The organism is Trinickia caryophylli (assembly GCF_034424545.1).
Lineage (GTDB): Bacteria > Pseudomonadota > Gammaproteobacteria > Burkholderiales > Burkholderiaceae > Trinickia > Trinickia caryophylli.
Map to the genome: position 1 here is coordinate 2,518,282 of NZ_CP139970.1, position 114,576 is coordinate 2,632,857.

The 114,576-nt window shown below is 66.0% G+C and carries 97 protein-coding genes and 1 pseudogene (2 of these 98 cut by a window edge); 45 read left to right on the plus strand and 53 right to left on the minus strand.

The window, feature by feature from the left end:
* The 5 genes in view from narI to U0034_RS11370 are tightly spaced (at most 19 nt apart) and all read right to left on the minus strand, a layout consistent with a single transcriptional unit that may run on beyond the window.
* Positions 1-436 carry the 5' portion of a respiratory nitrate reductase subunit gamma gene (narI, locus tag U0034_RS11350; protein ID WP_085227710.1) on the minus strand. It extends 293 nt beyond the left edge of the window, so 436 of the gene's 729 nt are visible here — the first part of the coding sequence; the start codon lies at positions 434-436; its stop codon lies off the left edge, out of view.
* A 2-nt stretch (positions 437-438) separates the two neighbouring features.
* On the minus strand, positions 439-1,149 hold the full coding sequence (gene narJ / locus U0034_RS11355; RefSeq protein WP_085227711.1) for a nitrate reductase molybdenum cofactor assembly chaperone: 711 nt from the start codon (positions 1,147-1,149) through the stop codon (positions 439-441).
* A gap of 2 nt (positions 1,150-1,151) precedes the next feature.
* Positions 1,152-2,675 (minus strand): nitrate reductase subunit beta, encoded by a 1,524-nt coding sequence (gene narH, locus U0034_RS11360; protein WP_085227712.1) that lies wholly within the window; start codon positions 2,673-2,675, stop codon positions 1,152-1,154.
* The gene (locus U0034_RS11365; RefSeq protein ID WP_085227713.1) at positions 2,672-6,478 is read right to left on the minus strand and encodes a nitrate reductase subunit alpha; all 3,807 of its coding nucleotides are present in this window, start codon (positions 6,476-6,478) and stop codon (positions 2,672-2,674) included. Before U0034_RS11365 ends, narH begins: the two co-directional genes overlap by 4 nt.
* A 19-nt stretch (positions 6,479-6,497) precedes the next feature.
* A complete protein-coding gene (locus U0034_RS11370) occupies positions 6,498-7,907 on the minus strand; it encodes a NarK family nitrate/nitrite MFS transporter (protein ID WP_085227714.1) in 1,410 nt (469 codons plus the stop codon).
* Between the two features lie 651 nt (positions 7,908-8,558).
* Between U0034_RS11370 and U0034_RS11375 the strand changes: the two genes are divergently transcribed.
* From U0034_RS11375 to U0034_RS11395, 5 genes are all read left to right on the plus strand, one after another.
* Positions 8,559-10,154: a hypothetical protein gene (locus tag U0034_RS11375; protein WP_085227715.1), complete on the plus strand. Its 1,596-nt coding sequence runs from the start codon at positions 8,559-8,561 to the stop codon at positions 10,152-10,154.
* Between the two features lie 207 nt (positions 10,155-10,361).
* The gene (locus U0034_RS11380; protein WP_176072589.1) at positions 10,362-12,395 is read left to right on the plus strand and encodes a methyl-accepting chemotaxis protein; all 2,034 of its coding nucleotides are present in this window, start codon (positions 10,362-10,364) and stop codon (positions 12,393-12,395) included.
* Positions 12,396-12,518: 123 nt separating this feature from the next.
* Positions 12,519-13,826, plus strand: a complete 1,308-nt coding sequence (locus tag U0034_RS11385) for a solute carrier family 23 protein (protein WP_085227716.1) — start codon at positions 12,519-12,521, stop codon at positions 13,824-13,826.
* A 222-nt stretch (positions 13,827-14,048) separates the two neighbouring features.
* A complete protein-coding gene (locus U0034_RS11390; RefSeq protein ID WP_085227717.1) occupies positions 14,049-15,326 on the plus strand; it encodes a sensor domain-containing phosphodiesterase in 1,278 nt (425 codons plus the stop codon).
* Positions 15,327-15,418: 92 nt separating this feature from the next.
* A complete protein-coding gene (locus tag U0034_RS11395) occupies positions 15,419-16,621 on the plus strand; it encodes a branched-chain amino acid ABC transporter substrate-binding protein (RefSeq protein WP_085227718.1) in 1,203 nt (400 codons plus the stop codon).
* 88 nt (positions 16,622-16,709) lie between these two features.
* Here the strand turns inward: U0034_RS11395 and U0034_RS11400 are convergent, their stop codons facing one another.
* From U0034_RS11400 to U0034_RS11445, 10 genes are all read right to left on the minus strand, one after another.
* A complete protein-coding gene (locus U0034_RS11400) occupies positions 16,710-20,336 on the minus strand; it encodes an indolepyruvate ferredoxin oxidoreductase family protein (RefSeq protein ID WP_085227719.1) in 3,627 nt (1,208 codons plus the stop codon).
* A gap of 300 nt (positions 20,337-20,636) precedes the next feature.
* Positions 20,637-21,596: an ion channel gene (locus U0034_RS11405; RefSeq protein WP_085227720.1), complete on the minus strand. Its 960-nt coding sequence runs from the start codon at positions 21,594-21,596 to the stop codon at positions 20,637-20,639.
* Positions 21,597-21,653: 57 nt separating this feature from the next.
* Entirely contained in the window at positions 21,654-21,899 is a 246-nt protein-coding gene (locus U0034_RS11410) for a hypothetical protein (RefSeq protein ID WP_085227721.1), read from the minus strand.
* 111 nt (positions 21,900-22,010) lie between these two features.
* On the minus strand, positions 22,011-22,232 hold the full coding sequence (locus U0034_RS11415) for a hypothetical protein (protein WP_085227722.1): 222 nt from the start codon (positions 22,230-22,232) through the stop codon (positions 22,011-22,013).
* 86 nt (positions 22,233-22,318) lie between these two features.
* The gene (locus tag U0034_RS11420; protein ID WP_085227723.1) at positions 22,319-23,239 is read right to left on the minus strand and encodes a carbohydrate kinase family protein; all 921 of its coding nucleotides are present in this window, start codon (positions 23,237-23,239) and stop codon (positions 22,319-22,321) included.
* The gene (locus U0034_RS11425; protein WP_085227724.1) at positions 23,236-24,561 is read right to left on the minus strand and encodes an AGE family epimerase/isomerase; all 1,326 of its coding nucleotides are present in this window, start codon (positions 24,559-24,561) and stop codon (positions 23,236-23,238) included. The genes U0034_RS11420 and U0034_RS11425 overlap by 4 nt, the downstream gene beginning before the upstream one ends.
* On the minus strand, positions 24,558-25,601 hold the full coding sequence (locus U0034_RS11430; protein ID WP_085227725.1) for a LacI family DNA-binding transcriptional regulator: 1,044 nt from the start codon (positions 25,599-25,601) through the stop codon (positions 24,558-24,560). Before U0034_RS11430 ends, U0034_RS11425 begins: the two co-directional genes overlap by 4 nt.
* Positions 25,602-25,923: 322 nt before the next feature.
* Positions 25,924-27,786 (minus strand): EAL domain-containing protein, encoded by a 1,863-nt coding sequence (locus tag U0034_RS11435; protein WP_085227726.1) that lies wholly within the window; start codon positions 27,784-27,786, stop codon positions 25,924-25,926.
* A 230-nt stretch (positions 27,787-28,016) separates the two neighbouring features.
* Positions 28,017-29,267: a GGDEF domain-containing protein gene (locus U0034_RS11440; RefSeq protein ID WP_085227727.1), complete on the minus strand. Its 1,251-nt coding sequence runs from the start codon at positions 29,265-29,267 to the stop codon at positions 28,017-28,019.
* Positions 29,268-29,626: 359 nt separating this feature from the next.
* Positions 29,627-30,637, minus strand: a complete 1,011-nt coding sequence (locus tag U0034_RS11445) for a bile acid:sodium symporter family protein (RefSeq protein WP_085227728.1) — start codon at positions 30,635-30,637, stop codon at positions 29,627-29,629.
* 281 nt (positions 30,638-30,918) lie between these two features.
* On the opposite strand from U0034_RS11445, the gene U0034_RS11450 reads away from it, so the two are divergent.
* The 3 genes from U0034_RS11450 to U0034_RS11460 all read left to right on the plus strand — a co-directional run bounded on the left by U0034_RS11450 (position 30,919) and on the right by U0034_RS11460 (position 33,894).
* Positions 30,919-31,395 carry a hypothetical protein gene (locus U0034_RS11450; RefSeq protein WP_139831159.1) on the plus strand — a complete coding sequence of 159 codons (477 nt, stop codon included), beginning with the start codon at positions 30,919-30,921 and terminating at the stop codon, positions 31,393-31,395.
* A gap of 557 nt (positions 31,396-31,952) precedes the next feature.
* A complete protein-coding gene (locus U0034_RS11455; protein WP_085228093.1) occupies positions 31,953-33,056 on the plus strand; it encodes a porin in 1,104 nt (367 codons plus the stop codon).
* A gap of 271 nt (positions 33,057-33,327) precedes the next feature.
* The gene (locus tag U0034_RS11460) at positions 33,328-33,894 is read left to right on the plus strand and encodes a hypothetical protein (protein WP_085227730.1); all 567 of its coding nucleotides are present in this window, start codon (positions 33,328-33,330) and stop codon (positions 33,892-33,894) included.
* 72 nt (positions 33,895-33,966) lie between these two features.
* Here the strand turns inward: U0034_RS11460 and U0034_RS11465 are convergent, their stop codons facing one another.
* The gene (locus tag U0034_RS11465; protein WP_170151676.1) at positions 33,967-34,116 is read right to left on the minus strand and encodes a hypothetical protein; all 150 of its coding nucleotides are present in this window, start codon (positions 34,114-34,116) and stop codon (positions 33,967-33,969) included.
* A 227-nt stretch (positions 34,117-34,343) separates the two neighbouring features.
* Between U0034_RS11465 and icmF the strand changes: the two genes are divergently transcribed.
* Entirely contained in the window at positions 34,344-37,742 is a 3,399-nt protein-coding gene (icmF, locus tag U0034_RS11470; protein WP_085227731.1) for a fused isobutyryl-CoA mutase/GTPase IcmF, read from the plus strand.
* 82 nt (positions 37,743-37,824) lie between these two features.
* Here the strand turns inward: icmF and U0034_RS11475 are convergent, their stop codons facing one another.
* Positions 37,825-38,781 carry an NAD(P)H-dependent flavin oxidoreductase gene (locus tag U0034_RS11475; protein WP_085228094.1) on the minus strand — a complete coding sequence of 319 codons (957 nt, stop codon included), beginning with the start codon at positions 38,779-38,781 and terminating at the stop codon, positions 37,825-37,827.
* 197 nt (positions 38,782-38,978) lie between these two features.
* Between U0034_RS11475 and U0034_RS11480 the strand changes: the two genes are divergently transcribed.
* Positions 38,979-39,893: an alpha/beta fold hydrolase gene (locus U0034_RS11480; RefSeq protein ID WP_085227732.1), complete on the plus strand. Its 915-nt coding sequence runs from the start codon at positions 38,979-38,981 to the stop codon at positions 39,891-39,893.
* 238 nt (positions 39,894-40,131) lie between these two features.
* Here U0034_RS11480 and U0034_RS11485 read toward each other — a convergent pair.
* A pseudogene (locus tag U0034_RS11485) lies at positions 40,132-40,605 on the minus strand (Lrp/AsnC family transcriptional regulator); the annotation flags it as partial.
* Between the two features lie 126 nt (positions 40,606-40,731).
* Between U0034_RS11485 and U0034_RS11490 the strand changes: the two are divergent.
* Complete coding sequence (locus U0034_RS11490) at positions 40,732-41,673, plus strand: DMT family transporter (RefSeq protein ID WP_085227734.1); 942 nt, start codon at positions 40,732-40,734, stop codon at positions 41,671-41,673.
* A 233-nt stretch (positions 41,674-41,906) separates the two neighbouring features.
* On the opposite strand, the gene U0034_RS11495 is transcribed toward U0034_RS11490, so the two are convergent.
* The 3 genes from U0034_RS11495 to U0034_RS11505 all read right to left on the minus strand — a co-directional run bounded on the left by U0034_RS11495 (position 41,907) and on the right by U0034_RS11505 (position 44,440).
* Positions 41,907-42,416, minus strand: coding sequence for a YbaK/EbsC family protein (locus tag U0034_RS11495; RefSeq protein WP_085227735.1), 510 nt, complete (start codon positions 42,414-42,416; stop codon positions 41,907-41,909).
* A gap of 83 nt (positions 42,417-42,499) precedes the next feature.
* Positions 42,500-43,423 (minus strand): hydroxymethylglutaryl-CoA lyase, encoded by a 924-nt coding sequence (locus U0034_RS11500; RefSeq protein WP_085227736.1) that lies wholly within the window; start codon positions 43,421-43,423, stop codon positions 42,500-42,502.
* Between the two features lie 69 nt (positions 43,424-43,492).
* A complete protein-coding gene (locus U0034_RS11505) occupies positions 43,493-44,440 on the minus strand; it encodes a 2-hydroxyacid dehydrogenase (RefSeq protein ID WP_085227737.1) in 948 nt (315 codons plus the stop codon).
* Between the two features lie 220 nt (positions 44,441-44,660).
* Between U0034_RS11505 and U0034_RS11510 the strand changes: the two genes are divergently transcribed.
* The gene (locus tag U0034_RS11510) at positions 44,661-45,089 is read left to right on the plus strand and encodes a hypothetical protein (RefSeq protein WP_139831160.1); all 429 of its coding nucleotides are present in this window, start codon (positions 44,661-44,663) and stop codon (positions 45,087-45,089) included.
* 48 nt (positions 45,090-45,137) lie between these two features.
* Here the strand turns inward: U0034_RS11510 and bioB are convergent, their stop codons facing one another.
* The 12 genes from bioB to U0034_RS11570 all read right to left on the minus strand — a co-directional run bounded on the left by bioB (position 45,138) and on the right by U0034_RS11570 (position 58,593).
* On the minus strand, positions 45,138-46,175 hold the full coding sequence (gene bioB, locus U0034_RS11515; RefSeq protein WP_085227739.1) for a biotin synthase BioB: 1,038 nt from the start codon (positions 46,173-46,175) through the stop codon (positions 45,138-45,140).
* Between the two features lie 82 nt (positions 46,176-46,257).
* Positions 46,258-46,977, minus strand: a complete 720-nt coding sequence (gene bioD / locus U0034_RS11520) for a dethiobiotin synthase (RefSeq protein WP_085227740.1) — start codon at positions 46,975-46,977, stop codon at positions 46,258-46,260.
* Positions 46,974-48,203, minus strand: coding sequence for an 8-amino-7-oxononanoate synthase (gene bioF / locus U0034_RS11525; RefSeq protein WP_085227741.1), 1,230 nt, complete (start codon positions 48,201-48,203; stop codon positions 46,974-46,976). Before bioF ends, bioD begins: the two co-directional genes overlap by 4 nt.
* The gene (bioA, locus tag U0034_RS11530; RefSeq protein WP_233212040.1) at positions 48,200-49,564 is read right to left on the minus strand and encodes an adenosylmethionine--8-amino-7-oxononanoate transaminase; all 1,365 of its coding nucleotides are present in this window, start codon (positions 49,562-49,564) and stop codon (positions 48,200-48,202) included. Before bioA ends, bioF begins: the two co-directional genes overlap by 4 nt.
* 391 nt (positions 49,565-49,955) lie before the next feature.
* A complete protein-coding gene (locus tag U0034_RS11535; RefSeq protein WP_085227743.1) occupies positions 49,956-51,266 on the minus strand; it encodes a dienelactone hydrolase family protein in 1,311 nt (436 codons plus the stop codon).
* A 497-nt stretch (positions 51,267-51,763) separates the two neighbouring features.
* A complete protein-coding gene (locus tag U0034_RS11540; protein WP_085227744.1) occupies positions 51,764-52,234 on the minus strand; it encodes a YchJ family protein in 471 nt (156 codons plus the stop codon).
* Positions 52,235-52,289: 55 nt separating this feature from the next.
* Complete coding sequence (locus U0034_RS11545) at positions 52,290-53,420, minus strand: acyl-CoA dehydrogenase family protein (RefSeq protein ID WP_085227745.1); 1,131 nt, start codon at positions 53,418-53,420, stop codon at positions 52,290-52,292.
* Between the two features lie 83 nt (positions 53,421-53,503).
* The gene (locus U0034_RS11550; protein WP_085227746.1) at positions 53,504-54,184 is read right to left on the minus strand and encodes an SDR family oxidoreductase; all 681 of its coding nucleotides are present in this window, start codon (positions 54,182-54,184) and stop codon (positions 53,504-53,506) included.
* 107 nt (positions 54,185-54,291) lie between these two features.
* Entirely contained in the window at positions 54,292-55,497 is a 1,206-nt protein-coding gene (locus U0034_RS11555; RefSeq protein WP_085227747.1) for an acetyl-CoA C-acetyltransferase, read from the minus strand.
* The gene (gene can / locus U0034_RS11560; RefSeq protein ID WP_085227748.1) at positions 55,490-56,254 is read right to left on the minus strand and encodes a carbonate dehydratase; all 765 of its coding nucleotides are present in this window, start codon (positions 56,252-56,254) and stop codon (positions 55,490-55,492) included. The genes U0034_RS11555 and can overlap by 8 nt, the downstream gene beginning before the upstream one ends.
* 96 nt (positions 56,255-56,350) lie before the next feature.
* A complete protein-coding gene (aceK, locus tag U0034_RS11565; RefSeq protein ID WP_085227749.1) occupies positions 56,351-58,189 on the minus strand; it encodes a bifunctional isocitrate dehydrogenase kinase/phosphatase in 1,839 nt (612 codons plus the stop codon).
* Entirely contained in the window at positions 58,186-58,593 is a 408-nt protein-coding gene (locus tag U0034_RS11570) for a MerR family transcriptional regulator (RefSeq protein WP_085227750.1), read from the minus strand. The genes aceK and U0034_RS11570 overlap by 4 nt, the downstream gene beginning before the upstream one ends.
* A 202-nt stretch (positions 58,594-58,795) precedes the next feature.
* On the opposite strand from U0034_RS11570, the gene U0034_RS11575 reads away from it, so the two are divergent.
* Positions 58,796-59,893: an MBL fold metallo-hydrolase gene (locus tag U0034_RS11575; protein ID WP_085227751.1), complete on the plus strand. Its 1,098-nt coding sequence runs from the start codon at positions 58,796-58,798 to the stop codon at positions 59,891-59,893.
* Between the two features lie 45 nt (positions 59,894-59,938).
* On the opposite strand, the gene U0034_RS11580 is transcribed toward U0034_RS11575, so the two are convergent.
* The 4 genes from U0034_RS11580 to U0034_RS11595 all read right to left on the minus strand — a co-directional run bounded on the left by U0034_RS11580 (position 59,939) and on the right by U0034_RS11595 (position 63,895).
* Positions 59,939-61,471, minus strand: coding sequence for a S8 family peptidase (locus U0034_RS11580; RefSeq protein WP_085227752.1), 1,533 nt, complete (start codon positions 61,469-61,471; stop codon positions 59,939-59,941).
* Between the two features lie 253 nt (positions 61,472-61,724).
* Positions 61,725-63,005 (minus strand): RNA polymerase sigma factor, encoded by a 1,281-nt coding sequence (locus tag U0034_RS11585; protein ID WP_085227753.1) that lies wholly within the window; start codon positions 63,003-63,005, stop codon positions 61,725-61,727.
* A gap of 9 nt (positions 63,006-63,014) precedes the next feature.
* Positions 63,015-63,434 carry a YciI family protein gene (locus U0034_RS11590; protein WP_085227754.1) on the minus strand — a complete coding sequence of 140 codons (420 nt, stop codon included), beginning with the start codon at positions 63,432-63,434 and terminating at the stop codon, positions 63,015-63,017.
* A gap of 107 nt (positions 63,435-63,541) precedes the next feature.
* Positions 63,542-63,895 carry a YciI family protein gene (locus U0034_RS11595; RefSeq protein WP_085227755.1) on the minus strand — a complete coding sequence of 118 codons (354 nt, stop codon included), beginning with the start codon at positions 63,893-63,895 and terminating at the stop codon, positions 63,542-63,544.
* A 147-nt stretch (positions 63,896-64,042) separates the two neighbouring features.
* On the opposite strand from U0034_RS11595, the gene U0034_RS11600 reads away from it, so the two are divergent.
* Positions 64,043-65,632, plus strand: a complete 1,590-nt coding sequence (locus U0034_RS11600; protein ID WP_085227756.1) for a tetratricopeptide repeat protein — start codon at positions 64,043-64,045, stop codon at positions 65,630-65,632.
* A gap of 85 nt (positions 65,633-65,717) precedes the next feature.
* On the opposite strand, the gene U0034_RS11605 is transcribed toward U0034_RS11600, so the two are convergent.
* From U0034_RS11605 to argS, 5 genes are all read right to left on the minus strand, one after another.
* Positions 65,718-67,313, minus strand: a complete 1,596-nt coding sequence (locus U0034_RS11605; RefSeq protein ID WP_085227757.1) for an ABC transporter substrate-binding protein — start codon at positions 67,311-67,313, stop codon at positions 65,718-65,720.
* A gap of 313 nt (positions 67,314-67,626) precedes the next feature.
* Positions 67,627-68,394 carry an SDR family oxidoreductase gene (locus U0034_RS11610; RefSeq protein ID WP_085227758.1) on the minus strand — a complete coding sequence of 256 codons (768 nt, stop codon included), beginning with the start codon at positions 68,392-68,394 and terminating at the stop codon, positions 67,627-67,629.
* A 22-nt stretch (positions 68,395-68,416) separates the two neighbouring features.
* Positions 68,417-69,055, minus strand: a complete 639-nt coding sequence (locus tag U0034_RS11615; protein ID WP_085227759.1) for a thiol:disulfide interchange protein DsbA/DsbL — start codon at positions 69,053-69,055, stop codon at positions 68,417-68,419.
* Positions 69,056-69,202: 147 nt separating this feature from the next.
* Positions 69,203-70,003 (minus strand): SPOR domain-containing protein, encoded by an 801-nt coding sequence (locus U0034_RS11620; protein WP_085228095.1) that lies wholly within the window; start codon positions 70,001-70,003, stop codon positions 69,203-69,205.
* Positions 70,004-70,120: 117 nt separating this feature from the next.
* Positions 70,121-71,899: an arginine--tRNA ligase gene (gene argS / locus U0034_RS11625; protein ID WP_085227760.1), complete on the minus strand. Its 1,779-nt coding sequence runs from the start codon at positions 71,897-71,899 to the stop codon at positions 70,121-70,123.
* Between the two features lie 257 nt (positions 71,900-72,156).
* On the opposite strand from argS, the gene U0034_RS11630 reads away from it, so the two are divergent.
* Positions 72,157-72,483, plus strand: coding sequence for a DUF1840 domain-containing protein (locus U0034_RS11630; protein ID WP_085227761.1), 327 nt, complete (start codon positions 72,157-72,159; stop codon positions 72,481-72,483).
* Positions 72,484-72,697: 214 nt separating this feature from the next.
* Here U0034_RS11630 and metH read toward each other — a convergent pair whose 3' ends face one another.
* The 4 genes from metH to U0034_RS11650 all read right to left on the minus strand — a co-directional run bounded on the left by metH (position 72,698) and on the right by U0034_RS11650 (position 78,483).
* On the minus strand, positions 72,698-75,415 hold the full coding sequence (metH, locus tag U0034_RS11635; protein WP_085227762.1) for a methionine synthase: 2,718 nt from the start codon (positions 75,413-75,415) through the stop codon (positions 72,698-72,700).
* A gap of 97 nt (positions 75,416-75,512) precedes the next feature.
* Positions 75,513-76,610, minus strand: a complete 1,098-nt coding sequence (locus U0034_RS11640) for a homocysteine S-methyltransferase family protein (RefSeq protein WP_085227763.1) — start codon at positions 76,608-76,610, stop codon at positions 75,513-75,515.
* Between the two features lie 176 nt (positions 76,611-76,786).
* A complete protein-coding gene (locus tag U0034_RS11645) occupies positions 76,787-77,044 on the minus strand; it encodes a BTH_I0359 family protein (RefSeq protein ID WP_085227764.1) in 258 nt (85 codons plus the stop codon).
* 251 nt (positions 77,045-77,295) lie between these two features.
* A complete protein-coding gene (locus U0034_RS11650; protein ID WP_085227765.1) occupies positions 77,296-78,483 on the minus strand; it encodes a DUF3108 domain-containing protein in 1,188 nt (395 codons plus the stop codon).
* Positions 78,484-78,731: 248 nt separating this feature from the next.
* On the opposite strand from U0034_RS11650, the gene U0034_RS11655 reads away from it, so the two are divergent.
* The 6 genes from U0034_RS11655 (at position 78,732) to rfaE2 (ending at position 84,817) form a co-directional block, all read left to right on the plus strand.
* The gene (locus U0034_RS11655) at positions 78,732-79,724 is read left to right on the plus strand and encodes a fumarylacetoacetate hydrolase family protein (protein WP_085227766.1); all 993 of its coding nucleotides are present in this window, start codon (positions 78,732-78,734) and stop codon (positions 79,722-79,724) included.
* 141 nt (positions 79,725-79,865) lie between these two features.
* Positions 79,866-80,777: an enoyl-CoA hydratase/isomerase family protein gene (locus U0034_RS11660; RefSeq protein WP_085227767.1), complete on the plus strand. Its 912-nt coding sequence runs from the start codon at positions 79,866-79,868 to the stop codon at positions 80,775-80,777.
* Positions 80,778-80,850: 73 nt separating this feature from the next.
* Entirely contained in the window at positions 80,851-81,678 is an 828-nt protein-coding gene (locus U0034_RS11665; RefSeq protein WP_085227768.1) for a PhaM family polyhydroxyalkanoate granule multifunctional regulatory protein, read from the plus strand.
* Between the two features lie 115 nt (positions 81,679-81,793).
* The gene (locus U0034_RS11670; protein ID WP_085227769.1) at positions 81,794-83,017 is read left to right on the plus strand and encodes a patatin-like phospholipase family protein; all 1,224 of its coding nucleotides are present in this window, start codon (positions 81,794-81,796) and stop codon (positions 83,015-83,017) included.
* Between the two features lie 396 nt (positions 83,018-83,413).
* Complete coding sequence (locus tag U0034_RS11675) at positions 83,414-84,280, plus strand: ferritin family protein (RefSeq protein WP_176072600.1); 867 nt, start codon at positions 83,414-83,416, stop codon at positions 84,278-84,280.
* A gap of 51 nt (positions 84,281-84,331) precedes the next feature.
* Positions 84,332-84,817 carry a D-glycero-beta-D-manno-heptose 1-phosphate adenylyltransferase gene (gene rfaE2 / locus U0034_RS11680; protein WP_085227771.1) on the plus strand — a complete coding sequence of 162 codons (486 nt, stop codon included), beginning with the start codon at positions 84,332-84,334 and terminating at the stop codon, positions 84,815-84,817.
* A 120-nt stretch (positions 84,818-84,937) separates the two neighbouring features.
* Here the strand turns inward: rfaE2 and U0034_RS11685 are convergent, their stop codons facing one another.
* The 3 genes from U0034_RS11685 to U0034_RS11695 are packed head-to-tail and all read right to left on the minus strand — an operon-like array spanning position 84,938 to position 86,959.
* Positions 84,938-85,177 (minus strand): hypothetical protein, encoded by a 240-nt coding sequence (locus tag U0034_RS11685; RefSeq protein ID WP_085227772.1) that lies wholly within the window; start codon positions 85,175-85,177, stop codon positions 84,938-84,940.
* 34 nt (positions 85,178-85,211) lie between these two features.
* Positions 85,212-86,030 (minus strand): type III pantothenate kinase, encoded by an 819-nt coding sequence (locus U0034_RS11690; protein WP_085228096.1) that lies wholly within the window; start codon positions 86,028-86,030, stop codon positions 85,212-85,214.
* Positions 86,027-86,959: a biotin--[acetyl-CoA-carboxylase] ligase gene (locus tag U0034_RS11695; RefSeq protein ID WP_085227773.1), complete on the minus strand. Its 933-nt coding sequence runs from the start codon at positions 86,957-86,959 to the stop codon at positions 86,027-86,029. Before U0034_RS11695 ends, U0034_RS11690 begins: the two co-directional genes overlap by 4 nt.
* 113 nt (positions 86,960-87,072) lie before the next feature.
* Between U0034_RS11695 and U0034_RS11700 the strand changes: the two genes are divergently transcribed.
* The 8 genes from U0034_RS11700 to U0034_RS11735 all read left to right on the plus strand — a co-directional run bounded on the left by U0034_RS11700 (position 87,073) and on the right by U0034_RS11735 (position 93,831).
* Positions 87,073-88,275 (plus strand): MlaE family ABC transporter permease, encoded by a 1,203-nt coding sequence (locus tag U0034_RS11700; RefSeq protein ID WP_386092155.1) that lies wholly within the window; start codon positions 87,073-87,075, stop codon positions 88,273-88,275.
* Positions 88,275-89,153, plus strand: a complete 879-nt coding sequence (locus U0034_RS11705; RefSeq protein WP_085227775.1) for an ABC transporter ATP-binding protein — start codon at positions 88,275-88,277, stop codon at positions 89,151-89,153. The genes U0034_RS11700 and U0034_RS11705 overlap by 1 nt, the downstream gene beginning before the upstream one ends.
* A 59-nt stretch (positions 89,154-89,212) precedes the next feature.
* Positions 89,213-90,178 carry an MlaD family protein gene (locus U0034_RS11710; protein ID WP_085227776.1) on the plus strand — a complete coding sequence of 322 codons (966 nt, stop codon included), beginning with the start codon at positions 89,213-89,215 and terminating at the stop codon, positions 90,176-90,178.
* 32 nt (positions 90,179-90,210) lie between these two features.
* Positions 90,211-90,873, plus strand: a complete 663-nt coding sequence (locus U0034_RS11715) for an ABC-type transport auxiliary lipoprotein family protein (RefSeq protein ID WP_085227777.1) — start codon at positions 90,211-90,213, stop codon at positions 90,871-90,873.
* A gap of 192 nt (positions 90,874-91,065) precedes the next feature.
* Positions 91,066-91,389 carry a (2Fe-2S) ferredoxin domain-containing protein gene (locus U0034_RS11720; protein WP_085227778.1) on the plus strand — a complete coding sequence of 108 codons (324 nt, stop codon included), beginning with the start codon at positions 91,066-91,068 and terminating at the stop codon, positions 91,387-91,389.
* Between the two features lie 15 nt (positions 91,390-91,404).
* Complete coding sequence (locus tag U0034_RS11725) at positions 91,405-92,031, plus strand: alpha/beta hydrolase (RefSeq protein ID WP_085227779.1); 627 nt, start codon at positions 91,405-91,407, stop codon at positions 92,029-92,031.
* A gap of 268 nt (positions 92,032-92,299) precedes the next feature.
* Positions 92,300-93,532, plus strand: coding sequence for a D-alanyl-D-alanine carboxypeptidase family protein (locus tag U0034_RS11730; protein ID WP_085227780.1), 1,233 nt, complete (start codon positions 92,300-92,302; stop codon positions 93,530-93,532).
* A gap of 29 nt (positions 93,533-93,561) precedes the next feature.
* Entirely contained in the window at positions 93,562-93,831 is a 270-nt protein-coding gene (locus U0034_RS11735) for a DUF493 family protein (RefSeq protein ID WP_085227781.1), read from the plus strand.
* A gap of 232 nt (positions 93,832-94,063) precedes the next feature.
* On the opposite strand, the gene U0034_RS11740 is transcribed toward U0034_RS11735, so the two are convergent.
* Positions 94,064-94,999, minus strand: a complete 936-nt coding sequence (locus tag U0034_RS11740) for a transcriptional regulator GcvA (protein ID WP_085227782.1) — start codon at positions 94,997-94,999, stop codon at positions 94,064-94,066.
* A gap of 101 nt (positions 95,000-95,100) precedes the next feature.
* On the opposite strand from U0034_RS11740, the gene U0034_RS11745 reads away from it, so the two are divergent.
* From U0034_RS11745 to U0034_RS11770, 6 genes are all read left to right on the plus strand, one after another.
* Entirely contained in the window at positions 95,101-95,427 is a 327-nt protein-coding gene (locus tag U0034_RS11745) for a DUF2917 domain-containing protein (RefSeq protein WP_085227783.1), read from the plus strand.
* A gap of 86 nt (positions 95,428-95,513) precedes the next feature.
* Positions 95,514-96,296 carry a lipoyl(octanoyl) transferase LipB gene (gene lipB, locus U0034_RS11750; protein ID WP_085227784.1) on the plus strand — a complete coding sequence of 261 codons (783 nt, stop codon included), beginning with the start codon at positions 95,514-95,516 and terminating at the stop codon, positions 96,294-96,296.
* Positions 96,293-97,300, plus strand: a complete 1,008-nt coding sequence (gene lipA, locus U0034_RS11755; RefSeq protein WP_085227785.1) for a lipoyl synthase — start codon at positions 96,293-96,295, stop codon at positions 97,298-97,300. Before lipB ends, lipA begins: the two co-directional genes overlap by 4 nt.
* Positions 97,301-97,581: 281 nt before the next feature.
* The gene (locus U0034_RS11760; protein WP_085227786.1) at positions 97,582-98,877 is read left to right on the plus strand and encodes a dicarboxylate/amino acid:cation symporter; all 1,296 of its coding nucleotides are present in this window, start codon (positions 97,582-97,584) and stop codon (positions 98,875-98,877) included.
* Positions 98,874-100,859, plus strand: a complete 1,986-nt coding sequence (locus U0034_RS11765; RefSeq protein ID WP_085227787.1) for a sensor histidine kinase — start codon at positions 98,874-98,876, stop codon at positions 100,857-100,859. Before U0034_RS11760 ends, U0034_RS11765 begins: the two co-directional genes overlap by 4 nt.
* Positions 100,860-100,932: 73 nt before the next feature.
* A complete protein-coding gene (locus U0034_RS11770) occupies positions 100,933-102,312 on the plus strand; it encodes a sigma-54-dependent transcriptional regulator (protein ID WP_085228097.1) in 1,380 nt (459 codons plus the stop codon).
* Positions 102,313-102,378: 66 nt separating this feature from the next.
* Here the strand turns inward: U0034_RS11770 and U0034_RS11775 are convergent, their stop codons facing one another.
* Positions 102,379-102,906, minus strand: coding sequence for a TlpA disulfide reductase family protein (locus tag U0034_RS11775; RefSeq protein WP_085227788.1), 528 nt, complete (start codon positions 102,904-102,906; stop codon positions 102,379-102,381).
* A 287-nt stretch (positions 102,907-103,193) separates the two neighbouring features.
* Here U0034_RS11775 and U0034_RS11780 point away from each other — a divergent pair, with 287 nt between their 5' ends.
* Positions 103,194-103,703: a hypothetical protein gene (locus U0034_RS11780; RefSeq protein WP_085228098.1), complete on the plus strand. Its 510-nt coding sequence runs from the start codon at positions 103,194-103,196 to the stop codon at positions 103,701-103,703.
* 279 nt (positions 103,704-103,982) lie between these two features.
* Here U0034_RS11780 and U0034_RS11785 read toward each other — a convergent pair whose 3' ends face one another.
* Entirely contained in the window at positions 103,983-104,915 is a 933-nt protein-coding gene (locus tag U0034_RS11785) for a ketopantoate reductase family protein (protein WP_085227789.1), read from the minus strand.
* A gap of 421 nt (positions 104,916-105,336) precedes the next feature.
* Here U0034_RS11785 and U0034_RS11790 point away from each other — a divergent pair, with 421 nt between their 5' ends.
* The 8 genes from U0034_RS11790 (at position 105,337) to U0034_RS11825 (ending at position 112,615) form a co-directional block, all read left to right on the plus strand.
* Entirely contained in the window at positions 105,337-106,617 is a 1,281-nt protein-coding gene (locus tag U0034_RS11790; RefSeq protein ID WP_085228099.1) for an epoxide hydrolase family protein, read from the plus strand.
* Between the two features lie 209 nt (positions 106,618-106,826).
* Entirely contained in the window at positions 106,827-107,366 is a 540-nt protein-coding gene (locus tag U0034_RS11795) for a DUF3331 domain-containing protein (protein WP_085227790.1), read from the plus strand.
* A 29-nt stretch (positions 107,367-107,395) separates the two neighbouring features.
* Positions 107,396-108,427 carry an alpha/beta fold hydrolase gene (locus U0034_RS11800; protein WP_085227791.1) on the plus strand — a complete coding sequence of 344 codons (1,032 nt, stop codon included), beginning with the start codon at positions 107,396-107,398 and terminating at the stop codon, positions 108,425-108,427.
* A gap of 74 nt (positions 108,428-108,501) precedes the next feature.
* Complete coding sequence (locus U0034_RS11805; protein ID WP_233212039.1) at positions 108,502-108,966, plus strand: cytochrome P460 family protein; 465 nt, start codon at positions 108,502-108,504, stop codon at positions 108,964-108,966.
* Between the two features lie 43 nt (positions 108,967-109,009).
* The gene (locus tag U0034_RS11810; protein WP_085227793.1) at positions 109,010-109,789 is read left to right on the plus strand and encodes an alpha/beta fold hydrolase; all 780 of its coding nucleotides are present in this window, start codon (positions 109,010-109,012) and stop codon (positions 109,787-109,789) included.
* 27 nt (positions 109,790-109,816) lie between these two features.
* Positions 109,817-111,250, plus strand: coding sequence for an amidase family protein (locus U0034_RS11815; protein WP_085227794.1), 1,434 nt, complete (start codon positions 109,817-109,819; stop codon positions 111,248-111,250).
* 153 nt (positions 111,251-111,403) lie between these two features.
* Positions 111,404-112,078 carry a response regulator transcription factor gene (locus tag U0034_RS11820; protein WP_085227795.1) on the plus strand — a complete coding sequence of 225 codons (675 nt, stop codon included), beginning with the start codon at positions 111,404-111,406 and terminating at the stop codon, positions 112,076-112,078.
* Positions 112,079-112,219: 141 nt separating this feature from the next.
* On the plus strand, positions 112,220-112,615 hold the full coding sequence (locus tag U0034_RS11825; RefSeq protein ID WP_233212033.1) for a response regulator: 396 nt from the start codon (positions 112,220-112,222) through the stop codon (positions 112,613-112,615).
* Between the two features lie 8 nt (positions 112,616-112,623).
* Here U0034_RS11825 and U0034_RS11830 read toward each other — a convergent pair whose 3' ends face one another.
* The gene (locus U0034_RS11830; protein ID WP_085227797.1) at positions 112,624-113,994 is read right to left on the minus strand and encodes a sensor histidine kinase; all 1,371 of its coding nucleotides are present in this window, start codon (positions 113,992-113,994) and stop codon (positions 112,624-112,626) included.
* A 332-nt stretch (positions 113,995-114,326) separates the two neighbouring features.
* Between U0034_RS11830 and U0034_RS11835 the strand changes: the two genes are divergently transcribed.
* On the plus strand, positions 114,327-114,576 hold the start of the coding sequence (locus U0034_RS11835; protein ID WP_085227798.1) for a TetR family transcriptional regulator. 428 nt of this gene lie beyond the right edge of the window; the window shows 250 of its 678 coding nt (coding positions 1-250); it begins with the start codon at positions 114,327-114,329; its stop codon lies beyond the right edge, outside the window.

Here is a 114,576-nt window from a genome sequence, read left to right on the forward strand (position 1 = left end):
GCAGCGTGACGAGGCCGAGCACGAGCTGCACCCAGAGGATGGCGAGGATCGCGATATCGGTCCTGCGGCTCGTCAGGCGGATACGCGGGTCCGACAGCCGGCGATGCAGCAGCAGCGTGAGGCCGATGAAGCACAGCGTGCCCGCGGTGCCGCCCGAGATGATGGCGACCAGTTGCTTGTGCTGTGCCGAGATCATCGATTCGTAGAGGGCGTGCGGGGTGAGCAGGCCGGCCGTGTGCCCGAACAGCAGGAACAGAATGCCGATGTGAAAGAGGTTGCTCCCCCAGCGCAGCTGCCCCGCGCGCAGCAACTGCGATGAATCGCTTCGCCACGTGTACTGGTCGCGATCGAAACGCACGAGGCTGCCGAGCAGGAAAATCGTGAGGCAGATATACGGATAGATGCTGAAAAAGAAGGTGTAAGCAGCGTGGCTCATGCTCAAGCTCCTTGCGCGTGCAGGTCGTTTCCGGCCGCGCGCGGCGTCCTGACGATCTTGATCGGTTGAGGTTGGTTCGAATGGGCCGACTGCCCGTCGGTGGCGCACCCGCCGAATACGACGGGCTCGCTCCAGCTTTCGTCGAGCGCCGGCTCTTCGCCGAGTTCGACGGCCTTCGGAGCCTGCCCCGAGAGTTCGAGCAGCGCCGCGAGCACGCTCGCATAGGCGCTCTTGCGCTCGTCGAGCGCGCCGTGAATGCTCTGCAGCAGATGCGTGATCTCCTGCAGGAACGCCACGGCCTGCTCGTCCGGCTGGGTCGAGGCGAATTCGAGCACCACGGTCAGATGATCGGGCAGCTCGTTCGACGTCATTGCGAGCCCGGCCTCCTCGTACGTTTTGATGAGGTCGATCATTGCGGGGCCGCGATCGCGCGAATCGCCGTGCACGTGCTCGAACAGATGCAGTGCCGTGCGGCGGCCGCGATCGAAGAGATCGACGTAAGCGGCTTCCGCTTCGAGACCGTTGCCGTTCGCGAGGTTGTCGACGAGTGCGTCGAGCGCGGCAATCCGTGCGGCGCTCAGCGCGCCTTCGGCATGCAGCGCGTCGCGCATCTCGGGCAGGTAGCCGCGCAGCGTCGCATCGGGGTAGCTGATGAGCCGGGCCAGTACGCGCAGCGTCAGCGCGAGTGTCGGAGCGTCTTGTCCAGTACGCATGATCAGACCTCCGCCTTGATCGGAATCGTGCGGCGCTTCGAGCTGCCGAAAAGGCTCGTCTCGCCCACGCCGTCCGAGCAGCCGTTGCCGAAGCTGAAGCCGCAGCCGCCGCGAACGTCGAATGCATTCTCGGCGTACTCGCGGTGCGAGCTCGGGATCACGAAGCGGTCTTCGTAGTTGGCGATCGCCATGATGCGGTACATCTCTTCCACTTCGGCAACGCTCAGTTGAACCTGCTCGAGTGCGGCATGGTTCTCGACGCCGTCCACGTGCTTGCTGCGCTGCCAGGTACGCATCGCCAGCATGCGCTCGAGCGCCCGGACCACGGGTACCGTGTCGCCGGCCGTCAACAGGTTGGCCAGATAGCGCACGGGAATGCGCAATTGGCTCACGTCGGGGAGTTCGCCCTTTGCGTCGATATGCCCCGCATGCGCGGCCGAGGTGATCGGCGAGAGCGGCGGCACGTACCAGACCATCGGCAGCGTGCGGTATTCGGGATGCAGCGGCAGCGCGACCTTCCAGTCGACGGCCATCTTGTAGACCGGGCTGCGGCGCGCGGCCTCGAGCCACGCGTCGGGGATGCCGTCCTTGCGCGCCTGCTCGATCACCTTCGGATCGTTCGGATCGAGGAAAATGTCGAGCTGAGCCTGATAGAGATCGCGGTCGCTCTCGACGCTCGCGGCTTCCTCGATGCGGTCGGCATCGTAAAGCAGCACGCCGAGGTAGCGGATGCGGCCGACGCAGGTTTCCGAGCACACGGTCGGCTGGCCGGCCTCGATGCGCGGATAGCAGAAGATGCACTTCTCGGCCTTGCCGCTCTTCCAGTTGTAATAGATCTTCTTGTACGGGCAGGCCGACACGCACATGCGCCAGCCGCGGCACTTGTCCTGGTCGATGAGGACGATGCCGTCTTCCTCGCGCTTGTAGATCGAGCCCGACGGGCACGATGCCACGCACGCCGGATTGAGGCAGTGCTCGCACAGGCGCGGCAGGTACATCATGAACGTGTTTTCGAACTGGCCGTAGATGTCCTTCTGGATCTCGTCGAAGTTGCGGTCCTTGCTGCGCTTCGAGAATTCGCCGCCGAGAATTTCTTCCCAGTTGGGACCCCAGACGATCTTTTCCATCCGCTGGCCCGTGATCAGGCTGCGCGGGCGCGCGGTGGGCGCGGCCTTCATTTCGGGCGCGCTGTGCAGATGCTCGTAGTCGAACGTGAACGGCTCGTAGTAGTCGTCGATCTGCGGCAGATTCGGGTTCGCGAAAATGCGCATGAGCAGCTTCCACTTGCCGCCCTGGCGTGGTGCGATCGATCCGTCCGAACGGCGTACCCAGCCGCCGTTCCACTTGTCCTGGTTCTCCCATTCCTTGGGATAGCCGATGCCCGGCTTCGTCTCGACGTTGTTGAACCAGGCGTACTCCACGCCCGGACGGCTCGTCCAGACGTTCTTGCACGTCACGCTGCAGGTATGACAGCCGATGCACTTGTCGAGATTCAGCACCATGCCGATCTGTGCGCGTACCTTCATTGCTTATCTCCGTGGGGCAGGCCGGCCTGGGGCGCCGCGTCCTGGCGCGGCGTGTCGAGCCAGTCGACCTTGTTCATCTTGCGCACGACCACGAACTCGTCCCGGTTCGTGCCGATCGTTCCGTAATAGTTGAAGCCATAGCTCAGTTGCGCGTAGCCGCCGATCATGTGCGTCGGCTTGAGCACGACGCGCGTCACCGAGTTATGGATACCACCGCGCACACCCGTAATTTCAGACCCCGGTGTGTTGATGATCTTTTCCTGGGCGTGGTACATGAGCACCATGCCCGGGTTCACGCGCTGACTCACCACGGCGCGTGCGGCGATCGCACCGTTGATGTTGAAGACTTCGATCCAATCGTTGTCGTCGATGCCGGCGCGCTTCGCGTCGTCCTCGCTGATCCAGACCACGGGGCCGCCGCGGTTGAGCGTCAGCATCAGCAGGTTGTCGCTGTACGTGCTGTGAATGCCCCATTTCTGGTGCGGCGTGATGAAGTTCAGCACGACCTCGGGGTTGCCGTTCGACTTGACGTTGTTGATGCCGGCCGTCGCCTTCAGGTCCACGGGCGGGCGATAGGTCGAAAAGCCCTCGCCGAACGCGATCATCCACGGGTGGTCCTGATAGAACTGCTGACGGCCCGTGAGCGTGCGCCATGGAATCAGCTCGTGCACGTTCGTGTAGCCGGCGTTGTAGCTCACCGTCTCGCTTTCGATCCCGCTCCAGGTCGGCGAGCTGATGATCTTGCGCGGCTGGGCCTGCACGTCGCGGTAGCGGATCTTCTCGTCTTCGCGGTAGAGCGCGAGATGCTTGTGCTCGCGGCCGGTGGCCTTCGTGAGCGCTTCCCAGGCCTTCACGGCCACGTGGCCGTTCGTTTCGGGCGCCAGGTGCAGGATCACTTCGCAGGCATCGATGTCCGAGACGATGCGCGGCATGCCCTTCGTCACGCCCTCTTCGAGCGTGACGCCGTTGAGCTCGCCGAGCTGCTTCACTTCGGTTTCGGTTTTCCAGGCGATGCCCTTGCCGCCGTTGCCGACGTTCGTCATCAGCGGGCCCAGCGCGGTGAAGCGCTTGTAAAGGTTCGGGTAGTCGCGCTCGACCACGTTCACCTGCGGCGCCGTCTTGCCCGGAATCAGGTCGCATTCGCCCTTCTTCCAGTCGCGCACGTCGAAAGGCTGGGCGAGCTCGCCCGGGGTGTCGTGCATGAGCGGCGTGAGCACCACTTCTTTTTCCACGCCGAGGTGGCCCACGCAAACATCGCTGAATGCCTTGGCGAAGCCCTTGTAGATCTCCCAGTCCGAGCGTGCCTGCCACACGGGGTCCACGGCCGCCGAGAGCGGGTGGATGAACGGATGCATGTCGCTCGTGTTGAGGTCGTTCTTCTCGTACCAGCTTGCGGTCGGCAGCACGATGTCCGAGTAGAGGCACGTCGTGCTCATGCGGAAGTCGAGCGTCACGAGCAGGTCGAGCTTGCCCTGCGGCGCCTGCTCGTGCCAGCGCACTTCGGACGGCTTCGCGTCGTCGGGCCCGAGGTCCTTACCTTGCACGCCGTTTTCGGTGCCGAGCAGGTGCTTGCAGAAATACTCGTGCCCCTTGCCCGACGAGCCGAGCAGGTTCGAACGCCACACGAACATGTTGCGCGGCCAGTTCTGCGGCGCATCCGGATCCTCGCAGCTCATTTGCAGCGCGCCCGACTTCAGCGACTTCGCCACGTAATCCTTCGCATCGAGCCCCGAGGCGGCGGCGTCTTTTGCCACCTGCAGCGGATTTGTCGCGAGCTGCGGGGCGCTCGGCAGCCAGCCCATGCGCTCGGCGCGCACGTTGTAGTCGATCATGCTGCCGCCGAACTTCGTCTTGTCCGCGAGCGGCGAGACGATTTCGTCGACGCCGAGCTTCTCGTAGCGCCATTGGTCGGTATGCGCATAGAAGAGGCTCGTGCTGTTCATCTGGCGCGGTGGCCGGACCCAGTCGAGCGCGAACGCGAGGGCGGTCCAGCCCGTTTGCGGACGCAGCTTTTCCTGGCCGACGTAGTGCGACCAGCCGCCGCCGCTCTTGCCGATACAGCCGCACATCATCAGCAGGTTGATCACGCCGCGGTAGTTCATGTCGGCGTGATACCAGTGGTTCATGCCGGCGCCGATGATGACCATCGAGCGGCCTTGTGTCTTGTCCGCGTTGGCGGCGAACTCGCGCGCGACGGTGACGATCTGCTCGCGCGGCACACCCGTGATCGCTTCGGCCCACGCCGGCGTATAGGCGGCGTTGTCGTCGTAGCTCGCCGCGCCGCTGCCGAGGCCGCGGTCGATGCCGTATTGCGCGGCCTGCAGGTCGAAGACGGTCGCGACGAGCACGTCCGCGTCCTTGCCGTCGAGCTTCAGGCGCATCCGCGCAACCGGCACCCGTGCCACGTTGACGTCGCCCTTTTGCGCGTTCGACGGGAAGTGAGGCGAGGCGACGCCGCCGAAATACGGGAACGCCACGTCGGCGATCTCGTGTTGATGATCGCTGTCTTCGAGCAGCGACAGCCGCAGCTTGACGTCGGCGCCGTCGCGAGCGTCCTTGTTCTCGAGGTTCCACTTGCCCACGTCGTCACGGCCGTCGGCACCCCAGCGAAAGCCGATCGAGCCGTTCGGCACGACAGCTCGGCCGGTCGAATCGTAGGCGATCGTTTTCCACTCGGGATGGTTGGCCTGATCGAGCGCGTTGTCGAAATCGCTCGCGCGCACGTAGCGGCCCGGTGCGAGTGCCGTCCGGCCGTCGTCGAGCGTGCGCTCTTCGAGCAGCACGAGCATCGGCAGATCGGTGTAGCGGCGTGCGTAGTCGTCGAAATAGGCGCTGCGCGTCTTGAAGTAGAACTCGTTGAGCGCCACGTGGCCGAGCGCCATCGCGAGCGCCGCGTCGGTGCCCTGCTTCGGGTGCAGCCAGATGTCGGAGAGTTTCGCGACTTCGCTGTAGTCGGGGGTGATGGCAACCGTCTTCGTGCCCTTGTAGCGCACCTCGGTGAAGAAGTGAGCGTCGGGCGTACGCGTTTGCGGAATGTTGCTGCCCCAGGCGATGATGTAGCTCGAGTTGTACCAGTCGGCCGATTCGGGCACGTCGGTCTGCTCGCCCCAGATTTGCGGGCTCGACGGCGGCAGGTCGCAGTACCAGTCGTAAAAGCTCAGACACACGCCGCCGATGAGGCTCAGATAGCGGCTGCCCGCCGCGTAGCTGACCATGCTCATCGCGGGGATCGGCGAGAAGCCCATCACGCGGTCCGGGCCGTGCTTCTTGATGGTGTAGACGTTGGCGGCGGCAACGAGACGGTTGACCTCGTCCCAGCTGCTGCGCGCGAAGCCGCCCATGCCGCGTACTTTCTGATAATCGCGGCGCGCGGCGTCGTCCTCGACGATCGACGCCCAGGCGTCGACGGGGTCCGCATGCAGCTTCAGCGCGGCGCGCCAACGCTGGAGCAGGCGCGCGCGCACCATCGGGTACTTCACGCGATTGGCGCTATAGAGGTACCACGAGTACGACGCGCCGCGCGCGCAGCCGCGCGGCTCGTGGTTCGGCATGTCCCAGCGGGTGCGCGGGTAATCGGTTTGCTGCGTTTCCCAGGTGACGATGCCGCCTTTTACATAAATCTTCCACGAGCACGAGCCCGTGCAGTTCACGCCGTGCGTGCTGCGCACGATCTTGTCGTGCGACCAGCGGTTGCGGTAGGCGTCTTCCCAGGTGCGGTCCTCGCCAGTGGCGACGCCGTGGCCCTCCGAAAAGCTTTCCTTCGGCAGGGCGAAATGATTGAGTCGATCGAGAAAATGGCTCATTGTGGGGAATCCGTCTTGTTCAGCAGGGCATCGGTGCGTTGCGGCGTGCATAGCGCCACCACGTCACCGCGATGCAGATCGCGTAAAAGCCGATGAAGAGATACAGCGCGGCTTCGGGGCCGCCCGTCAGCGAAATCGACGAACCGTAGCTCTTCGGGATGAAGAAGCCGCCGTATGCGGCCATGGCGGCGGAAAAGCCGAGCGTGGCCGCGGCTTCGGTATTGCCTTCCTTCGTGGCGCGTTGCACGGCCTCGCGGTCGCTCGGGTTGACTTCGCGCAGCTTGAGCGCCTGGAAGATCACGGGAATCATGCGGAACGTGGAGCCGTTGCCGATGCCCGAGGTCATGAAGAGCACGAGGAAGCTGGCGAAGAAGCCGCCGAAGCTGCCGCCCGAGGGGCCCGAGGGCAGGAAGTAGAGAACGCCGACGACGGCCAGCGCCATCACCACGAAATTCCAGAGCGTGACGGGCGCGCCGCCGAGCTTGTCGGCGAGCCAGCCGCCGAACGGGCGGATCACGGCGCCGATCAGCGGCCCGAGCCAGGCGTAGGCGAGCGCGTTGATGCCGGGGAACTGGCTTTTGATGAGCAGCGGGAAGCCGGCCGCATAGCCGATGAACGAACCGAAGGTGCCGAGGTACAGCACGCACATGAGCCAGTTGTCCTTGCGGCGGAAGATGGCGGCTTGCGCGGCGAACGAGGCTTTTGCGTCCGAGAGGTCGTTCATGCCGAACCAGGCGGCGAGCGTGGCGATCAGGATCCAGGGCACCCAGATGAACGCGGCGTTTTGCGTCCACACCTGCGTCATGACGCCGTTCTTGACGATCGCCTGCGAGGCGCCGCCGAACACGCCGAAGACGCCGGCCGTGACGACGAGCGGGCTCAGGAACTGCACGACCGACACGCCGAGGTTGCCGAGGCCCGCGTTCACGCCCAGGGCCGAGCCCTTGCGCTCGCGCGGGAAGAAGAAGCTGATATTGGCCATGCTCGAGCTGAAATTGCCGCCGCCGAAGCCGCACAGCAGGGCGAGGATCAGCATCGTCGGGTAGCTCGTCGTGTTGTCCTGCACGGCGAAGCCGATGCCGATGGCGGGCACGAGCAGCGAGGCCGTCGAGATCGCGGTCCAGCGCCGGCCGCCGAAGATCGGCACCATGAACGAGTAGAAGATGCGCAGCGTGGCGCCGGAAAGCGCGGGGGCGGCAGCGAGCCAGAAGAGCTGATTCGTCGAGTATTTGAAGCCGAGCGCGGGCAGTTGGACGGCCACGGCGCTCCAGACCTGCCAGATTGCGAAGGCGAGAAAGAGCGCGGGGACGGAAATCCAGAGATTGAGCTTGGCGACGGCCTCGCCTTCGCGTTCCCAGAACGCCTTGTCCTCAGGCGTCCATATCTCGAGTGTGCGGCCTCTTCGCGTAGCGAGCGGTTGCGTGCGCATTACAAGTTCTCCTTTGATGTCGACAGCGCGCACGCCTGGGGCAGGGGAAAGCGTTCCGGGATCGGTCGGCCCGTTGCTCCGGCATGCTGCAGTGTCTTTGCGCGATCGATGCGGAATGAATTCATCACAGCGCGATATTTCTTCCTACTGGCAGTAGGGGCATTGAGCGAGATCAAAGGAGCCGAAAGTTGGGCCAAAAATGCGGGTTTTCGCGACGTCATGTCGCGTTGAGGCCGAGCGCCCGGCCGACTATGCGGTCGCTCCGGGTTGGGCCGTGGGAGAACGTGCCTGTAGGAACAGCGACGATTCGAGTGCCCGCAGGCGGCCGCGAATCAACCGACCGTTCGGTTTTTATGGGGGCGCCACGGATCGGTCGGTATCCCGATACGGGGATGAAACCGCGGTTGCTCGCCATCGATTTGGACGTTTCTCCCCGACTGAAGAGACCTCGAGCAGGCACGAACTTCTTCTTGAGTTGCCATACAGGCTTTGCTACCTTTTTTCGTGTGCAATGCCTTTCTCTCGGAAAACGGCATGTTTACTCCCGTTTCGCCATCGCAAACCCCCCATCACGCCCCCCCGACACGCAATAGTGACTCGCCGGTGCCGGAGGAACGCCCAACATATGGGTTGGCGCCGTCAACGCGGCAGATGACGCCGCCGCTCGGCTATGCCCCGGGGGTATCGGTGACACACGAGCAGGAGCAGCCGGGCAGCTCGCGTTCGACGTCGCTGGCGAAATATGACTGGAAGGCACTTTGGGAGAGCCAGGGTGCCTCCCCGGGGTTCGGCGCTGGACGTTTCATGCCGCCACGCGATGGCGTCGCACAAGCGCTCTCACTCGTGCGAGACATGAGCGGCGAGCACACCGGGGCACGTGAGCTTTACAAGGAGGGGCGGAAACTATGGTTCTCGGTCAACATGACCGATCACGACAGGATTCTCGAATATCTGCAGAAATTATGGCGATTCGAATATAGTCAATTTGATAACAGCGTCGAGCGCGATCTCAGGGCGCGCTACAATCCGGCCGACGAATCAATCGCGAATCAGCTGATCAGGGAATACCTCAAATTCATAGGAACCGACCCGGGGCAGGTCAACGGCGAACAAGAGGCACTAATTTGGCGTGTGCTCAACAGTAATATCTACGGAAGGAAGTTCGATTCTGAAGTCTGCCGGGAATTGGTCGAGAAACCCTTCCCCGAAATGATGGAAGCAACAAGACAATTGGGGGCGGAGGCGTTCAGGGAGCTGTCGGAATTGCTCGGCGCGCAGAGAAGTACTGAAGAGAAGACGAAGTTCCTCACGGAACTCAGCCGACTGATTCGAAACGACGTCCGTCCCTGGTTCACGCGTGCCCCCCACGTTGCCGGGCTGATCGACGATTTCGACATGCATGCTCTCGAGCAGGCGTTAACCAATGTCTCGAATGGGTTCGAGATGATTTCCGTACCCTATTTGATCGTCAAGTGTTATAACACCATCGCTATGGTGGATTCGCAGTTGCTGCCGCAGTGGTTTCGCGATGCGACCGCCAACTACACGTTCAATATTGTGCCAAAGCGGAGCGGGGCTCGCGTGAACGATCCAACCCCGACGTCGGAGTATGGCATTCGGTTACCGGCACACCCGAAATACAAGAAAGTCGAACAGCTCGGCCAAGGCGCCGTAAACTATACGGTCAAACATAGCTTCGTGCAGCCGCACCAATACAACGCCGCGGCCCTACGTACGGGTTACCCGGTCGTTTGCGGCTTGTCAGGGTCCACTAACATCGTGGCCTTCTTTATCCGGAGCTTAAAGAGCAGGGCGGCGACGATTTCCGAGGGTGCGGCAATACTGAGCGTCGTTGCCGGTCTGAACTTCGACGGTGGACATTCGCTGAACGAGACGATTCCCGTCTATCATGCGACGACCAAACTGCCATCGAAGCTGCCTGGCGACGAGCGGCAATGGAGGCAATGGTGGAATAGTCACGTCGGTGACGATGCGGGTTATCGATTCTCTTACGATCAACTCGCAAGCCTGCCGGATTGGACCGGCGGCCAAAAATCCATGCACCGCGTTCTCAAGCGGGCGTTGAGCGATACGCTCGATTACTTCAAGTCGAATGACGTTCTGGATAGCCGTAACCAGGACGAAATCCCCAGGATTCGTTCCGGGCCGCGCCCGTTGCCGCTTCGGGCCGCCCCGCCGGACTCGGATGCGAGCGGGAGCGAAGACTACGAGTACGACTACGATTGACGTGCTCGGTGCCTCCCATTGCCATATGGGGCGGATAAGGACCGGCCGACTGTGACGCTGGTTCTTTCGTGGGGTCGCTCGCAAAAATGGCGGCGGATAAAGAAACGTTTGCGCGCGCCGTAAAACAGTCCTCGCGCGGCATGGCCGCGGTACGACATGACGATGTGAACGGAGCCGGTCTGCTCCGACCCTATCGAGGACTACGAAATGAATGGGTTCGACCGCATGACGGTTCTTAAAAAGCTGCTCATCGCGTTCAGTGTGGTGATCGCGTTCGGTGCCATCGTCGGCGGTGTCGGCGTATGGGGGATCTCGTCGATGCACGAGATCGCCGCGGACATCGGTACGACGCAGATCGACGGCCTTTACGCCATCGAAGAGGCCAACAAGTTCCGGCTCAAGGCCGACATGGCTGCCGCCAATCTCGCTCTGGCGCATGACGACGCGGCGCGACAGAAGTCGAAGGAGCACGTGCTCGATGCGCTCGCGAACATCCATACGGCACTCGACAAATTCTCGACCACTCTGCTGACCGACGATGGCCGCGCGCTCGTGCAAGAGGCGAAGGGCAAGGTGAGGGACTGGGAAGCGCTGCTGCGCATCGAGGCCGGTGCGCAGCCCATGCCGACCGGCCTCGACGAGGCCGTGCTCGCGCAGCGCGTTGCCGCCGCGAGCGATGCGTTGCGCGACGTGCTCGAGTCTTCGATCGCCAAGAAGCACGACGTCGTGCAGGACGTCGTCAAGGCTTCGACCGCGAGCTACCTCACCATCCGCCTCGTGATGTTGGTATTCATTGCGGCGTCCGTTGTCGTCGGCGTGCTGCTCTCGCAGTTCATCGCGCGGCGCCTCGCGCGTCAGCTCGGTGGCGAGCCCGACTATGCGGCGCATATCGCGAGCCGTATCGCCTCGGGCGACCTCACGGTGAACATCGAAACGCGCGCGGGCGACAGCACGAGTTTGCTGTGGGCGCTCAAGGACATGCGCGACAAGCTCGTATCGATCGTTTCGCGCATCGGCGAGTCGAGCGACTCGATCTCGGGGGCGGCCTCTGAGCTTGCGCGCGGCAACACCGATCTTTCGCAGCGCACCGAGCAGCAGGCGGCCTCCCTCGAGGAAACCGCGTCGAGCATGGAAGAGCTCACGTCCACCGTGCGCAATAACGCCGACAATGCGCATCAGGCCACGGGCCTCGCGGGCGGCGCCACGGAGATCGTGCAAAAAAGCAGCGTCTATGTGGGCGAAGTGGTGGATACGATGCGCGATCTGGCGGCCGGCTCCAAGCGGATGACCGACATCATCGCCGTCATCGAGAGCATCGCGTTCCAGACCAATATCCTCGCGTTGAATGCGGCAGTGGAAGCGGCCCGGGCAGGGGAGCAGGGCCGCGGCTTCGCCGTCGTGGCGAGCGAAGTGCGCTCGCTGGCGCAGCGCAGCGCTACGTCGGCCCGGGAAATCAAGGAACTCATCGAGGGGTCGACCGCTCGCGTCGATTCGGGCGCGGCGCTCGCCGAACGCGCCGGCTCGACGATGTCGGAAGCGATGGAGGCTGTACGTCGCGTCACCGACATCATGGGCGAGATTTCCGAGGCATCGAAAGAGCAGTCCACCGGCATCGATCAAATGAGTCGCGCGATCGCGCAGATGGATCAGGTCACGCAGCAAAACGCCGCGCTCGTCGAAGAGGCCGCGGCGGCTGCCGGCGCCATGTCCGACCAGGCGCGCCAGTTGAAGGATGCGGTGGCCGTCTTCAGCATCGGCTCGCCGGCACGGCACGCCGGCCACGGCGCGAGCAATGGCCGGCGATCCGGGACGGCACCGCGCGCCCTCGCCGCATCGCGCCCCGCGCCTTCGAGTGTGCCGGCGAGTGCGCCCGCGAGTGCGAGTCCCGTTCGGCCGGCGGCCGCGCGGCCCGGTCGCCCCGCCTCGCCAGCGTCCGTGGAAGCCTCGGCATCCGCGAAAGCGGGGGCCATGACGGCCGCCCCGGTATCCGAAGGCGGTTCGTCGGCGGGGGCCTCATCGGTCGCGTCGGCAACGGTCGCATCCACAACGCTCGCGCGGGCGCCCGCTCCCGGGGCTGCGACCCCTGCACCGACTGCGGCCTCGCCGGCGCCCCGGCGGCCTGCGCCGCCCCCTGCGACGCCCGCTGCGACGCCCGCCGTGGCCAAGCCATCCGCCCCCGCGAAGCCGCGCCCCGCGCCCGTGACCGTGACCGTGGACGACGACGACTGGACGCAGTTCTGATCCGCCGCCCGGCCGCCCTTGTCAGCGCCTGACTCCCTCCTTAAACTCGCGCGTGACCAAACCCGAGCGCGCCGCCGACGAGCGGCGCGCCAAGCCGTCACGACAAAAAGGAGTGCAACGAGCATGGCCGATTCCTATTTCCCGCGCTGGCGCCTGGCGCCGCGCGCAGTCGAGGGCCGTGTGGTCGGCCCCGACGAGCGCCTCGCATGGCCGCAGACATTGGCGATGGGCGTGCAGCACGTCGTCGCGATGTTCGGATCGACCGTGCTCGCCCCGCTGCTGATGGGATTCGATCCCAACCTCTGCATTTTCATGTCGGGTATCGGCACGCTGCTCTTTTTCCTGGTCGTGGGCGGCCGTGTGCCGAGCTATCTCGGTTCGAGCTTCTCGTTCATTGGCCTCGTGATCGCCGTCACCGCTTATAGCGGCCACGGCCCCAACCCCAATATTCCGGTGGCGCTCGGCGGCATCGTAGCCTGCGGCGTCGTCTATGCCGTCATCGGCCTGATCGTCGCCGTCGTCGGCACGCGCTGGATCGAGGCGCTGATGCCGCCCGTCGTGACCGGCTCGATCGTCGCCGTCATCGGCCTCAATCTCGCGCCGATCGCCGTCAAGGGCGTCAGCGCGTCGAATTTCGACGCCTGGATGGCGCTCGTGACCGTGCTTTGCGTCGGCATCGTGGCTGTCTTCGCGCGCGGCATGGTGCAGCGACTGCTCATCCTGGTCGGCTTGCTCATCGCCTATGCGATCTATGCGGTTGTCACCAACGGCATGGGCCTCGGCAAACCGATCGACTTCTCGATCGTCGCCAATGCGGCGTGGTTCGGCATGCCGCACTTCCGGGCACCGGCGTTCGATGCCCATGCGATGGCGCTGATCGCGCCCGTCGCGGTCATCCTCGTCGCCGAAAATCTCGGCCACATCAAGGCCGTGAGCGCGATGACGGGGCAGAATCTCGACCGCTACATCGGGCGCGCATTCGTCGGCGATGGCGTGGCCACGGTCGTCTCGGGTTTCGCGGGCGGCACCGGCGTGACCACCTACGCCGAAAACATCGGCGTCATGGCCGTGACGAAGATCTATTCGACACTGGTGTTCGTGGTGGCCGCGCTGATCGCCATTGTGCTCGGCTTCTCGCCGAAGTTCGGCGCTGTCATTCAGACGATCCCAGGCCCGGTGCTCGGCGGCGTTTCGATCGTCGTGTTCGGCCTCATCGCCGTGACGGGGGCGCGCATCTGGGTGGCGAATCGCGTCGATTTCTCCGACAACCGCAATCTCATCGTCGCCGCCGTCACGCTCGTGGTGGGCGCGGGCGATTTCTCCCTGAAGTTCGGCGGCTTCGCACTCGGCGGCATCGGCACGGCCACGTTCGGCGCCATCATTCTCTATGCATTGCTGCGCCGGGAGGCGGCGCCGGGCCCCGTGCTTTAAAGTTGCGCATGCCTTGCAGATTGTCAGGCAGGCGCACCTGAATGGTGCGTCGGCCTGCGCCCCGGTGTTCGACACGCGGACTCGGCGCACCTGCCCAGGGCTCGGAGCACTGCGCACGGAGCTTGCTTGATGGGCGGCAACGATCAAAAAAGCTTCCGAGGAGCCGTTGCCGATGATCCCCTATCTTCTGTTCGCAGCCACCGGCCGCCTGTCGAGGCGGTCATGGTGAGCATGCTGCAAGACGTGGCCGCCACCCCCCGGGCCGGCCTCGAGTTCGACATGGTTTCGGGTCTGCAGCGCTATTCGCTGCGCCACCGCGACCTCACGCTCACGAGCGTTTTCCAGCCGATCTTCAGTCTGTCGCACCTGCGCGCCGTCGGCTACGAGGGTTTGCTGCGCGCGCACGATGCCTTCGATTGCCCGGTGTCGCCGCTGGACGTTTTCGGCGAGGCGTCGCGCCAGGGCGAGCTGAATCACGTCGACCGCCTCGCGCTCACGCTGCATCTGGAGAACTTCAAGATGCTAGGGGCCGAGCGGGAGTGGCTTTTTCTCAACGTTCACCCCGGCGCGCTGACCGATTCGTACCAGGCAGCCGCCTTCGCGGCCAATCTGGCCCGGCTCGGAATCCCGCCGCGGCGCATCGTGCTGGAGATGCAGGAGGCACCGATGCACGACTTCGAACGCATCGCGGAGGAGGCGCGGCGTCTGCGCGAGCAGGGTTTCCTGATCGCACTCGACGATTTCGGCGCCGGCGACTCGAATCTCGAGCGGATCTGGCAGCTCGACCCCGACATCGTCAAAATCGATCGCATGATGCTTTCGCACGCCGCGCATCGGACCGAGGCCGCGACTATCCTGCCCGGCTTCGTTGCGCTGCTGCACGAGGCCGGCAAGCTCGTGCTCGTAGAGGGCGTGGAAACGGAGCACGAGGCTCAGCTCGCATTCGCCTGCGACGCCGATTTCGTACAGGGCTTCTATTTCGGCCGCCCGGGTGCGGGCTCGGCCGACAGCGGCTATGCGGCCGCGCGCATCGCCGAGCTGGCCGAGCACCATCGCACGCAGGGCGAGGCGCGCGAGCGCCGCCGCGCCGCCCGGCTCGCGCCCTATCTGCGCGCGTTCGTGCGCGCGGGCGAGCGCCTGAGCGACGGCGAGCCGCTCGAAGAGGTCTGCTGGAACTTTCTCGCGCTCGACTGCGCGGCGCGCTGCTTCCTGCTCGACGAGCAGGGCCAGCAGGCGGGCCGCAATATCGTGTTGCGCGCCGACCGGGCCGGTCACGACGAAGCGCGCTTCATGCCGGTTGCCGACGCTCAGGGTGCCAACTGGATGCGGCGCCCCTATTTCCGCGCGGCGATGGATGCGCCCGAGCGCGTGCACGCGACCAAGCCGTATCTTTCGATCAACGAAGCGCAGCCCTGCGTCACACTTTCGCTCGCGGTGCGCATCGGCGAGCGCCTGTGCGTGCTTTGCGGCGACATCGACTGGGTGGAGGAGGAGGCGTGATCGTGGTTTTTGCGGATTAAGCAGCCGGCCCGATATACCGACACACTGCTCGACGGCGCAGAAACGAAACGAAGCCGTCCTGGAGAGGGTCGATGAAGGCATGGAACGGGCGCGTCATGGGGCGCGTCATGGGGCGCACCTTGGAGCGCGCAGGCAAGCTGCTGGCCAGTGCGATTGCCGTGGCGGCGCTTGCGCCGAGTGGGGCGAGCGCGCAGGAGACGATCAGGATCGGCGTGCCCGCGCCGCTCTCGGGCAGCTTCGCGAATGCCGGCAGCGACATCGTGAACGCGGCGAAGCTGGCGGCAGCCGAGATCAACCGTGGCGGCGGCGTGCTCGGTCGGGCCGTCGAAATCGTGCCGGCGGACGACGCGTGCGATGCGAACACCGGCCCGATGGCGGCGCAGGCGCTCGTTCGAGCGGGCGTCGTCGCGGCGGCAGGTGGCTACTGCTCGGGCGCGGCGCTGCCCGAGATGCTCGTCTTTCATCGCGCGGGCGTGCCGTATGTACTCGACGCCTCGACCAACCCGCGTCTCACGAGCCTCGGCTACCCCGAGGCGTTTCGCACCATCGGCCGCGACGATCTCGAAAGCGAGTTCGTGGCGGATTTCATCGTCAAGGTGTTGCACGCGCGGCGCGTGGCCGTCGTCGACGACGGCTCGACCTACTCGAAAGGGCTTGCCGAAGGAGCCGTCGCGGCGCTGAAGGAAAAAAGCGTCGAGCTCGTGTTTCGCCAAACGATCACGCCGGGGCAAACCGACTATACGCCCATGCTGCGCGCGCTCGCGGCCAGCCGGCCGGACGTTTTCTACTACGCCGGCTATTTTCCCGAAGCGGGCCTGCTCGCCCGACAGGCGCGTGCGCTCGGCCTCGCGCTCACGCTGATGGCGGGCGGCGCGGCGAACGACCCGGAGCTGATGAAGGTCGGCGGCTCGGCCACGGACGGCATGATCGTCACCTGCGAGCCGATTCCGCAGTTCATGAAAAGCGCGCGGCCGTTCGTGAAGGCGTATGCGCAAACTTACGGTCGCCCCGCGGGCCCTTACTCCGCCTACGAGTACGACGCCGTGCACGCGATCGCGCGGGCGATCGCGCTGGCGGGCTCGCCGAAGCCGGCCGATATCGCCGCGGCGTTGAAGCGCCTTCCCGAATACAAGGGGGCGACCGGCGAGATTGCCTTCGATGCGAAGGGGGACCGGCGCGTCGCCCCCTATATGGCGATGATCGTGCGGGGTGCCGCTTTCGAGCCGTACCGCCGCCGCGATGCGCACGGGCGCTGGGTCGACGCGAAGGAGTAACGCGCGGGCCGGCGTGTCGGGTGTGTCGGGCGCGGGCGGGGGGCGTTGAAGCCGAGACCGCCCGTTGCCGGCCGTCGACGGCGAGCCGTCAGCGTGCGACAACCACCGGAATGCCGCGCAGCGACCCGGCACCCTTCGCGGCGGCGAGGGCGGCCTGCACGGCGTCGCTCGTCGCCGGCTCGATCGCAAGGCGCGCAGCGAGTTCGCGCTCGGTTCGCTTGACGCTCGCGAGGTTGGCGAGCTTCACGTGGCCGTAGCCGCGCACGCGCGCGTGCAGCGACGCGAGTGCCGCGAGTGTGGCGTGCGTCGCGGGGTCGCCGGCATTCGACGGATCGAGGCGCACGAACGCCTGCCGCATCGTGACCTCGTAATCGTCCGCCAGCGCGCGCTCCATGCGGCGCTCGAGCGTGCGGCCAAACGGATCGAAAGCCGTGCCGCGAAGGACGCGCCACTTCGCCAGTACGCCGAGTGCGGGCCACAGCCATTGGCCGAACGTCATCTTGCGCGGCACACCGCGGCTGTCCGGCTTGGCGAGCATCGGCGGCGCGAGATTGAATTTCACGCGGAAGTTCCGGCCTGCCTCGCCTTCGAACTGCGCTTCGAGCGCGGCGCGAAACTCGGGCGCGCAATGAAGCCGCGCCACTTCGTACTCGTCCTTCACCGCGAGCAGTCGATAAAACGTTGCGGCGACGGCCTCGGCGATGCCGGCGCCCGGCACGATGCGAGCGGCTTCGCGCGCCGCGTCGACGAGCGCGCGATAACGCGCGACATAGCGCGGGCCGCCGTAAGCGGCGAGCCGCGCTTCGCGATCGGCGACGAGCGCATCGAGCGCATCGAGCTCGTCGGGCGCGGCCGTGCGTTGCCGCCCCGCGGTAGCCGGGAGGGCGTGCCGCTCGGCCCACAAGGCCTCGAGCGCGGCGGTGTCGCCGGCGGCGAGCCTGCCAATGGCGAACGCGAGCTTGTTCATCGGCACGGCCACGTCGTTGAGTTCGATCGCACGCATCAGCGCCGCGTGCGAGACGGGCACGAGCCCGAGCTGCCACGCGAAGCCGAGCATCAGCATATTGGCGCCGATGGTGTCGCCTAGGAATTTGCCGGCAAGCGCCTGGGCGTCGCAGGTCGCGAGGCGCTCAGCCCCGGCCGCGTGCCCCATCTTGTCGAGCAGCGCATCGGCATGCAGGCTCGCGTCGGGATCGCGCACGAACGCGGCATTCGGAATCGGATGCGTGTTGACGACGATGCGCGTGCGGCCGTGGCGCACAGTCTGCAGGGCATCGGCGCTGGCGCCGACCACCATGTCGCACGCTAGCAGCAGGTCGGCCTGCTGCGTGTCGATGCGCACCTGATTGAGCCATTCGTCGCGCTGGGCGAAGCGCACGAACGAGAGCACGGAGCCCCCCTTTTGCGCAAAGCCCATGAAGTCGAGCACCGAGGCGCTCTTGCCCTCGAGATGCGCCGCCATGCTGATGAGCGCGCCGACCGTCACCACGCCGGTGCCGCCCACGCCCGTGACGAGAATGTCGTAGGGGGCGGCGTCGAGCGTCGTGGCGGGTTGCGGGAGGGCATCGACGCGCGCGGCGAGCGAGGCTTCGTCGAACGCCACGCCGGCCGCTTTTTTGAGGGTGGCGCCTTCGACCGTCACGAAGCTCGGGCAAAAGCCGCCCACGCAGGAAAAGTCCTTGTTGCAAGACGACTGATCGATGCGGCGCTTGCGGCCGAGCGGCGTTTCCACGGGCTCGACCGACAGGCAATTCGATTGCACGCCGCAGTCGCCGCAGCCCTCGCAGACTTCCTCGTTGATGAAAAGGCGCTTGTCGGGGTCCGGATACTGGCCTTTCTTGCGGCGGCGGCGTTTTTCGGCGGCACAGGTCTGATCGTAGATGAGCACGCTCACGCCCTCGACTTCGCGCAGCTCGCGCTGCACCGCGTCCAGCTCGCTGCGCGGATGAAACGTCGTGCCCTTCGGAAAGAGATCGTGGTGGCCATCGTACTTGTGGGGTTCGTCCGAGACCACGACGAAGCGCGACACGCCTTCGGCCTCGACTTGCCGCGCGATTTGCGGCACGGAAATGCTGCCATCCACGGGCTGTCCGCCCGTCATCGCCACCGCATCGTTGTAAAGAATCTTGTAGGTGATGTTCGCGCGCGCGGCCACCGCCTGACGGATCGCGAGAATGCCGGAATGGAAATAGGTGCCGTCGCCGAGATTCTGGAACACATGCCGCGTGCGCGTGAACATCGAATGCGCAACCCAGTCCACGCCTTCGCCCCCCATCTGGATGAGCCCGGTCGTGTCGCGATCCATCCATGACGCCATGAAGTGGCAGCCAATGCCGGCTTGCGCAATCGAGCCCTCCGGTACCTTCGTCGACGTATTGTGCGGGCAGCCGGAACAGAAATAGGGCGTGCGCCTCACGGCGTCGGCTGCGTTGGACAGGATGGCGGGCGCGACGAGATCGACGACACGTTCGCGTCGGTCGAGCGCGGGGCGGTGGCGGGCGAGCCAGTCGGCGAGCACCGGCAGGACGCGCGAGGGCCGCAGCTCGCCGAGCGCGGCCACGAGCGAGGCGCCGGCCGCGTCGTGCTTGCCGATGACAACCGGGCGCGAACCTTCGGTACGGTTATAGAGGTGGTCCTTGATCTGCTGCTCGACGACGGGCCCTTTCTCTTCGATCACGAGCACTTCGCGCAATCTGTCGACGAAGCGGTCGATGCGGCTCGTTTCGAGCGGAAACGAGAGCCCGACCTTGTAGATCCGCACGCCGGCCGCGTCGAGGTCGGCCGGCGAAAGATCGAGGCGGCGCAGGGCTTCCATCAGATCGAGATGCGCCTTGCCGCAGGTGACGATGCCCACATCGGCTCGCGGGCTCGGTGCGATCCACTTGTCGATGCTGTTCGCGCGCGCGAAGCTGCGTACGGCGTCGAGCTTCGCGGCGAGCCGCGCCTCGATGGCGAGGCTGGGCAGATCGGGCCAGCGGTTGTGCAAGCCGTCGGCCGGCGGCACGTGTTCGGGCGAGCCGGACCATTCGGTCTGCAGCGCGTCGAGGTCGACCGTCGCACCCGATTCGACCGTCTCCGAAATCGCCTTGAAACCGACCCATGCACCCGAGAAGCGGGACAGCGCGAAGCCATACAGGCCGAACTCGAGCATCTCGGCGACGTTCGACGGATTCACGATCGGCATGTGCCAGCCGATCATCGCGAAATCGCTCTGATGCGGCATCGACGACGACACGCAGCCGTGATCGTCGCCCGCGACCACGAGCACGCCGCCGTGCGGCGAGGCACCGTAGGCGTTGCCGTGCTTGAGCGCGTCGCCGGCGCGATCGACGCCGGGGCCCTTGCCGTACCACATGGCAAATACGCCGTCGACGGTGCGCTCGGGATCGGCCTCGATGCGCTGGGTGCCGAGCACGGCCGTGCCGCCGAGTTCCTCGTTGATGGCGGGCAGAAAGCGCACGTCGTGAGCGTCGAGCAGCTTTTTCGCTTTCCACATCTGCTGGTCGACCATGCCGAGCGGCGAGCCCCGGTAGCCGCTCATGAAGCCGGCGGTACGCAACGTTCGCGCGCGATCGAGCCGGCGCTGCATCAGCATGAGCCGCACGAGGGCCTGCGTGCCGGTGAGGAAAATGCGTCCGCGCACGGCGGTGAGGTTGTCCGCCAGCCGATAGTCGGCGAGCGGGGGCGTGCCGGCTATCGGCTGGCGGGCGGTCATCGATCTGTCTCCATTCCATGCGTCATGCGCGCATGGGATCCGTTCGTGGCGCACGACATTCGCGCGCCGGCGCGTCGGCCGGCCGCGCCGTCATGCGGCGATGCCTTCATTGTTTCGCGTCAATAACGAACGATTTTGCTTATCTTGCGGGCCGCCGCCCGGCTTCTCGGGCAGTTCCTGCGTCAAAGCCGCGTTTCAGGAGTGAGACCATGCGCCGCAGCGCACAAATCGAAAAAACAGGGTAGCGGCTGCCGCCGGCGAGCGTGGTGCGCCGGGCGTGCATAGGGAGGGCTGCGCCGCCTATTGGTCGAGGGGCGTGACGTCGTGAAAATGCGTGTAGTCGATATGGCGCATACCGTCCTCGTCGTCGTAAAGGAGATCGACGAACCGATGCTGCCAGCGGATTTCGTCGTGCGACCAGGCATGGCGGGCTTCCATCGACTGCGTCGTCGTTTCGTCCGCGCCTTCGATATGAAGCATCAGCGAAGCGCGGCTCGCGGCGAGGCTTTCGGCGCTTTCGCCCGCAAGCGGACTCGTCTCGTCGATCACATGCATCAGGTTCCAGCCGAGCAGGAAGATCGGATGGCGGTCGCGCACGAGCGCAAGGTCGGCGATGCGCCAGACGCGGTACCCCTCGGGCGTTGTCTCGTAGCGCATGAGCCGCAGCTTCGCGCCGGCCTCGCCAATCACGTTTTGCCGCGCGTTCGCCACGCGCACCATCAGCGTCGGCTTGCCGTCTATCGGTTGGACCACCGCGTAGTGCGAGAACATGATGAGCGCGCGCGGGCGCGAAAAGCGCACGAAGATGAGGCCGGTTGCCAAGGCGATGCTCGACATGCCCGTGAAGATTTCGAGCGACGCGATTAGGTGCGCGTAAGCGGTGCGCGGATGCATGTCGCCGTAGCCGACTGTTGCGAGCGTCTCCACGCTGAAGAAAAAGGCGCCGAGGAAGCCCGGTGGCGATTGATTGACGATCGGTGCGTCGCCGAGCAGGTACAGGCCCGCGAATGCGGCGTTGAGCACGAGGAACAACGCCGCGAGCGACGCGAAGAACGTGGGCCAGCGCGCCGTCAACGCACGGTGATAGAGGTCGAGCATGCCCGTCGCGGGCATCCCGTGCGTGACGATCGTACCCGTTTGCGTCCGCACGACGCGCCCGCGCCCGCGTCCGTGCCCGTGCCTTGCCGCACGCGCGGCGCGGGCCCGCCTGGTTGCCTGCTCGTTTGGGACTCCGGTCTGCTCTCGCGTGTTTGCTTGCATGGCGCCATCCTGGGTTCGGATCGCGCCAGAGCGTAACACGGGTTGATCGCGGGCGAATCAGGGAAACGAACGGGGCTTCGGTACGCCGGCGCCGTGCTCGATGTCGCTTACCGCGCGCTCGTGCGCGGCTTCGATCGCTTCGCCTTCGCTCGAATAACCGTCGTCGCCGCCGATCGTCGTCCATCGCTGCACGGGCTTTTCGAGGTGGCGGATCTCGTACTCGGCGTCCCAGCGTGTGCCTTGCAGTGCCAGCGGGCGCACGTGGATGGAATAGACACCGTAGAGATAGAGTTGCTCGGTCATGTTCTCCTCCTACCGCCGGCGCTGCCGGCGAGCATTCGGGAAAATGCGCCGGATGGGGCGCGACGCGGCGCGCAGGGCGGGAGTGCCCGCGGCGCCTGGCCGCGCGCGGCGCTAAAGCTCGATTTCGCCGAGAATGCGGTGCGCGAGCGCCTTGGCTTCCTCGAGCGCCTCCGAGGCCGTCGCATTCGGAGCGTCGACCTCGTAGGCGGTCGTCTCGAGTTCGGTCGCATCGTCGCGGGCGAGCGAGACGACGCCCTGGAACTGCCCGTCGTCGAGCTGTCGTACCGTCACGGTCGCCGTGTAGATGCCCTTGGTGTAGGTGACGTCGTCCATGATGCCGCTCCTTCGCTCATCGAGTGGATGCTTTGCATCCTAGCACGGGCATCGGGGATCAATGAGACGGCGTCTTCGCCGCCGTTTTACTCGGCCGGCAGCAGCGCCACCACTTCGTCAAGCGTCGGCGAATGCGCGCCGGCGCGGCGGCAGGCAGCCGCGCCCGCGGCCAGCGCGAAGCCGAGATGCGCGCCCCAGCCGCGCTGCGGCCAGCGCATGAGGCTGAACAGCAAACCGCCGATCGACGCGTCGCCGGCGCCGACCGTGTCCACCACCTCGACGCGCGGCGGCAGTGCCTCGATCGTCTCCTCGCCCGCGAGCAGCGTGGCCGCATGCGGGCCTCGCGTGACGAGCACGGCCGCCTGCGGGTTCAGTGCACGCAGTTCGGCGAGCGCCGCGTGTTCATCGGTGCCGAAGAGGCAGCGCAGGTCTTCGTCCGAGACCTTGATCAGATCGGCGAGCGCGGCCATGGCCTCGAGGGTCGGACGGTACCCGTGCGCCATCAGGTTGCGATAATTCGGATCGAAGCTGATGCGCACGCCGCGCGCACGCAGATCGGCTGCGAGCGTGACCAGCGTGGCCGCGAGCGGTTGCCGCGCGAGGCTGATGCCGCCGAAGTGCGCCCAGCGCGCCGCGTCGGTCCATCCCTCGGGCAGCAGTTCGGGATCGAAGGTCAGATCGGCGCTGTTCTCGCCGATGAAGAAATAAGCCGGCGGATGCGCCTCGTGCACGATCGCGAGCAGCGGCGCGCGCTCGACGCGCTGTAAAAAGCGCAGATCGAGCTCGGCGGCGGCGCTGGCCTGCCAGAGCGTATCGGAAAAACAGTCCATGCCGATCGCACCGGCAAAGGCGCTCGGCACGCCGAGGCGTGCCACGGCACGCGCGACGTTCCACCCCGCGCCGCCGGGGTGCGAAACCCATTGCGAGTCGTGTTGGCGCACGAGATCGGTGAGGATGTCGCCTGCGCTCACGAAGAGGGGAAAACCGGAATGGCGGCTCGTGCTCATGGTTGCTCGCTCGGTTGAACATCGGTAACGGGCGAGGAGGCTTCGTCGAGTGCGTGGAGCACTTCGTAGCAGGCGCCCATCGTGTGGTAGTCGGTCTTGCCGGCGGGGCTCTTTTCGTCGGTGTACTTGCGGTTGTCGCACGTCAGGATGCGATACCAGGCGCCGTAGCGCTGATCGACGAAATGCGCCCAGCTATACCGCCAGATCTCGTCGTACCAGTCCCAGAATCGCTCGCTGCCGGTGCGCCGGCCGAGCAGGGCGGCCGTGGCGAGCGTCTCCGCCTGCACCCAGAAGTATTTGTCGTGGTCGCACACGGTGCCGTCGGGGCCGAAGCCGTAATAGAGCCCGCCGTGCTCGTCGTCCCATGCGTGCGTCAAGGCCGCGTCGAACAGTTCGATCGCGCGCGGCAACAGCCACGGCAGCGGCCGGTGCCGCTCGAGAATCAGCAGCAGCTTCGCCCACTCGGTCTGATGCCCGGGCTGAAAGCCCCACGGCCGGAAAATATTCGAGCTGTCGCTTTCGTTGTAGTGCCAGTCGACCGACCAATCGGCATGGAAGTGTTCCCAGACGAGCCCGTGCGAGAGCTTCGCCTGCCGCTGCGTGATGTTCGTCGCGATGCGCTCGGCTCGATTGAGGTAGACGAGATGGCCCGTGGCTTCGTAAGCGGCCAGCAACGCCTCGGTGGCGTGCATGTTCGCGTTCTGGCCGCGATAGGTCGACACATGCCAGTCCGGCGTTGCCTCGTCGGCGTAGAGGCCGGCGGCGGCATCCCAGAAGCGGTGCTCCATCAGCTCGAACGTTTCGGCGATCTGCAGGCGCGCTTCCTCGATTCCGGCGGCGGCAGCGTGCGATTGCGCCAGCAGTACGAACGCGAGACCGTAGCAGTGGCGCGTGGCGTCGAGCGTGCGCTTTTCGCGGTTGCGCCACTCGATCTCCCAGTCGTAGCCGCGATGTAGCGGGTCCCAGTGCGCCTCGCGCAGGAACGCGAGGCCGTGGCGCGCGTATTCGAGGTACTGCGGATCGCCGAAGTGCCGATAGGCCATCGCGTAATTGAAGACGAAGCGGCAACTGCTCACGAGATGGCGCCGCACGCGGTCGTACACCGTGCCGTCGTCCTTGAAGTAGTGATAGAAGCCGCCCGATGGGTCGTGAACGGTCGGTGCGTAGAAGGCGAGCGTGTCGGCCACGTGCCCGAGCAGAAATTCGCGATCGCGGAAGTCGTCGACGGGCGGCACCGTGGCGTTCGTGTGCACGGGGCCAGGCAGCCCGTCGAGCGGCTTCGCGGTTCTCGTCGTCTTGTTCGTATTCGGTAGCTTCGTCATGGTGTCGTTTCCGATGGAACGTCTGCCGTGCTGCGCGCAGGCGGCGCGCCCGCGCCGATCGTGCTCGCGCGCGCGACGAGCTCGACGGGCAGCAGCACTTCGTATCCGGGGGGCGAGTCGTCGAGCAGCAGTTCGACCCCGCGGGCGCCGAGCGCTTCCTTGTCCGCCGCAATCGTCGTCAGCGAGGGCGACGCGTGAGCGGCCGCCGGAATATCGTCGAAGCCGACGAACGCGATGTCCTCGGGCACGCGCAAGCCGCGTGCGAGGCATACCTGCATTGCCGCGAGGGCGGTCACGTCGTTGCTGGCGAAAACCGCGTTCGGCAGCCCGAGCGGCGTGCGGCTGTGTGCATCGAGCAGGCGCTGCATTGCGAGCGCCGCGCCCGCGGCGGCCGGCAGGCTCGCGTCGCAGATGGTTTCGAGCGAAGGGTCGAAAAGCAGGCCTGCCTCGAAGAAGGCGCGGCGGTAGCCGAGCGCGCGCTGGGCGATGCTGTAATGGGCCAGCGAGCCGCCGATGAAGGCCACGCGCGTGCGATTCATCGAGAACAGGTGGCGCATCGCGAGTGCGGCGCCCGCGCCGTTGTCGAGGTTGACCGAGCGCAGGCCCGGAGCCCACAGATCGATCAGCACGAGCGGCCGGCCCATGGCGCCGATGGCCGCGAGCGTCTCGGGCTCGATGAAGCCGGCCACCGCAATGGCATCGGGCAAGTGCAGCCGCAACTGCTCGGCGATGTCCTCGGTCGGCCCCGCCGTGAGCAGCGACGGAACGATGCCGCGCGCGCGGCAGGCGTTTTCCACGCCGTGCAGCACGTGCGAGAAGAACGGACTCACCGCGAAATTGTTGTGCTGGCGGTGCAGCACGAACGTGAGACGCCGCACGCGCGGACGCAACTGCGCGGCGTCGTAGCCAAGGCGGCGCGCCGTTTCGACGACGCGTGTGCGCGTTGCCTCGGACAGGCCCGGCTGGTTTTTGAGCGCCCGCGACACCGTGCCGATCGACACATTGGCTGCGCGGGCAATGTCGCGAATGGTCGTCGTCATCGATCGAGCGCCCTCGATTCCCTCTTTTCGAATGTCCGCGATTGTATAGTAAAAATCCTGGAAAACTGCCCATATCGGTTCGGGGAATTCCCTGAACCCCATATACCGATTGAATTCTAGAACAAATGTTTGTTTAGTAAAAATGACTAAACAAGGCCGGATTGCAGGCAGGCAGAGCCGTTGGGGGGCGGCGCGCGGCGAGAAGGACCGGCGAGGGGAGGGGGGAACAGGAAGGAGTGGGAAGAAGCTGGAAGAAGCGGGCGGGGCGGGACGCCGCCGGAGGGCGTCCGCCATGCGAGCGCGGCGGCGCGTTCGCGTTTGCTCAGTCGGCCATCGCCGCGGCACGGGCACCGCCGAACGCGGGCTCGTGCATGTGAAGCAGCGCGGCGCCTTCGTCGATGTCGATGAGAAACGAGCCGCTCGGCTCCTGCTTGGCGCGATGCTTGGCGAGCGCCGCCACGGAGGCGATTTCCTCGCTGCCGTAGCGGGCGCCCGCGGCGGAATTCACGCGAACGCAGCCGATGGCCATCGTCACGAACGAAAAGAAGGTTGGATTGCCGCGCCGGTCTTCGCCGTGGATGCCGCCGGCCTCGCGGTCCTCGTCCGCATAAAAACGCAGCGCGCCCGAATTGAAGGCGTCGATTGCGGCTTGGACGCGCGCCGGCCAATCCTCGCTCTGGAACAGGATGAGGAAGTCGTCGCCGCCCACGTGACCGAGGAAATCGCGCGTGGGGTCGCAGGCATCGGCGAGCACGGCCGCCGCGAACTTCAGCACTTCGTCGCCTTGCCAGTAGCCGTAGCGGTCGTTGAACGGCTTGAAGTGATTGAGATCGACGTAGCAGGCATGGAATTGCGCTCGATGCTCGACGAGCCGTGCGATGTGCGAGCTGATCGGGATGTTGCCGGGCAGGAACGTGAGCGGGTTTGCATAGCGGGCGGCTTCGATGCGCACCTCGGTCACTGCGCGCACGAGGCTTTCGCCCGTGCCGAGCCCGAGATACCTGCCTTGATCGGTAATGACGAATCCATCGGCCAGATAGCGCTGATCGTCGCTCGCGAGCAGCTTCGCCATCTGCTCGACCGTCATCGATTTTTCGATGACGACGGGCGATGCATTCGCGAACAGCAGGCACGGGCGCTTGCCGAAGAGCTCGCGATGATAGGGCAGTGCGTAGCGGTCCATGAAGCTGCGGCGATTGACGAGTGCGACAGGCTCGTCGTTCTCGACGATCGCGAGCGCGTGCAGCGCCGGCAGCCGGTTGAAGAGGTCGAGCACTTCGTTGTTGGTCGCCGTGATCGGCAGTGCCGGGGCCGCGACGAGCATCTTGGCCGCGGCAACCCCACCCGACGGCGAGCCGGGCAGCGGGCTGCGCGTGGCTCCGGGAAAGACCGCGATGTGGGCGGCGTCGAGCACATCCCTCACGGCGCCGTCGATCGTGCACGGCGCGTGGGCGGCCGGGCGCCCGAAGAAAAAGCCCTGTCCGAACGCGATGCCCATGTCGCGCACCACGATGAGATCCGCCTCCTTCTCGATGCCCTCCGCCACGAGCCGTGCGCCGCTCGCGCTCGCGAAGCGCTGCATCGCGCGCACGGCCTCGAACTTGAGAGGATCGTTCGCGATGTCGTCGATGAAGAACCGGTCGATCTTGACGACGTCGGGCTGCAGGCGGACCCACAGGTTCATGCTCGCGTTGGCGGTGCCGTAGTCGTCGAGGGCGAATTGTGCGCCCGTCTCGCGCAGCGCGGCGACGACCGGCTCGAAGCCCGCGACGTTGTCGATCGCGCATTGCTCGGTCAGCTCGAGCACGATGCGCTCCATCGGCATGCCGTGGCGGCCGAGCCAGTTCATGACACGCTCGCGCGTGGCGCCCAGCGCGACGATCGCTTCGGCACTGAAGTTGAGGAAGAGTTTTCCCTCGCAGCCCAGGCCGGCGAAAGCGGCCACACAGGTTTCGGCAGCGGCGTGCTCGAGTGCCACCGAGAGGCCTTCCCTGGACGCCTGCGCGAAGAGCTCGCCCGGCGTTTCGAGTGCCGTACCGGCAGGGCCGCGGATCAATCCTTCGTAGCCGAGGATGGTGCCCCCGTCGAAGTCGACGATCGGCTGAAAGACGGCCGAAAGCGCACCCGCTTCGATGAGCTCGGCGACCTTCGGCGCGCACGGCGAGGGCGCAAGACGTAATGACATGACGGATTCAAGCCGTAGAGGTGGAACTATCGACTTAACGACCGGCGGCCTTGATAGTTAAGTGAATTTTTCGTGAAGCGTTGCACCGGAGTGGTGCGTTGGCTTGGGGCTCGTTCTCCGATTGGCACGATTCCTGGCCGCACCGGCCGCCGGTGCGCCGGTCGCCGGCCGCCAGAAACGCAAATTCGAAATCGGTGCGGGAGGAGGCCGGGCCGGAGGCCCGGTCGGGGTCAAGTGGGCGCGGCGCTCATGTCGGCGCGGGCGCCGGAGCTGGCTTCGCGCGCCGCGGCGGGCACGCCCTGAGCCCCGGCGTTCGCAGCCTCGGGCTCGGGCGGCAACGCCGCGATAACGACGCGGTTGCGCCCGCGATCCTTGGCGGCGAGCAGCGCGGCGTCGGCGCGCCGGATCACGCGGTCGATCTGCTCGCCGTGCACGTGCTGGGCCACGCCGACGCTGATCGTGAGCGTCACTTCGTGCTGGCGAAGTTCCTCCACGCGCTTGCGCAAGCGCTCGGCCACGCGCGCCGCGTCGTGCTGGTCGGTGGCCGGCAAAAGAGCGACGAACTCCTCGCCGCCGAAGCGTCCGCACACGTCGCTCGGCCGCAGGCTCTCCTGGATCTGCCGCGCGATGGCGCGCAGGGCGCGGTCGCCGGCGTCGTGGCCGAAGCGGTCGTTGACGGACTTGAAGTGATCCGCATCGATGTAGAGCACGGACAGCGGCTGGCCGTGGTGATCGACACGATGCAGGATGCGCCGCCCGAGTTCGAAGACGCGCCGGCGGCGCGGCAGTTGGGTCAGCTCGTCGATATCGGCGAACGAGCGCAGCTGCCGCTCGAGCCGGAAGCTTTTCTGCTGCGAGCGCAGTGCGAAGAGATTGGTGACGATACTCGTGGAAACGGCGATCAGCATCGAGAGCAACAACCCGTAGCGCTCCGCACCCGGCGGCTCGCCGGCGAGGATCAGCGCAAGCGGCCCGGCCGCCGAGAGCGCTGCCGCCCCGGCGAAGTCCCAGCGCAACAGCAGCACGGGGCTGAACGTGAGCGGGATCAGCGCGAAGGCGGGCAGCAACAGCGACGGTCCCGCGCCGCGCAGCAGCGCATGCAGTACGAGGCCGGCTTCGAGCGAGGCGATGAAAACGAGCGCTGCGATGGTTGCGCGAATGCCGCCGCGCTTGCTCCATGCCACGACGAGCGCAGCGCCCATCGGCATGGCCGGCAGTGCGCTCCATGCCACGGCCGACTCGCCTGCGCCGACTTTGCCGAGCCAGGCATCGCCGAGCACGAGCACGACGTAGCCGGTCAGCGCCGTCGTGAGCTGCGCGCACAGGGAGGGCCACAGCTTGTCCGCGGCGTAGTTGCCGAATGACTGTATATCCTGCGGCGTTTCGATCGTCGTGGCGCGTCGCCCCCGCCAGCGCCTTTTTCGGCGAGGCCGCTCGGCCGCGCCATGACGATCCTCGCCAGACCGATCCTCGCTGCTCATTTATTTTCTCTCTTCGATGTGCAACTTCGGCTTGCGCTGCACGAGTCATTCGTGCAGTGGCGTCATTCTAATGGTGCGAAATAACGGAGGCGACGGTTTTTACGATATTTATTAATCGTGTTAGTTCTGCAGTGCGCCGCCCTCCGCGCTGACAGTGGGGAGGCCGCTTGGGCGGCCTTCGGCAATACTCGCCGTTTCAGGCGACAAATTGCGAAGAGGTGATTTTCAGTCGAATCGGCAAACGTTTGCCGTTACGCTCGGCTAAATAAAAGCCGACAAGAAATGATTTGTTGGAAAGTGCGTCGGCAAACCATATTCATATGATGAATGTGGTTTGCCGACGCACCCGACTCACGCGCCTATCGCGCCCCGGTTGCGGGCCCGGTCTCCCGGCTCGCGCGCTCGGCCCAACGTTGGGCGAGCGCGGCGCATACCATCAGCTGCATCTGATGAAAGAGCATCAGCGGCAGGACGACGGCGCCCACGGCCTGTGCCGAGAAAATCACTTTGGCCATGGGAATGCCCGACGCGAGGCTCTTTTTCGAGCCGCAAAACACGATCGTGACCTGGTCGGCGCGATTGAAATGCAGACGCTTGCTGGCCCATGCCGTGATCAGCAAAGCCGCGCCGAGCAGTACGGCGTTGACGAGCAGCAGGCCCGCGAGCGCGGCCGCCGACAGCTGATGCCAGAGCCCTTCGTTGACGGCTTCGCTGAACGCCATGTAGACCACGAGCAGGATCGAGCCCTGATCGACGAAGCGCAGCACGCGCCGGTTGCGGTCCAGCCAGGGGCCGATGAGCGGCCTCAGCAGTTGGCCGGCCACGAACGGCACGAGCAGTTGCACGACGATGTCGCCGACGGTATGCCACGCGGAGCGTGAACCTGCGGCGTGATCGGTCACGATCAGGCTGACGAGCGCCGGCGTGACGAAGATGCCGATCAGGCTCGAGGCAGACGCCGCGCAGACGGCCGCCGGCACGTTGCCTTTCGCGATCGAGGTGAAGGCGATCGACGACTGCACGGTCGAGGGCAACGTGCACAAGAACAGCACCCCCATATAGAGCGCGGGCGGCAGCAGCGGGGAGACGAGCGGCTTCAACGCGAGCCCGAGCAACGGGAAGAGCACGAAAGTGCTCGCCAACACGAGCGCATGCAGGCGCCAGTGAGTCGCGCCGGCGAGCACGGCCTCGCGGGAAAGCTTGGCGCCGTGCAGAAAAAAGAGAAGGCCGACGGCAACGTTCGTCAGTGCGTTGAAGGCAACGGCTGCTTCACCGCGACAGGGCACGACGCTCGCAAGAACGACGGTGCCGATGAGCGCGAGTGTGAAATTGTCGGGGATCAACAACGGCAAACGGGGCAGGCGGGGCATGTGAGCTTCTCGAAATACGGGGCACGATGCATCGCGGGCACAGCGAAGGGCGCGGGCCTCGCGCGGCATCTCGCGCCGCCACATCGGCGGAAAAAGACGCCACGTTACCACTAGCGGTAACAACGCGTTACAACGCCGAATGCCACCTAACACTTTTTGCCTCGACACCATCCCCGGCCCACCCATAAATTACAGCTGGACACGCCCGGGGAAGGCCTATCTTCCGATCACCTTGCGGTAAAAGACGGCATAGCCGTGCCGGGCGAGGCGGGCGGACGATCATGGCGGACTGGCATTTTGACACCATTGGGCGTTGGACGGCTGCGGTGCTTTGCGCGGCAGCGGTTTCGCTCGTCCATGCGCAGCCGCATCCGGCCCAGGTGAGCTTTCGGCCGCCCGGCAGCGGGCTGACGCTGAACGCGCTTACGCGCCCACCAGTCGCTCCCCCCGGCGCCAAGGTCTATCAGACCGCGAACGCGGCGTATGCCGATCGCCGCGGAGCCCGGTCCGGCCCGCGCACGGATCGGCGCAAGCAGGGACGCCTCGCGGCGCCCTCGGCGGGCGGCATTCCCTATCGCTCGATCGCCCAGGATGCGCGCAACGCGCCGCGCCCCCCGGGCAACTCGGCCTACATGCGATCCGGCTCGATTCGCGACGCCGTGACTCGCTACAACGAGGAGCGCGTCACGGGTCGTCCGCCGCCGCGTCCGGCCGGACCGAATTCGCGCCTGCCCGACCCGTCGCTCTACCGCAACTGACCCGCTCTCCGCTCTAGTCGTCCGGCAAATCCACCCGGGAATCGGCCGTCTTCGCGTGCCCGAGTCCATGCACCGCCTTCCACGGCAGCGATATTCGCGGCGCCGCAGCGTACGCGGCTCGCCAGCGGCCCCCCGATGGCGGCACTGCCGCGAGCGGTGAGCGGGCGGCCCTCGGACGCGCCCGCGTGATGCAAAGACGCCACACTTTTTTGTCCGAAGCGCTCGCCCGCGAGGGTTCGAGCGGTTCGTCCGACGAATTTATTTTGTCGGCGCGCGGCCGTGCGTCACTATTGCGCCTGACCGGCCGGCACCGTCCCGACCCGCCCACAGCGGCGCGCAGCGTCGCGCGCGACGCAGGCGGATACGGTGCGCCCGATGCGACGCCGGCGAGGTTATGCGAAACGCTATACCGGCAATAAGCAAACTCGTTTTTGACGGGAAAAATGGTCCGTGACGATGGCCCGGCTCCGGATGACATTCGCGTCCGAGCTTTCTCCGGCGCTTCGCTCGCGCGCGTCGCACGCTTCATCATTTCCGCACAAAACACAGGAGATCTCATGAAAAACACGGTCAGCCGCGTGCTGAAGACGAGCTTCCGATCGGCCGCCGTGGCCGGCATCGTTGCTGCCAGCTCGGCCGCCTATGCGCAGTCGAGCGTCCAGCTTTACGGCCAGGTCGACAGTTGGGTCGGCATGCAGCAATTCCCGGGCGGTCAGCGCTCGTGGGTGGTGGGCGGCGGCGGCATGTCCACCTCGTACTGGGGCTTGAAGGGCGCGGAAGACCTCGGCGGCGGCTACAAGGCGATCTTCACGCTGGAGGACTTCTTCCTGCCGCAAAGCGGCAATTACGGCCGCTTCACGGGCGACACCTTCTTCGCGCGCAACGCGTATGTCGGCATCCAGTCGCCGTACGGTACGTTCACGATGGGGCGCCTCACGACGCAGCTCTTCGTCTCGACGATCCTGTTCAACCCGTTCACGGACTCGTACACGTTCTCGCCGATGGTCTATCACGTGTTCCTCGGCAATACGGCGATTCCGACCGGTGCGACTTACACGACCGACACGGGCGTGGTCGGCGATTCGGGCTGGAACAACGCGGTGCAGTACTCGACGCCCGATTTCAGTGGGCTGTCGGGGAGCGTCATGTACGGTCTCGGCAATCAGGCCGGCAAGAACGGCGCGAAGAAGTGGAGCGCGCAGGTGCTGTACTTCCATGGCCCCTTTGCCGCAACGGGCGTCTTTCAGTACGTCAACTTCAACGGCAGTCCCGGCGATCTCGTCACGCCGCCGGCGTTCGGCACCGTCGTACCGTTCAAGAGCCAGAGCGTCGCGCAGCTCGGCGCCACCTACGACCTGAAATTCGTGAAGTTCTACGCGCAGTACATGTATACCAAGAATGATCGGATCGTCGGCGGCAGCTGGCATGTCAACACCGGGCAGGGCGGGGTGACCGTGCCGGCCGGCCCCGGCACGATCATGGCCTCCTACGCATACTCGCGCGACGGTGGCGGGCTGGACCAGACGCGGCGCACCTGGGCCGTCGGCTATGACTATCCGCTCTCGAAGCGCACGGACATTTACGCGGCCTATATGAACGACCAACTAAGCAGTCTGTCGACCGGGCAGACGGTCGGCGCGGGCATTCGCGCGAAGTTCTGACCGGCGGCGAGGCCGAGCCCGGCCCGAGCCGGGTGCCTCAGTGGCCGGCTTTGCCGCGAAAACGGCGCCGCGAGGCATGCGGCGCCGTTTTCGTCGAAAGCCCCTGGGCGCGACCGGCGTGCCCTTACGGGGCCTTACGATTCCTAAAGACGTTTCCGACCCTTGTCGTTAGCGCGAAGGCAAGCGTGCGCAAGCGCGTGAGCAGCCGATGCAGTGACGTGGCTGCTCGCGGCTATGAGCACAGCGTGCGTTCAATCGACGGAGGGGTGTCATGCAAGTTGCCAGCGCTCACGCGCCGCTCATCTCGCAGCAGGAGTTCGCCGGCCCGCAGGCAGCCGAGCAAAGCGCGCGGGCGCGCGACCAGCCCGGTGCCGGTTCGCGCACGGCGGCGCTGACACAGGACGCGGCGGTCAGCATTTCGGCCGAGGGCTCGGCCGCGGTGGCGCGCGAGCGCGCAACGGTCGAGCGCGACAGGCCATCCGCTGCGACGCCGGGTACCCATGCCGTGGCGGCGGGTGTGGCTCAAGGCGGTGTATCGATGGATCTGGGCGGCTCGAGCGGTTCGGCCACGTCCGGCTCGGCGAGCGGCCAGAGCGATGCGGGCGGCGCCGACGGCGACACGTCGGATGACGCCGCGAGCACGGCGTCCGCGCAGTCGGACGGGCAAACGCAAGTCCATGTCCCGACTGATCCATCCGCGGTCAAGTCCTTCACGTACGGTACGCTGGGGCTCGAGCGTCCCGACCAGCCTCAGGAAGCGGGCAACGAATACTATACGGCCGGCCGCTGGCTGGCAGCTGGCGTGACGCTCTGGGGCATCATTGCGCTGCTCGCGTGAAGCAGGCGCGCGAGATGAGAGAAAGGTAAGAGAAAGCGGGGCGGGGAGGATAGCCGCTCGCCCCGGCTGTCCTCATTGACACATCGCGGTACAGGAGACGGCACCGACGCCAGCCATGAAGCCGAGCAGGCCGCCGAGCGCGAAGGTCTGTGTGCTCGTGGCGCATCCCGGCAGGCAGGCAAGGCCGCCGAGCATCACGAAAGTAGCGATCAGTCGCCGCATGGAGGTCTCCGTCACCAAGAGCGCGGCTCACGGAGCCCGCAAACGCAAGGCGTTAGTCTAAGCAGCGGCGGACGCACGCCATCGCGCGAATAAACGCCTCGCTCGACGAGGCCGTTACAAATTCTTCCCACTCTTCGGCTGCTTGGCCGCTCGGCCGCACCGGGTGCGGCACGGCGCCGTTGCCTATACTGCAAATGCTTTGGAGCAGAGGGCACGACGGGAAAGCCATGACCGATCTCTCGACGCCGCAACCGCGCGCCGGCGCGCGCGCAGCCCCGCCCGGCCGCCTGCGTTTCGTGACGGCCGCCGCACTCTTCGACGGCCACGATGCGGCCATCAACATCATCCGCCGCATGCTTCAGGCGAGCGGCGTGGAAGTCATCCACCTCGGCCATAACCGGTCCGTCGAGGATGTCGTATGCGCGGCACTCGACGAGGATGCGGATGCCGTGGCCGTGTCGAGCTATCAGGGCGGCCACCTCGAGTACTTTCGCTATCTCGTGGACCGCCTGCGCGCACTCGGCGGCGAGCGTATCAAGGTGTTCGGCGGCGGCGGAGGTGTCATCGTCCGCGAGGAAATCGAGGCGCTCGAACGCGATGGTGTCGCGCGCATCTATTCGCCGGAAGACGGGCAGCGCCTCGGCCTGCAGGGCATGATCGACGACATGATCGCGCGATGCGGCAACGGCGAGCGCCCGGTCTTCGCCACGTCCGAGCCCGGGCCCGGCGAGCGGGCGGAGTCGGTCCGGCTCGATCCAGCCGGCGACATGAGCTGGCGCCGGCTCGCGCAGTTGATCACCGCATTCGAGCGCGGCGAGCTCGACGAGACGGTGCGCGCGGAGGTGGCCCGGCGGGCGTCACTCGTGCGCGTGCCCGTGCTCGGCGTGACGGGTACGGGCGGCGCCGGCAAATCGTCGCTGACGGACGAACTCGTACGGCGCTTTCGGCTCGACTATGGCGATACGTTGAAGCTTGCGGTGCTCGCGGTGGACCCTTCGCGGCGCAAGTCGGGCGGGGCCCTGCTCGGGGACCGCATTCGCATGAACGCGATCGGGGACTGGGGCCGGGGCCCGCGTGTATTCGTGCGCTCGCTGGCCACGCGCGATGCGGCGAGCGAGCTGCCCGTCGTGGTGCCCGATGCCGTTGCCGCGTGCAAGGTCGCCGGGTTCGATCTGATCATCGTCGAGACGTCGGGCATCGGCCAGGGCGATGCGGCCATCGTGCCCGTGGCCGACCGCTCGCTCTATGTAATGACGCCGGAGTTCGGCGCGGCGAGCCAGCTCGAAAAGATCGACATGCTCGATTTCGCGGACTTCGTGGCCATCAACAAGTTCGACCGCAGCGGAGCGGCCGATGCGTTGCGCGACGTCGCTAAACAGGTGCAGCGCAACCGCGAGGCGTTCGACGAGGTGCCCGAGGCGATGCCCGTCATCGGCACGATGGCCGCGCATTTCAACGACGACGGCGTGATGGCGCTCTATCAGCTCATTGCCGCCTCGCTCATTGCCCTAGGCCTGCCGCCGCCAGAGGCGGGGGGCCGCCTGCCGCGCGTCGGCGTGCGGCATTCGAGCAGCCGGGGCTCGGTCGTTCCGGCCTCGCGCGTGCGCTATCTCTCCGACATCGCGGAGACGGTGCGCGGCTATCGCGCACGGGTCGAGGCGCAGGCCGTCGTCGCGCGCGAGCGCTGGCAGCTCGGCGAAGCGCGGCGCATGCTGGCCGAATCCTGTCCGGAGGGCCAGGGTGGCTTGTCCGAGGCCTCGAACGACCCGTCGCATGCTGTCCGTGGCGATGGCGGGGCCGGTGTGCTCGCGCGGCTCGACGCGCTCATCGCCGAGCGCGAGGCGGCGCTCGGCCCACGCGAGAAAGCACTGCTCGACGCCTGGCCTGCCAGGGTCGCCGCTTACGCGCAAGACGAACTCATCGTGACGATACGCGGACGGGAATTGCGTACGCCGCTGACGGCAACGACGCTCTCGGGCACGAGGATGCGCAAGCTGTCGCTGCCGAAGTTCGTGGACCCGGGGCAGACGCTGAGGTGGCTCGCGCTCGAAAATCTGCCCGGATATTTTCCCTATACGGCGGGCGTGTTCCCATTCAAGCGCGCATCCGAGGAGCCGACGCGCATGTTTGCGGGCGAAGGCGGGCCGGCGCGGACGAACCGCCGCTTCAAACTGTTGTCGGCCGGCATGCCGGCCGTGAGACTGTCGACGGCGTTCGATTCCGTCACGCTCTACGGCGAGGATCCCGACGAACGCCCCGACATCTACGGGAAGATCGGCAATTCGGGCGTATCGGTGGCGACGCTCGACGACATGAAGGCGCTTTACGACGGTTTCGACCTGTGCGCACCCGGCACTTCGGTATCGATGACGATCAACGGGCCGGCGCCGACGATTCTCGCGATGTTCTTCAATACGGCGATCGACCAGGAAATCGAAAAGCTCGGGGGCGATGCGACCGGTTCGGGCGCGGTGCCCGATGCCGAACAACTCGCCGGCGCGCGTGCGCGCGCCTTGAGCAGCGTGCGGGGCACGGTGCAGGCGGACATTCTGAAGGAGGACCAGGGGCAGAACACCTGCATCTTCTCGACGGAGTTCAGCCTGAAGATGATGGGCGACATCCAAGCCTATTTCGTCGAGCACGACGTGCGCAATTTCTATTCGGTGTCGATCTCGGGCTATCACATCGCCGAGGCCGGGGCGAACCCGATCACGCAACTGGCCTGTACGCTTGCCAACGGCTTTACCTATGTCGAGGCCTATCTCGCGCGCGGCATGGACATCGATGCGTTCGCACCGAATCTCTCGTTCTTTTTCTCGAACGGAATGGAGCCCGAATACACGGTGCTCGGCCGGGTGGCCCGGCGAATCTGGGCCGTTGCGATGCGCGAGCGCTACGGTGCGAACGAGCGCAGCCAGAAGCTCAAGTATCACGTGCAGACGTCGGGGCGCAGCCTGCATGCGCAGGAGATCGACTTCAACGACATCCGCACGACGCTGCAGGCGCTGATCGCCATCTACGACCACTGCAACTCGCTGCACACCAACGCATACGACGAAGCGATCACGACGCCTACCGAGGACTCGGTGCGGCGCGCGCTGGCGATCCAACTGATCATCAACCGCGAATGGGGGCTCGCGAAAAGCGAAAATCCGAACCAGGGCAGCTTCGTGATCGAAGAGCTGACCGACCTCGTGGAAGCGGCGGTGCTCGCCGAATTCGACCGCCTGACCGAGCGCGGCGGGGTGCTGGGCGCGATGGAAACGGGCTACCAGCGCAGCCGCATCCAGGACGAGTCGATGTTGTACGAGCGCCGCAAGCACGACGGCTCATATCCGATCGTCGGCGTGAACACGTTCGTCGGGCCAGCGGCCCGTGAAGCGCGTCAACCGCTCGTGCTGGCGCGCTCGACACGCGAGGAGAAGGACGATCAGCGTGCGCGCCTCGCCGCGTTTCACGAGCGGCATCGCGAGGAAGCGGCGCCGATGCTGCGGCGGTTGCAGCAGGCCGTCATCGATGACGAAAACGTGTTCGCGGTGCTGATGGATGCGGTGCGCGTCTGCTCGCTCGGGCAGATCACGCACGCGCTGTTCGAGGTGGGCGGGCAGTATCGGCGGACGATGTAAGGTCGGGCGCCGGCCGGCAAGCCGGCACACGCAACGTCGCTTGCTCGCGCGGCGGTCGGCGTGCCGGGCTGAAGGGTTACGATTACCGCAGCGCGAGCCTGGCCCGCGCCGAATCGTATTCGTCCTTGAGCCGCGCGACGAGTTCGGCCACGCTCGGAACGTCGTCCATCAGTCCGACGCCCTGGCCGGCGCCCCAGATGTCTTTCCAGGCCTTCGCCTTGTCGCTCGCGAAGTTCATCTTCGTCTTGTCCGACACGGGCAGCGCATCGGGATCGAGCCCCGCGTTGACGATGCTTTCGCGGATGTAGTTGCCGTGCACGCCGGTGAACAGGTTCGTATAAACGATGTCGGCCGCCGCCGCGTTCACGATCGCGCGCTTGTAGCTGTCCACCGCGTGCGCTTCCCGCGTTGCGATAAAGCGCGTGCCGATGTAGGCGAGGTCCGCTCCCATTGCCTGCGCCGCGAGAATCGCACCGCCGGTCGCGATCGAGCCCGACAACACGATCGGCCCGTCGAAAATCCGCCGCACTTCGCCCACGAGCGCGAACGGCGAAAGGGTGCCCGCATGGCCGCCTGCACCCGCCGCCACGAGAATCAGCCCGTCCACGCCCGCTTCGAGCGCCTTTTGCGCATGGCGCAGGTTGATGACGTCGTGCAGGACGATGCCGCCATAGCTGTGTACCGCGTCGATCATTTCCCTCACGGGCGCGCGCAGGCTCGTAATGAAGATCGGCACCTTGTGCTCGACGCACACACGTATGTCCTGCTCGAGGCGCGCATTCGACTGATGCACGATCTGATTGACGGCGACCGGGCCGACCGTCGCGCCAGGGTTCGCCGCCTTGTGCGCGGCGAGCGCCTCGTCGATCTGCGTGAGCCATTCGTCGAGCTGCTCTGCCGGCCGCGCGTTGAGCGCCGGAAACGAGCCGACGATGCCGGCCTTGCATTGCGCGAGCACGAGCTCGGGGTAGCTGACGATGAACATCGGCGACGCCACCACCGGCAGCGACAGGTTTTGGAGGACAGCGGGCAAGGCCATGACGCAAGTCTCCTTCAGTGCGCACATAAGAGAACGGTCGTTCGATTATACGGAGCCGGCGGCTTTATGGCAGCCCGGCGGATTCGAAGGAGTGCTCGGGTTCTACGCTCCGTGCGCGTGCGAACGAGCGCGCGCCTCGCGCATCCGTAGAATGCGAAGGTAGGTATAACGAACAACAAGAGGCAGGAGCGAGCGTAATGACATTCGCCGACTTTACTCCGTTTCGCATGGCCGTCGACGGGGCCGAAATCCAAGGCCTCAAAGGCGGCGTCGGTGCGCCGCTGTTGCTGCTGCACGGACATCCGCAAACGCACCTGATCTGGCATCGATGCGCGGCGGAGCTGGCCCGGCACTTCACGGTCGTGGCAACGGACTTGCGCGGCTACGGCGCGTCTTCGAAACCGTCGAGCGACGCGGAGCACAGGCCCTATTCGAAGCGCTCGATGGCGGCCGATCAGGTTGCGGTCATGCGCGAGCTCGGTTTCGAGCGCTTTCTCGTCTGCGCGCACGACCGCGGCGCGCGCGTCGCGCATCGCATGGCGCTCGACCATGCAGACGCGGTGGAGCGGCTCATGCTGCTCGACATCGCGCCGACGCTCGCCATGTACGAAGGCACGACGCGCGCCTTCGCCACGGCCTACTTCCACTGGTTTTTTTTGATTCAGCCCGAGCCGCTGCCCGAGACGTTGATCGGCGCGGACCCGCGCGTGTACGTCGAGCGCGTGATGGGCTCGCGCCACGCGGGCCTCGCCCCGTTCGCCCCCGAGGCATTGAATGCTTATGTCGATGCGCTGTGCCAGCCGGGCGCCGTCCACGCAATGTGCGAAGACTATCGGGCGTCGGCCACGATCGATCTCGACCACGATCGGGCCGACATCGAGCGAGGCCGCCGGATCGCCTGTCCGTTGCGCGTGCTGTGGGGCGCGCGGGGCACCGTCGCGACCTGTTTCGATCCGTTGGCCGAATGGCGGCGCGTAGCGCGCGACGTGAGCGGCCGGGCGCTCGAATGCGGCCACTACATCCCCGAGGAAGTGCCCGAAGCGCTCGTTGCGGAAATGCTGAGCTTTTTCGAGGCCACCGAGCCGAGCGAAGCCGCGCGCCCGCTGCAATGACCGGAGTATCGGTGCGGCCGGCCTGAAAAGCGGCGCGCGGCCTGCCGCGGTCGTGCGGGCCGCCCGCGTCGGGCGGCAGGCAGTCAGCCAGGCGAAAGGCTGGCGGCCGGGCGACAGGCAGCCTCTCGAGCCCCGCGCCGTCGGCCAAGCGGCGGACGGCCGCTCAGCGTGTTCCGCGTTTGGCCGTGCGCGGCCTGGGCGCTTCTTTCGCGCCATCGTCCGCTGCCCCCGGTGCGTCCAGTGGCGGCAGACGTCGCGCAATCGGTGTCGCCTTGACGATGGCCGTGCTCGTTTCGGCCCGGTCGGTGACCTTGGACAGAATCTCGTCGAGCTCGTCGATCGAGCGCAGATAAAGCCGGCAGATGAAGCAGTCGTCACCGGTCACTTTGTCGCATTCGACGAACTCCGGGATACGCCGGATCGCTTCTTCGACGAGATGAAGCTGCCCGGGCAACGGCCGCACGCGGACGATTGCCTGGAGCATATAGCCGAGCGCGCGCGGATTCACGTCGATCGTGTAGCGCCCAATCACGCCTTGCGCTTCGAGGCGCCGCAACCGTTCGGCCGTGCTCGGTGCGGAAAGACCCACGGCGCGCGCAAGGTCGGCCACTGCTGCGCGGCCGTCCTCCGCCAGCAGGCGCAGCAGCGCGCGGTCGATCGCGTCCAGGGGCGCGCTATTGCCCATTGTTCCTTCGGAAAGGCGTTTTGCCATGATTGCCTTTTTTAGCAAGGTGAAAGGACCTTCGTTGCCTTAGTTTATCCATGTCTGCGGACGGGGCGAATCGTTAGACTGGGGGCATGACGAACTGCATCTTTCTTCCTGAACCCGGAGGCGTCCATGGCGAATCATGAAATCCGGCGCGGCGCAGCAGAAATGACGGCGGCGATGTTGATGTCGGGCACGATCGGCTGGCTGGTGGTGGAATCGGGACAACCTGCGCTGAACGTCGTATTCGTGCGCTGCGTGTTGGGCGCGTTGGCGCTTGCCGCCGCCTGCGCCACGCTCGGGCTGTTGCGGCGCGACGCGTTGCCGTGGCGCACGGTACTGCTCGCGGCCTTGGGCGGGGCGGGCATCGTGGCGAATTGGGTGCTGCTCTTTGCCGCCTATTCGCGCGCGTCCATCTCGATGGCAACCGCCGCCTACAACACCCAGCCATTCATGCTGGTGGCGCTCGGCGCGTTGATTTTTCGCGAGCGCCTGAGTGCATCCACGGCTGTCTGGCTGGCGCTCGCGTTTGCCGGTCTCGTGCTCGTCGTAAAAGTGGAGCCGGCGGTGCTCGCGATGCCGGGCCAGTATCTCGAAGGAATCGCATACGCGCTCGGTGCGGCATTTTGCTACGCCATCTCGTCGATCATCACGAAGCGTCTGAAAGGCACCGCGCCGCACCTGATCGCGCTGATTCAGGTGACACTGGGGGCGGTGGTGCTCGCACCGTTCGTCGATTATCGTGGCCTGCCGACAACGGCGGCTCCGTGGGCCGAACTTGCCACGCTCGGCATCGTCAACACGGGCATCATGTACGTGCTGCTTTACGGAGCGATTCAGAAATTGCCGACGACGATGACGGGCGCCCTGTCGTTCGTCTACCCGATCGTTGCGATCGTCGTCGATCGCATCGCCTTCGGCCAATCGCTGGCGGCGATCCAGCTCTTCGGTGCGGCGCTGATTCTGCTCGCGGCGGCCGGCGTCAATCTCGGTTGGCGCGTCGTGCCCGACAGGCGTACGCGGCAGCGCACTCCCGGCACTCCCGGCGCGCGCAGCGCATGTCAAGTTGATTGAAAGGCGTTCGTCTCGCGTTTGCAGGGAAATCACCGATGCGCCGTAAACGGCGGCACCGGTATCATGGGACAGACGCTGATCACGTCGTACATTGCGCCGTTCGTCAACTGCGACGAACGGTTTTCTTTTTGCGGGCCGTTATTCCGCCCTGCATCGCACGGGCGCAACGCGCTTGGCGAGGGTACTGCCTCCCGCCGTGCATGCGATGCCTTCGAGCGTGACCGTTCCGGCATTCAGCGCAGGGCCACGTCGGCCACCGGCGCGCCCGTGAGGGAAAGCAATTCCTGCGGCGATAGATTGAACACCGCATGCGGATGGCCCGCGGCCGCCCACAGGCTGTCGAGCTGAAGCAGATCTTCGTCGATCAGCGTGACGGGCGGTGTCAGATGCCCGATCGGGCAGACGCCGCCGATCGCGTAGCCTGTCTTTTCGCGCACGAAACGGGCATCGGCGCGCCCGATGGCCCCGACCTGCCGCGCAACTTTCTCCTCGTCGACCCGGTTCGCCCCGCTGGCGACCACCAGCACGGGTGCGTCGTCATCGCGGCGCCGAAAGACGATTGACTTGGCGATCTGCGCGACGGTGCATCCAAGGCCGGCGGCCGCTTCGGCCGACGTCTTGCCCGTTTGCGGCAGCATGACGACCGGTTTTTCGTGCCCGTGCTCGCGCAGCAGCAGGGCGATACGCCGGGCCGAATCGGGCAAGGCGGCGAGCGGCTCCGACGCGTCGGGCACGTCGGGCATATTGGTTGGTGAGAACGATTCGCTGTCCATATGTCGATAGGCGGTCGGATTGCTGTATGGCATCGTGCGGCGCGTTGCCTCGCTTACTGCGGTTCGTCGGTGCTTTTCGCCTTGGCGAGCAACGCGCGGCCCGCACGCGAAACGTTGGGCCGCCCCACCGCCGTCGATATGAATTCGCCGATCGCCACGACTTGCGCAAGATCGACTCCTGTCTCGATGCCAAGCCCGTTCATCAGATACAGCACGTCCTCCGTCGCGACGTTGCCGGTGGCGCCTTTCGCGTAAGGGCAGCCGCCGAGGCCCGCCACGGATGCGTGAAAAATCTCGATGCCTTCGAGCAGCGATGCGTAGATGTTTGCGAGCGCCTGCCCATAAGTGTCATGGAAATGACCCGAAAGCCTTTCGCGCGGAAAGACCTTCGAAACAGCCGTATAGACTTCGCGCGTGCGCTTGGGCGTGCCAACGCCGATGGTATCGGCGATGTCGATTTCGTCGCAGCCGAGATCGGCCAGGCGCTGCACGACGTCGACGACCGCCGATACGGACACCTCGCCCTGATAGGGGCAGCCGAGCGCGCACGACACGCTACCGCGCAGGCGCAGGCCGTTGTCCTTGGCGGCGCGTGCGACGGGCTCGAACCGCTCGATGCTTTGCGCGATGCTGCAGTTGATGTTGCGCTCGGAAAACGCTTCGCTCGCCGCCCCGAAAATCACGACTTCGTCGGCCTTGGCCGCGAGCGCACCCTCGAGGCCTTTGAGGTTCGGTGTCAGCACCGAGTAGATCGTGCCGGCACGGCGCGCGATGCCGGCCATGACTTGCGCGCCGTCCGCCATCTGCGGCACCCATTTCGGCGAAACGAACGATGCGGCTTCGATATTGGCGAAGCCCGCAGCCGAGAGGCGATCGACGAGTTCGATCTTCACCGACGTGGAGACGAACTGCTTTTCGTTTTGCAGCCCGTCGCGTGGGCCCACTTCGACGATCTTGACTGCGCGAGGCAGGGACATGGCGTGTCTCCGGAATGGTTCGATTGGGAAGGCCGTTGGTTGACGACGAATGGTGCCGCGCGTGGACGATCAGTAACCACGCTCCAGATCGACGATGCCGCTGATCGGCTCGCCGTGCTGGAACGCGGCAATCTTCCGTGCGATCTGCGCCACCGCTTCGTCGCGCAGCGTCAGTGCCGAGATGTGCGGGGTAATCGTGATCCGCGGCTCCTGCCAGAAGGCGTGATCGGGCGGCAGCGGTTCCTGGACGAATACGTCGAGCGTGGCCGCGGCGATCCGGCCTTCGCGCAGCGCTTCGAGCAGATCGTTTTCGACAAGGTGGGCGCCTCGAGCAAGATTGACGAGATACGCGCCGTGCGCGAGCGGTGCGAACGTTCGGCGATTCAGAATACCTTCGGTCTCGGGGGTGCTCGGCAACAGGTTGACGAGTACGCGCGCGCCGGCAAGGCATGCATCGAGCCCATCGGCCGCGTAGGTGTCGATGCCGTCGAGCACTTTCTTGCCGCGGCTGTAGCCTCGCACCGGCAGGCCGAACGAGGCGAGGGTTTGCGCGACATGCGTGCCGAGCACGCCGAGACCGAGCACCGCCACGACGAACGAATCGCGCGCATGCGGCTCGAGCGGCTGCCACGCGCGCGCGCCGCCGCGCTGCGCGAGATCGTATTCGTCGAACCGGCGCATGTAGCGCAGCACCGCATGCGCGGCGTACTCGCTCATTTGTGCGGCCATGCCGGTATCTTCGAGCCGCACGATCGGCACGCCTGCCGGCAGTGTGCCGGGCGCTTCGCGCTCGAAGCGAAGAATGGCATCCACGCCGGCACCGAGATTGAATACCGCTTTCAAGCCGTCCCGCGGCGCGAAGAACTCGCGCGGTGGCCGCCAGACCACGCCGTAATCGGCAGGAGCCGCGTCGCCCGGTTGCCAGATGCGGATATCGGCGCCCGGCAGCGCATGTGCGAGCGATGCGAACCATGCCTCGGTTTCGGGCGCTTCGGGAGCGGAAAAAAGGATTCTCATGCGGAACGTGGCAAGGGCGCTCGGCCCCGGTAGCAATCGACGCCACCATTTTACGTGCTTGCACCGCGCGCCGCCCATTGGCCGTTCGGCTGAATAGGCGTGGTGGCTCGCCCGTGGGATAAAGCGAGGAACGAGAATGTCGGCGCTGCGGGGCGGCGGTGCTTTCGCCGCCGCACGCGTTTGCCGCAGCCCTCGTTTTCAAACTGCCAGGAATCGCACCATGAATATCGAAACAGTTTATCTAATGACCGAAAGCGGCCGCTTCGTTCACACGGAGCCCGACGGCGGCGCGCTGCGGATCAACAAAGACCGGGCGGACGCATTGTGCAAGCTGCAGGCAGGGTTCGACGACGTCGATCCGAAGGTCATCTTTCACAGCTCCGCAGCCGACCGCAAGTGGGTCGTCGGGCACGACCCGGCCACGCCGCACGTGCCGGACATCGTCGTGGCGCGTAAAGGCGAGTGGACCACGTTCACCTATCAGTTCGTGGACGACGCCCGCACGCTCATGACGTTGCGCGACGAAAGCGACCGCTATCTGCAGCGCGTGGACATCGGCCGCCCGTTCGAGCATCTTGCGGCAAGCACGGCGAGCGCCGAGGAAGCCGCGCGCTTCAGGTTGATCCGGTTCGCTTCCGACGATGCCTGACCGGCGGCGTATGCCGGGTGCCGGTTCGGCGCGGTACCGCCTGTGGCCTCAGTTGCCTTCGGGCGAGCAGCACGGAGCGGCCGGCAGCGTATCGGCACCTTGGGCGTGGATACCGAGCCTCTCGAGCAGTCTGCGGTCGCTGTCGGCCTGCGGATTGCCCGTCGTCAGCAGTACGTCGCCATAAAAGATCGAATTCGCGCCGGCAAGGAAGCACAGTGCCTGCAAGCCGTCGTCCATCTGCTGGCGTCCCGCGGACAGGCGCACCATCGCGCGCGGCATGGTGATGCGGGCAATGGCGATCGTTCGCACGAACTCGAACGGGTCGAGCGGCTCGATCTGGCCGAGCGGCGTGCCTTCGATCGCCACCAGATGATTGATCGGCACCGACTCGGGATACGGGTCCATGTTCGCGAGCTGTGCGAGGAGCCCCGCTCGCTCGCGGCGGGATTCACCCATGCCGATGATGCCGCCGCAGCACACGTTGATGCCGGCGTCGCGCACGTGCTCGAGGGTGTCGAGGCGGTCCTGATAAGTCCGCGTCGAAACGATCTGGCCGTAGAACTCGGGCGACGTATCGAGGTTGTGGTTGTAGTAGTCGAGGCCTGCTTCGCGCAGGGCCTGCGCCTGATGTTGCTCGAGCATGCCGAGCGTCATGCAGGTTTCGAGCCCCATCGCCTTCACGCCTCGGATCATGTCCTGGATCGGCTCGATGTGCCGGTCCTTGGGGTTGCGCCAGGCGGCACCCATGCAAAAGCGCGTCGCGCCGCTCTCCTTCGCGCGCCGCGCGGCGGCGAGTACGTTCTCGACGTCCATGAGCTTTTCGGCTTTCAGGCCCGTGTCGTAGTGCGACGATTGCGAGCAGTACTTGCAGTCTTCCTCGCACCCACCGGTTTTGATCGACAGCAGCGTCGAAAGCTGAACGGCGTTCGCATCGAAATGCTCGCGGTGTACCTGTTGGGCGCGGAACAGCAGATCGTTGAATGGCAGTTCGTAAAGTGCCACGACGTCGGCCACGCGCCAGCGCGCGGCGCCTTGACGAGGCGCGGCGGCTGCGGCCGATGTCGCTGCGGTTTGGGCTTGAGTCATGTCGTCAATCCTCGTTGGGCAATGAAGGGCAATGAAGTACGGTGGTGGTCGATGAGATGCAATGAGATGCAATGCGCAAGCGTCAATGCGCGGTCGCGCGCAGGGTAAGCAGGAGGGCGCCGACGTCGAGATGCGCGAGCGCCGCCTCGTCCGACGCTGGCGAAAGGCGAGGCACGGTGCCGATGAGCGGCGCGCCGTGCTCGCGCGCGAGGCGGCTGCGCAGCGCGTCGACGTTTTCCTCGGCGTAGCGCATGGCCGGATCGACGATGTTCGCCACCCAGCCTGCGATCGCAAGGCCGCGTCGGGCGATCGCCTCGGCCGTCAGCAACGCGTGGCTGATGCATCCGAGGCGCACGCCGACCACGAGCACCACGGGCAGCGCCAGTGCGCAGGCGAGATCGGCGGTGTCGTGCGTCTCCGTGAGGGGCACGCGAAAGCCGCCTACCCCCTCCACGACTACGACGTCGGCTTGCGTCATTGCTTCGCGGTGGCATGCGACGATGTGTGCGATATCGAGCGTCACGCCTTCGTGCGCGGCAACGATATGCGGCGCGGCAGGAGCCTTGAGCAGGAACGGTGTGCGAACCTCGGGCGGCAGCAGCACCGACGCCGCTGCGTCGAGCGCCTCGGCGTCTTCGTTGAGCCACTGGCCTTCGCGCTCGAATGCGCCGGCCGCCACGGGTTTCATAGCCGCGGCGCGCAGCCCTGCGCGTGCGAAGCCGCGTAGCAGCGCGCATGAGACGAACGTCTTGCCGATTTCCGTATCGGTGCCCGTGACGAAAAGCGATAGTGGGGCGTTCATGACCGATCTCCTTCACAGGGGCCGGCTTGGCCGGCTGCGCCCGTGCCGTCGGTCGCGTCGATCGTCGACAGCGCGGCTCCGAGCCGGTCCAGATCGTCGAGCGTGTGCCCTGCCGAGAGCGAGATGCGCAGCCGCGACGTACCCGCCGGCACCGTGGGCGGGCGAATTGCCGGCACCCAGAGTCCCTCGCGCTCGAGGCGCGCGGAAAGTGCGAGGGTTGCCTCGTTGTCGCCAATGACGAGTGGCTGAATGGCCGTATGCGAATCCACGGGTTGCCAGCGCGTCGCGCGCATCAGCTCGCGCGTGCGTTCGATCAGGGCTTGGAGGTGCGCGCGCCGTGCGTCGCCTTCATCGCTGGCGATGAGCGCGAGGCTCGCCGATACCGCATGCGCCACGGCAGGCGGCGCGGCTGTCGTGAAGATGTAGGGGCGCGCGCGCTGCACGAGCCATTCGATGACGGTTTCGTGCGCGACGACGGCAGCGCCCGCCACGCCGGCCGCCTTGCCGAACGTGCAGATGTAGACGAGATGCGCTGAGCGCAACGCAGCCTCGGCGAGCGCACCGCGCCCTTGCGGACCGAGCACACCGAAGCCGTGTGCATCGTCGACGACGAGCCAGGCGCCGTACCTTTCGGCCAGCTCCAGCAGCGCGGGCAACGGCGCGACGTTGCCGTCCATGCTGAACACTGCGTCGGTCACGATAACCTTCACGCTCGCGTCGGATGCATCGAGCATGGCGGCGAGCGCCTCGATGTCCGCATGCGGATAGATCTGCACCTCGGCGCGCGAAAGCCGTGCGCCGTCGATCAGGGAGGCGTGATTGAGCGCATCCGAAAAGAGCGTTGTCCCGCGTCCGGCGAGCGTAGTCAACGCTGCCAGATTCGCCATGTAGCCCGTGCTGAAGCCGAGCGCGCGTGGCGTGTCGACGAAGCCGCCGCAAAACGCGGCGAGGTCGTCCTCCAGTCGCACGTGCGCGCGCGAGTGTCCGCCGAGCAGATGAGAGCCCCCGCTGCCGGCGCCGTATCGCGCGCTGCCTTCGGCAAGCGCGGCAACCAGTGCCGGATGCGCGGCGAGCCCCAGATAGTCGTTGCTCGCGAAGCCCACGAGCGCGCGTCCGTCCACGCGCATGTGCGCGGCGCATCCGGTGTCGGCCACGCGCCGGCGGCGCGTGAGTCCGCGCGCGTCGAGATCGGCGAGGCCCGCGCGAAGTGTGTCGAGCAGCATCATCGCCCCGTTCCTCCCCCGAGCGTCGCGTCGAACGCGTCGCACGTGCGCGCCGCCAGCAGCGCTATCGTTTCGGAGTCCAAAACATAGGGCGGCATCAGATAGACCGTTGTTCCGATCGGCCGCAGCAGTACCTCGCGCGAGAGCGCCTGTTCGAAAAAGCGGCGTGCGAACGTGCGCGCCGCGTCCCCGTCGAGCGCCGCATCGAAGGCAATGATGGTGCCGCGGCGGCGCAGATGGCGGACTGCGTCGTGCGATGCGAGCGGCGCCAGCGCATCGAAGAGCGCCGACGATTTTCGCTCGTTCGACACGAGCACCGCTTCATGCTCGAACAGATCGAGTGTGGCGAGCGCAGCGCGGCAGGCAAGGGGGTTACCCGTGTAGGAATGCGAATGGAGAAAGCCGCGCGTGACATCGTCGTCGTAGAACGCGTCGAAAACCGCGTCGCGTGTGAGCACGATCGACAAGGGCAGGTATCCACCGCTAATGCCTTTCGACAGACAGAGGAAGTCCGGCCAGATTGCTGCCTGCTCGCAGGCGAAGAACGTGCCGGTGCGGCCGCAGCCGACGGCGATCTCGTCTGCGATCAGATGGACGTCGTAGCGATCGCAGAGCGCGCGCAAGCCGCTCAGGTATGACGGATCGTGCATCGCCATGCCTGTTGCGCACTGCACGAGCGGCTCGACGACGATGGCCGCGATCTGCCCGGCGCGCGCTTCGAACAGCGCGCGCACGCTATCGAGCGCGCGCGCGGCAACGTCGGCGGCGGTTTCTCCCGCGGCAGCCTGCCGTGCGTCGGGCGAGGCCACCACATGTGCGCGCTGGATCAGCGCATCGTAGGCATCCTTGAAGAGCGCGACGTCGGTCACCCCGAGCGCACCGATCGTCTCGCCGTGATAACCGTTGGCTACGCATGCGAACTCGCGCTTGGCCGAGCGGCCCGCGTTGCGCCAGTAATGAAAGCTCATCTTCAGCGCGATTTCGATGGCCGATGCGCCGTCCGACGCGAAAAACGCGTGCCCGAGCGTGTGCTGCGTGCGAGCCGCGAGCCGCTCGGCGAGTTCCACCGCGGCCGTATGCGTGCAGCCGGCGAGCATCGCATGCTCCAGCGTATCGAGCTGCGCCTTCAGCGCCGCATTGATATGCGGATTCGCGTGGCCGAACAGGTTGACCCACCAGGAGCTGATCGCATCGAGGTAGCGGCGGCCGTCCTGGTCGAAGAGCCAGGGGCCCTCGCCGCGCGCGAGTGCGATAAGCGGCAGGCGCTCGTGATGTTTCATCTGTGTGCAGGGATGCCAGACCGCGGCGAGGCTGCGCGCAATCCACTCGCGCGAGCCGGTGCGGCCGGTTTCGACGTTCGCCAATCTTTCCAATCGGAACTCCGAGGCACGGACGTCTCGCCCCATAGCGTCCATGCAAAAAAGCGCGATATGCCCCTCGTTTTATGGGCCGCGAGGCGAGCGGGCAGAACGGGAGCGGACGTGAGAGTAGCGCGTTCCGCCGGACGATGCGAGCGCCGAAGGGCGCGCGCCGTAAGCCACTTTTCGCGGCCGATCGGCGCTTCTGGAAACGCTTTTCGACAGATCGTTTCGATTGGAAGCAGTTGACGACGGCAGAGTGAGCCCATGCACTGAAAAAAATCTGTGCGAGGGCATAAAAAAGCGAGGAAAAACGGCGGGGTGACGCACGAAAAACCGCTCGGCGCCCGAATGTCGGGCGCATGCGAGCGGCTACGCGGCTATGCGGGAACGAGTGTCAGCGGCTGGCGACCGAGCGGTCGGCCACCGTGTAGGGGGAGTGCGAGGCGTCGCGCTGATCGTCGGGCGATGCAGCGGAGGCGGTGCTCGTCTGGTCGCTCCAGACGACCTTGTCGTTCACGGCATAGAGCCGGCAAGGCGAGCCGCTGTTTTCCCTGCGGCAGTTGGCCAGTGCGACAGACATGGGATCGTCGCCGCCTTCCGCCCACGACCAGGCGCCCGAGTCCGAAATCGCGAACGCGCGGCTCGGATATTGATGAAGGAACTTGCGATAGGCCGCACGGCCCGCGGCATCGAGGTACGGTACGGCGTTGATCGAATCGAGCGAGGCGAAGCCGCTTGCATGCGGCGCGGCGGGGTTTTCGACGTAATAGAGCGCACGCGTGGGCATGCCGATGCGCGTGAGGAATGCGTCGACCGACGGCCACCAGATGTTCACCCCGTCGCGGTCGACGACGAGCCGGTGCGCGTCGTTCTTGTAATTGCCGAAGTCGACCATCTGCGCCGGTGCGCCATGCTCCGTATAGGCGGCGTACATGCCCGAAATGAGCGTGGGGGTCCAGATCGAATCGTTGTCGCCGTAGATCCAGAGAGACGGCACAGTTGCATGCTCGCCGTAAGCATCGAATGCCTGGGTGAGATGCCGCTGCCAGTCGCTGCAGGCGTCTTGCCGCAGGCCGCCCGCGAAATTGATGAGGCCGCGCACGCCGGGCGCGGCTGCCGCGCCGTAGGCGATGGTCGCGAGGCCGCCGTGCGATGTGCCGGCCACGACCATATGCGACGCATCCACATAGGGCTGCTTCGCCATATAGGCGACGGTCGCGGCAACATCCTCCGCCTGCGCCATGCCGTTCCTGGCCACGTCGCAGCCTTCCTGGCGGTAGGTGCCGCCGGAATTGGCGAAGCCTTCACGGTTGGGGGCAACCACGACGTAGCCGCGGCGCACGAACTCGCGCGCGAATGCGAGCGGGCGGCTGCGGGCCTGCTGGCGGGGGTCGCCCGGCATCTTGCCGTGGTTGAACACGACCATAGGGAAAGGGCCCGCGCCGTCCGGCTTGAAAATCGTGGCTTCGAGCGTCAGCGAGCCAGTGGAGCCGACGGGGATGCGTACGATGCGCTCGTTCAGATCGGCGGCCAGGTGCGGCAAGCCGGTGTCGCCGAAGTCGAGCCGTGCGACATTGGCGGCCGAAAGGGGACCCGGCTCGTTCGAGGCGAGCGTCGCATCGTGTGACGCGGCGCCCGATCCCGCATGGGCGGCAACCCATGCGCACGCGCTCAACCATCCGACCAACACGTTTTTCCAACTCATGCGCGCCTGCTCTGAACGATGCTTTCAAAGGACGGTTCCACCGTCCGGTTACAACCTGTTCGAATCAGTATCCGCGCTCTTCCTGCAAGGCCTTTGCTCGAAAAGAGACCGGCAATGGCCGCAATTCGCCTCTTGGCAGACCGGACGAGCCGGCGCGACGGCGGAAGAGCGCGGGAGCGTGGCGCGCATCGCACGCCAGGGGCAAAACCGGCGGGCGAGCCGATCGATTGCCTGACGTGATTTTGACGGCAAACGCAAGCCGCAGGCGATTGGCGAAGATTCGGAAATCGTCTGAACGATGCGCGTCACAAGCGAGCCCTCATCCTAGCCGGACAAAATCCGCATGTGCAATGCTGGAGAACCCGGTCTCGATGCCACAGCGAAGCGGGGTGGTTCCGACGGCGGCACGCGGATGCCCGCCGCAGGGATCGCAGGGATCGCAGGGATCGCAGGGATCGCAGGCACCGCAGGCACCGCAGGCATCGCGAAGCGCGATGTCAGCGCTCGCTTACGTCACCGTCCACATAGCGCCAGCGTCCCACCGCATCGCGCGCAAAGCGGCTCACCTCGTGCAGGCGGTGGCCGCGCGCGCCCGACTTGTAGCGGGCGACGAACTCGACCGTCGCATGGGCGTCGTCGATCTGCTGCGCGTGCTTGATCTGCAGCCCCAGCCAACGCGGCGCGTCCGGCGCATCGGGATCGACGTCGAGATCGGGCGGGCAGGTGGCCGGGTCCCAGGTGTCGCGCAAATAGTGGGTATCGCCGATCACATAGGCGCTGTAGCGCGAGCGCATCAGCTCGAGCGCCGTCGGCGCCGGCCTGGCTCCGCTCAAGTAACGCCCGCAGCACTCGGCGAAGCGCGGTGCCTTGGCGTCGGCTGGGCGCCCTGGTGCCGCTCCCCCACAGGGGCACGGCTCGCCGGCCGGGGGCAGGGGCGCTTTGTGCGTGGAATCTTTCGGAGTCCTCATCGGTTCGAATGTTTACATTTTGCTGTCGAAGGGCGCCGCGCGGCCCGATTCCGTGTTACGCCAGAGCGCGGGCGATAAGGATCTTCTGTATATCGCTCGTGCCCTCGTAAATCTGGCAGACGCGCACGTCGCGATAGATGCGCTCGACCGGAAAGTCGTTCACGTACCCATAGCCGCCGAATGCCTGCAGTGCGGCGGAGCAAATCCGCTCGGCGGCCTCGGACGCGAAGAGCTTCGCCATGGCTGCCTCGGCGAGGCACGGCAGGCCCGCATCCTTGAGCGCGGCCGCATGCCAGACGAGCTGACGCGCGGCTTCGAGCTGCGTCGCCATTTCCGCGAAACGGAACTGTACGGCTTGATGATCGAACGTGCGCTGGCCGAAGCTTTCGCGTTCCTTGGAATAGGCGAGCGCGGCCTCGAAGGCGGCGCGCGCCATGCCGACGCTTTGAGCCGCGATGCCGATGCGCCCGCCTTCGAGCCCCGAAAGGGCGATCCGGTAACCCTCGCCCTCGGCGCCGATGCGGTTGGCGGCCGGAATGCGGCACTGATCGAAGAGGATCTGCGCCGTATCCGACGAATGCTGCCCGAGCTTGTCCTCGAGCCGCGCGACCACGTAGCCGGGCGTGGCCGTCGGCACGATGAATGCGCTGATGCCGCGCTTGCCGGCCGTTTTGTCGGTGACCGCGAGCACGATCGCGACGTCGCCGTTCTTGCCGCTCGTGATGAACTGCTTCACGCCGTCGAGAACGTACGTGTCGCCCTCGCGGCGGGCTGTCGTGCGCAGCGCCGACGCATCGGAGCCTGCCTGCGGCTCCGTCAGGCAGAACGCGCCGAGCATTTCGCCGCGCGCGAGCGGCCCAAGCCAGTCGCGCTTTTGCGTGTCGTCGCCGAAGGCGAGCAGGATGCTGCACACGGGGCAGTTGTTGACCGACACGGCTGTGGAGGTGCCGCCGTCGCCGGCTGCGATTTCCTCGAGAATCAGCGCGAGCGCGAGCGCATCGAGCCCCGCGCCGCCATACGCCTGCGGCACGAGCACGCCATAGGCGCCGAGTTCGGCAAGTTGGCGGTGCACGTCCTTCGGAAAGGTGCGCTCGCGGTCCCAGGCCGCGGCCTGGGGGACGATTGCATCCTGTACGAAGCTGCGCACCGCGTCGCGGATCATCGTGTGATCCTGGTCAAGCACCATGTTCGTTCGTCTCCTGTTCGCGTCGTCCGGCTGACGTCTCGTGTTTCGCTTGCCGTGTTCTTGTGCGGCGTTCGTCCACTCGCTTACCACTCCACCGCGGTGCCGTCGTACTGAACGAACCGCCCGTTGAACTCGCTGCGCGCGGCGCGCGCTTCGGCGATGACTTCGCGCATGCCCGCCACGCTGCGCTCGGGCGTCAGCGCGGCGCCCGACCCGCCCATGTCCGTGCGCACCCAGCCGGGGTTCAGCGCGAGGCACGTCGCGCGCCGCGTTTGCAACGAGGCCACGCGCAGCGCGCTGTTGAGCGCCGCCTTGCTGGCGCGATAAAGCCAACCCGTCGTGCCCGTCGCCTCGCCGATGCTGCCCATCCGGCTCGAGAGTACGGCGAGCACGCCGTCCACCGATTCGACGAGCGGCAGCAAGACCGGCATGAGCAGCATCGGCCCGCGCACGTTCGTGCTCATGACGTAGTCGAAATCGTCCGCCGAAAACGGTTCGACACCTTCGGTGTGAGGGCCGTAAACGCCCGCCACGATGATGGCGACGTCTAGCCGCTCGCCGGAGAGTTTGTCTGCGAGCGCGTCGATGTCGGCGGTTTCGGCGATATCGAGCGCGAGCGGCTCGGCGCCGAACGCCGATTCGAGTTCGGCGAGGGCCTTGCCGTCGCGCGCCGTCGCGATGACGCGCCAGCCCGCGCTGCGATACTGCCGTACGAATTCATGCCCGATGCCGCGCGAGGCGCCGACGATCAATGCCGTGCTCATCCATTTTTCTCCGCAAAGCCCGCGCGAAGCGGGCGGTCTGCAGGCCGACGGACGCTGCGCCCGTCGACTCCGAAAAGCCTGCGGCCCCGAAGGTCGCGGGGGGCCGGTCAGACGATCTCGATGCCCATCGCGGTGGCTTCGCCGCCGCCGATGCACAGGCTCGCGACGCCGCGCTTGGCGCCTTGCTTGCGTAGCGCACCGATCAGCGTGACGAGAATGCGCGCGCCCGATGCGCCGATCGGGTGGCCGAGCGCGCAGGCCCCACCGTTGACGTTCACGCGCGCATGCGCGAGATCGTGCTCTTTCATCGCCGCCATCGCCACAACCGCGAATGCTTCGTTGATCTCGTACAGATCGACGTCGGCGGACCGCCAGCCGTTCCTGTCGAGCAGCTTGCGAATGGCGCCTACCGGCGCCGTCGTGAACCGCGACGGCTCCTGTGCGAACGTCGAATGCCCGACTACGTGCGCAAGCGGCGTCGCACCGAGCTTTGCGGCCGTCGAGGCGCGCATCATCACGAGCGCCGCGGCGCCGTCGGAGATCGACGACGAGTTGGCCGCGGTCACGGTGCCCGTCTTGCTGAAGGCGGGCTTGAGCGTCGGGATCTTTTCCACGTTGGCCTTGAACGGCTGCTCGTCTCGCGCGATCGTCACTTCGTCGCCCTGGCGGCCCGCCACCTTGACCGGCGCGATTTCCCATGCGAACGAGCCATCCTCGTTGGCGCGCTTCGCCCGCGCGAGCGATTCGACGGCGAACGCATCCTGTGCCTCGCGCGTGAAGCCGAGCGACGCCGCGCACTCCTCGGCGAACGTACCCATGAGACGGCCCTTGTCGTAGGCGTCCTCCAGGCCGTCGTAGAACATGTGGTCGATCACCTGCCCGTGGCCCATGCGCATGCCGGCGCGTGCTTTCGGCAGCAGGTACGGGGCGTTGGTCATGCTTTCCATGCCGCCCGCGACGGCCACGTCGACCGAACCGGCCGCGAGCATGTCGTGCGCGAACATGGCGGCGCGCATGCCCGAACCGCACATCTTGTTGATGGTCGTGCAGCCCGTGGCGAGCGGCAGCCCCGCGCCGAGCGCGGCTTGACGGGCCGGCGCCTGGCCGAGGCCGGCCGGCAGCACGCAGCCCATCAGCGCCTCGTCGACTTGCGCGGCCTGCAGTCCGGAGCGCTCGAGCGCGGCGGCGATGGCGGCGGCGCCCAACTGCGGCGCGGCGAGCGAGGCGAATTCGCCCTGAAAGGCCGCCATCGGCGTGCGGGCGGCGGCGACGATCACGATGGGATCGCGCCCAGCTTGGTTGGGATCACTCATGTTTGATCTCCTTCGCGACGCCGTCGACGATTTGCGCGACCTTGTCGAGTTCGGCCGCGTCGGCGGCCACGATGTCGATGCCGGCCGAACCGGCGCCTTGCGCGGACAGGCCTGCGATACAGCGCTCGTACGTGCTCTGCAGCTTCTCGGGGTTCGAGATCGTCATGCCGAGATTGCGCACGCGGCCGTCGTGCACGCCGTAGGCCCAGGCGTGGACCGTCAACGGCTGGCTGCGGGCCCAGGCGTCGCCCACGATCGTCGTGCGGCAGACGTTGACGACCTGTTCGATCGTATTGAGTTCGACCAGGCGCCGGTGCCGCACTTCGCCCATCGGCCATTCGTCGAGCAGCGCCGCATGCTTCGCGCGCACGTCGTGAATGTGATGGAGCCAGTTGTCGGCAAGCCCGACGCGGCGGTTGACGAGCGCTGCGCCCACGCCGGAACAGCCGTAATGGCCCACCACCATGATGTGCTTGACCTTGAGGAGATCGACGGCGAACTGGATCACCGACAGGCAGTTCAGATCGCTGTGCACGACGACGTTGGCGATGTTGCGATGAACGAACACCTCGCCGGGCGGCAGGCCGATGATCTGGTTCGCCGGCACGCGCGAGTCCGAGCAGCCGATCCAGAGATATTCGGGCGCCTGCTGGTGAGCCAGGCGCGAGAAGTACTCGGGGTCCTCGGCGAGCTTGCGCTCGACCCAAGCCTCGTTATTGGCGAACAATTGAGCGAGAGGATGTTGAGTGTCGGTCATGGTTTCGGTCGATGGTTGAACGGCTGCGCAACGGCGGATGCGGGCCTCGGCGAGCGGCGCGGGAGCGGGCACGCGAGGCTTCGCGCGCCCCGCCGCTTACGCGGCCTGCTTGTCGTTGCCCGGGCTCGCCGGAGCCCCCGCATGGCCGGTTGCGTTGCCGGATGCGACGAAGCGTTCGCGATAGCGGTTGCAAAAGCGCACGCCTTGGTCGTAGGGAAAGAAGTCGGGCAGTTCGCCCTTGAGCAGCAACTCCTTGTGCTTTTGCCAGAGCGCGGGATCGAAGAAGTCCGCGTGATGGCGCATGAAGTATTCGCGCACGGTCGGGTCCCCGAGCAGGAACGTGCCGTACGTTTCGGGAAAGATGTCGTTCGGACCGACGGCGTACCACGGCTCGGCGGACAACTCGTCTTCGTCGCTCCGGGCCTGCGGCACGCGGCGCACGTTGCAGTCGGTCAGGTATTCGATTTCGTCGTAGTCGTAGAAGACGACGCGCCCGTGACGCGTCACGCCGAAATTCTTGTAAAGCATGTCGCCCGGGAAGATGTTGGCCTGCATGAGCTCCTTGATGGCGTCGCCGTACTCCTTGATCGCATGCTCGATGTCGGCCTCGGTGCCGTTTTGCAGGAACAGGTTGAGCGGCACCATGCGGCGCTCGATATAGACGTGACGGATGATCAGCGAATCGCCTTCGTATTCGATCATCGAGGGTGCCTCTTTCTCGAGTTCGCGCAGCAGCGCGTCGTCGAGCCGTGACAGCGGCAGCGCGACGCTCGAATACTCGAGCGTGTCGGCCATGCGCCCGAGCCGGTCGTGCCGCTTCACGAGCAGATACTTTTCCTGGATCTTCTCGCGCGTCGTTTCCTTGGGCGGCGGGAAGTTGTCCTTGATCAGCTTGAAGACATAGGGGAACGACGGCAGTGTGAAGACGATCATCACGAGCCCCTTGATGCCGGGCGCAATCACGAACTGGTCGCTCGAATGCGACAAATGCTTGAGCAGATCGCGATAAAAAAGATTCTTGCCCTGCTTTTGCAGGCCCACCGACGTGTAGATCTCCGCCTTCGGCTTGCCGGGCATCAGCGTGCCGAGAAAATCGACGTAGGCCGACGGCACTTCCATGTCGACGAGAAAGTACGAGTGCGAAAAGCTGAAGATGATCTGCAACTGCTCGCGCTTGAGCAGCACGGTGTCGAGCGCGAGCAGGCCCGGTTTCACGTGGCGGATCGGCACGGCGAACGGCAGCAGCACTTCGCCGTTGATGATGCGCCCGATGATGTAGGCCGCCTTGTTGCGGAAAAAGAGCGACGAGAGCACGTGCACCTGGAAGTTGAACGCTTCCGAAAACGGCCCGTAGACGTCGCGGATCATGTCGATGACGCACGCCACGTCGCGCTTGAGATCCTCGAACGGTACCTCGAGCTGGAAATTCGTCACGATCCGCTCGAGCGTTTCGGCGAGGCCGTCCTTGCTCGGATAGTAGGCGCGGTAGGTCGGCTTCGCGGCCGGCTCTTCGTTTTCGAGGTACTCGGTCGAGATGACCGGGCGCACGAAGATGAAGTCGTTGTTGAAATACGAACGGTGCAGGATCTTGCAGCAGACGGAATTGAAGAAGGTCTCGGCGCATTCCGGCTGCAGGTGGTTCGTCAGCAGGCCGATGTAATGGAGCTTGATCTGCTGCCAGACGTCGTCGTCGATATTCTCCGCGTCGTACTCGTCCTCGAGCAGTTCGACACACTGGTCGACACGATTGTCGTAGGATGCGATCCGCTCGCGCGCGAGCCTTTGCAATCCGAGCCAGTCGCCCGCCTGAAAGCGCATTTTCGCGAGCACGCCGGCCTCGCGAAACGCGCCGTAGTGCCGGTTGAAGCCCTCGAGGATCGACTGCGCGACATCGAAGCCGATTTGCGAGGAGAGCAGTTTGGGGAAGTGTTTCATGCGCGCTCCGCCTGGGCGGCTTCGCTGTCGGCCAGCATCGCGCGGCACTGCGTCTCGTACTGCGAGAGATCCTCGAGCGTCGCGTTCAGGTCTTCCAGCTGGCGCTCGAGCACCTCCCGGTGGTGGGCGATCGTGGCGAGAAACGCCTGAAGCTGCGGCACCGTATCGGTGGGCGATTCGTACAGATCGAGCAGCCCGCGGATTTCGGAGAGCGTAAAGCCGAGCCGCTTGCCGCGCAGCGTCAGCTTCAGTCGCGTGCGGTCGCGGCCCGAATAAACGCGCCTCAGGCCGCTCGCGCCCTCGCGCTTCGGCGCGAGCAATCCTTGATCCTCGTAGAAACGGATGGCGCGCGGCGTGACGTCGAATTCGCGCGCGAGCTCGGTGATCGTGTAGTGCTGGCTCATGGATGGTCGCGTCGGGCTGTGGGTCACCGCGGCGGCGGCGGGCTGCGGAAGGCGAGTATACCGGGTAGAATCGATCGACGTTTACGTTATCGTCAACTTCGACAAAGTGCAACCGACGGTCGCAAGGGGAACGTCGAGACGGTGCCGGAGCACCGAATCTTCCTACGAGGCGGCCCACGCGGTACGGGAGAGACATGAGCCGATGAATGCGCTCGAACATCAACTGGATTATCCGTTCGGCGACGCGCTCGCGCAGCCGGGAACGAAGCGCGAGGTCGCGCCCGGCATCTATTGGCTGCGCATGCCGCTGCCCTTCGCCCTCGATCACATCAACCTCTGGCTACTGCGCGACGAATTCGACGGGCAGCGCGGCTGGACCGTCGTCGATTGCGGTATCGCCGACGAGACGATCAAGGGGCACTGGGAACGGATCTTCGACGACGCGCTCGAGGGCTTGCCGGTGCTGCGCGTGCTCGTTACGCACTGCCATCCGGATCATCTGGGGCTGGCGGACTGGGTCTGCCGCGGCGGCGAACGGGCGCGCTGGAACGTGCGGCTATGGATGACGCTCGGCGAGTACATGGCCGGCCGCGTCATGGCGGCCGGCGACGGTTCGCACGCGGGCGGGGAAGGGGCCGCACGGCACTTCGCGCTGCACGGTCTGGCTGACGAAGCCGCGCTCGACAAGCTGCGCCACCGGCGCGGCTACTACGCGAAACTCGTGCCTTCGATGCCGCCGCAGTACCGGCGCTTGCGCGACGGCGAAGCGGTCCGCATCGGCGCGTCCGACTGGCGCGTGGTGACCGGCTACGGTCATTCGCCCGAGCATTGCGCACTCTTCAGCGCCGGCGCTGGCGTGCTGATCTCCGGCGATATGGTGCTGCCGCGCATTTCCACGAACGTGTCCGTCTTCGATATCGAGCCCGAGGGCAATCCGCTCGCGCTGTACCTGGAGTCGCTCGGCCGCTACGAGCCGATGCCGGCCGATACGCTCGTGCTGCCCTCGCATGGCCGGCCGTTTCGCGGCTTGCACACGCGCATCGCCCAGTTGCGAGCGCATCACGATGCGCGGCTCGCCGAGGTGCGTGAAGCCTGCGAGGCGGCGCCGCGAAGCGCGGCCGACATCGTGCCCATGATGTTCAAGCGGCCGCTCGACGTCCATCAGATGACGTTCGCGATGGGCGAGGCGCTCGCGCATTTGCATCTGCTGTGGCTGGCGGGCGAACTCGACCGCACGCACGGGCGCGACGGCGTGATGCGGTTTGCCGGGGCACGCGGCGGTTCGCGCTCCGGGGCCTGACCGTACAGGGGCCGTCAAGGCCGATTGCCGTGTTGCGGACCGCCCTTACCGGCGCGCGGCGCGGCTGGCGGCTACGGCTTCGACAGCCTGTCCCGCATCGAGCATCCCCGCGCCGCAGACGGTGCCGGCCGCGGTCTGCTCGCAACTCGAGCCGGCCGGAAAACGCCGGGCCGAAGTCACCAGCTGTGCGCGTACCCTCTCGGGCGTGAGCGTACTGTCGAGGGCGAGCATCAGCCCGACGGTGCCCGCCACGTGCGGCGTGGCCATGCTCGTGCCGCTGCCCGAGCGGTAATCGTCTTCGGCCGGCACGGTCGTGCCCGCGTTCGAGGTCGAGACGATCTTCACGCCCGGCGCAGCCAGATCGACGCGTGGCCCGAAGTTGCTGAACGCGGCCCGCTCGCCGCGCCGATCCACCGCCGCGACGGCGATCGCGCCCTGGCAGCTGGCCGGCTCGCCCACCGCACCGCGATCGTTTCCGACGGCGGCCACCACGATCACCCCGCGCGCCACGATCTCGCGGATCGCCTCCTGCATCGCCGCGCCGCACGGCAGCGACGTGCCGAGGCTCACGTTGAGAATCCTCGCCGGATACGGATTGGCGGGTACGCCGGGCACGTCGAGTCCGGCTGCCCAGCGCAGCCCGTCGACAATATCGCTCGCGAGTCCGCCGCATTTGCCCAGCACGCGCACGGGCACGATCCGCGCTTGCCACAGCACGCCGGCGCCGCCCACGCTGTTGTTCGCGACCGCGCCGAGCGTACCTGCGACATGGGTGCCGTGCCAGGTGCTCTTCTTTTCCCAGCGCCGCGTGCCGTCGCACTGCAGCGATTCGTCGGCCGAGGCCCAATCGCCCGGATCGGAGGCGTCCGCGTCGCGCCCGTCGCCGTCGTTGGCCGAGAACGCGTCGGAGACGAAGTCGTAGCCGGGCAGCAGATTGGACGCCAGGTCGGGATGCGGGCGATAGCCGCTGTCGATCACGGCGACGACGACGGGCGCCTGGTTCGCCGCCTGCCACGCCGCCGGCAGGTTCGCCCCTGCGAGGGCGTCGTGGAAGCCCCATTGCTCGCCGTAGAGCGGGTCGCTCGGCTCGGTATAGGCCTCGAGCCGGTAATCGGGTTGTGCGTACTCGACTTCCGGCTGGGCCGCCAGTTGCCGGGCAAGCGCGAGGGCGTCGTCGCGCGCAATCGACGTGTCGAGCCGTACGACGTGAGCCGAGCCGGACATGGCGCGCGCTTCGCTCACGCGGTTCGCCGAGGCGGTGCCGTTCGCGGCGCGCCGCGAACGGCCTCCCGAAGCGCCAATGCCCGGAGGCGCCGTAGTGCGCAAGGTGTCGGAGGTCACAGCGACGGCACGGCGGACGTCGATCTGCGCTTCATCCCGGCGGCTCGCGGGGGGGCCGTGCCGTGGTGCGCGCAGCTTGACGATGAAGCGGTCGACGCGACCGCTCTGCGCAGAGGGTGTGACGGTGGAGGAGGGGGCCTCGCCTTGGACGGTCGACGGCGGCGATTCGGCTGCTACCAGCGATCCAGACCATGCGGCGACGAATGCGGCTGCCATCGTGCTTGGAATGCGGGCCATAAAAGTCTCCTCTCCGATCGATCCGAGTGAGTGCTTCGACCCATCCTCCGGTCCCAGGCAGGGGCGCAATGCCGGCGCACGGGCGCAAAGCGACTATGAAGAAGCGCCCCCACCGTATCTCGTATTTCTCGTAAGTCGACCTGCTCCGGGCGTTTACCAGACGAAAGGAATCTCATTAGTGGCTTTGCATAACGCTGTTGCAGGCTGTTCGGCCGGCGTTCCGGCACGCACGCGGCTGCCCGCACGCGCGGCTTCAACCGGCTGCGCTGTCTGCGTCGCGCGCGCGGGCGAGCAGCATTTCGCGCTCGCGCGCGTTTTGCGTCATCGTAGCCGCGCGTTCGAATTCGGCGCGCGCCTCGCGCGGGCGCCCCAGTTTCGCGAGCAGATCTCCACGGACGCTCGGCAGCCAGTGGTAGCGCGCGAGTGCGGGATCTTCCGCGAGTGCGTCGACGATCGGCAGTGCCGCTTCGGGGCCGAACGCCATGCCGACGGCAACGGCCCGATTGAGTTCGACGACTGGAGAAGGGCTCACCTGTGCGAGCGCATCGTAAAGCGCGACGATCTGCGCCCAGTCCGTCTCGTCAGCGCTTTTCGCGCGTGCATGGCAGGCGGCCAACGCCGCTTGCAGCGCATAGGGACCGAGGGCGCCGCCGAGCGACTCGGCGCGTTCGAGTGCCGCGAGCCCGCGCCGTATCAAAAGCGGGTCCCATCGCGCGCGGTCCTGATCCGAAAGCAGTACGGGGCGGCCGTCGGCATCGGTGCGCGCATGGAGGCGGGAGGCCTGCAGTTCCATCAGCGCGACGAGCCCGTGCACCTCGCTTTCGTCCTGTGCGAGTTCGGCGAGCATGCGCCCGAGCCGCAGCGCCTCGTCGCAGAGCGCGGGCCGGATCCAGTCGTCACCGGCGGTGGCGGCGTACCCCTCGTTGAAGATCAGATAAACCACCTCGAGTACGGACGCGAGGCGAGGTGCGCGCGCTTCGGCGCGTGGCACCTCGAACGGTACCTTGGCGGCGGCCAGCGTGCGTTTGGCGCGCACGATCCGTTGGGCGATCGTGGGCTCGGCCACCAGAAAAGCGCGTGCGATCTCGTGCGTTGCCAATCCGCCGAGCAGCTTTAACGTGAGCGCGACGCGCGCGTCGGTGGACAGCACCGGGTGACACGCCGTGAATACGAGCCTCAGCAGATCGTCACCGATATCGTCCGCACGCGCGGCATCGAGCGCGTCGACGAAATCGGGCACGACGTGCGCCTCGAGTGCGTCGAGATCGCGGCCGATCGCTTCGTGCTTGCGCGCGTGCAGCGCATCGAGCCGCAGCTTGTCGAGTGCGCGGTGTTTGACCGTCGCCATCAGCCATGCGCCCGGATTGTCGGGCACGCCCTCACGAGGCCAATGCTCGAGCGCCGCGACGAGCGCGTCCTGAGCCAGTTCTTCCGCCACGCCGATGTCGCGTACGAGCCGGGCCGCGTGCGCAACGACGCGCGCGGCTTCGATGCGCCAGACGGCTTCGATGGCACGGTGGGTCGCGTTCGTCATTGCGGTGGATCAGCGTCGTGCGGCTTCGAGGTCGCGAAACCGGTCGATAACCGGTGCGGGCTCGAAATCCTCAAGCTCGTAGAGCGGGCGCACCTCGATCTCGCAGGCCACTGCGTCGTCGAACGGAGCCGGAAACCTGCGCGCCCATTCCATCGCTTCCTCGCGCGATCGGACCTGGATGAGCGTGTATCCGGCGATCAGTTCTTTCGTCTCGGCAAAGGGCCCGTCGATGACGGTACGCTTGCCGCCCGAGTACCGGACGCGCCAGCCCGTGGCGCTCGGCTTCAGCCCGCTGGCGTCGAGCAGCACGCCCGCCTTGGCCAGTGCCTCGTGATAGGCCGCCATGTCCGCCATGATTTTGTCGTCGGGCCCCGGAAGCACGCCCGCTTCGCTCGTGGCCGTCGCTCTCACCATGATCATGAATCGCATCGCATCTCTCCTTCGGTGGGTGGAGGCGCTCTTCGTGGCCTCCCGTCGATACGACGAATGTCGGCGCGAGTATTCGACAGCGGCGATAACGGACTACGTACAAACCCCTACTCGTAGCACGGCGCTACGCGGCGCACCTCGACCGTGCACCACTGCGCGGCCGGGCATTCCGCTGCGATCGCGATGGCTTCCTCCTCATGGTCGCAGTTGAGCAGGTAAAAGCCGCCGACCATTTCCTTGGCTTCCGCGAAGGGGCCGTCGATAAGCCGCCGCTCGCCTTGTCGAACCTGCACGCGCACGCCTTCCGACACGGAAGCGAGCGCCTGGGCCGCGACGAGCACGCCGCGCGCCTTCAGGCCGTCGGCAAAACGCAGCATCGAGTCATAGGCGGCGCGCCCTTCCTCAGGGGTGCGTTCGGCGCGCTGCCCCTCGGGTTCCATGATCAATAGCAGATAGGCCATCGCAGTCTCCGGTAAAAGCGGCGCGCGAGCGGTACGCGCCAAAGTGGTGAAAGGATAGAGCAGGCGCGCCGCGGCTGCCACCCGGCCGTTCGGCTAAACTGCGCGCTTGCAGCCTTCCACCTCCCTACGTCTTTACCGTTCCGACTCATGAATCCGTCCGACGCCACGCCGCGCGACCTCCAGGGCCTGCTCGATGCGGCCCATCTGCATTTCCGGGCGTCGCGTTGGGAAGAGGCCAGGCGGCTGCTGCGCGAAGCGGTCGAGATCGCGCCCGAGCACGGCGAAGCGCTCGAAGGGCTCGCCTACCTCGCACTGCGCGAGGGCGATGCGGCGCACGCGGCCGATTATTTCGACCGGGCCATCGAGCACCTGCCGCCGAGCCCGCAGCGCCAGCACGATGCGGGCATGACAAACCAGGCGGCGGGCCGCCACGAGCGGGCGCTCGCCTGCTTCGAGCGCGCTTTGGCGATGGCGCCCGACGCACTGCCCACCTTGAAAACGGCGGCGCTTTGCGCGAGCGAACTCGGGCGCTTCGACGAAGCGGCACGCGCGCTCGAGCGCGTACGCGAACTCGAGCCGCGTGCTTGGCAGAGCCACTACAACCTCGGACGCGCGCTCGGGCTCGCGGGGCGCTATGAAGAGGAGATCGCCTGCTACCGGCGCGCTATCGAGTTGCAGCCGACGGGTGCCGCCGCCTACGTCAATCTCGGCGTTGCGTTGCGCGACCTGCATCGGTTCGATGAAGCCCTGCGGGTCTTCAAAAAGGCGGTCCAGCTCGAGTCCGACCACGCGGGGGCGCGAACGAACCGGGCGCAGACGAATCTGCTGCTCGGCCAGTTCGAGCATGGCTGGCGCGAGTACGAATGGCGTTGGCGCGATGGCGGGCAGCAGCATCCGTTCGGTCCGAACGCATGGCATGGCGAGGCGTCGCTCGCCGGCAAGACGCTGCTCGTTTTCAACGAGCAGGGGTTCGGCGACACGCTGCAGTTCGTCCGCTACGTCGACAAACTCGCGGCCACCACCGGGGCGCGCGTGATCTTGCGTGTACAGGACGCGTTGCGGCCTCTGTTGGCCGGCTACCCGGGGACGTCCGCCGTCATCGGCGAGAGCGATACCGTGCCGCCGTTCGACCGCCATTGCCCATTGATGAGCCTGCCGTTCGCGCTGGCGGCGCATCGGGAGCCGATCCCGGCACCGACGCCGTACCTGCACGCCGACGCCGCGCGGCGCACGGCGTGGCGCGAGCGCCTCGGCCAAGCGCGCGCCGGCTTGCGCGTGGGGCTTGCATGGAGCGGCAGTACCACACACTTGAACGATCGCAATCGCTCGATGCCGCTTGCGTCGTGGCGGCCGATCGTCGATGCGTGCGGCGCGGGGGCGACGATCGTGTCGCTCGTAAAAGAGGTGCGCGAGCCCGATCGCGACACGCTGCGCACGCTGCCCGTGCTCGACGTTTCGGACGGCCTCGGAACGTTCGCCGATACGGCCGCGCTCGTGGCGGAACTCGATCTCGTGATTTGCGTCGACACCGCGGTCGCGCATCTTGCCGGCGCGCTTGGCACGCCGGTTTGGATCCTGCTGCCCTACACGCCCGACTGGCGCTGGCAGCTCGATCGCGCCGACAGCCCCTGGTACTCGTGCGCGCGCCTTTTCAGGCAGCCGGCCCGCGGCGACTGGGCACCCGTCATCGAGGCGGTGCGCGACGCCGTGCAGCACGAGGCCGGACGGCGCGGCTGACCTGACACGGGCTCATGCCGCCGGCCGGCGCGGACGCGCCTACTGCGCCAGAGGCGAGCGGCGCGGTCCGCATGCGGCTTGCCGCCTACTGCACGGAAACGGCGCCGAAGTTCTGCCGGCCGAACGGGCTGACCTGATAGCCGCTGACGCCGGCGCGCGTGATTGCCGCCGCGGTCGGATAGCCGAGCGGGATCCAGAGCGCTTCGTCATGGATGATCTTTTGCGCGGCTTCATAGGCGCTCGCGCGCTTGCCCTGATCGGCCGTGGCGCGGCCCTCGGCAATGAGCTTGTCGAGCTGCGGATCGCAATAGCGCGCGAAATTGATGCCCGATTTCACGGCATTGCAGCTGAAAAGCGGCGAGAGGTAGTTATCGGGGTCGCCGTTGTCTCCGGACCAGCCCATGAACAGCAGATCATGCTGCCCCTGCTTGGCCTCCTTGATGAGCTCGCCCCATTCGATCACCTTCACCTCGGCCTTCACGCCGATCTTCGCAAGATCGGCCTGCAGCAGCTCCGCGCCCGCTTTCGGATTGGGGTTCAGCACGCTGCCCGTCGGGCGTACCCAGATCGTCGTCGAGAAACCGTTCGGATAGCCGGCCTGCGCGAGCAGCTTTTTGGCTTGCTCGATGTCGTGGGGATACGGCTTGATGGTCTTGTCGTAGCTCCAGGTATTCGGCGGATAGGGATTCGTCGCGGGCTGGGCCGTATTGTCGAAGACGACTTTCAGATAGGTCGCGCGATCGAACGCCAGGTTCAGGGCCTGTCGCACCTTGTCGTTGTCGAGCGGCTTTTTCTGCGTGTTCAATGCCACGAAGGCGGTCATGAACGCCGGTGTTTCGACGACCTTCAACGCCTTGTCGGACTTGGCCGCCGCCACGTCGGCCGGCTTCGGCGAGAGCGCAATGTCGCACTCGCGCGCCTTGACCTTTTGCGCGCGCACGGCCGCATCGGGCGTGATGGCGTAGATGAGCCGGTCGATCTTCGGCTTGGGCCCCCAGTACTGCGGGTTCGCGTCATAGCGGATCACCGCGTCTTTCGTATAGCTCTTCAGGACGAAGGGCCCGGTGCCGACGGGCTTCGCATTGAGGTCCGTCTGTCTGCCGGCCTTGAGCAACTGGTCGGCGTACTCGGCCGAATAGATCGATGCGAAGCCCATCGTCAGGATCGGTACGAATGTCGCGTTGGGCTCGTTGAGCTCGAACTTCACTGTTGCGTCGTCGACTTTCGTCACCGCTTTCACGAGCTTGACGAGGCCCATCGACTGCGCGTGCGGGAACCCGTTCGGTCCCGTCACCTTGTGCCACGGATTGCCCGCATCGAGCATGCGCGAGAACGTGAAAACGACGTCGTCGGCCGTGAGTTCGCGCGTCGGCGAAAAATACTCCGTCTTCTGGAACGCCACATGCGGACGCAGATGGAACGTGTAGGTCAGGCCGTCGGGGCTTGCCTCCCACTTGTCGGCCAGCGCGGGAACGACTTTTTTCGCGACTTCGTCGTAAGACACGAGCGTATTGAAGATCACGTCGGCCGACGCGTTCGTCGTCACGAGCGAGTTGTACTGGACGACGTCGAAGCCGTCGGGGCTCGATTCGGTGCAAACCGTGAGCGGCTTGGCCAGCGACAGGGCTGGCAAGGCGCAGGCAGCGGCGGCGATGAGAGCGGCGATCCGTGTGGCGCGCATGAGTTCTCCGGAGGGCAAGCGTAGTGCTGCTTCGTTGGTATTCGTTCGTTCGCGCGGGCGCCGGCTTCCGAGGCAAGCCCGTGCCATGCCCGGCCCGCGGTCAGCTTAGCCGAAGGCGGCTGGTCCGACAACGGCGCGAAAACTATATCGATATATCGAAAACCTTGCTCGACGCGAAGCCGGCACATGCGGCCGGCGCACCGGGCGGGCCGTCACGGCGCACGCATGAATCGATGCGGCCCGTTGTGGCGCCGGGCGGTCGTACGGTGCCGCACGGCGCCGCGACATCGCGCGAACCGTTGCGCTCGCCGCGTCAACTCTCGGGCTGGCGGGGTTTGCGAGGCGCCTTCTCGAAGAGCGTGTCGTAGAGCGCGCGCGGCAACATCCGCAACGCCAGCGCTACGATGCGCATGGGCCAGGGGAAGACGGCGAAGCGGACCTTGCGATCGATGGCGTTGGCGACTTTGCGCGCGAAGCGATCGACGTCCATCAGGAACGGCATCGGATAGGGATTGTGCGCGGTCATCGGCGTGCGAATGTAGCCGGGCGCGATCGTGACGACGGCGACACCGAAGGGCCGCATTTCCACGCGCAGCGATTCGAGGTAGGTGAGCGCCGCGGCCTTCGAGGCGCTGTAGGCGCCCGAGCCGGGCAGCCCGCGCACGCCGGCAATGCTCGCGATGCCCACGAGCGTGCCGCGTCGTGCTTCGGCCATTGCCGCGGCGAACGGCTCGAAAGTCGCCGCCATGCCGAAGCAGTTGATGTCCATGACTTCGCGAAACGCGTCGAGATCGCCATGGCCTGTGGCGACGCCTTTGCTGATGCCGGCGTTGGCGATCACGACGTCGGGCAGCCCATGCGCGGCAATGAAACGGCGGGCTGCTTCGGCGAGCGAGGCGGGATCGCGCACGTCGGCGCGGTAGCACGAAACGGCCAGCGCCGGGTGTTGCCCGGCAAAGGCCTCGAGCGCATCGACGCGCCGGGCGACGAGCCCGAGCGTTGCCCCGCGGCGGGCGTATTCGGTGGCGAGCGCGAGGCCGATGCCGCTGGACGCGCCGGTGATGAAAACCTTCAGGGCCATTGATCGACCGGCGCGCAGCCGCTTACATCTTCTTCGCGCGAACCTGTGCGACGAGATAGTCGAGCACCTGCAGCGTGCCCGTGAGGCTATTCGTCATGGAGGGGCTCGTTTCGTACTTGCCTTGCACCGCGAGGGTCGGCACGCCATCGATCTTGTAGTCGGAGAGCATTTGCGCGTCGCGCTTGAGCGCGCTTTGCGTCGAGAACGAGTTGTAGGCGTCGAGGAACTTCTTCTTGTCCACCCCTTGCTTGGCCAGGAAGTCGGCCTGCGCCTCGGGCGTGAGCAGGTAATTCTTGTTTTTGTGGATCTCGTTGAAGATCACGGGCGTGAGATCGGTTTTGCCGAGCGCCTCGAGCGCATGGTAGAGCTTGGAGTGCGGAATGAAGTCCGGGCGGAACGCTACCGGCACGCGCTTGAAGACGACGTCCGGGCCTTGCTTCTTCACCCACGCTTCAAGGTACGGATCGAACTCGTTGCAATGGGGGCAACCGTACCAGAAGAACTCGATGACTGCGATCTTGCCGGCCGGCACATCCACGGGCTGGGCCGCCGGAAGGACGCTGTAGTCGGTGCCCGAGACGGGGGCGGAAGGCGACGCCTGCGCCACGCTGAACATGGCGAGACCGACCGAGAAGACGAAAGTGCGAATCAGCTTTTTCATATTGGCCTGGATATCGGTAAGCGGCCGACGCCTGCCGCCACCCGTCTGGAGGTGGGCGAAACAGCGCACGGCCGCCGTCTGAGACTCGCGCCGGCGGCGGTTGGTTCAGCCGCGGGCGGCGCTTCATGCCGTTGCCGGCACATGATCTTACTGCTTCGTGAAGCGGATCACAGCGGTGTCCACACCAGCTTCCGAAAGGCGTTGGCGCGTCGCGTTCATGTCCTCGAACTTGGCGAACGGCCCGATCCGCACGCGATAGTAGGTCGTGCCGCTTGCATCGCGCTGGGTGACTTTCGATTCGAAACCCTGGAACGCAAGGCGCGCGCGCTGCTGTTCGGCATCGGCCGCGGTCTTGTACGAGCCGACCTGCAGGAAGTAGCCGGTATTGGCCTGCGCGCTGGCTGCGCTCGCGGCAGCGGTCGATGCGGAATTCGCCGCATGCTGCTGCGGCGCGGGCGCTGCGCTGCCGGCCGCCGGCGCATTTGCCGTTTGGGGCGGCTTCTTCACGGGGGGCGTGGCGGCGTTGCCGTTTTGCTGCTGCTGGGCCGGGGCCTGCGCCGGTGCGTTGGCGGCACCCGACGCCGAGGGCGGCACTTCGACGATCTGCGGCTCTTCGAGCAGCCCGGGCTGCGCACCGGGCTTCGCCGTGGACTGGCCCGGCGCGGTATTCGGCGGCGGATTCTGGGCGGCTTGCGGTGCCACCGGCTGGCCCGGCGACTTCCCTTGCAGGGAGCGGTTGGGGTCGTATTGCTGGTCGACGGCGCCGCCCGATGCCGGCGGCTGCACTTTCTCGACGAAAGGCGTGGGCGCGCGCGTGATATAGAGCGCGACGACCACGGCAATCGCCAGCCCGACGATGAGACCGAGGACGATGCCGAGGAAGGTGCTTCCCTTTTGCTTGGCCTGTTTCGATGTGCTGCGCGGCGGAGTGCGGCTCGGTTTTGCCATTATCTGAATCACCTGCGAAAGAAACCCGGAAATCGGAAATTTCGGGCGGGGCGCCATGAAGGCGTGCCCATGCGGCCCCCGATTATAGCGAGGGGGCCGCACGCCGCCCGTGTGCCGTTACATCTTCGTCGGCGCCGATACGCCGATGATGGCAAGACCGTTGGCCAGCACTTGTCGCGTGGCCGCGATGAGGGCAATGCGCGCTTCGCGCTCGTCGCGCTCGTCCACGAGAACGCGCTCGGCATTGTAGAACGAGTGGAATTCGCCGGCGAGTTCGCGCAGATAGAACGCGACCGCGTGCGGGGCCAGCTCCTGTGCGGCGTGCGTGAGTACGTCGGGGTACTCGGCGAGCTTCGCGAGCAGGGCGCTCGCGCGCTCGCTCGTGAGCGGCGCCGTGCTCGTGCGTGCGAGCACGGATTCGTCGCCGCCGAAGCGTGCCTTCCATTCGTTGAGCACCGAGCAGATCCGCGCGTGCGCGTATTGCACGTAGTAGACGGGATTCTCGTCGTTTTGCTTCAGCGCGAGGTCGACGTCGAATACGAATTCGGTATCGGCCTTGCGCGAGATGAGGAAAAAGCGCACCGCGTCGCGCCCGCGCCGGATCGTTGCTTCGTCGACGAGATCGGGAGAGGCTTCGGAGCCCGGCGCCGCGCCGCCCGACCATTCGATGAGGTCGCGCACGGTCACGTAGCTGCCTGCCCGCTTCGAAATCTTGACCTCCTGACCGTCGCGCATGACGGTGACCATCTTGTGCAGCACGTAGTCGGGGTAACCCAGCGGAATGCCGACGCCCAGTGCCTGCAGACCGGCGCGCACGCGCGCGATCGTGCCGTGATGGTCCGAGCCCTGAATGTTGATGACCTTCGTGAAGCCGCGCTCCCACTTCGTCACGTGATAGGCGACGTCGGGCACGAAGTACGTATAGGTGCCGTCGGACTTGCGCATCACGCGGTCCTTGTCGTCGCCGTACTCGGTTGTGCGCAGCCACAGCGCGCCATCCTGCTCGAACGTCTTGCCGGCGGCCACGAGCGCCTGCACGGTCTTCTCGACGCGTCCTTCGGTATAAAGCGACGATTCGAGGTAGTAGCGGTCGAACTTCACGCCGAACGCCTGCAGGTCCATGTCCTGCTCGTGGCGCAGATAGGCCACGGCGAACCTGCGGATGGCTTCGATGTTCTCCGGGTCGCCCGCGCCCTTGACGGGTTCGCCGTCCGAGGCCGAGACCGTCTCGCCGTTCAGATAGTCGCGGGCGATGTCGGCGATGTACTCGCCGTTGTAGGCGGCCTCGGGCCAGCCCGCGTCGCCGGGCTTGAGCCCGCGCGCGCGCGCCTGCGTGGACACAGCCAGGTTTTGGATCTGCACGCCCGCGTCGTTGTAGTAGAACTCGCGGTGCACGTCGTAGCCCTGGCTCGCGAGCACGTTGGCGAGGGCGTCGCCGAGCGCCGCCTGGCGGCCGTGGCCCACGTGCAGCGGGCCCGTGGGGTTGGCCGACACGAACTCGAGCAGCACGTGCTTGCCGGCATCGGCCTGCGAGCGGCCGAATGCCGCGGCCTCGTCGAGCACGGCCGCGACCACGGCCTGCCTGGCGCCGGCGGTGAGCCGCAGGTTGATGAAGCCGGGGCCGGCGATCTCGGCGCTCTGCACGAGACCGTGCGCGTCCGGCTGCGCGACGAGCGCGTCGACAATGCGCTGCGCGAGCTCGCGCGGGTTCTTCTTGAGCGGCTTGGCGAGCTGCATGGCGGCGTTGCAGGCGACATCGCCGTGCGCGGCCGCCTTGGGCCGTTCGAGCACGATCGCGGGCAAGGCAGGCGCGGTTGCGCCTGCGAGTTCGGTGGCCACTTGCTGGACGCTCGTGGCGAGCAGCGTTTCGAGAGTCTGTTTCTGTACGGGCAGCATGCTGATTCGGTCAGTCGAATGGGGCGTTGGCGCCGAGGCGCGAAGCGAAGCGCGAGGCGGGCCGCGCCGGGCGCCCGGCGCGCGCTGCGGCCGGCCGGGGCATGGTGCGTGGCCGGCGCGTGCGGGCGCGCTTGTTTTGAGGCTAGGCCGATTTTAACAGGGTGCTAATATCTTGAATCAGCGGCACCGTGCCGGCGGCGGTAGCCGGCGGCAGCCGCGGTGCTTTGCGTTCGACACGAAAACCTGGGGAATGGGTCATGCTCATCACTTTCAAATGCCGCTCGGCGCCGGACGTCATCATGCTCGAGAACCTGGCCCAATATCTGGTCGGGATCGTCGGCAAGCCGCTTGGCGCACGCGGCGTCATCACGCACGACGAACTCGATGCGGCCATCGCGAAGCTCGAGGCGGCCATCGTCGTCGATAAGAAAGAGGCCGCCGAGCACGAGGGCCATTTCCATGAGGGCGAGGACGGCCACGAGCCGCACGAGTTGCCGATCGGACTCGCGCAACGCGCATTCCCGTTCCTCGACATGCTGCGCGCGGCGAGAAAGGACAACACCGACGTCCTCTGGGGCGTCTGAGGCGCACGAAGCGCACGAAGCGCGCAGGCCGCCTGCCCGCATGGCAGGTACGGCGGTCGGCATCCGCCGCGTCGTCCGTTGGAAAGCGAAGAGCCCGCTTCCGGCTGTCGGTCGGAAGCGGGCTCCTGTTTTTTGGCGGCCGCCAAAGTCCACCACAGTCCACCGCGGCCCTGCCGGACGTCGAGGCCGGCACGGCTCGGGCACGCGGGGGCGCTCAGAGTTGCGGCGCGAGCGCGCGTTCGGCGTCGGTCATCGACAGCCCCATGCGGCGCGCATAGTCCTCGAGCTGATCGCGGCCGATCTTGCCGACCGAGAAGTAGCGGCTTTCCGGGTGCGCGATGTAAAAGCCCGAGACGCTGGCGGCGGGCAGCATGGCGAGCGAATCGGTCACGGTCATGCTGGCTTCCTCGGCCTTGAGTACCCGGAACAGATCGCGCTTCACGAGATGATCGGGGCAGGCCGGGTAGCCCGGGGCGGGCCGGATGCCCGCATAACGCTCGGCGATCAGCGCTTCGTTGTCGAGCGTTTCGTCTGACGCATAGCCCCACAACTCGCGCCGCACCCGCGCATGCATCGCCTCGGCAAACGCCTCGGCAAAGCGGTCCGCGAGCGCCTTGAGCATGATCGCGCTGTAGTCGTCGTGATCGGCGAGGAACTGCTTTTCCTTCACGTCGACGCCGAGGCCGGCCGTGACGGCGAAAAGACCGATGTAATCGGCCACTCCGGATTCCTTCGGTGCGATGAAATCGGCGAGCGAACGGTTCGGCCGCATGACGCCGTCGACGACGGGCCGTACCGACTGCTGGCGCAGATTGCGCCATGTCAGCGCCACCTCGCTGCGCGATTCGTCGGTGTAGATCTCGATGTCGTCGTCGCCGACCGTATTGGCGGGCAACAGCGCGATGACGCCGTTCGCCGTGAGCCAGCGGCCCTGGATGAGCCGCGAGAGCATCGTCTTGGCGTCCGAGAAGACGCGTCTTGCCGATTCGCCCACGATCTCGTCGTTGAGGATTGCCGGATACGCGCCGGCAAGGTCCCAGGTCTGGAAGAACGGGCCCCAGTCGATGTAATCGACGAGTTCGTTGAGGTCGTAGTTCTTGAAAAGACGCCGGCCGACGAACTTCGGTTTCACGGGCCGGTAGCCGGCCCAGTCGATCTTCGTCTTGTTCGCGCGCGCTTCGGCGAGCGTGACCATCGGCTGCGCCTTCTTGTTCGCATGCTGCTCGCGGATGCGGGCGTAGTCGGCCTTCAGCTCGTCGAGGTACTTGGCCGCGCCTTCGTCGGAAAGCAGGTTCGAGGCGACCGAGACGGAACGCGACGCATCGGGCACGTAGACCACGGGCCCTTCGTAATGCGGGGCGATCTTCACGGCCGTGTGCACGCGCGAGGTCGTTGCGCCGCCGATCAGCAGCGGGATCTTTCGGATGCGGAAATACTCGTCGCGCTGCATCTCGGAGGCGACGTAGGCCATCTCCTCGAGGCTCGGCGTAATGAGTCCCGACAGGCCGACGATATCGGCGCCTTCGACCTTCGCCTTCGCGAGAATGTCGCTGCAGGGCACCATGACGCCCATGTTCACGACCTCGAAGTTGTTGCATTGGAGGACGACGGAGACGATGTTCTTGCCGATGTCGTGCACGTCGCCTTTGACGGTCGCGATGACGATCTTGCCCTTCGCGCGCACGTCGCCGCCCGCTTCGGCGAGCAGCCGCTTTTCTTCCTCGATGAACGGGATGAGGTGCGCGACGGCCTGCTTCATGACGCGCGCCGACTTGACCACCTGCGGCAGAAACATCTTGCCCTGGCCGAAGAGGTCGCCCACGATGTTCATGCCGTCCATCAACGGCCCTTCGATCACGTTGATCGGCCGGCCGCCCGCGGCGGCGATCTTCTGACGCGCTTCCTCGGTGTCTTCGACGATGAACGTCGTGATGCCGTGCACCAGCGCGTGGGCGAGGCGCGCCTCGACGGGCTGATTGCGCCACTCGAGGTTTTCCTCCTTTTTCGCGGCGCCGGCCTTGAACTTGTCGGCGATTTCGAGCAGGCGGTCGGTGGCGTCGCCCCGGCGGTTCAGAACCACGTCCTCCACGCGCTCGCGCAGCTCGGCGTCGAGCTCGGCATAGACGCCGAGCTGCCCGGCGTTGACGATGCCCATATCCATGCCCGCCTGGATCGCGTGATAGAGGAAGACGGTGTGAATCGCCTCGCGCACCGGATCGTTGCCGCGAAACGAGAACGACACGTTCGAAACGCCGCCGCTCACCTTCGCGTAAGGCAGGTTCTGCTTGATCCAGCGCGTTGCCTCGATGAAGTCGACGGCGTAGTTGTTGTGCTCTTCGATGCCGGTGGCCACGGCGAAGATGTTCGGATCGAAGATGATGTCTTCCGGTGGAAAGCCCACCTCGTCGACGAGGATCCGATACGAGCGCGTGCAGATTTCGGTCTTGCGCTGGAACGTATCGGCCTGCCCCGTTTCATCGAACGCCATGACCACGGCCGCTGCGCCATAGCGGCGAATGAGGTTTGCGTGATGGCGGAACGCGTCCTCGCCTTCCTTCAGCGAGATCGAGTTGACGATCGCCTTGCCTTGCACGCACTTGAGGCCCGCTTCGATCACTTCCCACTTCGACGAATCGATCATGATCGGCACGCGCGCGATGTCGGGCTCCGAGGCGATGAGATTCAGAAAGCGGACCATCGCCGCCTTCGAATCGAGCATCGCTTCGTCCATGTTGATGTCGATGATCTGCGCGCCGTTTTCGACCTGCTGCCGCGCGACCGCGAGCGCCTCGTCGAACTGGCCGTTGAGGATCATGCGCGCGAACGCCTTCGAGCCGGTCACGTTGGTGCGTTCGCCGACGTTGATGAAAAGCGTCCCGGTCGTGACGTTGAACGGCTCGAGGCCGGCAAGGCGCATCGTGTGGTCGGTCATGATGAATGCGGTTCGGTGATCGGTTCGTCGTTGCCGCGTGCGCGGCGACTCGAGGCCCGTGCGGCGCGGGTTAGCGCCACACGGGGCGTGCGTCGGCTCAGGCCGCCTCGCGGTACTGGCCGGGCCAGCGCCGCGGCTTCACCTCGGCGAGCGCCTTGGCGATCGCCGCGATATGCTCGGGCGTGGTGCCGCAGCACCCGCCGGCGAGGTTGACGAGGCCAGCCTGCGCGAACTCCTTGAGCAGGCCGGAGGTGTCCTCGGGTGTTTCGTCGAAGCCGGTCTCGCTCATCGGGTTCGGCAGGCCCGCGTTCGGATAGCACGACACATAGGTATCGCACAGCTTGGATAGCTCGGCGATGTATGGCCGCATGAGCGCGGCACCCAACGCGCAGTTGAGGCCGAACGTGAGCGGCTTCGCGTGCCGCAGCGAGTTCCAGAACGCTTCGACGGTCTGCCCCGAGAGGATGCGGCCCGAGGCGTCGGTGACCGTGCCCGAGACCATGATCGGCAGCCGCTCGCCCGTGTTCTCGAAAAGTTCGTCGAGCGCGAAGAGCGCCGCCTTGGCGTTGAGCGTATCGAAGATCGTTTCGACGAGGAAAAGGTCCGCGCCACCCTCGAGCAGCGCCGCGGCCTGCTCATAGTAGGCCGCGCGCAGTTCGTCGAAGCTTACGTTGCGTGCGCCCGGGTCGTTCACGTCGGGCGAGATGCTGGCCGTCTTCGGGGTCGGGCCGATTGCGCCGGCCACGAAGCGCGGCTTGTCGGGCGTCGAATATTTCTCGCAGGCGGCGCGTGCGAGCCGCGCCGACGCAACGTTCATTTCGTGCGCGAGCGACTGCATGCCGTAATCGGCCTGCGCCACGCTCGTTGCGCCGAACGTGTTCGTCTCGATGATATCGGCGCCGGCCGCCAGATACTGCTCGTGGATTTCGCCGATGATCCGAGGCTGCGTCAGCGAGAGCAGTTCGTTGTTGCCTTTCACGTCGTGCGGGAAATCCTTGAAGCGTTCGCCGCGGTAGCGTGCCTCGTCCAGCTTGTAACGCTGGATCATCGTGCCCATTGCGCCGTCGAGGATCAGGATGCGCGAGGCAAGCAGCGCGGGCAGGGCTGCGCCCCGCGTATAGGCGGATGCCGCCGCCGCGGTGCGCGCGGCGGGCTTCCCGGCGGAAGGGGCGGATGAGGCGGCAGACGTGGTCATGGCAAAAAAGGCACGGACGGTGTGCGCGATCGGAGAAACCATACATTGTAGCGGCAGCCGACGGCAGCCGCCCGGCGCGGCCCGCCCGCCGCGCGCGCAGAAAAAAACCCCGCCGGCGAAGCCGGACGGGGTTTCTCACGGACTGCGGGAGGTGTCGCGCCGCCGCGCGCACCGTATCAGTGCAGCACGACGGGTTGATTCATCAGGCTGTCGAACTGGCCTAGGAACTCGTCGACTTCATCGAGCGACGGTTCTTCCTCGATCAGCTTGCGCACGTGTTCACGGAAACGTGCCGCCATTGCGCCATCGATGAAGATCTCGCGCTGCGTGTTCTTGTCCACGATTTCATAGCCACCCGCGTTCATCGCGAGGTGGCCGGCCTGCGGCGCGAACTCGACGACACAATAATTGGGGCTGTTGTAGATCATCTGCATGGCGACACTCCTTATTCCGTTTGGCTCCTGGCCGTTTCCGCCCTGTAATTGGAGCGTTGTGTATGGAATTTCAAGGGGTGGGTCTTAAACGACGCTTAAACCGAGCAAGAAACCGACCTCGCATTCCAAACACGGCGTCGCAGACCTGAAATTTAGACCCTGGCCATACAAAACGTTCGAGCGGCGAGTGCAACATCGGTAAGCAATTGTGCGCACCGATATCACTCTTAACGGCAGCGCAGGCCGCCGGTTTAGGGCTTTTCGCGCACCGGCGCTTGTTCCGGTGCAACGCCTGACGTATCCGGGGGCGTCACCCGCGGGTCCGCATTTTCCGAGCCCGAGGGGCCGGGGCGGCCGTGCCAGACGAGCTCCACCACGGTGCCGTTCGGTTCGGTCTGCGCAATGCGTACGGGTAACCAGCCGAGCGCCGGGGCCAGCCAGACGTCGATGCGCCGCGAATCGCCCGCGCGCCGAGGCAGTCGCATGAAATGCCGCGCGTTCACGAAGCCGCTCGACGTCCGGACGGTTTCGTCTCCGATCGTCTCGATGGGCCAGATCTCGCCGCTGTCGCTGTCGGCGACGTAAAAATTGCGCGTCACGCCCGGCCGATAGACCTCGGGATCCCCGCGCACGAGGCTCGCGAGCTGCATGACCATGCTGAAGCGATCCTGCGCGCCGTCCGGCAACGCGAGCGTCGCGCTCGTGCGCGTGAAGGCGATGCGTTTTGCGTCGCGCTCGAACGTTGTCACATTCTCGCCGCGGCGCCCGCGGTGCTCGACGTAACGTTCGGGTGCGAGTCCGAATGCGTCGATGCGGCCCCGGCTGGCATAGGTGAATGTTCCGACGAACGGCAGCGGTATCGACACCTCCATTTCGTAGCTTTTCCCGTCGCTGGCCCAGTGAATCGTGCCCGATTGGTTTTGCACGCCGTTGTAAAACGTGTCGTAGCTGAGGTCGCCGGACGGCGGGACCGAGAACTTGGCGCCGCTTTCGCCTGCACTGCCGTGGCCGTCCGTTGCCGGGCCGCCCGGCGCCGCTCCCGAGCCTGCGGAGGCGCCCGAGGCTTGCGTTTGCGCGGAAGGCGCGCTTGCGGCCGTGGCCGGGGCGGCCGGCGCCTGCTTCGCGGGGGCGAGGGCTTGCAGCACGGAGTCTTCGCGCCGGTGCGGTGCGCCTCGCCGCGCGGGAGCGGGGCGTGGCGCCGGCGAGCTGCCGGCGTGCCCTGTCGACGGCTCGCGGGCGACGCGCTCGGGCTGCAGCAGCGCGACTTCGACGGGCGGCGTGGCAGCCGGGGGGGCGAACGCGTCGCGCTGACGGGCGAACCAGATTCCGAGCGCCAGATGGAGGCACACCACGCCGACGAGTACGACGCTCCATCGCCACGCGCGCGGTGCTGCACGGCGGTCGGCGAGTGGAACATCCGGGGCGTAGGCGAAGGTCATGGCGGCGAGGCTGCTGCAAGCGAAGACAGGCAAAGACGAGCGAAGACGAGCAAAGACGAAGGGCGACGAACGCGCGGGCGGCCGAGTCAGGATGGCGAACGAATTCTCGTGAGGCGGCCGCCTGGCCGGGCGCGATTCGAACGCTCCGGCGGGCGCGGCCGGCGAGCGTATCGACGCCGCGTCGAAGACTACGATCCATCATCGTAAAATAGATTCCCTCTATCGTCACAGCAACGCCTTCACTCTCCATGAAACTTGCCACGCTCAAGGACGGCTCGCGCGACGGGCAGCTCATCGTCGTGTCGCGCGATCTGCGCACGGCCGCGATCGCGGACGCCATCGCGCCCACGCTGCAGCGCGCACTGGACGATTGGCCGTTCTATGCGCCTCAGCTCGCGGAACTCTCCGATTTCCTGAACCACGGCCGCGCGCGCCATGCTTTCGCCTTCGAGCCGAAAGACTGCATGGCGCCTCTGCCGCGCGCATACCAATGGGCCGACGGCTCGGCCTACGTGAACCACGTGGAACTCGTGAGGCGTGCGCGCGGCGCCGAGATGCCGCCCGAGTTCTGGTCCGATCCGCTCATGTACCAGGGCGGCAGCGACGATTTCCTCGGCCCTTGCGACGATATCGTTTGCGCTAGCGAGGCGTTCGGCATCGACTTCGAGGCGGAGGTGGCCGTGGTGACGGGCGACGTGCCGATGGGCGCGAGCCCTGAGGCCGCCGCGAAGAGCGTGAGGCTCGTCGTGCTCGCCAACGACGTTTCGCTGCGCAACCTGATTCCGGACGAACTCGCGAAGGGTTTCGGCTTCTTCCAGAGCAAGCCGGCCACCTCCTTTTCGCCCGTTGCCGTGACGCCCGACGAACTGGGCGAGCATTGGCGCGATGCCCGCCTGCATCGGCCCGTGATCGTTCATTGGAACGGCCGCAAGGTCGGTCAGCCCGATGCCGGAACCGACATGGTGTTCCACTTCGGCCAGCTGATCGCGCATGCGGCGAAGACGCGCAATTTGCGGGCCGGTTCCATCGTCGGCTCGGGGACGGTCTCGAACAAGGACGACAAGCGCGGCTATGGCTGCATTGCCGAGAAGCGCTGCCTCGAAACCATTGCGACGGGCGCGCCGGGCACCGAATTCATGAAGTACGGCGATACCGTCAAGATCGAGGTGTTCGACGAGGCGGGGCGATCGATCTTCGGCGCCATCGAGCAGTCGGTCGCACCGCCCGACGAGGCCCGCTGAGCGGCATCGCGCCGGGTTTCGCCCGATGACCGGCGGCGCGGGCGGGCCTACACTGGTGGTGGCGCGAACATCGGCGGCAGCACGCTGCGGCACAGGCGGCGCGGCGGCCGCCCCACGAACGATATGGACGAGACTTCACGCATGAGCGAGACCGCTGAGTCCACGGGCGCCGCCGAGCGGGCCGGCGAAGCCACACAGCCCGCCGACGCGGCGCAGGCCGCGTTTGCACGATCCGACGTCTATGCGCGGTACCGGTCGCTGCGGGTGCAGCGGCACGCTCACGGCGTGCTCGAGGTCGTCATGAGCGGCGAGGGCGCCAACCGCAGCAACCTCGCCACGGCCGACGAACACATGCATCGGGAGCTTGCCGAGATCTGGCGCGACGTCGACCGCGACCCCGCCACGCGGGTGGCGATCATCCGCGGCGAAGGCAAGGGCTTCTCGGCGGGCGGCGATCTGGCGCTCGTCGAGCAGATGGCGGCCAGCCACGACGTGCGCACGCGCGTGTGGCGCGAAGCGCGCGAACTCGTCTACAACGTCATCAATTGCAGCAAGCCGATCGTCTCGGCGATGCACGGGCCGGCCGTGGGGGCCGGACTCGTCGCCGGGCTGCTCGCCGACGTATCGATCGCCGCGGTCGACGCGCGCATCATCGATGGCCATACGCGGCTCGGCGTGGCGGCGGGCGACCATGCTGCCATCGTCTGGCCGCTCCTGTGCGGCATGGCCAAGGCGAAGTATCACCTGCTGCTGTGCGAGCCCGTGAGCGGCGCCGAGGCGGAGCGCATCGGGCTCGTCTCGCTCGCGGTCGAACCGGCCGATCTGCTGCCGAAGGCCTTCGAAGTCGCAACACGGCTGGCGCTCGGCTCGCAAAGCGCGATACGCTGGACGAAATATGCGCTGAACAACTGGCTGCGGCTGGCCGGGCCAACCTTCGACACGTCGCTCGCGCTCGAATTCATGGGGTTCTGCGGACCGGATGTGCAGGAGGGAATTCGCTCGCTGCGCGAGCGGCGCGCCCCCGAATTTCCCGACGAGGCCGGCGCGCTCTGAGCAGCGCGGCTGTACTGGCGCGCGTGCCGGATCAATCACCGAACAACCGATGGACGATGGAGGCTAGAGCCAAATGACCGAAACCGCCGGCGACAAGCCGTTCCCAGGTTTTCCGGGCTTCCCGCCCGCCGAGATGCTCGACAAGATGTGGGACATGATGCGCCTGACGCCGTTCGGCTCGGCCTTCCCGGGCATGCAGCCGGGCACGGCTCAGGGCTTCCCCTCGCCGCTCTCCGCGATGTCGGACATGATGACGCCGCTCATGAGCGTGGAGGAACTCGACAAACGCATCACCGATATGCGGGCCGTCGAGCAATGGCTCAAGCTGAATCTCAACATGCTGCAGTCGGCGATTCAGGCGCTCGAGGTGCAGCGCGCGACGCTCGCCACGCTGCGGGCATTCGGTGCCTTCGCGCAGGCATCGATGACGCAGCCGCCGGCTGACGAGGCGTCGTCATCGTCGTCGACGTCGACGTCGAGTGCGTGGGGCGGCGCGTGGGCCGGCTCGGATACGAAGGCGCCCGGCACCTCGGGCGGCTCGGACAGCAAGGCCGGGGCGGCAGGCGAGAAGGCCGATCCGGAGGCACAGGAGGCACAGGGCACCGCATCGGCCTCGACACCGCCCGGCTTCGACCCCTCGCCCTGGTGGAATCTGCTGCAGTCGCAGTTCAATCAGCTGGCTGCGTTTGCCATGACCCAGCCGGGCCCGGATGTTGCGGGCTCCCAAACCGACGGCGGCGGCGCGGCGAAGGCCGGGCGCGCCGGCAATGACAATGGCGGCGGCGCCCGCGGCAAGGCCGGCGGCAGTTCGGGCCCGGCCGCCGCGAAGGCTCGGCCGGCCCACAAGAAGGCGGCTTCGGCCCGCAAGACGGGCAAATCGGGCGGAGCCACCGACAAGTAACGGCGAAAGAAGTGGCGAAAGAAGCGGTGAAAGAAGTGGCGAAGACGGAAACGAAGACGAACGGCGAAACCGCGTCGGCCGCACGGCCGAGGCGAGCGCAGCGGGGCGGGTAGAGGTGAGACTGGCGCTGATTTTCATGGGCGGCGGCGCACGGGCCGCCTATCAGGCGGGGGCGTTGAAGGCACTCGCGGAGTTGGCCCGCGAAGTCGAGCCGGGCCGGCGCGCGTCGCCGTTCACGATCATTTGCGGCACGTCGGCCGGTGCGATCAATGCGACGTCGATCGCAAGCCATGCCGACGATTTTGCGCACGGCGCCGATCTGCTGGTCGATTTCTGGTCGAACATCGAAGCCCGTCAGGTTTATCGCACCGACTGGCGCGGCGTGGCTGCCGCCGGTGCGCGCTGGCTGGCGGCGATGTCGTTCGGCTGGGCCGTGCGCAGCTCGCCGCGGGCGCTCTTCGACAACAGCCCGCTTGGCGATCTGCTCGAAACCGGGCTCGACTTCGGGCGAATCGGCGACGTCCTCGACACGCGCGCGCTGCATGCGCTGTCGATCTCCGCGCTCAGTTATTCGAGCGGCCGGCATTTGACGTTCTATCAGGCGGCCGAGCCGATCAAGCCGTGGCGGCGTGCACAGCGCACGGCGCGCATGGTGAGGCTCACGCCCGCGCATCTGCTGGCATCGTCGGCGATACCGCTTCTTTTTCCGGCTGTGCCGCTCGAACTCGACGGGCAGACCGAGTACTTCGGCGACGGCTCGATCCGGCAGATTGCCCCGCTGAGTCCGGCCATCCATTTCGGCGCCGAACGTATCGTCGTGCTGGGCGCGGCCGCGCCGCGGCCGGAGATTCCGGTGGCGGCGCACACGGTCAGCAGCTATCCGTCGCTCGCCCAGATCGGCCAGCAGGTGCTCGCGAGCGTGTTTCTCGATGCCATCGGCGCCGATATCGAGCGCATCGAGCACATCAACGGGATGATTCACCATTTGCCGCAGCAGGTGGAGCCCGAGAGCGGCTGGCGCCATGTGGACGTGCTGCCCGTCGCGCCCTCCGAGCGCATCGAGGTGCTGGCCGCGCGGCATCTCAAACGCCTGCCCCTCACGGTGCGCGGGCTTCTTGGGGCGGTGGGCGGCAACCGGGCCGCGGGCGCCTCGTTTGCGAGCTATCTGCTCTTCGAGGCGGAGTTCGCGCGCGAGCTGATCGACCTCGGATACCGCGACGCCATGACGCATCGCGACAGGTTGTCGCACTGGATCGCGCTCGGGTCCCGCTCGGGCATGAGCGGCGGCGACCGTGTGCCGACGCATGCGGAGGCGCCGGGTGCGCGGGCTGCGCGCTGAAGACGAGAGACGAATCTTTCGGTCTGCTTTCGTCGTTTTTGTGTCAAGGTTCGCATGCTATCATTCGAAAGCTTCCGATCTGTGGGCGAACACAAAAACCATGATCGCGGCAGTCCGTTGCGCCGCCGTCCGCCGGAACACGAAAGAGAGGTTCGGTGCTCGGGCGAGGTTTTCCCGAATGCCATCGCAACCGACATCGGCCGGCGACGATCGTGCCGCTCGGGTGGGCGGACGGCTCGGCCAGATCCATGGGCCCGGGCATCGCGCCGCGGCAATTACCGCGTAAAATCGCAAATTTCCCTGCTTCGGTGCGCCTATTGGTGCATTCGCAGCAATAGTTGAAGACACACGAATACCAGTCGCAATGGGCAGACGAGGGGTGGGAAGATGAACACCATGCTTTATCCGGAACTTTACAGGTCGCTTGAATCGGTCCGCTGGGATATGGAAAAGGACATCCCCTGGGACAAGTTCGACGCCTCGCTGCTCACGCACGAGCAGGCGACGACGATCAAGATGAACGCGATCACCGAGTGGGCCGCACTGCCCGCGACGGAGATGTTCCTGCGCGACAACCACCACGACAGCGATTTCTCGGCATTCATGAGCGTCTGGTTCTTCGAGGAGCAGAAGCACTCGCTCGTGCTCATGGAGTACCTGCGTCGCTTCAAGCCTGAACTCGTGCCCACGGAGGAAGAACTGCACGCCGTGCGCTTCCAGTTCGATCCCGCGCCGCCGCTCGAAACGCTGATGCTGCACTTTTGCGGCGAAATCCGCCTCAATCACTGGTATCGCCGCGCCGCGGAATGGCATACCGAGCCCGTGATCAAGCACATCTACGAAACGATCTCGCGCGACGAAGCCCGCCATGGCGGCGCCTACCTGCGCTACATGAAGAAGGCGATGGTCAACTGCGGCGATGCCGCGCGTGCCGCTTTTGCGAAGATCGGCGTGTTGATGGCCTCTGCCCGGCGCACGGAAAAACCGCTGCACCCGACCAACCTCCACGTCAATCGCGACCTCTTCCCGCGCGACACGGTGCAGTCGCGCCTGCCCGACCCGGACTGGCTCGAGCACTGGCTCGACGAGCAGATCCGCTTCGACGACGGCTGGGAGAAGAAGGTCGTCGAGCGTATCCTGCACAACCTCTCTGTGCTGTTCGAGCGCACATTCACGACGGCGCAGGAACTCAATCGCTACCGCAAGGAAATCGCGGCGCGTTTGCAGGCGCAGCAAGGTCCCGGCGAACACCAGCCTGCGTGACGCCGCCGTGCCGGTACGCCGGCACGCCAGCCCAACCGATCACGACTGTTCATGTCTGTTTCGTTCGAACGCAAGATCGTCACACGTGACGCGCTCGCCGCGCGTCGCGCTTCGCTGCCCGCGCCGGTCGTCTTCACGAACGGCGTGTTCGACATCCTCCATCGCGGGCATGTCACCTATCTCGAGCAGGCCAGGGCGATGGGAGCCTGCCTCATCGTCGGCGTCAACAGCGACGCTTCCGTGCGCATGCTCGGCAAGGGCGACGATCGCCCGATCAACCGCGACGAAGACCGCATGGCGCTGCTCGCCGCGCTGGAAAGCGTCGATTGGGTCGTGCGGTTCGAGGAAAAGACGCCGATCGGCTTGATCGAGGCGTTGCGCCCCGACATCCTCGTGAAAGGCGGCGATTACGACATGGACGCGCTGCCCGAATCCGCGCTCGTGCGTAGCTGGGGCGGCCGCGCGCTCGCGATCGCCTTCGAGCATGAACGCTCGACCACGGCGCTCTTGAAGAAAGTCCGCGCCCACGGCGCGTAGCGGCCCGCGCACCTCGCGCGGGCACGGCGGCTTGTCGGGTCGCCTGCTTATTTCCTTATTGCCTTTGCCTGCCGGTTGCCTGGCGGTTACGTGCTGGTTGCGGGCCTGCCGCAGGGCCGGTTATTGCGTAAGCGGCGAGGCCGCGACGTCGGGCGTAGGCGCCGGCCTGCCCACGATGGCCTGTTCCCCCGCGTCAGCCGCCGAGATCGGTTTTGCTTTCAGCCATTCGGGGTGGACCTGGCGGTTCAGGTGATTCGGTTCGCGCTGGCCCGATGCGGGCAACGGACCGAACATGCCGCTTGCCAGCGCGAATGCCACCGCATTGGCCAGAAATAGAATCACGATCAGCCAGCGCAACATCGGTGTTCTCCGTCGTTCGTGAAAGAAGGGCGTCTCACTGCGCCGCCGGGGCCGTCTCCTGCGCGGCGATCACAGCGAGCCCGGCCAGCACGAGCGAGTCGTGCCGCGTATAAGGTACCGTCAATGCGCTTGCCACCTCCTGTGCCGCGCCGCCACCGATGACGAGCCGCACGGGCGCGTTCCAACTGCGGCTGAGTTCGTGCCACGCGCGCTCCACCAGCCCGGTCTGGGCGAGCAGCGCACCGGCCGAAATCGCATGCCGCGTATCCGTCGCAAACCACTGGTGCACGAAGACCTCGCTCGCAAGCTCGCGCGCGGAATCGGTCGCGAGCGTCGGCAATTGCGCCGTGTGCTCGCCGAGCGAGCGCATCATCAGCGACCACCCCGGCGCGATCAGCCCGCCCGTGAAAACGCCGTCGGCCCGCAGCGCTTCGAGCGTCGTCGCGGTGCCGAACGTCGCAATGAGCACGTTCTCTCGCGCAAACGCGGCGCGCGCGCCGATGAGCGCGGACCATCGATCGCTGCCGAGCCGGGCCGGCTCGGGATAGCAGTTGGTGACGCCGCATTGCGTGCGCCGCGCGCTCACCGCCGTGCGCGGCAACCGGGGCCAGACATGTTCGATCAGCGCGTCGAGCCGCGCTTCGACCGCGGCGCCCGCGACGTTCGAGACCCAGGCGCTGCCGGGCCGGACAGCCAGCCCCGCCCAATCGGGTTCGGCATCGAGACTGCCGTCCTGGTCGTCGCCGGCGTGGGCGAACGAGCCCGAGGCAAGGGTGGTGCCGGCGGCGTCCACGAGTGCCCACTTGATTCGGCTGTTGCCCGCATCGACGAGCAGAAACGGTGCGGCCTTCATGGCGACGAGGGTGCGCACGGCGCTGACGCCAGCCGCAGCGAAACGTCGCCTGTGGCGATGACTTCCACGCCTCGTCCGGTATCGAGCAGCAATTGTCCCATCGCATCGACGCCGAGCGCTATGCCGTGTGCCACCACCCGGCCTTGCTCGATGAGCGCGACTTCGCGGCCGGCATAGGCATGCAGCGCTGCCCAGCGCTGCGCGAACGGCGCGAAGCCCTCCGCGCCAAAGCGGTCGAGCATGGCGCGCAACGCGGGCAGTACGGCCGCCAGCGTGTCCGTGAGATTGGCGTCGGGCAACAACTGCGAGAGTGCGGCTGCCGTCTTCGGCGGTGCCTGCTCGGGCGCATCGGTGCTTGCGGCGGCCAGCTCGGCTGCGAGCGCCTCGTCGGGCCGCACGTTGATGCCGATGCCGATCACGGTAGCGGTGGCCACCGGCGTGCTCCATGCCGTCTCGACGAGGATGCCGGCGAGTTTGCCTTCGTCGAGCAATACGTCATTCGGCCATTTGAGCCCTATGCGACTCGCTTGCCGCGCGTCGAGCCCAGGCAGTTGCCGCAGCGCCTCGGCGAGGACCGTGCCGGCCGCGAGGCTGAGCCCCGCAAGGCCCGCGAGCGGCCGCGGCACGATCGTCGCCACGGAGAACATCAGTGCGTGCCCCGGCGTGGCATGCCAACGCCGCCCCTGGCGGCCGCGGCCGGCCGTTTGCCGGTAGGCGGCGCGCACGGCGAAAAAACCCGGCACGGCTTGGTCGCGGGGCAGCGATTTGAGGCGCTGCATGAGGTCGGTGTTGGTCGAACCGGTTTGCGCGGCGATATCCAGCGCATCGGCGGCCAGGGGCGGCTGGACATGCCCGAGCGCGCGTGCGCGATCGATTTCCCAGTTGCTGGCCTGCGTGTGCGGCGAATCGAGAGGGGTAGGGTCAGTCATGACGCGTATTGTAGTGGTCCTCGCCCGCGACGAGGCGCCGCTTCCCCAATGCTACTGCGATCCGCGTGCGGGCTGGATACAATGGCCTCTCAGTACATACCGGGCCGCCCCAAGTGTACCGAGCCCCCTTGCGAGGGCGAGCTTTGCGAGCGTGGGGCATTTTATTTCAGCGACAGGACCGTTTGCCCTTGGACTTCGACACTCCGCCCGGCTTGCAGCTCTCGACCGGCAGTGCCGGGCAGCGCATCACGCTGTCGGGCCAGTGGACGGCGCTCGCGCTTGCGCGCGATCGCGCGCGCGCCGGTGCGACGAAGCGGCTCGTCGCGTTGCGCGGCAACACCTCGGCGCACTGGGATTTGTCAGGCGTGGTCCGCATGGACCACGTTGGCGCGCAGGCGCTCTGGAGCGTCTGGGGCAGAGCCATGCCCGAACACGTCACGCTGACGGAGACACAGCACGAGATCTTCACGCGCATTGCGTTGCTCGAGACGCAGCGCGAGGAGCCGGAGCCGGTCGTGCGCGTGGATCCGATCACGGCGCTCGGCGAGGCGATCTTCGCGTTTGCCGACCACGTTTATGGCGGCATCGCGATGTTCGGCCGCGTCGTGCTCGATGCGCTCTCGGTGTTGCGCCGGCCCGCGAGCGCGCCCTGGACCGAAATTTCCGCCAATGTCTATCACGCCGGCACGCAGGCGCTGCCGATTACCGCGCTCGTCGCGTTTCTGATCGGCATCGTGCTCAGCTACCTGTCCGCGCAGCAGTTGCGGCTTTTCGGCGCCAATCAATACATCGTCAACATCCTCGGGTTGTCGGTGATCCGCGAGCTCGGGCCCGTGCTTTCCGCCATTCTCGTGGCGGGCCGCTCCGGCTCGGCCATCACCGCGCAGATCGGCGTCATGCGCGTGACCGAAGAGCTCGACGCGATGAGCGTGATGGGCATCCCGCACGGGCTGCGCATCATCCTGCCGCGCGTCGTCGCGCTTGCCGTGGCCATGCCCTTGCTCGTCATGTGGACGAACATCGTCGCGCTGACGGGAGGCGCACTCGCGGCGCAATTCGCGCTGGGTATCGACATGAATTACTTTGCACGGGCACTGCCGCACGTCGTGCCGATCGCGAACCTCTACATCGGGCTCGGCAAGGGGGTCGCGTTCGGCATGCTGATCGCGCTCGTTGCCTGCCATTTCGGGTTTCGGGTCAAGCCGAACTCGCAAAGTCTCGGTACGGGTACGACATCGTCGGTCGTCTCGTCGATTACCGTGGTGATCCTCGCCGATGCGGTATTCGCCATCATCTTTCAGAGCGTGGGGCTCTGATGACCGCGCCGCTTACCGCCGCCGTGCGCGATCGCCCGCCACCGGCGATCGCCGAGAACGTGATCGAGGTGCACGATCTCACGAAGCGCTACGGCAGCAATATCGTGCACGAGCACCTGAACCTGAACATCCGGCGCGGCGAGATCATCTCGATCGTCGGCGGCTCGGGCTCGGGCAAGACCACGCTCGTGCGTCAGATCCTCGGGCTCGAAGCACCGAGCGCGGGCACGATCACGCTCTTCGGAGAAAACCTCGCGACGATCGACGCGCAAGCGGCGCGGCTCATGCGCAGCCGCGTCGGCATGCTGTTCCAGCACGGCGCGCTCTTTTCGTCGCTGTCCGTGTTCGACAACGTGGCGCAGCCGTTGCGCGAACTCGGGCGCGTGCCGCCCTCGCTTCTGCACGACTTCGTCATGCTCAAACTGGAAATGGTGGGGCTACCCTGCAAGCACGCGTCCAAAATGCCAGCGGCGCTTTCGGGCGGGATGGTCAAGCGGGTCGGCATTGCGCGCGCACTCGCGCTCGAGCCCGAGCTGCTCTTTCTCGACGAGCCCACCGCGGGCCTGGATCCCCAGGCATCCGAGGAGTTCGTCGAGCTGATCGCCACGCTGCATCGGGCGCTCGGGCTGACGGTCGTCATGATCACGCACGATCTCGATACGATGACGGCGCTCTCGACGCGCGTGGCCGTCATCGCGGAACGCAAGGTGCTCGTGGCGGCTCCTGTCGAAGAGGCGGCCGGCGTCGATCACCCGTTCATTCGTGAATTTTTTCTGGGCCGGCGCGGCCGGCGCGCGCTGCAGGCGCTGCCACCGGAGCGGCGAGCGAAGCTTCCGGCCGCCGCGCTCGAGGCGGCGTCGGCCCAGGTGCCGCTATGACGATGCGTCACGCGGTACCTGTTCGGCGGTAACGGCGCGATGCGTCAAGGAAACGGGCAATGGAAAACAAGTCACATGCGTTCTGGGCCGGCATTTTCGCGATAGGGCTGACGCTCGCTATCGCGCTCGCCGTCCTGTGGTTCAACCTCGATCGCGCCGTGCGCGTGCCATACGACCTCATTTCGCGCACGAGCGTGACGGGGCTCACGACGGACGCGGCCGTGCGCTATCGGGGGCTCAACGTCGGCAAGGTGCAGTCGATCCGCTTCGATCCGCAGCATCCGGGGCAGATCGTGATTCGCATTCTCGTCGACAAGAGCGCACCGATTACGCATTCGACCTTCGGCAGTCTCGCGCTGCAAGGCGTAACGGGCCTCGCTTTCGTGCAGCTCGACGACGACGGCACCGATCCCACTCCAGTGCCTTCCTCGTCGAAGCACGTCGCGCAGTTGGAGATGCGCCCCGGGCTGCTCGATCAATTGCAGCAGCGCGGCGGCGCGCTGCTCAACGAACTGCAGAGCGTGGCCGCGCGGGCCAATGCCATGCTCTCGCCGGAAATGAGCGCGCAGCTCATGGCGACGGCCGAAAGCCTGCAGCGCACGGCCGATGCGGTCACGGCGCTTGCTCGGGATGCAGGGCCCGCCGCGAAGGCGCTGCCGTCGACAGTCGAGCAACTGCATCGCACGCTCGCGTCGACCGACGCGCTCATGACGGCGCTGAATTCGCGCAGCGGTCCGCTCTATACGAATCTCGACAAGATCGGCGGTGCGGCGGACCGTGCCGGCGCCGCGGTCGGGCGGATGGACACGTCGATCGAGGCGATGTCGGCACGCATCGAGTACGACATGCTGCCGCGGGTGGTCACGCTCGCGGGCGACGTGGGCGGGGCGGCCCGCTCGATCGATCGTGCCGCCGGCGTGTTCAGCTCGAGCCCGAGCAGCGTGCTCTTCGGCGTGCGGCCGCCCGCGCCCGGCCCGGGCGAAGCGGGCTTCGTGTGGCCGGGTACGGCCGCCGCCGCCCATTGAAGTCACGTGCTTTCTTGAAGGAAATGTGTCCCATGTCAGGCTTCATCGACCGTCTTCTCTCTTCGGGCCGGCATCTGGCCGGGGCGATGGCTCCGCGCGCGTCGGCCCTGCTTGCGATCGCGGCCGCCTCGGTGCTCGCCGGCTGCTCGCTCGCGCCGCCCGCCGCCGTCTCCGACGTACGCTACGATCTCGGCCCCGCGCCCGCCGCGCCGGCGAGCGCCGCACCGCTGCCGCCGGTGCGCCTCTTCGACGTTCGTGCCATGCACGCGCTCGACAGCAATGCGATTCTTTACCGGCTGAGCTACGTCGATCCGCATCGTGCCTCGACCTACGCGCACAGTCACTGGACGATGGCGCCCGCGGCGTTGCTCTCGCAGCGGCTGCGGGCGGCGCTCGCGGCGCGCGGCGCCGTGCTCTCGGGCGGGGAGGCCGTCGCGGCGCCGCTCTTGACCGTCGATCTCGAGCAGTTCGAGCAGGTTTTCGACGGGCAGGACGAGAGCCATGGGGCGCTCACCGCTCGCGCGACGCTCACGCGAGAGGGACGGGTGCTCGCTCAGCATACGTTCGTCGCACGCGCCCCGGCTGCGGCGCAAAGCGCGGCCGGCGGCGTCGGGGCGCTCGCGGCGGCAAGCGATCAGTTCATCGCGCAGCTCGTGGCCTGGCTGCGCATGCAGACGTTCGTTGCCGCTCAGTGATGCGGGCCCCGCGCCGGCCGGCTCATTCGAGGTGAGCGGAAGTGGGAGCGGCGTGAAGAGGCTCGCGAGCGGGTATTGGCGCCGCTCGCTATAATCGGCCGGGCTGATCTGGCGGGGCACTGCGCGCCCGTGGCCGGGCGGGGCGCGTCTTCGGGCATGCGTCGCCCGACGGTTCCTTCATTGCACGCGATCATGGATTCCTTCTTCAAATACCACGTTTTTTTCTGCCTCAACCAGCGCGCACCCGACGCCGATCGTCCGAGCTGCGGCAACTGCAATGCCGAAGCGATGCAGGAGTACGCGAAACGGCGCGTCAAGGCGCTGGGGCTCGCGGGCCCCGGCAACGTGCGCATCAACAAGGCCGGCTGTCTCGACCGCTGCGAGCAGGGGCCGACCGTCGTCGTCTACCCCGAGGGCACCTGGTACACGTACATCGACGAATCCGACATCGACGAAATCGTGGAGTCGCATCTGAGGGACGGCAAGGTCGTCGAGCGGCTCAAGATCGACCGCTAGCCGGATAACGCGCGCATGAACGCTCAAACGAAGAAATTTCTGATCGACGGCCCGGCAGGCAGGATCGAAGTCGCCCTCGATACACCGGATAGGCCGGCGCGCGGGCTGGCCCTGGTCGCACACCCGCATCCGCTTTTTGGCGGCACGATGGACAACAAGGTGGCTGTCACCCTCGCGCGCACGCTCGTGCAACTGGGCTACATCACCTATCGCTCGAATTTCCGGGGCGTAGGACAGACCGAGGGCGAGCACGACAACGGCATCGGCGAGCGCGAAGACCTGATGGCCGTCCTCGCGCATATGCGCGCCGAGCCCGGGCAAGCGTCGCTGCCGCTCGTTCTGGCGGGCTTTTCGTTCGGCACCGTGGTGCTTTCGCACGTGGCCGCGCGGCTGCGCGAGGCCGGGGAGGCGATCGAGCGTATGGTGTTCGTCGGCACCGCGGCGAGCCGCTGGGACGTCGCGCCCGTGCCCGAAAACACGCTCGTCATCCACGGCGAGCAGGACGAGACCGTACCGCTCATCGCGGCGTTCGACTGGGCACGCCCGCAAGAGCTGCCCGTCGTGGTCGTTCCCGGCGCCGAGCACTTTCTGCATCGCAAGCTGCACATTCTCAAGCGCATCGTCGTCGACGCCTGGCGATAGGGCGCGCGTGGCCCTTCATGGCCGGCGCCGATCGCTTTTGCGCACGCGGGTGGGCACGAATCGCCTATCCGACGTGACGCGCCGCGTATAATGGACGCAATTTTTTTGCGCGGGCGGTGGTGCGTGTCTTCGAACCGTTGCCGCCAGTGCCCGCGAACCGAATGAGTTGCCGCCAGTCCAACGCACGCCGCGTGGCTGCGGCGCTTTCCCGTTGCGCGTCCACGCGCAAGCAAAGCTGACCTCTCTCGCACTCGCACGAATTCGTCCTATGCGCTTCTCTCGTTCCGGCATGCCGCCCGTTGTTTCGTCTTTCATCAGTCCGTCGATCGCTCGCGCCGTGCCGCTCGCACTGGCCACGGCCGCCACGTTGGCGGCCGCGAGCTATGCGTCCGTCGCATCGGCACAGGTGCCGCCTCCGGCCGTGACGGCGCGCTCATGGGTGCTCGTCGATGCGACGGCGAACCAGGTGCTGGCCTCCGGCAATGCGGACGAACGGGTCGAGCCCGCGTCGCTCACGAAGCTGATGACGGCCTACCTCGTATTCGAGGCCCTGCATACGAAGAAGATCTCGATGGATCAGGTCGTGACCCCGAGCGCAGCCGTGCGCCGCGTGCGCAACGACGAATCGCGCATGTTCATCGAGGCCGACAAGCCCGTGACGGTGCACGATCTCGTCTACGGCATGATCGTGCAGTCGGGCAACGACGCGGCCATCGCGCTGGCCGAACTCGTCGGCGGCTCGGAGTCGCACTTCGTCGAAATGATGAACGCCGAAGCGCAAAAGCTGGGGATGAAGAACACGCACTATGCCGACGTGAACGGCATGCCCGACCCGCAGCACTACACGACGGCGGCCGATCTGGCCACGTTGTCCACGCACCTGATTCGCGACTACCCCGATTACTACAGCATCTTCGCGGTGAAGGAATTCACCTATAACAAGATCAAGCAACCGAACCGCAATCGTCTGCTTTGGCTCGACCCTACCGTCGACGGTTTGAAAACCGGGCATACACAGGCGGCCGGCTACTGCCTGATCGCTTCGGCCAAGCGCCCGCTGCAAGGCGTGTCCGGGGCGTCGCGCCGGCTCGTGAGCGTAATCATGGGCGAGCAAAAGGAGCATGAGCGCGTGCAGGACAGCATGAAAATGCTGAACTACGGCTACAGCGCCTACGATACGGTGCGCCTCGTGAAGGCGAATCAGACCGTGCAGACGCCGCGTGTCTACAAAGGTGCGCTCGACAGCGTGCCGGTGGGCGTGAAGAGCGATCAGTACATCACCGTACCGCGCGGTATGAGCGACAAGATCAAGCAGCAGGTCGTCGTCAATACGCCCGTGGTCGCGCCGATTGCCGACGGTCAGCCGCTCGGCAGCGTCCAGATCGTCGCGGATGGCAAGACGCTTACGCAATTCCCTGTGGTCGCGCTGCAAGCCGTACCGCAGGCGGGCATCGCGGGCCGCGTCTGGGACTCGTTGATGCTGATGTTCAGCAAGAAGTGACCGTAAAGTAGCGGATGGGAGTGGAGCAAATGAGTCCGGTCAACGAATCGCTGTTCGAGTTTCCGTGTGACTTCCCCATCAAGGTGATGGGCAAGTCGCACCCCGATTTCCACGAGACGATTGTGACCGTTGTCCGCCAGTTCGATGCCACGTTCGACGCCTCGCGCGTCGAGACGCGACAATCGGGCGGCGGCAACTACGTCGGCCTCACGGTAACGGTGCGCGCGGTCAGCCGCGAGCAGCTCGACGACATTTACCGCGCGCTCACCGGCCACCCGATGGTATCGGTGGTGCTCTGAGTCCCAGGCGGGCTTCGTTCTTCCGTGCGGCTTTGCCGCACGGTCGGTCGCACCCGGCGCGCCATGCCTGCAGTACGGGGTCGATGGGGCCCCATTGACGCTCGGGCCCTTCAGCGGCTCGAGCATCGTCAGCTTCTTCCCCGCTTCTTCCCCGCTTCTTCCGCCTCTTCGGTTGTTTCCGCTTTTTTCCGTTCTTTCGATCCGCCCACGCCGCGCGATCGCTGGAGCGCCCTCAAGCCGCGGCATGCGTGGCGTTCACGCAAATCTGGCCGTAGAGCGTGCGAAAGCGCTCCACCTCTTCGAAGATCCAATTGCGAAAAGCCTGCACGCGCGGTGCGTCGACGAGCGACGGTGGACAGACGAAGTAGTACGCCGACGTGCTGGAGGCATCGATGCCGAACAGGCGCACGAGCCGTCCGGCGGCGAGCTCGTGCGTAGCGATGGAACGCCTCGTGAGCGCCACGCCCTGTCCTTCTATGGCCGCCTGCAGCAGATTCGACGAATCGTGGTAGAGCACGCCACCCTTCGGCTCGTTCATCCCTTTGAGACCCGCCACATCGAACCACGGGCGCCAGAGTTCGTCGTCCGTGCGCAGCAGCCGCACATGGGCGAGGTCGCGTGGCGTTTGCGGGAGTGCGCCACCCGCGAACGTCGGTGAGCAGACGGGAAAGAAAATTTCGTCGAGCAGCGGCTCCACGTGCAGATCGGGATAGACACCGTGCCCGTAGCGGATCGCGACGTCCACATCCTCCCGCGTGAAGTCGGTCAGCGAGTTCTTCGACTGCAGTTCGAGATCGATTTGCGGATTGCGCTCGATGAAGCTGCCGATGCGCGGCGTGATCCAGCGCGCGGTGAACGAGGCCGCCGACGAGACCACGAGCCGACGCTCGCGGTCGGCCGAGCGTACGTCGTGCGTCGCATCGGCAAGCGCCATCAGCGCCGCCCTCACCGCCTTCGCATAGCGCTCACCGGTTTCGGTGAGCCGCACACGCTTGCCCTCGCGTACGAAAAGCGTTGCGCCGAGGTCTGCCTCGAGCGCGCGGATCTGGTGGCTGACTGCGCCGTGCGTGACGAAAAGCTCGTCCGCCGCGCGCGAAAAGCTTTCATTGCGCGCCGCGGCCTCGAATGCGCGCAGCGCATTCAGCGGGGGCAGGTCTCGAAGGTTCATCTGTGAATTTTCCTCACATGACTGTGAGAATCGATCGTTTTACGGCGCGACTTGCAGTACCTACGATTGTAGCCATCCAAACGAATTTTCAGGGGACGGTCATGAGAGAGATTTCTTCAAGCGTCACGTTCGAAATCGAGCCGGGCGAGACGGTGCCGATGATGATCAGCCACGCCACGCGGCTCGTCGTGGATGGCGGTCCCGTCTGGGTCACGCGCAGCAACGACGTGGAGGACTACTGGCTGGCGCCCGGGCGGTTCTTGCTGCTGCGCCGCGGCGAGCGGCTCTGGCTCAGCGCGGAAGGGCGGCAGCGGGCGCGTGTGCGCTTCGTAGCGCCGCTGCGCCGCCCCGCTGCGGCTGCGGCCTGGGTTGCGGCGGTGCTCGAGCGGCTCGGCAGTCGCTGGCGCGCGGGTTGGCGCACTGTTTGAGCGGGCTTGGCGGCGAGAGGCGGGGACCGCGCGCCACCTGGCACGATGGGCGGCCCGGAGCCGATTCCTGTAAACTGCGCAGCATCATGTGTGCTGTGCCGTCCTCCGAAATCCCCGTCCCACGTTCGCTCGAATCGCCTGCCGAGGCATCGGCGGCGCTGACCGAGCCCCGCCCGTGCGATATGGCGGCAATCGGGAAGGTCGCCGTCGTCTGGCGCGGCCGCGAGCCCTATGAAACGAGCTTTGCCGCGATGCGCGCGTTCACGGATGCCCGCACCGACGAAACGCCCGACGAAATCTGGCTCGTCGAACACCCACCCGTATTCACGCTCGGCCAGGCGGGCGACCCCGCGCATCTGCTGGCGGCCGATTCCGCCATTCCGCTGGTGAGGGTGGACCGTGGCGGGCAGATTACCTACCACGGGCCGGGGCAGGTCGTCGCCTATTTGCTGGTCAATCTTCGGCGGCGGGGCCTGTTCGTGCGTCAACTCGTCACGCTCATCGAGGACGCCGTGATCGAAACACTGGCGGCGTATAATCTGCCCGGCGAGCGTAAAGCCGGGGCGCCCGGCATCTACGTGTCGCCGGGGCCGGCGGATGCCGGCCACGCCGGTGCCAAGATCGCCGCGCTCGGCCTCAAAATCCGCAACGGCTGCAGCTACCACGGCGTGAGTCTGAACGTCGCCATGGATCTGCGCCCGTTTCTCGCGATCAATCCGTGCGGCTACGCGGGGCTCGAGACAGTCGACATGGCGACGATGGGCGTCGCCGCCGGCTGGAACGAGGTCGCGGCCACTTTTGCCGAGCGCCTGATTGCCAACCTCGACGCCTCGCTCGCGCATCGCTCATCGACTGGACCTACCGAATGACTGACGTAACCGCCCAACCGACCGGCTCCGCCGCCCCCGATGCGCGCGAGCCGGCAACTGCTGCCTACGACCCCACCGCCAAGCAGAAATCGCAGGCGAAGACGGCGCGCATTCCGATCAAGATCGTTCCCGTCGAGAAGCTGAAAAAGCCCGAATGGATTCGGGTCCGGGCGGCGACGGGAAGCTCTCGCTTCACCGAGATCAAGCAGATCCTGCGTGAGCACAATCTGCATACGGTCTGCGAGGAAGCGAGCTGCCCGAACATCGGCGAGTGCTTCGGCAAGGGCACGGCCACGTTCATGATCATGGGCGACAAGTGCACGCGCCGCTGTCCGTTTTGCGACGTCGGCCATGGCCGTCCCGACCCGCTCGATACCGAAGAGCCGCTGAATCTGGCGCGCACGATCGCGGCGCTCAAGCTCAAGTACGTCGTGATTACCAGCGTGGACCGCGACGATCTGCGCGACGGTGGGGCCGGCCACTTCGTCGAATGCATCCGCAAGGTGCGCGAGCTGTCGCCCGAAACGCGCATCGAGATTCTCACGCCGGACTTCCGCGGCCGGCTCGACCGGGCCCTGTCGATTCTGACGAGCGCGCCGCCCGACGTGATGAACCATAACCTCGAAACCGTACCGCGCCTTTACAAGGAAGCGCGCCCGGGTTCCGATTACGCGCATTCGCTGAAGCTGCTGAAGGACTTCAAGGCGCTGCACCCCGAGGTGGCGACGAAATCGGGCCTGATGGTCGGCCTTGGCGAAACCGAGGAGGAAATCCTGCAGGTGATGCGGGATCTGCGCGCGCACGACGTCGACATGCTGACGATCGGCCAGTACCTCCAGCCGTCCGAGCACCATCTGCCCGTGCGTGCGTATGTGCATCCGGACGTCTTCAAGATGTACGAGGCCGAAGCGTACAAGACGGGCTTCACGCACGCGGCCGTCGGCGCGATGGTGCGTTCGAGCTACCACGCAGATCTCCAGGCGCATAACGCCGGCGTCGTCTGAACCCCCTGTAGCGCCGGAGCCGCTCGGCCATCGCCGAGGCGGGCGGGGCGTCGGCGGTCGCTCCCGCTGAACGTGCTCGACGTGCTCGGCAAGTAGACAGCTTGGTCCGGAAAGTCGTACGCGGCCAGGCCGGGATTCCGGATTTCCGGAATCCCGATGACATCGCCACTAGCTAAATCCCTTTTAAATCAAAGGGGAAGCTGATTTATGCAGTTGGCATCGACCTTGCAGTAGTAGGGCCCACGCGGCCTTTCTCATTAATCCAAGCAAGGAGACACCGGATGCCCCCGCTCAAGAAACCCTTTTACCGAGTCCTGTACTTTCAGGTGATCGCGGCGATCATCGCTGGCGTGCTGCTCGGCCACTTTTCCAGCAAGCTCGCCATCGACATGAAGCCCTTGGGCGACGCGTTCATCGCGCTCGTCAAGATGGTGATCGGCCCGATCATCTTCTGCACAGTGGTGACCGGCGTCGCGGGTATGGAGGACATGAAGAAGGTCGGCCGCGTAGGCGGCAAGGCACTGCTTTACTTCGAAATCGTTTCGACTTTCGCGCTGCTGATCGGCCTCGGCGCTGCGCACCTGCTGAAGCCGGGCGCCGGCTTCGGCGCCAACGTGGCGCAGCTCGACGCGAAAGCCGTGGCCTCGTACTCCGAAAAAGCCGCGCACGGCCAGACCACCGTCGATTTCCTGCTGCACATCATCCCGAAAAACATCGTCGATGCTTTCGCGCAGGGCGAAATCCTGCAGATCCTGCTCGTGGCGCTGCTCTTCGGCTCCGTGCTCGCGACGCTCGGCGATCGCGGCAAGCCCGTTACGAACTTCATCGAAAGCCTGTCGCACGTGCTGTTCGGCATCGTTCGCATCGTGACGAAGCTCGCCCCGATCGGCGCGTTTGGCGCAATGGCCTTCACGATCGGCAAGTACGGCATCGGTTCGCTGCTGCCGCTGCTCAAGCTTGTCGGCACGTTCTATCTGACGTCGATCATCTTCGTGCTCGTCGTGCTCGGCACGATCGCGCGCGTGGTCGGCTTCAGCGTCGTGCGCTTCGTCGCCTACATCAAGGAAGAGATGCTGATCGTGCTCGGCACGAGTTCGTCGGAAGCGGCGCTGCCGCAACTGATGATCAAGCTCGAGAAACTTGGCTGCTCGCGCTCGGTTGTCGGCCTCGTCGTGCCGACCGGCTACTCGTTCAACCTGGACGGCACGAACATCTACATGACGATGGCCGTGCTCTTCATCGCTCAGGCAACCAACACCGACCTCACGCTCACGCAGCAGCTCACGCTGCTCGCCGTGGCCATGCTCACGTCGAAGGGCGCGAGCGGTGTGACGGGCGCAGGCTTCATCACGCTCGCGGCGACGCTCGCCGTCGTGCCGACGATCCCCGTGGCCGGCATGGTGCTGATTCTCGGCATCGACCGCTTCATGAGCGAGTGCCGCGCGCTGACGAACATCGTCGGCAACGGCGTGGCCGCAGTCGTCGTGTCGGCCTGGGAAAAGGAACTCGATCGCGCCAAGCTCGCTCGCGCGCTGAGCGGCGAAAGCGCAGAGCTGACCGAGGCTGCCGAAGCTTGAGTACCGCGGACGGCTCCGAGCCGCCCGATGGCGCGCCGGCGGGCGGCGCGCGCTATGCCACAATAGACCATTGTCATAGCTGCGAGCCCGCCGCCGTGAAGCGTCGCCTCACCGTCATCCTCGCGCTCGCCGTGGCACTCGCGGCAGTGTGCGTGCTGACCTGGCGCATCGCCTGGCAGCGCGGCATCGAGGATCTTCAACAGCAAGCCGCCGTGCGGGCCGACCGCACGGCAAGCGCGCTTACCGACACGCTCGACCGCTACGAGTCGCTGTCCTATCTGCTCGCAAGCCACCCGATCGTCGAGGAAGCGCTCGAAACATCGAGCGCCGGCTCGCGCGAACGCGCCAACCGCTATCTCGAAGATGCGAACCGCCATGCCCATGCGACGGTCACCTACGTGATTCGCAACGATGGCTGGTGCGTCGCGGCCAGCAACTGGGAAAGCCCGGATACGTTTGTCGGCTCCAATTATCAGTTCCGTCCGTATTTCATCGATGCGATGAAAGGCGGGGTCGGCCGTTTCTTCGGCATTGGCACGGTTTCTCACGTACCGGGCTACTTCATCTCGGAACCGGTGCGGCGCGAGGGGCGCATGGTCGGCGTGGCCGTCGTCAAAGTCAATCTTGAATGGTTCCCGGGCACCGACAGCGGCGAGCCGCTGCTCGTGACCGACAAGCACGGCGTCATCTTCCTCTCGTCCGTGCCGGCGTGGAAGTACCGCGCCATTGCGCCCGTGCCCGCCTCGGTCAGCACCGCGATCTTCGAGACACGTCAATACGCGGGGCGCCCGATCGTGCCGTTGCCGATCGTCGAGCTGCGAACGCTCGACGGCGGCGCGCGCATCGTGCGCGTGGGCGACCCGCGCGCCGGCACGCGCTATCTCGCCACGCGGCGCACACTGAGTGGGCCGGACTGGCATTTGGTCACGCTCTCGTCGATCGATCCCGTGTTTGCCGATGCGCGTAATGCAACGGCGGCGGTGGGCTTCGGATTCGCCTCGCTGTGTCTGCTCGCGTTCTATTGGCGTACGCGGCAGGCGCGGCTGCGCGAGATGATGCGCAGCCGGGCGATGCTGCAAAACGCCTATGCGGAACTCAATCAGCGCGTTGCCGAGCGTACGGCCGATCTGTCCGCGGCCAACGCGCGCCTGCAAACGGAGGTGAGCGAGCGTACGAGGGCGGAAAGCGAGCTTCGCGCCGCGCACGACGAACTCGTTCAGACGAGCAAACTCGCGGCGCTCGGTCAGATGGCGGCCGGCATCACGCACGAGCTCAATCAGCCGCTCGCGGCGCTGCGCGCGTTTTCGGACAACACGCGCGTGCTGCTCGAACGCGGCGATCAGAATGCCGCGCGCGAAAACCTCGAAGCGATCTCGGCGCTGACCGAGCGCATGGGCAAGATCACGAATCAGCTCAAGCTCTTCGTCGGGCGCGCCCAGCCGCGCACTGCCAGAGCACCGGTTGCCCGAGCCGTTTGCAACGCGCTCAATCTGCTGCAAAAACGGCTGCAGGCGGTGGCGCTCGAGGTCACGATCCACGATTCCGAGACAGCTTCGGGCGCGGGCCGCGAAGCACTCGACGTTTCGGTCGAGCATCCAGGGCTCGTGGCCTACTGCGACGACCTGCGCCTCGAGCAGGCGCTCATCAATCTGATCGGCAATGCCCTCGATGCGGTGAGCGGCGTGGAAAGCCCGCGCATCGGCATCGATATCGATGCGTCGTACGCCACGTTGTCGGTCACTGTGCGCGACAATGGACCCGGCATTCCGGAAGACGTCCTGCCACGGCTTTTTGAGCCCTTTTTTACGACGAAAGGCATGGGGCAGGGGCTGGGCCTCGGGCTCGCGATCGCCTCGTCGATCGCGCGCGATTGCGGTGGTGCGCTCAGCGCATCGAACGAGCCGGGCGGCGGCGCGGCATTCGTGCTGAAGCTGCGCCGCGCGCTCGCGCCGAGTGCACAATCCGAGGTGCCATCGAAATAGCGGGGGCTCGCGCGCGAGCCAGCATTTTCCCGTTCCCGATGTTCGGACGACCGGCATGACAGCGACAGAAACGATGACCGACAGCCTTCCCGTAATCTTCATCGAAGACGACGAACTGGTGCGCCGCGCCAGTGTGCAGAGCCTGCAACTCGCGGGCTTCGAGGTGGTTGGCTATCCTTCCGTGGAGTCCGCGCGCGAGGCCCTGGACCAATCGGGCAGCGCCGGGCCGGGCGCGATCGTGAGCGACATCCGTTTGCCGGGCGCGAGCGGGCTCGCGCTGCTCGAGCATTGCCGCGAGCACGCCCCCGACGTGCCGGTCATTCTGGTGACGGGCCATGGCGACATCTCGATGGCGGTACAGGCAATGCGCGACGGCGCCTATGACTTCGTGGAAAAGCCATTTGCGTCCGAGCGGCTCATCGAGACGGTGCGCCGTGCGCTCGAAAAACGCCGCCTGCTGCTCGAGAACGTTGCGTTGCGGCGCGAGCTCGCCGAGCGCGATGCCCTGGTGCCGCGCATCATCGGCCGCAGCCCGGCCATCGAGCAGGTGCGCCGGCTCGTCGCGAAAGTGGCGCAGACCGACGCTTCCGTGCTGATCAACGGCGATACCGGCGCCGGCAAGGAACTGATCGCCCGCAGCCTGCACGAGCTTTCGCCGCGCCGGGCGAAACCGTTCGTCGCGGTCAATTGCGGCGCGCTGCCCGAGCCGATGTTCGAATCCGAAATGTTCGGCTACGAGCCCGGCGCTTTCACGGGTGCGGCGAAACGCCGCATCGGCAAGCTCGAATATGCGTCCGGCGGCACGCTTTTTCTGGACGAGATCGAAAGCATGCCGCTCGCGCTGCAGGTCAAGCTGCTGCGCGTGCTGCAGGACGGCGTACTGGAGCGGCTCGGTTCGAACCAGCCGATTCGCGTGGATTGCCGCGTGATCGCAGCCGCCAAGGGCGACATGGCCGAACACGTTGCGGCGGGCACGTTCAGGCGCGACCTGCTGTACCGCCTCAACGTCGTGACGATCGCGCTGCCTCCGCTCGCAGACCGTCGCGAGGACATCGTGCCGCTATTCGAACATTTCGTCCTCGAGGCGGCCGTGCGCTACCAGTGCGCCGCGCCGGTGTTGACCGAACGCCAGCGCGCCCGCCTCGAGGAGCGCGATTGGCCTGGAAACGTGCGCGAGCTGCGCAATGCGGCCGAGCGGTTCGTGCTCGGCATTGCGGACGCTTCCAGCCCGATCGGTACCGCATCGACGGCGCAGCCGGGGGCCGCGTCGATGCCGCTGAAGGAGCGGGTCGAACGGTTCGAGCGGACGGTCATTGCCGACGCGCTCGAGCAGACGGGCGGAGCCGTCGCGGCGGCGGCCGACCTGCTGGAGATCGGCAAGGCGACGCTTTACGAGAAGATCAAACGATACGGCCTCGCCGAGCGTGGCGAGGCCGGAAAAGAGGTGGGCTGACGAAGCGCCGGATCGGCAGCGCGACAGGCCGGGCAGGAGCCCACCGGGCCGGCGCGCTTCGTGCGCTCAGGCGGCGCCGAGCGCTTTTTGCAGCAACTGATCGAGCTCCGCGAACTGCGGCTCGCCGACGTAGCGCTTGAGGATCTTGCCGTTCTTGTCCACGACGAAGGTGGTCGGCGTCAACTGCACGTTGCCGAATTCCTTCGCGGCGCTGCCGTCGTCCATGGCCACCTTGAACGGGAGCTGGCGCGTTTGCGCGTAGTTGGTGACGTACATCGGGGCGTCATAGCTCATCGCGACAGCGACGAATTCGAGCCCCCGGTCCTTGAACCGGTTGTATGTCTGGACCATCTGCGGCATTTCCTTGATGCAGGTCGTGCAGCTCGTCGCCCAGAAATTGATCAGATAGACCTTTCCCTTCAGATCCCCGGTGGAGACCTTCTGGCCCGACAGCAGCGTGAACGTGGCGTCGGGCACGCGTTGCGTGGTGCCGAACGTAAAGTAGCCCGCAACGGCGATGGCGACGGCGGCGAGCGCCATGGCGACGTATCGCACGGGGCTGCGGCGCGTGGCGGATGCTGGGGTCTGGCTCATGGGGACAACCTCGGAATCGTGAGAGCACGAAGGAGCGCAGCGATTGTACCGCCAATCGTGCGCGCGCGTGTTTCGCCGCCCGGCCGCCGACGGTTATGGCCGATAATCGAGGCTTTTCTCGAAGCCGCCGGGCGGCCGCGGGGCCTGTCAGGGGCTCGGCGCGCGGCGGCGCTCTTACTTCCATGCTTGCGCAAAAGTCTTTTTCCTCGCCGGTGCGGGCCTCCGCCGCCTTCGGCCGTCTTGTCATCGGGTGGTTGCGGCGCGCGGCGAACGTCCGGCTTCTTGGCATGACGTTGACGGCAGTCGCGCTCACCGCTTGTTCGCCCGAGTACGACTGGCGCACCGTTACGGATACGTCGCAGGGCTACACGATCGATATGCCCGCGAAGCCCACGCAAGACGAGCGGCAAATCGCGCTGGCGGGCACCGCGATGCCGATGCACGTGCGCGCCGCACATCTGGCGCACAGCGTGTTCGCCGTTGGCGTGGTCGACTTACCTAGCGACGATCCGCGGCTTCAGCGCGAAGTGCTCGATACACTGCGCTCGGCGCTCGGCCGTCATCTCGGCGCGCCGGGGGAGGCCCGGCCGGCGCGCGTACCGCTGGCGGCCGGGGGGGATGCGAGCGCGGTCGACGTTGCCGTGACCGGTGTTGCCGGCTCGGCCCACGAACACAAGGTCATTCACGCATGGCTCGTGGCGCGCGGGCGGCGCGTGTATCAAGCGGTGATTATCGCGGACGAGGCACCGCCGGCGGAGCAGACCGATCAATTCTTCCGGTCGTTCAAGCTCTTTTGACGGCGATGCGGCGCGATGGCCTGGCGGGGGCGGCGCCGGCGCAAATCGGGCAGGGAGGAAAGCGCCAAGCTATCCACAACAATTGTGGATAACTTTGTTGAAAACCTGGACAACCAGCGACGCTGCGCCGGTTGCGCGTTGTGCAAGGAAATGGTAGATACTGCGTTTGCCCGGCAAAATGTATTGAAAATCAATTGGTTGTGAATTTGTATTAGTGTGATCTCTCGAAAATTCCTGCTCACGCGCACGGGCTCGGCGATGTGTATAAGTCAAGCCCCGTCACGGGGCCAGTCGAGCGCCGCTCGCGGGCCGGTCCCGGGCATGCTTCGCCTCCAGCATCTTCACGAGCAGGTGGAGCGTCTGGTTGACGGGCGTCCCGATGCCCGCCGCCAGGCCTCGACGGACCACAGCGCCATTCAGGTAGTCGATTTCGCTCCATTTGCCGCGCGCCAGATCCTGGGCCGTGGACGAATACTGGCCGGCAGGAATCGTCGCTTCGATCCGCTCGACGATGCGTGCCGGCTCGTCGGCGAAGCGGATGCCTTCGGCGGCGGCGACCGCGACGCACTCTGTGACGACCTCGCGCATGGTTGCTCTCAGCGCATCCCGGTGGGGCATTTCGCCGAGCGGTAACTGCACGATGGCCGAAACCGCGTTGTAAGCGCAGTTCAGTGTGAACTTTTGCCAGAGCGTCGCGCGCACGTCGTCCGAGATCTCCGTGGGAATGCCTGCTGCGCGCAGCACTTGCGCCAGCGACTCGCTGTGCGGTGACGCCTCGATCGCGAGATCGCCGCGGCCGTGATGTAAAAGATGCCCGGGACTGGCCATTTCACTTGCAACGTAGACGGCGGCGCAAATGACGGGTTGCGAAATTTCGGCGCGCAGGAGCGCGGCGTTGTCGACGCCATTTTGCAAGCTCACCACGATGGCCTGTGGCGCAAGCACGTGCCTCAACTGGCGCGCCGCTTGTGCGGTGTCGATCGACTTGACGCACACGAAGACCACGTCGGCAGACGCTGCCGCATCGATGTCGATCGAAGCGCTGACCGCCACACGCTTATCGAATGCGCGCGTTTGCAGACGCAATCCGCCGTGGCGCATCGCGTCCACGTGCGAGGGGCGACCGATGAAGGCGACGTCGTGGCCGTGCAGCGCCAGCATGCCCCCGAAGTAGCAGCCCACTGCACCGGCGCCCAAAACTGCAAACCGCATGATTCCTCCCGGTTGAACCGATGAACATCGCGCCGTCGCAAAGAGCGATGCGCGGGGCGGACACGCAGTCTGCCCTTTCACTCGAGATAGAAGGATAGCGCTGTTTATTCCTAATGCCGCATTGAATGTTTGTAGCGTTTTGTATATGGATACAATTCGTACACATTTGATCGGATCGTGCCTCGAAGAATTAAAACCTAAGTATCGATTTTTTGTGCCCAATGTATGGGGCTTATCGATCTAGTCACGCGTTTTAGCGCAGGTATCATGCAATCCACCGGGTGATCGGAAGCGGCGGCGCGGTCGGAAATACGCCAGATACATTGGCTGCTTTCAATAGCCCCATGCGCCGACTGATCGAATCCGGCGGTGCCGTTTCGATGCATTAGATTTCCCATCCATCATGAACAGGAAGATAAAAATGCCTTCCAACGATTTTTCTCCGGCGCGACGCAATTTGCTCGCCGCTTCAGCCGCTGCCGGGGCGCTTTCGCTATTTCCCGGGGCGATTTACGCTGCTACCGACGACGCGAAAATCAGTCCATTCAAAGCGAGCATTCCGGATGCCGCCCTGGCCGACTTGCGTAGGCGCATCGCGAACACTCGCTGGCCCGGCAAAGAGACAGTCGTGGATGAATCCCAAGGCGTCCGACTCGCGCGTATGCAAAATCTCCTCGCGTACTGGGGCACCGACTACGACTGGCGCGTAGGCGAAGCACGCCTGAACGGCTTCCCGATGTTCATCACCGAGATCGACGGACTGGATATCCATTTCATCCATGTCCGCTCGCGGCACAAGAACGCGGTGCCCCTGATCATGACCCATGGTTGGCCGGGCTCGGTCTTCGAGCTGGTCAAGGCGATCGGTCCGCTGACCGACCCGACGGCGTACGGCGGCAGCGCCGACGACGCTTTCCATCTGGTCGTGCCTTCCCTGCCGGGTTTCGGTTTCTCGGGCAAACCGACGGCCCCGGGCTGGGGCTCCGATCATATCGCGCGTGCATGGGGCGTGCTGATGGCGCGGCTGGGCTATGAGCGCTTCGTGTCCCAGGGAGGCGATTGCGGCTCGGTGATCTCGCATCGCATGGCCATGCAGCGCGTCAAAGGTCTTATCGGCATCCATGTGAACATGCCGGCGACCGTCCCGCCCGATATCGCCAAACTGCTGGCTCTGGGCGACCCCGCACCCGCGACGCTGTCCGCCGACGAGAAATACGCGTACGAGAAACTCAGCGCGTTCTATCGCGACAATTCCGGCTATTCGGCCATGATGGTGACGCGCCCGCAGACGGTTGGTTACGCGCTCGCCGATTCCCCCGCGGGCCAGGCGGCGTGGATGTACGACAAGATTTCCCAATGGACGTACAGCGGCGGCATTCCCGAGCGGTCGCTGACGCGTGACGAGATCCTCGACGACATCTCGCTGTACTGGTTGACCAACAGCGCGACCTCCTCGGCCCAGATCTACTGGGAAGACCACTCGAACAACTTCAATGCGGTGGATATCTCGTTGCCGGCCGCAATCACCGTGTTCCCCGGCGAGATTTATCAAGCCCCTCGCAGTTGGGCCGAGCGCGCCTATCGGAATCTGATTTATTTCAACAAGGTCGACAAGGGCGGCCACTTCGCTGCGTGGGAGGTGCCGTTGCTCTTCGCGCAGGAGGTCCGCGCCGGCTTGCGGCCGGTGCGATCCATGGCGTGATGGCGCGCGTGCGGGTGCATGGAAGCACGTGCGAGAGCGCGGTCGCCGCGTTCTGTGCGGCATTCGACGCGAGTCTCTAATACCAAGGTATCGGAGCCTTATAAGAAGGCGAGAGCGCGATATCCGCTCGACGGATAGGCCGCATCAGAACTTCTCCTTAAGCTTCGACCATTGATGGCGGTCGTGCCTGCTACTGACAGGAGTCATCCGTGAGGAATATCGATTCGTGCGACGTCTCGCTGGCGGCGCAAAGCGGCAGGGCGAGCCGCGAGGCCAATCCGTGGAAGCACGTGGTGCTCGATCTTCTTGCCTATCCGTCTTCGATCAGGGAGGCGCCGCCCTGGGTGCCGGCCGCGCCACCCGCTCGCGAGCGCAAGTCCGCGGCTGGCGGTGCATCGCCGAGCTATACGGTGATCGTGGAAGAGCGGCTGGCGAATACGCTGATCGCGCTGTCGTGGATCGATCCGACTTGCGGCAGCTTTCGAGATCAGATCTGGAGACTCGCCACCGCCAGACGCGCCGGAATATGCGCGTTGTCGGGCCGTCCCGTCAGGAAGGGCGACGCCATTTTCCGCCCCCGTGGACGAAGGCGCGACGCCCCGCGCAACTGGAACGCGATGATTCTGGCCACGTCGCTCGCCGAGCCGTGCGATCGCACGCCGACGCCCGCGCCGGCGCGCGTCGGCGCGGCGTCACGGACGGATACGAGCCGTTCGAAGACAAAAGCGTGCCGCCGTGGCGCGGCTTAACCCTTCATTCCTTTTCGGGAGATAAGAGTATGTCTGACCAGGTCAACGAGCGGCGTCGCCGCGTGTTGGGTACCACGATAGCGAGCCTTGCGGTGCTGGGTTCAGGGCTCGGCGAAATGGCGTACGGTCAACCGGCGCCGGCCGCGGCAGGGGCAGGTGCCGCTTCTTTCGGCGCGCTGCGTCACGTGAATGCCAATGGGCTCAGCGTGGGTTACGTGGACGCGGGGCCGGCGAACGGGCCCGTCGTTATCCTGTTGCATGGATGGCCCTACGATATCCATGCCTATGCCGAAGTCACGCCGATACTCGTGTCGGCCGGCTATCGCGTGCTCGTGCCTTACCTGCGCGGCTACGGTCCGACGCGGTTCCTGTCGGCCGATACGCCGCGCAACGGTCAGCAGGCCGTCGTCGCGGTCGACATCGTCGAGTTCATGGACGCCTTGAAGATCAAGCAGGCGGTCATCGGCGGGTTCGACTGGGGTGCCCGCACGGCCGACATCATTGCGGCGCTGTGGCCCGAGCGTTGCAAGGCGCTCGTATCGGTGAGCGGTTATCTGATCGGCAGCCAGGCGGCGAACGAGAAGCCGCTGCCGCCGCAGGCGGAGCTTGCGTGGTGGTATCAGTTCTACTTCTCCACCGCCCGCGGCGAAGCGGGCTATGCGGCGAATCGTTCGGCGTTCAACAAGCTGATCTGGCGCCTTGCTTCGCCGCAATGGCATTTCGACGATGCCACATTCGCCCGCACGGCCGAGTCGTTCGACAACCCGGATCACGTGGCCGTCGTCATCCACAACTATCGCTGGCGTCTGGGCCTCGCGCAGGGGGAGCCGCGATACGACGATCTCGAGAAAAAGCTTGCCGCGTCGCCCGATGTTTCGGTCCCGACCATCACGATGGAAGGCGATGCCAACGGCGCGCCGCACCCGCAGCCCGCGGCGTATGCGAAGAAGTTCACGGGCAAGTATCAGCATCGGAACATCGGCGGAGGCATCGGTCACAACCTGCCGCAGGAAGCGCCCAAGGCGTTCGCCGACGCCATCCTTCAAGTTCAGCATCTATGAGCGGGGGGAGCGGGATGAAATTGCGCAGCGTGGGTACCCGGGCGATGGGATGTCTGCTCGGGCTCGCGGCGGTCATGGGTGCGGATGCGGCCGCGACCGCTGGCGGTGCGCAGCCGGCAGCGGCCGTGTCGCCCATATACGGCGTGGCGATTCCGCACGGCTATCGCGAATGGCAGATGATCGCACCCGCCGCCGAAGCGGCGCCGCTCGACGAGTTGCGTGTCGTGCTCGGCAACGACGTGGCGATGAAGGCAATCAGGAACGCCACATTGCCGTTTCCGGACGGCACCATTCTGGTCAAGCTTGCCTACAAAAAGAAGCAGTCCGACGAATTCCCCTCGGCCACGGTACCCGGGCAGCCCACGACGGTGCAGATCATGGTCAAGGACTCGAAGCGGTACGCGTCCACGGGCGGATGGGGGTTCGGCCGCTTCATCAACGGCGTGCCTGCCGACAAGGCACAACATCAAACATGCTTCGCCTGTCATGAGGCACGCGTGAAGAGCCGCGATTACGTCTTTACGCGTTTCGCGCCTTGACGGTCGCCCCTCGAACTTTCTCCAAGATATAGGTACGAAAACGATGCCCAAACTTTTCCGCTACTTTTTCAAGTCCATCCTGCTCATTGGCGCCGTTGCGATCGGACAGATGGCGCATGCCGAAGGGACAACGAATCTCTCCGGAACGACGGTCGTGCTGACACACGGCGCGTTTGCCGATGGTTCGAGCTGGAGCCGCGTGATTCCGATACTCGAGGCGAAGGGCCTGCGTGTGGTGGCGGTTCAAAACCCGCTCAGCTCTTTGAACGACGACGTTGCCGCAACCCGGCGCGTTATCGACCAGCAGCCGGGCCGGGTCGTGCTCGTGGGGCATTCGTGGGCGGGCGTGGTCATCAGCGAGGCCGGCAACGACGACAAGGTCAAGGCGCTCGTCTATGTCGCGGCCTTCGCGCCCGATGCCAACCAGTCGATTGCCGACCTCACGAAGAGTCTGCCCGAGCCGCCCTGGGCAAAGGAACTGCACAAGGATTCCGGGGGCTATCTGACGCTTTCGGATCAGGCGATTCACCGGTTCTTCGCGCCGGACCTGCCGCCTGCCGAGCAGCGCGTCGTGGCGGCTACGCAGGGTCCCTGGTACGCTGGCTGCCTCGACGAGAAGGTCACGCACCCAGCCTGGCGCGACCGACGTTCCTATTTCGTGGTGAGCACCGAGGATCGGATGATCGCCCCCGGGCTGCAGGAGAAGATGGCGAAGGACATCGGCGCGACGATCACGCGTGTGCGAGGCAGCCACGTCGCCCTCGTCAGTCATCCGCAAGCCGTTGCGAACGCGATCGTCGAGGCGGCTGAACACGCGCAGTAGCCGGCGCAATCGCTGATTGGAGAACTCATGTCTGAACTCTGGCAATTGTCGGCAACGGATCTGGCCGCACGGATCAGGCGGCGCGAAGTCTCGGCGAAGGAGGCTGCGCATTCGGCGCTGCGGCGTCTCGAGGCGGTCAATCCTGCCATCAACGCGGTCGTCGACCATCGGCCCGAATGGGTGCTTCGACAGGCGGAAGACATCGATCGCGCCATTGCGCGAGGCGATGAGCCCGGGCCGCTTGCGGGCGTGCCGGTAACCGTGAAGATCAATATCGATCAGCAGGGTTTTGCGACGACGAACGGCGCCCGTGCGAGCGAGCGCCTGATCGCGGCGAGCAACAGTCCGTTGGTGGACAACCTCACGAAAGCCGGTGCGGTGCTCCTCGGCCGCACGAACTCGCCCACCTTTGCATTGCGCTGGTTCACGTCGAATCTCGTGCACGGCAAGACGTTCAACCCTCGCAATCGGACTTTGACGCCCGGCGGATCCTCGGGCGGCGCGGCCGCCGCGGTGACGGTGGGTATCGGGCACCTGGCGGTGGGTACGGATATTGGCGGCTCGATTCGTTATCCCGCGTACGCGTGCGGCGTGCATGGCCTGAGGCCGAGCCTCGGCCGCGTGCCGGCCTATAACGCCAGTTGGCCCGAACGCCCGATCGGCGCGCAATTGATGTCGGCGCCGGGGCCGATCGGCCGCACGATTGCGGACCTCCAACGCGGCTTCGCGGCATTGTCCGCGCCGGACGTGCGCGATCCGTGGTGCGTCGCGATGCCGCTCGAAGGCCGCGCGGTGCCGCGGCGCGCCGCCCTGTGCCTGCGCCCGGACGGCTGGGGGATCGCGCCCGAGGTGGAGGCTGCGTTGAGGGATGCGGCGCAAAGGCTCGCCGACGCCGGTTGGACGGTCGAGGAAATCGACAATACGCCGCCGATGCGAGCGGCCGCCGACGTCCAGCAAAGGCTCTGGCTCGGTGACGGATTCGAGGCATTGGCCGCGGCCGTCGCCAGCGATGGCGACCGGGGCGCGGCGGCTGTGATCGAGGCATCGCGCGCGCGAGTGGCGGGCTTGCCTCCCGATGTCGTGAAGCATGCGCTCGTGACGCGTACGTCCTTGATGCGGGAGTGGCGCGTGTTCCTCGACCAATACGCGGTGTTGCTGCTACCCGTATCGGCGGAGCTGCCTTTCCCTGACGATCTCGACATGCAAGGGGCGGAGGGGTTCGAGCGCGTGTGGGAGTCGCAACTCACGATGCGGGCATTGCCTGCCATGGGGCTACCGGGGCTGACCGTCACGACGAACCTCGTGAACGGCATTCCGGTGGGTGTTCAGATCGTGGCGGCGCATTTTCGCGAGGATCTCTGTCTGCAAGCCGGTGCGGCTATCGAGGCGCGGGGCGTGCCCTGTTCGCCGGTTCATCCGGTCGGTGGGAGCGGCTCGGCCGATGCGGTCGATGCGCACTGATCGATTGCCTGCCACGGCAATGCCACGTCATCCGAGCGGTGTCTGGGTCGTGTGCGTGGACTGCATTATCCGCATTTGCTAAACTCGATCGCGCCCATGGCGAAGACAAAAGCGCCCTTCCTTTTCCTTTGACGCGCGTTCGCGCGTAAAGACGTGACGTCCAACACTGAGCTCGGCCGGCCGGCTGCATCGACAGACCGTAGTGTCTCCGGAGTCGTCTACGTCATAGACGACGATGACCTGTTGCGCGGTGCGCTGACGAGCCTGCTTCGCTCGATCGATCTCGAGGTCAAGGCGTTCCGCTCCGCGGAGGAATTTCTCGCTGCCGCCAAAGGCCCGGGGCCTGCTTGCCTCGTGCTGGATGTGCGCTTGCGCGGCCAAAGCGGACTGGCGCTGCAAAAGTCCCTGCTCGAAAAGGGATGTGCGGCCATGCCCATCGTATTCATGACGGGCCACGGCGATATCGCAATGACCGTTGAGGCGATGAAAGCGGGCGCGATGGATTTCCTGACCAAGCCGTTTCGCGAGCAGGACATGCTCGACGCCGTCCTCGCCGCGTTGGAGCGCGATGCGCAGCGCATGGCCAACGATAGTTCGCTCGTGGAGGTGCGCGAGCACTGGGATTCATTGACGCCACGCGAGCGTGAGGTCCTCTTCAACGTCGCGGCCGGACTCATGAACAAGCAGATCGCATCCCGAATGGGCATCGCCGAGGTGACGGTGAAAATCCACCGAGGTCATGCAATGCGCAAGATGAAAGTGCGCTCTGTTGCGGACCTGGTGCGCAGGATCGACGCGCTCGGCGTGAAACCCGCAAGCGGGCAATAAAAAACGGCTGAACAAAGCAGCCGCGTAAAACGGCGGTCCGATACCTACAGATGATGGCGGCCGGTATACCCGCGTTATATCGTGATGGCGGGCGAACGATAGGGCTGGCCTGTCTTTTTCCCATATTCAATGGGAGCGCCTTTGTTCCGATCCGCCAACGCGCTGCTGTCCATCGTCGACGACGACCCGTTCGTTTGCGCCGCAACCCGCAGCCTGGCGAAGGCGATCGGGCTGGATGCCCGGGTTTTCATGAGCGCGGCATGTTTTCTCGATTCCGATGCGCCGCCGCTGACACGCTGCCTGATATGCGACGCCGGGATGCCGGGTCTGGACGGCATCGAGTTGCTGGCTCGATTGGAAAGCCGCGGCCTATACATTCCGACGCTCTTCATCGCGGCCTCCGGCTCGGCTCCGGTTGCTCTGCCGGCCCGCGCCGCTCGTCCGTTGTGTCTGCTCGAAAAACCCGTTGACGCATGGGCGCTCGAGCAATGGATCAGACGTGCGTTGAAGTACGCCCGATCCGGGGCAAGCCGTTGAAGCGCGCTTCAGATCGGGGCGCGCGGCAGCGTAATCGTTGCCCGTGTCCCGCCGTGTTCTCGCGGCGCCAGTTCGAGTTGGCCGCAATGCGCGTCCACGATCGACTTGCAGATGTACAGGCCCATGCCCATACCGTGGGGCTTGGTCGTGAACAGGGGTTCGAAAATGCGCTGCGCGAGTTGCGAATCGATGCCCTCGCCTTGGTCATCGATGCGAATGCGTAGGCAGTCTGAAGCGACATCGCACGTCAGCGCGAGTACGCGCTCGTTTTCGGGCGTGGCGAGCATGGACTCGGCGCCATTCATGAGCAAGTTGATGACAGCTTGCTGCAATTGAATGCGCTCGCCGTTCACCGGAAAGTAACCGGAAAGGCCGTCGAGGCGCAGGCGTACCTTCATCGCGTCGAGCGTGCACGCCACGATCTCGGCTGCCTCGCGCAGCGCGTCGGCGAGATCGAACACAGCGAACATGGGCTGCGTCTGTTGTGCTTTCGCGCGCAGCGCGCTGATGATGGTGCGCGCGCGCATGGCGCACGCGCAGATATGGGCCAGCATCTCGCGGGCGGCATCGATGTTCGGGACGCTGCGATCGAGCCACTTCAGGCCGGCGCGAGCAGATGTGTCCAGTGCCGTGACTGGTTGTGCCACCTCGTGCACGATCGAAGCCGCCAGTTCGCCATAGGCCCGGAGCCGGCTGGCCCGATCCAGTTCGGAGAGCGTATCGCGTATTTTGGCCTCCGTGCGGCTCAGGCGCGCGTGCTGCGCACAAAGCTCGTCATGAAGACGGAGGTTCTCCAACGCAAATCCCGCTTGCAGCGCAATGATTTCCACCATGGCGGCTTGGGCCGATGTGAAGAGACCGGGCGTGTCCCCGTGTTCGAGGTAGAGTGCGCCCGTCAATTCGCCGTTGAACCGTATCGGTACGCAGATCACCGAGCGCGGTTTCCAGCGGCGCACGTAGTCGTCATGGCGCCAATCGGCCGCCGCGCGGGCATCGTTGAGCGTGAGCCCGCTCCGAAGCCGCATGGCGCGCGTGAGGATCGATACGGGAAGCCGACCGGCTTGCGCATTCGGCGCATCGGATGCCGCAGCGCCGGCGGCTTCCCAGTTGCCTTCGCGGACCACCGCAACGAGCCCCCAAGTGGCCTTCGTGCACCGTGCCGCGGCGTCGAGCAGTTTCATCACGCGTTCCTCGGGCGCCACCTCGCTCGCGATCGTGCGGCACACGTGCCGCAATGCGTCCATATCGGCGCCCAACAGCGACGGCGAAGCGAATCTCTCGAGGGGCGAAGCGATGTCAGGGTCGTTCGTCACGGGGTGCGATCTCCAACCGGCCAGCGCCGTGCAGGCGCCGCGGAAATTGTCGAGCTGGTCGTTCATTGATCCTCTCCCGCATGGCGGCCCACGGACTTCCGGTAGCCCTCAACCTTCATTTCATGTAGTGAGTACTCCACAAACGAACGTTAGCATACTCTCGACGGAAATGAAAATTAATGCGCTCTGCCGAGCGCGCTGGAAGGGCCGTATTTGATGGGGGGTGCAATGTTAAGTAGTTGAAAGAGAACGAAATAACTGTTTTGTTGTGAGTGTCTCGAGCGTGAGGTATGATTCGCTCATTCATGTAGTACTCACTGTATGAAAGTCGGGTGAGAGCGGGATGGAAGTTTTTTGAGTGGCGCGGGCGAGGGTGGTCGTGCTGCCATGGGAGCGGTATGACGCGAGCGGCAAAAAAGAAGGTTGTGGGCGCAACGGGAGTTCGGGAGGCTGCGGCGCAGGAAACGCGCGACAAGATTCTTCGTGCTGCAACGAAGGTCTTCGCGCGCTATGGCTATGACGGCGGCAGCGTAGAAAAGATTTCCGGGCTGGCGAAGTCCTATGATCGGATGATCTACTACTACTACGGTAGCAAGGAAGGCCTTTTCGTTGCCGTACTGGAAGACGCCTATCGGCGCATGGACGAGG

What these genes read in the sequence shown, in the direction of transcription:
- U0034_RS11665 (WP_085227768.1), top strand. Translation starts at nt 80,851, where the DNA reads ATGACCGAAACCGCCGGCGACAAGCCGTTCCCAGGTTTTCCGGGCTTC.
- U0034_RS11790 (WP_085228099.1), top strand. Translation starts at nt 105,337, where the DNA reads ATGCCTTCCAACGATTTTTCTCCGGCGCGACGCAATTTGCTCGCCGCT.
- U0034_RS11660 (WP_085227767.1), top strand. Translation starts at nt 79,866, where the DNA reads ATGAGCGAGACCGCTGAGTCCACGGGCGCCGCCGAGCGGGCCGGCGAA.
- U0034_RS11580 (WP_085227752.1), bottom strand. Translation starts at nt 61,471, where the DNA reads ATGGCCCGCATTCCAAGCACGATGGCAGCCGCATTCGTCGCCGCATGG.
- U0034_RS11475 (WP_085228094.1), bottom strand. Translation starts at nt 38,781, where the DNA reads ATGGCCTTGCCCGCTGTCCTCCAAAACCTGTCGCTGCCGGTGGTGGCG.
- U0034_RS11710 (WP_085227776.1), top strand. Translation starts at nt 89,213, where the DNA reads ATGGAAAACAAGTCACATGCGTTCTGGGCCGGCATTTTCGCGATAGGG.
- U0034_RS11570 (WP_085227750.1), bottom strand. Translation starts at nt 58,593, where the DNA reads ATGAGCCAGCACTACACGATCACCGAGCTCGCGCGCGAATTCGACGTC.
- U0034_RS11400 (WP_085227719.1), bottom strand. Translation starts at nt 20,336, where the DNA reads ATGACCGCCCGCCAGCCGATAGCCGGCACGCCCCCGCTCGCCGACTAT.
- U0034_RS11425 (WP_085227724.1), bottom strand. Translation starts at nt 24,561, where the DNA reads ATGACGAAGCTACCGAATACGAACAAGACGACGAGAACCGCGAAGCCG.
- U0034_RS11675 (WP_176072600.1), top strand. Translation starts at nt 83,414, where the DNA reads ATGCTTTATCCGGAACTTTACAGGTCGCTTGAATCGGTCCGCTGGGAT.
- U0034_RS11590 (WP_085227754.1), bottom strand. Translation starts at nt 63,434, where the DNA reads ATGCGATTCATGATCATGGTGAGAGCGACGGCCACGAGCGAAGCGGGC.
- U0034_RS11810 (WP_085227793.1), top strand. Translation starts at nt 109,010, where the DNA reads ATGCCCAAACTTTTCCGCTACTTTTTCAAGTCCATCCTGCTCATTGGC.
- U0034_RS11395 (WP_085227718.1), top strand. Translation starts at nt 15,419, where the DNA reads ATGAAGGCATGGAACGGGCGCGTCATGGGGCGCGTCATGGGGCGCACC.
- aceK (WP_085227749.1), bottom strand. Translation starts at nt 58,189, where the DNA reads ATGAAACACTTCCCCAAACTGCTCTCCTCGCAAATCGGCTTCGATGTC.
- U0034_RS11730 (WP_085227780.1), top strand. Translation starts at nt 92,300, where the DNA reads ATGCGCTTCTCTCGTTCCGGCATGCCGCCCGTTGTTTCGTCTTTCATC.
- U0034_RS11620 (WP_085228095.1), bottom strand. Translation starts at nt 70,003, where the DNA reads ATGGCAAAACCGAGCCGCACTCCGCCGCGCAGCACATCGAAACAGGCC.
- U0034_RS11650 (WP_085227765.1), bottom strand. Translation starts at nt 78,483, where the DNA reads ATGACCTTCGCCTACGCCCCGGATGTTCCACTCGCCGACCGCCGTGCA.
- U0034_RS11615 (WP_085227759.1), bottom strand. Translation starts at nt 69,055, where the DNA reads ATGAAAAAGCTGATTCGCACTTTCGTCTTCTCGGTCGGTCTCGCCATG.
- U0034_RS11685 (WP_085227772.1), bottom strand. Translation starts at nt 85,177, where the DNA reads ATGTTGCGCTGGCTGATCGTGATTCTATTTCTGGCCAATGCGGTGGCA.
- U0034_RS11655 (WP_085227766.1), top strand. Translation starts at nt 78,732, where the DNA reads ATGAAACTTGCCACGCTCAAGGACGGCTCGCGCGACGGGCAGCTCATC.
- U0034_RS11410 (WP_085227721.1), bottom strand. Translation starts at nt 21,899, where the DNA reads ATGACCGAGCAACTCTATCTCTACGGTGTCTATTCCATCCACGTGCGC.
- U0034_RS11785 (WP_085227789.1), bottom strand. Translation starts at nt 104,915, where the DNA reads ATGCGGTTTGCAGTTTTGGGCGCCGGTGCAGTGGGCTGCTACTTCGGG.
- lipB (WP_085227784.1), top strand. Translation starts at nt 95,514, where the DNA reads ATGTGTGCTGTGCCGTCCTCCGAAATCCCCGTCCCACGTTCGCTCGAA.
- U0034_RS11605 (WP_085227757.1), bottom strand. Translation starts at nt 67,313, where the DNA reads ATGCGCGCCACACGGATCGCCGCTCTCATCGCCGCCGCTGCCTGCGCC.
- U0034_RS11800 (WP_085227791.1), top strand. Translation starts at nt 107,396, where the DNA reads ATGTCTGACCAGGTCAACGAGCGGCGTCGCCGCGTGTTGGGTACCACG.
- U0034_RS11555 (WP_085227747.1), bottom strand. Translation starts at nt 55,497, where the DNA reads ATGAGTGATCCCAACCAAGCTGGGCGCGATCCCATCGTGATCGTCGCC.
- U0034_RS11705 (WP_085227775.1), top strand. Translation starts at nt 88,275, where the DNA reads ATGACCGCGCCGCTTACCGCCGCCGTGCGCGATCGCCCGCCACCGGCG.
- U0034_RS11775 (WP_085227788.1), bottom strand. Translation starts at nt 102,906, where the DNA reads ATGAGCCAGACCCCAGCATCCGCCACGCGCCGCAGCCCCGTGCGATAC.
- U0034_RS11365 (WP_085227713.1), bottom strand. Translation starts at nt 6,478, where the DNA reads ATGAGCCATTTTCTCGATCGACTCAATCATTTCGCCCTGCCGAAGGAA.
- U0034_RS11610 (WP_085227758.1), bottom strand. Translation starts at nt 68,394, where the DNA reads ATGGCCCTGAAGGTTTTCATCACCGGCGCGTCCAGCGGCATCGGCCTC.
- U0034_RS11380 (WP_176072589.1), top strand. Translation starts at nt 10,362, where the DNA reads ATGAATGGGTTCGACCGCATGACGGTTCTTAAAAAGCTGCTCATCGCG.
- U0034_RS11745 (WP_085227783.1), top strand. Translation starts at nt 95,101, where the DNA reads ATGAGAGAGATTTCTTCAAGCGTCACGTTCGAAATCGAGCCGGGCGAG.
- argS (WP_085227760.1), bottom strand. Translation starts at nt 71,899, where the DNA reads ATGCTGCCCGTACAGAAACAGACTCTCGAAACGCTGCTCGCCACGAGC.
- U0034_RS11690 (WP_085228096.1), bottom strand. Translation starts at nt 86,030, where the DNA reads ATGAAGGCCGCACCGTTTCTGCTCGTCGATGCGGGCAACAGCCGAATC.
- U0034_RS11460 (WP_085227730.1), top strand. Translation starts at nt 33,328, where the DNA reads ATGCAAGTTGCCAGCGCTCACGCGCCGCTCATCTCGCAGCAGGAGTTC.
- U0034_RS11465 (WP_170151676.1), bottom strand. Translation starts at nt 34,116, where the DNA reads ATGCGGCGACTGATCGCTACTTTCGTGATGCTCGGCGGCCTTGCCTGC.
- U0034_RS11770 (WP_085228097.1), top strand. Translation starts at nt 100,933, where the DNA reads ATGACCGACAGCCTTCCCGTAATCTTCATCGAAGACGACGAACTGGTG.
- U0034_RS11415 (WP_085227722.1), bottom strand. Translation starts at nt 22,232, where the DNA reads ATGGACGACGTCACCTACACCAAGGGCATCTACACGGCGACCGTGACG.
- U0034_RS11545 (WP_085227745.1), bottom strand. Translation starts at nt 53,420, where the DNA reads ATGGTGCTTGACCAGGATCACACGATGATCCGCGACGCGGTGCGCAGC.
- U0034_RS11455 (WP_085228093.1), top strand. Translation starts at nt 31,953, where the DNA reads ATGAAAAACACGGTCAGCCGCGTGCTGAAGACGAGCTTCCGATCGGCC.
- can (WP_085227748.1), bottom strand. Translation starts at nt 56,254, where the DNA reads ATGACCGACACTCAACATCCTCTCGCTCAATTGTTCGCCAATAACGAG.
- U0034_RS11830 (WP_085227797.1), bottom strand. Translation starts at nt 113,994, where the DNA reads ATGAACGACCAGCTCGACAATTTCCGCGGCGCCTGCACGGCGCTGGCC.
- rfaE2 (WP_085227771.1), top strand. Translation starts at nt 84,332, where the DNA reads ATGTCTGTTTCGTTCGAACGCAAGATCGTCACACGTGACGCGCTCGCC.
- narH (WP_085227712.1), bottom strand. Translation starts at nt 2,675, where the DNA reads ATGAAGGTACGCGCACAGATCGGCATGGTGCTGAATCTCGACAAGTGC.
- U0034_RS11550 (WP_085227746.1), bottom strand. Translation starts at nt 54,184, where the DNA reads ATGAGCACGGCATTGATCGTCGGCGCCTCGCGCGGCATCGGGCATGAA.
- U0034_RS11815 (WP_085227794.1), top strand. Translation starts at nt 109,817, where the DNA reads ATGTCTGAACTCTGGCAATTGTCGGCAACGGATCTGGCCGCACGGATC.
- U0034_RS11645 (WP_085227764.1), bottom strand. Translation starts at nt 77,044, where the DNA reads ATGCAGATGATCTACAACAGCCCCAATTATTGTGTCGTCGAGTTCGCG.
- U0034_RS11480 (WP_085227732.1), top strand. Translation starts at nt 38,979, where the DNA reads ATGACATTCGCCGACTTTACTCCGTTTCGCATGGCCGTCGACGGGGCC.
- U0034_RS11450 (WP_139831159.1), top strand. Translation starts at nt 30,919, where the DNA reads ATGGCGGACTGGCATTTTGACACCATTGGGCGTTGGACGGCTGCGGTG.
- U0034_RS11495 (WP_085227735.1), bottom strand. Translation starts at nt 42,416, where the DNA reads ATGCCCGACGTGCCCGACGCGTCGGAGCCGCTCGCCGCCTTGCCCGAT.
- U0034_RS11805 (WP_233212039.1), top strand. Translation starts at nt 108,502, where the DNA reads ATGGGTGCGGATGCGGCCGCGACCGCTGGCGGTGCGCAGCCGGCAGCG.
- U0034_RS11600 (WP_085227756.1), top strand. Translation starts at nt 64,043, where the DNA reads ATGAATCCGTCCGACGCCACGCCGCGCGACCTCCAGGGCCTGCTCGAT.
- U0034_RS11375 (WP_085227715.1), top strand. Translation starts at nt 8,559, where the DNA reads ATGACGCCGCCGCTCGGCTATGCCCCGGGGGTATCGGTGACACACGAG.
- U0034_RS11505 (WP_085227737.1), bottom strand. Translation starts at nt 44,440, where the DNA reads ATGAGAATCCTTTTTTCCGCTCCCGAAGCGCCCGAAACCGAGGCATGG.
- U0034_RS11735 (WP_085227781.1), top strand. Translation starts at nt 93,562, where the DNA reads ATGAGTCCGGTCAACGAATCGCTGTTCGAGTTTCCGTGTGACTTCCCC.
- U0034_RS11385 (WP_085227716.1), top strand. Translation starts at nt 12,519, where the DNA reads ATGGCCGATTCCTATTTCCCGCGCTGGCGCCTGGCGCCGCGCGCAGTC.
- U0034_RS11575 (WP_085227751.1), top strand. Translation starts at nt 58,796, where the DNA reads ATGAATGCGCTCGAACATCAACTGGATTATCCGTTCGGCGACGCGCTC.
- U0034_RS11490 (WP_085227734.1), top strand. Translation starts at nt 40,732, where the DNA reads ATGGCGAATCATGAAATCCGGCGCGGCGCAGCAGAAATGACGGCGGCG.
- U0034_RS11435 (WP_085227726.1), bottom strand. Translation starts at nt 27,786, where the DNA reads ATGTCATTACGTCTTGCGCCCTCGCCGTGCGCGCCGAAGGTCGCCGAG.
- U0034_RS11725 (WP_085227779.1), top strand. Translation starts at nt 91,405, where the DNA reads ATGAACGCTCAAACGAAGAAATTTCTGATCGACGGCCCGGCAGGCAGG.
- U0034_RS11405 (WP_085227720.1), bottom strand. Translation starts at nt 21,596, where the DNA reads ATGCAAGCAAACACGCGAGAGCAGACCGGAGTCCCAAACGAGCAGGCA.
- lipA (WP_085227785.1), top strand. Translation starts at nt 96,293, where the DNA reads ATGACTGACGTAACCGCCCAACCGACCGGCTCCGCCGCCCCCGATGCG.
- U0034_RS11540 (WP_085227744.1), bottom strand. Translation starts at nt 52,234, where the DNA reads ATGAGGACTCCGAAAGATTCCACGCACAAAGCGCCCCTGCCCCCGGCC.
- U0034_RS11630 (WP_085227761.1), top strand. Translation starts at nt 72,157, where the DNA reads ATGCTCATCACTTTCAAATGCCGCTCGGCGCCGGACGTCATCATGCTC.
- U0034_RS11585 (WP_085227753.1), bottom strand. Translation starts at nt 63,005, where the DNA reads ATGACGAACGCGACCCACCGTGCCATCGAAGCCGTCTGGCGCATCGAA.
- bioB (WP_085227739.1), bottom strand. Translation starts at nt 46,175, where the DNA reads ATGACTCAAGCCCAAACCGCAGCGACATCGGCCGCAGCCGCCGCGCCT.
- U0034_RS11420 (WP_085227723.1), bottom strand. Translation starts at nt 23,239, where the DNA reads ATGAGCACGAGCCGCCATTCCGGTTTTCCCCTCTTCGTGAGCGCAGGC.
- narJ (WP_085227711.1), bottom strand. Translation starts at nt 1,149, where the DNA reads ATGCGTACTGGACAAGACGCTCCGACACTCGCGCTGACGCTGCGCGTA.
- U0034_RS11720 (WP_085227778.1), top strand. Translation starts at nt 91,066, where the DNA reads ATGGATTCCTTCTTCAAATACCACGTTTTTTTCTGCCTCAACCAGCGC.
- U0034_RS11640 (WP_085227763.1), bottom strand. Translation starts at nt 76,610, where the DNA reads ATGACCACGTCTGCCGCCTCATCCGCCCCTTCCGCCGGGAAGCCCGCC.
- icmF (WP_085227731.1), top strand. Translation starts at nt 34,344, where the DNA reads ATGACCGATCTCTCGACGCCGCAACCGCGCGCCGGCGCGCGCGCAGCC.
- U0034_RS11535 (WP_085227743.1), bottom strand. Translation starts at nt 51,266, where the DNA reads ATGAGTTGGAAAAACGTGTTGGTCGGATGGTTGAGCGCGTGCGCATGG.
- U0034_RS11510 (WP_139831160.1), top strand. Translation starts at nt 44,661, where the DNA reads ATGAATATCGAAACAGTTTATCTAATGACCGAAAGCGGCCGCTTCGTT.
- U0034_RS11370 (WP_085227714.1), bottom strand. Translation starts at nt 7,907, where the DNA reads ATGCGCACGCAACCGCTCGCTACGCGAAGAGGCCGCACACTCGAGATA.
- U0034_RS11445 (WP_085227728.1), bottom strand. Translation starts at nt 30,637, where the DNA reads ATGCCCCGCCTGCCCCGTTTGCCGTTGTTGATCCCCGACAATTTCACA.
- U0034_RS11780 (WP_085228098.1), top strand. Translation starts at nt 103,194, where the DNA reads ATGACGTTGACGGCAGTCGCGCTCACCGCTTGTTCGCCCGAGTACGAC.
- U0034_RS11500 (WP_085227736.1), bottom strand. Translation starts at nt 43,423, where the DNA reads ATGTCCCTGCCTCGCGCAGTCAAGATCGTCGAAGTGGGCCCACGCGAC.
- U0034_RS11390 (WP_085227717.1), top strand. Translation starts at nt 14,049, where the DNA reads ATGGTGAGCATGCTGCAAGACGTGGCCGCCACCCCCCGGGCCGGCCTC.
- bioF (WP_085227741.1), bottom strand. Translation starts at nt 48,203, where the DNA reads ATGATGCTGCTCGACACACTTCGCGCGGGCCTCGCCGATCTCGACGCG.
- U0034_RS11440 (WP_085227727.1), bottom strand. Translation starts at nt 29,267, where the DNA reads ATGAGCAGCGAGGATCGGTCTGGCGAGGATCGTCATGGCGCGGCCGAG.
- metH (WP_085227762.1), bottom strand. Translation starts at nt 75,415, where the DNA reads ATGACCGACCACACGATGCGCCTTGCCGGCCTCGAGCCGTTCAACGTC.
- bioD (WP_085227740.1), bottom strand. Translation starts at nt 46,977, where the DNA reads ATGAACGCCCCACTATCGCTTTTCGTCACGGGCACCGATACGGAAATC.
- U0034_RS11715 (WP_085227777.1), top strand. Translation starts at nt 90,211, where the DNA reads ATGTCAGGCTTCATCGACCGTCTTCTCTCTTCGGGCCGGCATCTGGCC.
- U0034_RS11740 (WP_085227782.1), bottom strand. Translation starts at nt 94,999, where the DNA reads ATGAACCTTCGAGACCTGCCCCCGCTGAATGCGCTGCGCGCATTCGAG.
- U0034_RS11695 (WP_085227773.1), bottom strand. Translation starts at nt 86,959, where the DNA reads ATGACTGACCCTACCCCTCTCGATTCGCCGCACACGCAGGCCAGCAAC.
- U0034_RS11595 (WP_085227755.1), bottom strand. Translation starts at nt 63,895, where the DNA reads ATGGCCTATCTGCTATTGATCATGGAACCCGAGGGGCAGCGCGCCGAA.
- U0034_RS11430 (WP_085227725.1), bottom strand. Translation starts at nt 25,601, where the DNA reads ATGACGACGACCATTCGCGACATTGCCCGCGCAGCCAATGTGTCGATC.
- U0034_RS11760 (WP_085227786.1), top strand. Translation starts at nt 97,582, where the DNA reads ATGCCCCCGCTCAAGAAACCCTTTTACCGAGTCCTGTACTTTCAGGTG.